Origin of the sequence: Frisingicoccus sp. (assembly GCF_048388605.1) — a bacterium.
Lineage (GTDB): Bacteria > Bacillota > Clostridia > Lachnospirales > Lachnospiraceae > Frisingicoccus.
In genome coordinates, this window is sequence record NZ_DBGCTU010000036.1 from 1 (window position 1) to 81,663 (window position 81,663).

Below are 81,663 nucleotides of genomic sequence, written 5' to 3' on the forward strand. Positions count from 1 at the left end.
TTCGGTTGTAAGTATTAAAGGCTTTGGCGTATTCATGGTTATACTCCTTTCGATAGCACTGATTAGAGTATAACACAAAACAAATAAAAAGTGTAGTCAAATAATAGATGATGTACTAGTACCGTGAATGCATAAACAGAGAGATGTCTAAAACTAGGTGCTTATATAAATTCTAAATATTCCCATGTATTATTTGTAATTAAAATGGTTATTATATTATTGGCACTAAAATTATATTAGTGCCGAAAAAATATTGACGATTTTGAAGGAAAGTACTAAACTATTTTTATACTAACGGCACTTATGTAATGAAAGTGCCGTAAAAATATGTGGAGGTGATATCACTATGACAGAAGAAGTATATTTCAGAGGGGTAAATAATGTGACGGAATTTACGCGTAATGAATTATTAAATTCTTTTCGTCAGGGCGGATATCGATTAAGTGAATCATCCTTTTACAAGAAGGTTGAAAATATGGTTAATGCCGGTGAGATAGTAAGGGTGGGACGTAACCGCTATTGCTTGCCAGATGATAAGCAGCAAGTGTACAGACATGATTATTCCGAATTAGCGAAAGAAGTAGCTTCGCATATAGAAGAACAGTATCCGTATTTAGATTTTACGATATTTGAGTTTATTCAAATGAATGATTTTGTAAATCACTTGGTGGCTCATAATGTTATATTCCTGTCAGTAGAGTCAGATGTGATGGAATTTGTATTTGATTCTCTAAAAGAGAAGTATCCGGGAAAGGTGCTTATTAATCCTACGGTAGATATCTATCATCAATATTGGTCAGATAACATGATTGTAATCGTAAAGCTTACAACGGAAGCTCCTAAAGGACAGATAAAAAAATGGCATACAAGATTGGAGAAGTTATTAGTTGATATTATGTCAGAGCCATTATTGTTAGCATCCATAAGTGAGGCGGAGTATCCGGGAATATTTATAGATGCTTTTGAAAGGTATTATATTGATGAAAACTGTCTATTTAGATATGCCAACCGAAGAAAGAGTAAAAAGAAAATAAAAGAACTGATACATGATAAAACAGATGTTACATTAAAAATAAAGGAGTAAGTTCAAATGCTTTTAAAGGAAAATTTTAAGGAGGAACACATTCGTGACTTACAAAAAAATAGCAAGAGAGATCCTGTGCTTTTGGAACGTGCAGTGTATGCGTTTGGACTTCTTGAAGCACTGGCAAGAGTGGGAATGCCATTTATTTTTAAAGGTGGTACTTGCCTTATGTTATTAATGGACAAACCACGCCGATTATCTACAGATATTGACGCTATTGTGGAACCGGGAACGGATTTGGATGATTACTTGGAAAAGGCATCTGTAATATTCCCGTTTCAGAAAGTGGAAGAACAGAAAAGAACAGGTAAGAACAATATCGAAAAGCGTCATTTTAAATTTACCTATGATTCTCCAATTAACAATAAGAAGTTTTATATATTGTTGGATGTACTATTTGAAGAAAACTATTATGCAGAAGTCATAACAAAGGAAATACGAAATGACCTGTTGCTGACGGAAGAAGAGTATCTTACAGTTAAAATTCCGAGTGCTGATTGTATTCTGGCAGATAAATTGACTGCCTTTGCTCCACATACAACAGGTATTGAGCTTAATAAAGGTAAGGATATGGAAGTTATGAAGCAGCTTTATGATGTGTGTTCTTTAATAGAGGTTTTTAAAGAATGTGATGTTGTAAAGCGTACATATGAATCAATTGCATCGGCAGAAATTGCCTATCGTGGAATAGATGTAACACCAACGGATTGTTTATGGGATACCTTTGAAGCAGCTTTGTGTATTGCATCGCGAGGCAAGGTCTGTGCAGAAGAGTATCCGTTATATGTTAAGGGTATTCGTGACTTACGTGGACATATTTATGCAGAAAACTATAGCCCAGAAATTGCAGCAGGAAGAGCAACTATGGTTATGTATATGGTAATGTGTCTGTTGACCAGTACAGATTTTAAAAAAGTAGAGGATTTCAGAGATTATGCGAACCAGAAGCTCGAACATGAGAAGCTGCGCCCACTTCGATATTTGAAAAAGGCGAATCCGGAAGCTTATGCTTATGTAGTTAAGACTGATAAGATAATGAAATAGATTACCGGCAATCAGAGGTGCAATGGCACCGTAGTGCATAAGCACGATCTCCTGTTTCATAATAGAAAACCTCCTTTATTCTAAAGGGTACAGCGGAAACGGGGGTGGGGCCGTCCGGTGTTTCGAACGGGAAAATGAATCCCAATATTGTGCAGTCTCTTTTTGTTTTTTGCCTATTCACAGAAAAAGTCAATTTTGATAATATATAGATAAGTTATATATAAAATAAATAAGCAAAGGAGCAATAAAAATATGAATAAAGCAGCATTGATTACCGGGATTACCGGCCAGGATGGTTCCTATTTGGCGGAATTCCTGTTGGAGAAGGGATATGAAGTGCACGGTATTACCCGTAGAGCATCGGTTTCAAACACCAGTCGTATTGATCATTTGATGGGAAAGATCACTCTTCATGATGGAGACCTTTCGGATTCGTCTTCCCTTATTCGGATTATCAATATTGTGCAGCCGGATGAAATTTATAATCTGGCAGCTCAGAGTCATGTGCAAGTGTCCTTTGATGTGCCGGAGTATTCCGGTGATGTGGACGCCATTGGTGTTCTCCGTATTCTGGAAGCTGTCCGTATTCTGGGGCTGACGAAGAAGACAAAAATATATCAGGCATCAACCTCGGAGCTGTACGGAAAGGTTGAGGAGGTTCCTCAGAGGGAAACGACGCCGTTTCACCCGTATTCGCCTTATGCTGTGGCCAAGCAGTATGGATTCTGGATTACCAAGGAATATCGAGAGGCTTATGATATGTTTGCCGTCAATGGGATCCTGTTTAATCATGAATCTGAGCGCCGCGGTGAGAACTTTGTAACTCGGAAGATTACGCTGGCGGCCGGCCGTATCGCGGAGGGGCTGCAGGATCATTTGGAACTCGGCAATATGGATTCTCTGCGTGACTGGGGTTATGCAAAGGACTATGTGGAATGTATGTGGCTTATTATGCAGCAGGATGAACCGGATGACTTTGTTATTGCAACCGGTGTTCAGCATACTGTCCGGGATTTTACGGAAAAAGCTTTTGATGCCAATGGCATCACGATTCGTTGGGAGGGTTCCGGCCTTGATGAGAAAGGCTATGATGCGGAAACCGGGAAGATGCTTGTATGCGTGAATCCGCACTGGTTCCGGCCAACGGATGTCGATAATCTTTGGGGGGATCCGACAAAAGCAAAGACGGTTCTTGGATGGAATCCTCAGAAGACGAGTTATGAGGAACTTATTGATATTATGGCCAAGCATGATCGTAAGCTGGCAAGGCAGGAAAAAGCAATGAAGGAGGCGGCTGAAAAATGATGGAGAAAAACGCAAAAATTTATGTTGCCGGACACCGGGGCATGGTAGGTTCTGCCATTGTACGGGAATTGCAGCGTCAGGGCTATACGAATATTATCACGCGTACACATAAGGAGCTTGACCTTTGCCGTCAGGATGCCGTGGAGCAATTCTTTGCCGAGGAGAAGCCGGAGTATGTATTTCTTGCGGCCGCAAAGGTTGGCGGTATTATAGCGAACCAGAGTGCGCTGGCAGATTTTATGTATGAAAATATGATTCTGGAGATGAATGTGATTCACTCTGCCTGGAAAAACGGTTGTAAAAAAATGGAATTCTTAGGCTCTTCCTGCATCTATCCGCGTATGGCGCCTCAGCCTATGCCGGAAAGCTGTCTGTTGACCAGCGAGCTGGAAAAGACGAATGAGGCCTATGCGTTGGCGAAAATCAGTGGTTTAAAGTATTGTGAATTTTTAAATAAACAGTATGGGACGGATTACATTTCTGTCATGCCTACGAATCTTTATGGACCGAATGACAATTATCATCCAACCCACAGCCATGTGCTCCCTGCGCTGATTCGCCGTTTTCATGAAGCAAAGGTGGAAGGAAAAGAGTCTGTGACCTGCTGGGGTGACGGTTCTCCGTTGCGGGAATTTTTATATGTGGATGATCTTGCGAACCTGTGTGTATTTTTGATGAATAATTACAGCGGAGATGAAACGGTGAATGCCGGTACCGGCAAGGAGCTGACGATTAAAGAGCTGACTGAGTTGGTTGCAAAGGTGGTCGGCTACACCGGAAAAATTGAGTGGGATACAACAAAGCCGAACGGCACTCCGCGTAAGCTGCTGGATGTCAGCAAGGCTACCCGATTGGGCTGGACATATAAAACGGAATTGGAAGAAGGTATCCGTCTCTCTTATGAGGACTTTTTGAACAACCCTATGAGGGCTGAAAGATAAAGGAGTATAAGCATATGAATATCGTATTATTATCCGGCGGTTCCGGCAAACGATTATGGCCTCTGTCTAATGATATCCGTTCGAAACAGTTTATTAAAATTTTTAAAAATGCTGATGGAAGCTATGAATCGATGGTGCAGCGGGTTTATCGCCAAATTCGAAAAGTGGATGCCGAAGCAACTGTAACGATTGCGACCAGTAAAACCCAGGTATCTGCAATTCATAATCAGCTGGGAGAAGAAGTCGGCATTTCTGTGGAGCCATGTCGGAGAGACACTTTTCCGGCCATTGCTCTTGCCACGGCATATCTGGTTGATGTGCAGGGAGTAAGCCCGGAGGAATCCGTAGTTGTCTGTCCGGTGGACCCGTTTGTGGAAAATGATTATTTTGAGGCATTGAAAAAGCTTTCTGCTCAGGCGGATAAAGGGGAAGCCAATCTTGTTTTGATGGGTATTGAGCCAACCTACCCTTCTGAAAAATACGGTTATATTATCCCGGACAGCTCAGAAGAAACGGCGTCGGTTTCTACTTTCAGGGAAAAACCAACGGCCGAAGTGGCTGCGGAATATATCCGTCAGGGGGCGCTTTGGAATGGCGGAGTCTTTGCCTACAAGCTGAAATACGTATTAAATAAAGCCCACGAGTTGATTGATTTTAGGGATTATCAGGATTTGTTTGAAAAATACGATACGCTGACAAAAATTTCTTTTGACTATGCTGTCGTAGAGAAGGAAGATCAGATACAGGTCATGCGTTTCGCGGGCCAGTGGAAAGATTTGGGCACATGGAATACGCTGACTGAGGCAATGGAAGAAAGCAGTGTCGGCGAGGCTATGATGAATGAGAATTGTAAAAATGTTCATGTTATCAATGAATTAAACGTTCCGATACTTGCAATGGGACTGCATGATGTGGTGATTTCCGCTTCACCGGAGGGAATTCTTGTAAGTGATAAGGAGCAGAGCTCTTATATCAAGCCTTTTGTGGATGAGATTGACCAGCAGATTATGTTTGCGGAAAAAAGTTGGGGAAGCTTCCGCGTGCTGGATGTGGAGGATGAGAGTCTGACGATAAAGGTTACATTAAATGCCGGTCACAGCATGAATTACCATAGTCATCAGAATCGGGATGAAGTTTGGGTTGTGACTTCGGGCAATGGACGGACAATTGTCGATGGTATGGAGCAGCCGGTAAAAGCCGGCGATGTGGTGACGATGCAGGCCGGATGCCGCCATACGATTATTGCCGGAAGTGAATTGAAGCTGGTGGAAGTCCAGCTTGGCAAGGAGATTTCTGTCCATGATAAACAGAAGTATGTGCTTGAATAATGAAGAAAAGAATCCTAAGCCATTTTTGTTGAAACCAAGCGGGAAAGATTACCTTTGGGGCGGCAGCAGATTGAATGATGATTTTTCAAAAGGGATTGATTTGATACCATTGGCAGAAACCTGGGAGTGTTCAACCCACACGGATGGCCCAAGTACCGTGGCGAGTGGTGTGTTCATCGGGCAGACTCTGGCAGAAGTATTGAAGAGTCATCCGGAATATCTTGGCACTCATCCGGTGACGGAGGGGGAATTGCCGATATTGATCAAACTGATCGATGCCAAAAGGGATCTTTCTGTGCAGGTACATCCCGGGGATGATTATGCCCGTGAACATGAGGACGGGCAGTTTGGGAAAACTGAAATGTGGTATGTTCTTGATGCGGCAAAGGATTCAAAGCTGGTATACGGGCTGCGCCACAGTGTGGGAAAAGAGCAGCTGAGAAGGAGCATCGAGGATGGCACAGTGGAAAAATATCTGCAAAAGATACCGGTAAAAAAGGATGATTTGTTTTATATAGAGGCCGGAACGATTCATGCAATCGGTGCCGGTGCGTTGATCGCAGAGATTCAGGAAAATTCCAATCTTACTTATCGGCTGTATGATTACAATCGTGTGGGAAAGGATGGAAAAAAAAGAGAATTGCACATTGATAAGGCTTTGAATGTGGCGAATTTAAATGCCAGTGCTGAGCCAAGACAGCCTCTGCGTGTGCTGAAGTACCGCCCGGGCTGCGCTTCGGAACTTTTGTGCCGCTGTAAGTATTTTGAAGTTCATCGGATGTTGGTGAATACAGAGAGGTGCAGAGACATGGTGGATTATCAGGCGGACAGCAGTTCTTTCCGGGTTTTGCTATGCACAGATGGCTGTGGTGCCATTTATTTTGGAGAAAAAGATTCTCTCTGTTTTTTTAAGGGAGACTGTATCTTTGTGCCGGCAGATTCTGCGAAACTCAAAATTCATGGACGGGCTCAGTTCCTGGATGTGAGAGGATAGTGCAGTATATATTTGAGAGATTTTATTTGGAATAAGCAGAAAGGGTAAAGAGTATGGATTATAAAGAAGAATATGAGCGTTGGCTGCAAAATGTCGATGCGGATATGAAAGAGGAACTTGGAAAATATACTGCTCAGGAAATTGAAGATTCCTTTTATAGAAATCTTGCCTTTGGCACAGGGGGGCTCCGCGGTACTATTGGCGCCGGAACAAATCGTATGAATGTTTATACAGTAGCAAAAGCATCTCAGGGATTGGCAGACTATTTAAAGAAAAATTTTGATAATCCTTCTGTTGTTATCGGTTATGACAGCCGGATTAAATCGGATGTTTTTGCAAAGATTGCCGCATCAGTTTTTTCAGCCAATGATATCAGGGTGGAAATCTGGGCTCAACTTCTTCCGGTTCCGACGGTTTCTTTTGCGGTGAGATATCTTCATGCGTCTGCGGGTATTATGATTACGGCATCCCACAATCCGTCAAAGTATAACGGCTACAAGGTTTATGGAATGGACGGCTGTCAGATTACGACGGAGGCTGCAGAGGAAATTCTTGCGGAAATTGAGAAGTTGGATATTTTTTCAGATGTGAAACGGATGGATTTTGAAGCCGCCGCGGATGCCGGACAGATTACTTATATCCCCGATGAAGTTTTGACATTGTTTAGTGATGAAGTGAAAAAACAGTCGGTTTTGTTTGGCGAAAAAATCAACAAAGATGTGGCGATTGTTTATAGTCCGCTGAATGGCACGGGGCTTGTTCCGGTTATCCGCACTTTGAAAGAGACGGGCTATACAAATATTACGGTGGTTAAAGAGCAGGAGCAGCCGGATGGCAATTTTCCGACCTGTCCATATCCAAACCCGGAGATTAAGGAGGCAATGGCACTTGGCATGGAATATGCCAAAAAGTATAATGCGGATCTGCTTCTGGCGACTGATCCGGATTGTGACCGTGTAGGTATTGCGGTAAAGAATTCAGAAGGGGATTATGTTCTGCTTTCAGGCAATGAGACCGGCCTGCTTCTTTTGGATTATATATGTTCTCAGAGGACGAAGCATAATAGGATGCCTGACAATCCGGTTGCAGTGAAGACAATTGTGACCATGGACCTTGCGGAGCGAATCGCGGAAAATTATGGTGTGGAAACCAAAAATGTTCTGACAGGCTTTAAGTTTATCGGTGAACAGATTGGACTATTGGAAAAAGCCGGCAGGGAGGAGCGATACATTTTTGGCTTTGAAGAAAGCTACGGCTATCTGACGGGTACCTATGTTCGGGATAAGGATGGTGTAAATGGGGCTTATCTGATTTGCGAGATGTTCAGCTATTATAAGACAAAGGGGATTAGCCTTTTGGATAAACTGAATGAACTGTATGCAAGGTATGGGTATTGCCTGAACACACTTCATTCTTATGAATTTGACGGGGCGGCCGGCTTTTCAAAGATGCAGGATATTATGGAGAAATTCCATGGCGGTATGGATGCGATCGGTTCTTTAAAAGTACTGAAAGTTCTGGATTACTCCAAGGGGCTGGATGGTCTGCCGAAGTCAGATGTATTAAAATATTTGCTGGAAGATGATTGCTCCGTGGTTGTAAGGTCGAGCGGTACTGAGCCGAAGCTGAAAACCTATATCAGCGTGAATGCTAAAAATCGGGAAGAAGCCGAAATTGTGGAAAAGCAGATTGTGGATAGCTTGAAAGAATATTTTTGGTAAATAACAGAAAAAGGGGCTGTCGGTTAATAGACAGTTCTAAAACAACATGAGAATGCAGATATTTGAAGATGAACACTACTATATCTATCATGATGTAAATTCATAGATTAACCTCCATTCAATAAGTTTTTTTGCTGTTTGGGCTGTGACAGAAGGCAGAACCTCTGCAAGCTGCTTTTGGGTAAAGCTGTTTTTCCGTAGATACTGTTTCAGCAGGACCGTCATTTTCTCTTGGGAAAGTTCAGCATATTTTTCTGTTGTGGAGACCGTATCCAGGAATTGCAGGAGCAGGACATTTTCTTTTGTGATCTGCATGATTGGGTGCTTGAGACGTACATTCTGGCCGCCGACGGTTATGGTACGGCCTTTCGTGGCCTCTTTATCGGTTACAATCTCTATCACCGCAGGCATCTGGGTTGTAAGCCCAAGTCGGTTGGAAAAATATGCCCCGGAAAAATATCCATAGGTATCGGTGCCATTTTCAGTGTATTTGCGGGTGAGCACTTTTAATGGATCCAGATAAGTCTTTTTTAATAAGCGGGAAGCTTTGGGGAGATAGTATGCCCCGGTATCAAAACGGACCAGATCGCCGGATTTTACCATGCGTTTAAAATATTGGCGTAATGCATTATCAGTCAGGTTTTCCAGCTCTATTTCACTGATCAGGATCGGCTCATTGTAACCATAGGTTTTTTCTAAGTATTCTTTCAGCATATCCACCTTCACTCCTTTCACCTCCATAATACTATATTTATATCAATGAAATCAATAAATATGTCAAATATAGTATGGGAGGAAAAGAAGTATATAATACACTTTCAGGTGAATTTTTATTCCGTTTCTGCAAGCTCCTCAACAGGCTTTCCACAGCCTGGAGGATGGGGTACTGGGTGTGGCGGAACTGCCCAAAGTTCGGCGGCAAGGTTTCAGTAAAAATCTAAGACGGTCAGCGTGGAAAGGCTGGAATAGATTACTTTATATAAAGAAGGATTGATAGCTATTAATTGAACGGAAACTTTTGGGAGGAGGCGCTCAACATGCAAACAGATCGGATAGGTGTCAATGCGGTTGGCCTGGTTTTTGAAAAAATAGGCTTTGCTTTTAGGGAGCAGCCGATTGAAGATTATGGAATCGACGCGATTATTGAAAGACGGGTATCGGGCAAGCCTTCGGGAGAACTGATCGGGGTTCAGATTAAAAGCGGTGTTTCTTTTTTTAATGAAGTAAAGAATAATAAGGTGATTTATCGAGGGAAATTAAGCCACTATAATTACTGGTTAAATTATTCATTGCCGGTTATTCTGGTTTTGTACAATCCTGAGACGGAACTTTGCATTTACGAGTTGATTGATCAGAAGAAAATCGAGAAAACGGACAGAGGTTGGAAGATTGAAATTGATTGCAGCAATGAACTCGAAAAAAGCGAGATTGCGTTGACTGCAATCTGCAGCAGGCAAAGTGAATATCAAACTAGATTAAATACATTAGCATTTTCTAAAGGGTTAATGGCGCTTGCGGAGCAAGGTGAGCTGATTGCAGAAATTATGGAATGGGTGAATAAGAGTTCCGGACGGGGAGAATTTATTCTAAAAAAAGTAGATTCCGATGGCAATGAAACATTGTTAAGTGAAAGCGCCATTTTCGGATTCGGATTAAAGAGTTATGAAGAAGTCATACAGGAATTATTTCCATGGGCGAATATCGAGGTCGATGCGCTTTTTTATGATGTCCATGGGGATAAAGAGTTTATCGAATATAGCAGGAACGGACGAAAGATATATCCCTGTGAAAACAGAGCTGGAGAGGTTGATTTTTATCGATTAATTTTGAGCTTAAACGAAGTTGGAAAATCGTTTTTAACGTTGAATACATTTTTAAATGAAGGGGAAATGTATCATGTAAGGTTTGACCAGTGAATTCATCAGCCAGATAAAAGAACGCAATGATGACGCAAACGGGAGACAAAAATGTTGAATAAAAAGGCTGAATGTGATATAATGTGAAAGAAAGCAGAAGGGAGGCGAGAATGGTGATTGATTTATCAAAATTCAGGACCTTTGATTTTAATGAAGGCGTGCCGTATTTCTCAATCACAAATAATGGAATTACATTCAACAAATCAGTGATTATGAAGATGAAGTATCCAACGCATGTTAGGCTTCTGATTAATGAATCGGAGAAGCAGGTTGCAGTTCAGGCATGTGGTGAATTTGATGATAAAGCGGTGCAATTCTATAAGGAAAAGCCGAATGGCGTTTTGTCAGTACGGTGGAATGCGAAAGATTTGATTAATACGATTGCCAGGCTATGTGATTGGAATTTGGATCGGACATCCTATAAAGTGAATGGTGTTCTTGTCCCGGAACTTAATTTGATGCTGTTTGATTTAAATAAAGCAGTCACTATGGTATAAAACTTGCCGTATTTCTGATTTCAAAAAAAGAGTTCATTCGAGGTTGGAGTCTCAAATGAACTCAAACGGAAATAGCGGAGACAAAGAATCGTCTGCTAAAACCGATACTACACATCTATTTTAGTATTTGTCTCTGCCAATTTCCATATAATTTTCAACTTGCGTTGAAAAAATCTTTTGGAAGGAGGCAGATTGTATGACGAAATATTCGCAGGATGAACTGGTTTTCACAGCATATATTACACTGAAAAATGGACAGCGTTTGTATGCCAAACAGCGAGGAAAGAAAGTCTTTTGCTTTCCGCGGAGAGAAGCTCAGAGCAGCGAGCATGAAGAAGCGTAGCCCGTAAGGTTTTGCTTGTGGAGGATGGTTGACGATTACATCCTCTTTTTTATTAGGGGGAGAAAATTTATATCTGGTGTGGCTACACCGATAATAGGAAATAAGAGAAGCATCTGTCAGAGCTCAATATGATAGGTGCTTTTTTTCCTCATCTTTATGAAGGGCAGGAGATTGCTGAGAAACGAGTGAAAGCGATGGCGGAGGAAGTAGTGGTTAAAGAAGTAATTTATATATAATGTGAAATTAAAGAGTATTGGGAATATTTTAAGATTGGATATTAAGCAGGAAATGAGGCGTGTCTATGTCAGCAGACAAAAATTGGCAATTTGAGCTGGAAGAATATATAAAACAGGGTGAACCTGGTCAAATTGAAAAAAGTGAAGCCTGGCAGACTGCAATTGGTCTGCAGGCTGTAGACGGCTTGCAAACATCTGCGTATCTGCTTGATACAGCTAAGGATTATATTGAAGGAAAAATCAGTATTGATGAGGCTCAAAAACGCATTCAGAGCTATTATGAGAAGCGTATAGAACGCACGGAAATTGAGGCCGATACTAAGGAAGCGGATCGGTATAAAAACTTTCCTATGTGGAATACTACAAATAAAACTTGCGGAGGCTATTGAAAAAATGTCCCGAATAATATATAATATTCGGGACAAAAGGAGGTGCTCAGAGTGGCAAACGGGTATTCCAGACAGATTCAGGAACGGATTAGCAATGCAGTAGAAGGAACCGTATTTGTCAGTTCTGATTTTGCAGATATTGCAGATACGGAAACCATAAGGAGAAACTTGAACCGCCTTACGCAGGCAGGGATGGTACGCCGGATTTTGAAGGGCATTTATGAAAAACCAGAATATAGTGAAATGCTGAAAGAATATGTTGCGGCAGACCCGGACGCCGTAGCAAAAGCACTGGCCCGGAGTTATCACTGGACAATTGCCCCGTGTGGAAATACAGCGCTAAATCTGCTTGGCTTATCTACACAGGTAACGGCGGTGTGGTCCTACATCAGTGATGGCCCATATAAGATTTACGAATGGAACTCTACAAGGCTGGAATTTAAGCATAGGACCAATAAGGAAATCACCGGGCTTTCCTATATGACGATACTTGTTATTCAGGCGTTGAAAACGCTGGGTAAAATGAATGTGACTTCTAAAACGGTCCAGGCGTTGCAGTCCAGGTTAAGTGAAGAAGATAAAGCTGCCATGTTAAAGGAGGCAGCACAATCCACAGACTGGGTCTATAATACGATACGGCAAATTGCCGGGGAGGGACAGAAATGATACGGGTTGCAAGGTTCTCAGATAATGATAAGCGGAGGCTGTTCAGAAACACAGCAGATAAAATGGGGTTGAATGATGCGATTGTGTAAAAAGATTTTTGGGTGTGCTTTACACTGGATTATCTGTTCCACCGCTCGTCCTGGAAAGATGCGATTACATTTAGGGGAGGGACCAGCTTATCAAAAGCATATAATCTAATCAGCCGTTTCTCCGAAGATATTGACCTGATTCTGGACTGGCGGATATTGGGATATGGCAAAGATGAACCCTGGGAGAAACGCTCTAACACGAAACAGGATGCCTTCAATAAGGAGGCCAATGTGCGGGTAGAGGTGTTTTTAGCGGAAACTTTCTGTCCGGCAATTAAAGAGGGGTTATCGCAGGAACTTGGTTGTGATGCAGATATACATATGGATAATGAAGAAAGGCAGACTGTTATTTTCTCCTACCCGAAATTATTCAGCAATGCAGGCACTTTACAGGTGATCCGTTTGGAGATTGGCGCTTTGGCAGCATGGACGCCGGCAACGGCGGCTGAAATTGCTCCGTATGCAGCAGAGTATTATCCGGATGTCTTCGGACAAAAAAGTACAAGTATTTTGACCGTGGCACCGGAGCGCACCTTTTGGGAGAAAGCTACAATCCTGCACCATGAGGCCAACAGGCCGGAACATTTGGAAATGCCCCAGCGATATTCGAGACATTATTATGATCTCTACCGTATGGCTACTACCCCTGTAAAAGAAGTTGCGTTTTCTCGGCTCGATCTGCTGAAGAGGGTCGTGGACTTCAAAATGAAGTTCTATCCGAGGGCGTGGGCAAAGTACCCAGAGGCTATGCCGGGCACCTTGAAGCTCATTCCACCTGAATACCGGTTTGCGGCGCTGGAGGCGGATTATGAGTCAGTGAAAGATATGCTCTACGGTGATGTTCCTATATTTGAGGCGGTCATAGATACGGTTCAGAAATTGGAAAAAGAAATCAATACGCTTTAACAGTGAACTGAACGCATCATTCCCAGAAGGTAATACAAGAGTCACAGCAGTTTTCATGATTAAGTATATGAAAACATTTGGGTTCAAAGTGAACAATGATGCTTTTGAAAAGAACTCATGGTATTTCCGCAATGCCTTGGTAAGAGCGAACTATAATGATTTACAGAATGGCGTTCATGCAACGACAAAGTTTCTTGAACTGTTCTTTAGTAATTTGATTTTGGGGACAGAATATGAGTTGAAGAACCGATATATGCATGTGGATTATGCAGAAGCTGAAAATCTCCAAAGTGTCAACCTAAAGTCTCCAAAGTCTCAATTTGATACTTTGGAATGCACTTATTCGCAGAGTCGATGGAAAGAGATATGGTAAGTGGAAAGTGCTGATTTAATAAACACATTATCGTTAGGAAGAATATACTAATCAAGCCGAGGTGTAGAAATACATCCCGGCTTTTCTTAGTTTGGGGTGGGTAAGGGGATTCTTTGGAGGTCCATTTTTTGTTGGCCATTTTTGAGGAAAAGAGGAGATGCCAATCAGTCATTTGTCTGATTTTCACGACAGAATTACGGAAAACGGTCAAAACACAGGATATTTGATTGTCACTTAATTCCTTTTGAAACACTAAAAATGTATTGATTCAATACAAAAATGGTTGACAAAAGCAATTTGTATTGATACAATACAAATATGAAGAGACGATACAAAAAGGGGCGGAATAATGCTGGAATTTGAATATGATGAAGATAAGCTGGAATATTTTAAGCGTGAAACCGCACAAACAAAAGAAGATGTATTGAGAAGTGTCCGGCTTCAGATTTTTATGACAGAAAAGGGGAGCTTTCAGGATAAAGAGCATTCGGTGGCTTTTTATGTAAAATATTTGGATTTGATGAAGCGATTTAAAAATGCAGTCGAAAAGACAGTATTGTTTGAAAAACTTGAGGACTGGTGGTATTACACGTGGCAAATTGATGAATCCGGAGCATCTCTCATACTTTCACATATAGATGATGTGGACTTTGCTGATCCGGAAAAAGAGGAGGAATCCACTTTTTTTATTAGTGACCAGGAGTTTGTTCTGTTACGATTGGATACTAAATTATTGACTATTGAAGAATATGCGGAGGGCTATGGAGTAGGCGTAGGTACAGTGCGTCAATGGATACGCCGCGGCAAATTGCGTAGTGCGGTAAAATATGGGCGAGAGTGGAGAATACCGGAATTGGCAGAGGTAACGAAGAGAGGATATGTTTACGGTTATTATGTGTGGACGAATTATCTGACAGATTTGCCGGATGAATACAGCTTTATGAATGATTATACATCAGTATCAATTTCACAAAATGAAGATAATAAATCAATGTATGAGATTGTGTTTGGCGGCAAGGGCAAGGAAAGAAAAACCCTGGTAATGGAAACGAAGGAGAAAGAAAAATTTGAATTGATGCTGATTAGCAATCCAATGATTAAGGCATATGCCCGCACTGTAGGGTCATTCATGTAACATATTGCATTACAGCTCTTGATGGAAAAGGTTATAAAATTATGAGAGGGGAAGCCAATGAAGATTGAGTTTTTGATGAACGGAATTTCTGACATAGCAAAAATATATAATAAGAAAATGGAATCTTCTCCACTTGATGGGGAGGAAGTTCCGTCTTATGAATATATTGGACAGGCATATTGTGAAAGTGTTGTGACAAAGGCGGCAGAAAAAATAGCAGGTATTCAGGAATTTTCCTATCAGGGCGATTTTGAACGTATGGCGAATGAAGTATTTGTTTTGCATTCTGCTTCCAAGAGATATACGGTTCTTTTCACCATTGATACATATAAATATGAAAAAGCACGATTGCTTGTGACTATTTCAGCAGAGGACAGGGATGATGTTGAGACATTGTCCGAGGGCGGTGTGATTGAAGCAGGTGATGGGAATCAGCAGAAATATTCCCTTCCTGATGGTGAAGAATATGATATACTGCTCGAAGTATTAAAATTGGAGTTAAAAGAGGCATTGAGGCCGGACTGGAAATCTTGTGCATGGATTGTAGATGAACAGTCTGAAATGCTCTGTACCAATTTGTATCCTTTGATTTTTAAGGCAGAAAACAATTTGCGGGCATTTGCCAATAAAGTGCTTGTTCACAGTGTTGGGCCGGATTGGTTGAAGCAGCCCGGCTTGGAAAAATATCGAAACAGCCATAGTAAATTATCTTCGGAATTTAAACGCGAGGTTCCCTGCTTTGCCAATATTGATGATACTTTTATCGCAATGACATTGGAAAGTATGATGGAAGTGATAAAAAAGGCGAAAATTTATGATGAAACGATTGAATTATCAGATTCGGATTATGAATTGCTTCACAAAAAACTGGTATTTGATACGGAAGCAAAATCACTGATGGCGTTCTTGCAGAAGAAGCGTCATGCTAAAATCTCGTTTTGGGATGATATTTTTAAACAGTATTTTGAGCCTGAGAATATATTCCAGCAGACGGTTACGGCGTTTATAAAGAATCGAAATCATGTTGCCCATAATAAATTGCTGAATTGGTCTGCCTATCAAAAGATGCTCCAAACAATATCTTCTTTGGATAACATAGTTAGGAAAGCTAATTCGGATTTTGAACGCTCTGTACCATCGGAAGAATTGTATATGACCTGGCAGGTCGAAGCAGATGAAGCGAGAGATGAACAGGCTATGGAAGATTGGGAAAGAAATTATCTGAGAGCTCGAATTGAAGGGGAAACAGGTGTAGAGATTCTATATGAAGATGGCATTTATGATAAGTTTTGTGAGCGATTAGATGCGTTTTACACAGAAATATCGGATGGCTATTATTTCAATCCTCAATTTTCCGTCAGCGGGCAGTACGGAATTGATATGGAGGCAGGAGAGCAGGTATTTTTCGATGTGACCAGTAATGCTGTGGAATCAGGCAAAATTGAGATAATTGTTCAGATGAGTCTTGATGGGGATATGGACTCGGATAGTGAACTGCAGCTTAGCTGCAGGAAAGCGGACAGTAAGGAAATTCTTTTTAGTGCTGCTATTTATTATCATAATGGTTCAGGCTGGGAAGACTATTTTGAGGGAACAGTTGAGGTGGACAGCAATTCAGAATATGATGACAGTGAACTGGAGGAATTTAAGCAGAGACTCAAAGAATACATTGATGATGAATTAAATCCGTTGATTTCAGAGCTTGAAGCGATGGAATATGAGGCAGGAAGGCATGGCGGTAAAAATCCGGTGGCAGATTTTCCGTGTGCGGAGTGCGGGAAGCTGGGGATTTCTGTATTTGAAGATTTTTATCCTTTTGGCCGCTGTTGTTATTGCGGCATGGAAAACGATGTATATGTATGTGATTTGTGCGGTGCCGTTTTTGGTGATGGAGAGGGGAAAAACGGTATATGCAATGCGTGCCTTCATCAAAGGACATGAAAAAATAAATTTAGGTGCGGGACACAAATTCGTCGAATAAATCTTGAAGTTTTGCAGAGGCTATGATTCGTCTGATGATGTGTGAACTCAATGCCGACATCCGTTCGGCTGAGGGAGAAGGATGGATTCCTGAAGAAGATTTCCGTAGTTATTTTCATAACAGAAGGAACGAAAAGAGATGAGCTATTTAGTACGGTATACGCCGGAGGCGATACGTGATATGGATGCTGTATGGGATGGTGTGTATGAAGCTTTAAAGAGTTATGATATCGCGGATCGATATATTGAAGAGTTTGCAGACACAATTACAGCAAAAAAGGCCTTCCAATTTTCTGGAATTCCGCTTGAATACCGTGGCTTGTTTACGGGGTTCTATTTTGTGAATTACAAGAAATACAAAGCGTTCTATCACGTGCGTGACGGTTATCTGGAAGTTATCAGAATCATTATGTCGAAGAGTGATTACATTAAGATGCTCTTTGGGGAGCAGGAAGAGCCGTTTGATGATTTTTAAAGTGGAACCGGCATAAGAGAAAGCATCTGTTGTATATAAAAGTACGATAGGTGCTTTTTTCCTTGATGGTTCCCCTAGGAACAGGGGGTATTGTCTATATAAGAGATAGCTTGAAAAGGCCTCCGGCTAAATCCGAAAAAAATGGACTGGCAATAAAAGATGGTATATAATAGATTCAAAGCGAGAAGAACGATGAAGGGGCGTGTGGGAATATGTTAAAAAAATTGCCTGTAGGCGTGGATGGATTTGAGAAAATCAGAACTCAGGACTTTTATTATGTAGATAAAACGATGTTCATATCTGAACTCCTGGAGAACTGGGGCGAAGTAAACCTTTTTACGCGCCCGCGCCGTTTTGGAAAGACGCTCATAATGGATATGTTGAAATCCTTTTTTGAGATTGGCTGCAACAAAGCGCTGTTTGACGGCTTGAAAATTGCTCAGGAGCAGGAACTGTGTGAGCAGTATATGGGAAAGTTTCCGGTAATATCTGTGACATTGAAGGGTGTCAGTGGAGATAGTTTTTTAGCGGCCGCTAATGCAATGCGCAATGTTATTGGCAACGAGGCTCTCAGATTTGAATTTTTGCAGAACAGTCAACAGCTCTCTATCGCGGAAAAAGAAAAATATGCCCAGTTGACGAGGATAAGTGAGGGAACAAAAGACAAGGCTATCTATGACATGTCTGATGCGGTTCTTGTTGAGAGTTTGAAGACTCTATCCCAGTTGCTTTCCAAGCATTATAGGGAAAAGGTTATTCTTCTTATAGATGAGTATGATGTTCCGCTCGACAAGGCGTTTCAGGGCGGCTATTATGAAGAAATGGTTTCTCTTATCAGGAATTTGTTTGGCAATGCTTTGAAAACCAATCCGAATATGTATTTTGCTGTTATTACCGGTTGTTTGCGCATCACAAAAGAAAGCATTTTTACAGGTTTAAATAATCTGAAAGTGAATACGATCACAAATCCGAGATTTAATGAGTATTTTGGGTTTACGGATGAAGAGGTAGACGATTTGCTCTCTTTTTATAGATTGGAAGCGCATAAAGAAGAAATAAAAGATTGGTATGATGGATATCATTTTGGAAAAAAACAGATACCCATACGGGATGCCCGAATGGGGCTGTATTGTCCATGGGATGTAATTAGCTATTGTGATGACCTTTTAGCGGATTCAGCCATGCCCCCAAAGAATTATTGGGCAAACACAAGCGAAAATGCTTTAGTCAAACGTTTTATCTATAAGGCGGATCAGACAACGAAGGATGAAATTGAACAGTTGATCAATGGAGGAATTGTTTCTAAACGCATTAAGCAGGAATTGACCTATAATGAACTTGACAGTTCGATAGAAAATCTTTGGAGCATACTTTTCTCAACTGGGTATTTGACTCAGAGAGGGAATATTTATGGAGATGATTTAGAACTTATTATTCCAAATAAAGAAATTAAAATGTTGTTTATCAGGTTAGCGGAGGAATGGTTCAAGGATAGATCCAGAGCAGATTTATCAAGAATCGAGAAATTCTGCGCAGCCTTCCCGAAAGGGGATGTGAATCTGATTGAAGAAATGCTCCATGATTACCTGTGGGACTCTATCAGTGTGCGGGATACGGCAGTCAGAAAGAATATGAAAGAGAACTTCTATCACGGAATGGTCTTAGGGCTTTTGCAGAGCCGGGGCGATTGGCTGATCAAATCGAATGCGGAGCTTGGCGAGGGTTACAGTGACATCGTCATCTACACACCGGATAGGGTTGGGATGATCATTGAATTGAAATATGCGGATGATGGCAATCTGGAAAGGGGATGCCTAAAGGCGCTTGAGCAGATTGAAGACAGGAAGTATGCGGTTGGCCTGGAGCATAAGAGGCTAAAGAAAGTTCTTAGATATGGTATGGCATTTTATGAAAAAGAATGCAAAGTAGTACTTGCCGAGTAATGAATAGAGAATACTGGGATAGCCCATTGGTAGTTATCTGATTGGCAGAGAAATCTGCCGAATGGAAAACAATCCGATGGGCTTTTTGTTGATTTTTTTTCCGGGTTATGCCTGATTTGTCAATTTCGGGCTGTACCGATTCGATGTACCCATGCGAAGTATTCGGATATACAGAATACCTGAATAGGTATATAATAGATTCAAAGGAGTCGGAAAAGATCCTGAAAAGTTACAGCGGTTGAGAGAGGTGTGTATAAATGAGAAAGCGGATTTACTTGAATGACGGCTGGAAGTTTTCGGAGGTTTATGAGGAGAAAATGTGCTACTCGACTTTTGATGAGAGTCAGATGGCAGATGTGAGGCTTCCTCATACCTGTAAGGAACTGCCGTTTCACTATTTTGATGAGGAAATGTATCAAATGGTCAGCGGATACCGGAAATGGCTGCAGGCGCCGGAGGATTGGAAGGGTCAGAGGGTTATTCTTACATTTGAGGGTGCGGCTCATGAAAGTGAAGTTTTCTTAAATGGAAAAAAGATGTGCGAACATCATTGTGGTTATACGGCATTTTCTGTGGATATCAGCGATATGCTGAATTACGGTGGAAAAAATTTGTTGACAGTCCGGGTGGACAGCAGGGAAAGCCTGAACATTCCACCCTTCGGTTTTGTTATTGATTATATGACCTATGGAGGCATATACCGGGATGTATATATAGAAGTGTTGAATCAGAATTCTTTAGAAGATGTCTTTATTAAGCCCCGTGTGAGAATTGATAAAAATATCGATACATGGATAGAATCAGAAGTTACTATCCATGGGATAGATTCTATAGTTTGTGGGATGGAATCGGACAGTTTACTTCGGCAGTGGATCCGAAAAAAGGGCGAATCCGAGTATCGTTTTCTCGGCCAAAAAGCGGTTGGACAGGCGAAGGAGATATTAAAGTTTTCAGATTTTCGGGCGGAGCTGTGGGATGTGGAAAGCCCTGTATTGTATGAGGTTCGAACAGAACTTTTTATAGATGGAGAAATACAGGATGCTTTGGTGGTGACGACGGGATTCCGCAAAGCGGAATTTCGCAGTGATGGTTTTTATCTGAATGGAAGAAAGTTTAAAATCCGTGGTCTGAACAGACATCAGAGTTATCCCTATGTGGGCTATGCCATGCCGGCCTCGATACAGCGGCTGGATGCGGACATTTTGAAAAATGAGCTCGGATTGAATGCGGTGCGGACGTCTCATTATCCCCAGTCCCATGATTTTCTGAATCGATGTGATGAACTGGGACTTCTTGTATTTACGGAAATTCCCGGATGGCAGCATATCGGAGATGAAAGCTGGAAAGCGCAGGCTATAGAGAACGTGCGGGATATGGTCCTTCAATATAGAAATCATATCTCCATTATTTTGTGGGGTGTTCGAATTAATGAGTCAGGGGATGATGATTTATTTTACGGGCGTACAAACAAAGTTGCCCATGGGCTGGATGATACACGTCCGACAGGCGGTGTGCGGGCGATCAGGAAAAGCAGTCTTCTCGAGGATGTCTATACCTATAATGATTTTGTTCATGATGGGAAGACGCGGGGGTGTGAGAAGAAAGAAGAAATAACCCCGGATATGAGTAAGCCTTATCTGATTAGTGAATATAACGGGCATATGTATCCGACAAAGGCATATGATTGTGAGGGTAAAAGGACAGAGCACGCGATTCGACACGCCAATGTATTGGATGCAGTGGCCGGACAGCCGGATATTGCGGGAAGCTTCGGATGGTGCATGGCCGACTACAATACACATAAAGATTTTGGAAGCGGCGACCGGGTCTGCTATCATGGCGTACTGGATATGTTTCGAAATCCGAAACAGGCGGCGGCTGTTTATGCAAGTCAGCAGGAGAAGAATCCGGTGCTGGCAATCAGTTCTTCCATGGATATCGGTGAGCATCCGGAAAGCAGATGGGGAGATGTTTATATTTTTACAAATGCGGACAGTGTCCGGATGTACAAAAATGATCGATTTGTCCATGAGTATAAAAGATCGGATTCAAGCTGGTGCCATTTGTCTCATGGACCGATTTTGATCAACGATTTTATCGGGGATTGGAATTGGGGCGGCACTTCGACTGGGTTTCGATTTGAGGCGGTAAAAAATCAGAAGATTGTAAAAACAGTGATGAAAGGGCCAATGAAGCGGGTATCGCTGCAGGTTTGGGCGGACCATTATGACTTGAAGGAAGAACATAGTTATGATGTAGCGGCTGTGCGGATTCGAGCTGTGGATGAGAACGGTAATATATTGAATTTTTATAATGAACCTGTTTGCTTTGAAATCGAGGGCGAGGGCTCATTGATCGGACCGGATATGATTGCTCTTCAGGGAGGCATGGGTGGAACTTACGTGAAGTCTGCAGGAATTTCCGGAAAAATTCTGCTCAAAATTCACAGTGGACAGGCAGAAACCGTATGTGTGGAATTCACGGTAAATATTTAGGGGTGCCAATTTACTCCAATCTATGTTATGATGAATATAACTATCAGCAATTATATATTGACAGCAAAGAGGTATTTATGGCAATTAATAAAGCAATGAGGGCAGCGTTGGCTGTTTTGTCCTATTCGGAAACGGATATTAAGAAGAGTTATCAAAGAGAGCGGCGATTGGAGGAAATTGCCGCGAGGCGGATAAGGAAACCGGAGTTGTATCAGATATGGGAGCATAAGGTCACCTGCGAGGGCCATGATATACCTGTGCGTATATTTATGCCGTCAGGCCAGGAGCCGTACCGGATATTTATATTTTTTCACGGCGGCGGCTGGGTGAAAGGAAGTATCGATAGTTACGATGCGGTTTGTGCCGATATGGCGCGGCTGACGGGGCGCGTGGTTGTTTCCGTGGATTATCGGCTGGCGCCGGAGCATCCGTTCCCGGCGGGGCTGGAGGATTGCTATGCGGTTACGCGGGAGATTTTTCTGGATGATACTCTTTTGGGGACAAAAGCGAAGGAGATTGTTCTGATCGGTGACAGCGCCGGAGGAAATCTGGCGGCGGCGGTGTCTCTTATGGCCCGGGATCGGGGAGAGTTTTTGCTGTCAAGGCAGATATTGATTTATCCGGCCACGAGCAATGACCATTCAGACAATTCGCCTTTTCCCTCTGTCCGGGAAAATGGAACCGATTATCTGCTGACTATAAAGCGGGTGCGGGATTATATGGAATTGTACCGTTCCTCGGAAGCGGATTTGGAGAATCCGTATTTTGCCCCATTGGTGTCGAAGGATTTAACGAATCAGCCGGATACATTGATTATTACCGCGGAATATTGTCCGCTCCGGGATGAGGGAGAGGCCTATGGAAAAGCATTGGAAAAAGCGGGAAACCGGGTGGAGGTTTTTCGAATGTCGAATGCCCTGCACGGATATTTTTCTCTTCCGGTGAGGTTTTCTCATGTAAAGAAAACCTATAAGTTGATAAATGATTTTTTAAGAAAAGAATAGGTTAGATTGTATGGGAAAAAAAGGGATAAAAAAAACTAAAAAGAGGCAAAGGGAGCGGATGAAGACGATTTCTATTCTGCTGACGGGATATTCAGACTGGTTTGGACGATTTATCCGGGTCACCAGCAGAAGCGGTTATTCGCATGCTTCTTTGTCGATCGATGGTATGGAAGAGGTATTCTATAGCTTCAATGGTAAGGGCGTTGTGGTTGAACAGCCGAAGAAATGGAAACCACGGAGAAGAAAGGAACACAGCGTGTGCATTCGTATACGGGTGCCTGCCAGCATCTGTGCAGATATTGAAAAAGAGATTCAGCAGTTTTTAGAAATGCGGGATATTTATACCTATTCACGGCTTGGGGTCCTATTATGTCTTTTGCATATTCCGCATAAATTTAAAAATTCATATTTTTGCTCCCAGTTTGTGGCTGAGGTGCTGGGACGTTCCGGCGCTGTTCAGTTAAAGAAAAAGGAGTCGCTTTATTTGCCGAAACATCTGCTGGATGGGTTTGAGTGCTGCTTTTCACAAAAGCAGATTGCCTATAACGTGATTTAGTTTTTCTCTGAGAAATAAGTGAGAAAATTATTGCAAATGCAACCGGCAGGTGCGGAATTTCCAAGCGCACTTGCTGGTTGTCAACTATAAATTCTGCTAAGATAAGGCCCGAAAAAAGATGAAGAGAGGTATTGAGGAATGATTTTGGCAGAAAAGATAGTTTATCTGGGGATCAGTTTGTTGGTTAAGAATGTCAGCCACGGGAGGTATTTTTTATGGAGATCAGGGTCCTTCGTTATTTTCTGACTGTAGCCAGGGAAGAGAGTATCACAAAAGCTGCGGGAATTTTGCATATTACGCAGCCGACACTTTCACGCCAGCTCGCACAGATGGAAGAAGAAATCGGTGTGAAGCTGTTTGACAGGGGAACAAGAAAAATTAAGCTGACCAATGAGGGAATTCTGCTTCGCCGCCGTGCGGAAGAAATTTTGCAGCTTGTGGATAAAACGGAAAAGGAATTGGTGGAGCAGGAAGAGCAGGTGGAAGGCAGAATTTCCATCGGCTGCGGAGAAACCGCCTCTGTGCAGCTTCTTCCGGAATTGATCGGTTCCTTTCGAAAAAAATATCCGCGGGTCGGCTTTGATCTTTTTACGGCCACGGCAGATATGGTAAAAGAGCAGATGGACAAGGGCCTTTTGGATATCGGTTTGCTGCTTGAACCGATTGATATGGAGAAATATGATTTTATCCGCCTGGATATAAAAGAAAAATGGGTAGTCCTAATGCGCCCGGATGATCCGCTTTCCGAGAAAGAAGCTGTAACCGCAAAGGACCTGTCTGAATTGCCTTTGATCCTTCCGCGGCGTACGAATGTTCAGAGTGAGCTGGCAAGCTGGTTTGGCAATTATTATGATAAGCTGAATATTGTGTTTACCAGCAATTTGAGTACGAACAGTGCGATCATGGTTAAGAGAGGACTGGCGTATTCGCTGGTGATCGAAGGCGCTTTGCCTTTCTGGGATCAGTCAAAGATTACATACAGGCCTATTACTCCCCGACTCACATCAACAAGTGTGCTGGCATGGAAACGCGGGCAGCCCTTTAGTTTGGCCGTCACAAAATTTATCGAACATTTTCGATGTCTTTTGGGTATTAATAAGTCATGATTTTATGAAAGTAGTAAAAAGGAGAAGTGATTATGAGCAAGAAAATTTTGGTTGCATATTTTTCAGCAAGCGGTGTCACGGAAAAGGCGGCAAAGAAGCTGGCAGAGGCAGCCGGGGCAGATCTTTTTGAAATCAGACCGGCGGTTCCTTATACCAGTGCGGATCTGGATTGGATGGATAAGAAAAGCCGCAGCAGCGTAGAAATGAATAATCCGGCTTCACGTCCTGCGATTGAAGGGAAAATGGAAGGGATGGAACAGTATGATGTAGTGTTTGTCGGCTTTCCTATCTGGTGGTATGTTGCTCCGACGATTATCAATACATTTCTGGAAAGTTATGATTTCTCCGGAAAAACCATCGTTCCATTTGCTACTTCCGGAGGCAGCGGCATGGGAAAAACCAATGAAAGACTTGCGCCAAGCTGTCCCGGAGCAACTTTGTTGAAAGGGAAAATGCTGAACGGTCCTTTGACTCAGGAGGCATTGAAAGTATGGAGTCAGAGTGTCTGAAAAGAAGTGCAAAAAAAGCCGGGACAAGATTGTCCCGGCTTTTAAAATATTTTAAATTACAGTAATCCGCCAATCTGAAGGAAGAGTGGTGCGAATACAAGTGCAACGATAGTCATCAATTTGATCAGGATGTTGATTGATGGACCTGAAGTATCTTTGAATGGGTCGCCGACTGTATCACCGACAACGGCTGCTTTGTGGGCTTCGCTTCCCTTGCCGCCGTGATGTCCGCCTTCGATATATTTCTTGGCGTTATCCCATGCACCACCGGAGTTGGACATGAAGATGGCCATAAGAACACCGGTAACCAGGGAACCTACGAGAAGTCCGCCAAGAGCTTCAACACCGAGAAGAACACCGATAACGATTGGAACGAGAACAGCCATGATACCCGGTACATACATTTCCTTCAGGGAAGCCTGAGTGGAAATGGCAACACAGGTTGTATAATCCGGACGGTCAGTTCCCTTCAGGATACCCGGTTTCTCGCGGAACTGGCGGCGAACCTCTTCAATCATCTTATAAGCTGCTTTGGAAACGGATTCCATAGTCAGAGCGGAGAAGAGGAATGTCAATGTACCGCCGATAAATACACCGATAACAACGCGGGCGTCAAGAACATTGATGGCGCTTAATTTAACTGCCTCAGAGTAGGATACGAACAGTGCCAGTGCGGTTAAAGCAGCGGAACCGATAGCGAAACCTTTACCCATAGCAGCAGTTGTGTTACCAACGGAGTCAAGTTTATCTGTAATTTCACGAACAGATTCATCCAAACCGGACATTTCAGCAATACCGCCGGCGTTATCAGCGATAGGGCCGTAAGCGTCAATGGCAACAGTGATACCTGTTGTGGACAGCATACCAACGGCTGCTAAAGCGATGCCGTAAAGGCCAACCAGTTCGTAGGAAATAAAGATACCAACGCAGATCAATAAAATCGGAACAACAGTGGACTGCATACCAACAGCGAGACCGCTGATGATGGTTGTTGCGGAACCTGTTTCGGACTGCTGAGCAATCTTCTTAACAAAACGATATTCATCGGAAGTATAGATTTCGGTAACAACACCGATCAATACGCCGACAAGAAGTCCGGCGATAACAGCCAGGGCTACATTGAAGTTGCCGAACATTGTCTTGCTTAAAATCACTGTAATGATGATAACGATTGCCGTAGCACCGTATTCACCACGTTTCAGAGCTGCATGCGGGTTGGTTGCATTGCCTGCTTTAACGACAAAAGTACCAAGGATAGCGGCAACAACACCGCCGGCTGCCAGAAGCAGCGGGAAGATGATACCTGTCTGATCATAATAAGTCAGACCGAGTGTCATAGCGGAGATAATGGAACCGACATAGGACTCGAAAAGGTCGGCGCCCATACCGGCAACGTCACCAACGTTATCACCAACGTTATCAGCGATAACGGCAGGGTTTCTAGGGTCATCTTCAGGGATGCCCGCTTCAACTTTACCGACAAGGTCTGCGCCGACGTCCGCAGCTTTTGTGTAAATACCGCCGCCGACACGGGCAAACAATGCGATAGAAGAAGCGCCTAAGCTGAAACCGAAAAGAATGTCAGCATTTCCGGTAAGTACATAGATAATACTGATTCCGAAAAGTCCAAGGCCTACAACGGCAAGACCCATAACGCTGCCGCCGGAAAATGCAACGGAAAGAGCGGCATTCATACCGGAGTTCATTGCAGCGCTTGTTGTGCGTACATTTGCTTTTGTGGCAGCTCCCATACCGAGATAACCGGCGAGAACTGAGAAAATACTGCCGACAAGGAAGCAGATCGCGGTCATCCAGTTAGACAGGCCGATACCGATGACAACAAACATAACGATAACAAAAATCAGGAGCACTTTGTATTCTGACATAAGGAAGGCTCTTGCGCCTTCAGCGATGGCTCCTGCGATCTCCTTCATACGGTCATTACCCGCATCTTTTTTACCGATGGATGATGAAGTCGCAACGGCAAAAAGAAGGGCGAGAATTCCGATGACAGGAACGATCATAAGGAAGTTTTCCATAGTAATTTCCCCCTTGCTAAAAATGTGAAATGGTTATAATACCCAAAAGGGTATAGTCTAGCTTACCAGAAATTGGCGAGGTTTTCAACAATTGTTAAAAATGTACCAAAAAAAATACATAAAAATACACTATTTTGGTTATTTTCGTCCCTTTCCGGTCATAACCCCAATGGATATTTGCCTTTTATTTAACTGATAAAATTTAATGTATTCCATGTTTTTTGGTTTTTCAAGGCCCTATTTGAAAAAAATCGCAAAGAAAGCGCAAGAAGTAAAATAATAGTAGAAAAAATGGACATTTTATGGTAGATTATTTATGAGGTGTTTAAAATGAAAAACATGAAACGCATTTTATTGAAATTAAGCGGCGAGGCTCTTTCGGGGGAAAAAGGGTTTGGCTTTGATGAAGCGACATGTCTGGAAGTCGGACGCCAGGTGAAGGAGATCACGGATAAGGGCACTCAGGTGGCTATTGTGATCGGCGGCGGCAATTTCTGGCGGGGACGGAACAGCAGCAAGATCATAGAGCGGACAAAATCAGATCAGATCGGTATGCTCGGAACTGTGATGAACTGTATTTATGTTTCAGAAGTTTTCCGCACGCTGGGCATGGCGACCGAGGTATTTACGCCGTTTGTCTGCGGTGCTTTCACGGAGTTGTTTTCAAAGGATAAGGCGATGGCCGCCCTTTCCGCGGGAAAGGTCGTTTTCTTTGCCGGCGGCACGGGGCATCCTTATTTTTCAACAGATACGGGGACAACGCTGAGAGCCATTGAGATTGAGGCGGATGCGATCCTGCTGGCAAAGGCCATTGACGGCGTTTATGATAAGGACCCGAAGGTTCATCCGGATGCGGTGAAATACGATGAGATCAGCATCCAACAGGTGGTGGACCAGCGGCTGCAGGTGGTGGATCTGACGGCAACAATTATGTGTATGGAAAATCATATGCCGATGGTCGTTTTCGGGCTGAACGGGAAGGACAGTATTATAGAAACTTTATATGGTGAATTTAACGGCACTTATGTGACCGTGGATGAATGATAAAATAATTTTGGGAGGATTATCAGACATGGATGAAAGAATACAAGTTTATGAGACAAAAATGAAAAAAACATTGGAGAGCCTGGAGCGTGAATACATTTCCATCCGTGCCGGACGCGCAAATCCGCATGTTCTGGACAAACTGGTGGTAGACTATTATGGAACGCCGACACCGATTCAGCAGGTGGGCAATATCACGGTTCCGGAGGCACGGATTATTTTGATCCAGCCTTGGGAATCCAAATTGATCAAAGCTATTGAAAAAGCAATCATGGCTTCCGATATCGGAATCACTCCGAGCAACGACGGTAAAGCGATCCGCCTTGTGTTCCCTGAATTGACTGAGGAACGCCGTAAAGAGCTGGCCAAGGATGTTAAGAAGAAAGGCGAGGCAGCGAAGGTTGCCGTCCGCAATATCCGCCGTGATGCCAACGATGCTTTAAAGAAATGGAGCAAGGCAAAGGAAATTTCTGAAGATGATGCGGATGATCTGGAGAAAGCGGTTCAGAAGATGACAGATAAGTTCATCGCTGAGGTGGATAAGGCAGTTGAAACAAAAACAAAAGAAGTGCTTACTGTATAAGCGCATCGCGATAAAACAGGAAGAGAGGGAGGTTGTCGGATTTCGGCAGCCTCTTCCTCTTCATTGCAGATTTGAGTATAAAGGAGTTTTATATGCAGAGAGAAATCGATGGAGAACTTTTGGAAGTCCCGGATCATGTGGCGATCATTCTGGATGGAAATGGCCGGTGGGCAAAAAAACGGATGATGCCGCGAAATTACGGCCATGCTCAGGGAAGTAAAACGGTGGAACAGATTTGTGAGGACGCCTGGAATCTGGGCATTAAATATCTGACAGTCTATGCTTTTTCAACGGAAAACTGGAAACGGCCTCAGAAGGAAGTGGATGCGCTGATGAAGCTGCTCCGTTCTTATTTAAAGGATTGTATAAAGCGAACGACGAAAAATAACATGAGAGTCCGGGTGATCGGAGATAAGACCGGGCTGAGCCAGGATATCCGGGAGGCTATTGAAGAGCTGGAACGGGTCTCCGCAGTGAATACCGGGTTGAATTTTACGATTGCCATCAATTACGGCAGCAGGGATGAGATGCGCAGAGCCATGGTCCGCATGACGAAGGATGTCGAGGAAGGTAAGATTAAGTCGGAAGATGTCACTGAGGAATTGTTTAACAGCTATCTGGATACGGGGGATATTCCGGATCCGGATCTGCTTATACGCACCAGCGGCGAACAGCGTCTGTCCAATTTCCTGCTCTGGCAGCTGGCCTATACGGAATTTGTATTTATGGAAGTCTTATGGCCGGATTTTAATCGCAATGAATTAGTACGGGCTATTCGTCAATATAATGGAAGAGAACGCCGGTTTGGCGGCATTTAAGGGGGAAATACTATGTTCTGGACACGATTGGCCAGCGGCGTTGTTTTAGTGATTGTGGCCGTGCTTACGATTATGGCCGGGGGAAATATATGGTTTTTACTGGTATCCCTGTTGTCGCTTATTGGTTTATATGAACTTTATAAAACCATAAATATCGAGCGGACGGTTCCCGGATGGATCGGCTATATAACGACGGTTTTATATGCCTTTCTTCTGCATGAGATCGCCGGAGGACGGTTTTCTCAGAATCCGTTTATAGCGGTGATCGGCGGATTTCTGGTGATCTGCGCAGTTTATGTGTTTACTTTTCCGAAATACAAGGCAGATCAAATCGCTTTTTCGGTTTTCGGATTGATTTATGTCCCTGTGCTGATGATGCACTTATATCAGGTGCGGGAGCTGCCGGACGGACTGTTTATCATTCCGCTGGTATTTTTGAGCGCCTGGGGCAATGATACCTGCGCCTATTGTGTGGGAATGTTGATCGGAAAGCATAAAATGACGCCGAAGCTCAGTCCTAAAAAGAGTATTGAAGGACTGGTCGGCGGCATTGTGGGCGCCGTCCTGCTGGGTATGGCTTATGGCGCTCTGGCCGGAAATCATCTGCCGTCCCTCGGCAATGCGGTGGCCGCCTGCGGTGTAATCTGCGGCGTGGGAGCCGTCATTGCGGTGGTCGGCGATCTGACGGCATCGGCAGTCAAACGGGATACGGGCATCAAGGATTATGGAAAACTGATCCCGGGTCACGGCGGCGTGCTGGACCGGTTCGACAGTATTTTATTTACGGCGCCGATCGTTTATTTCCTGGCGGTTTATTTTGGAGCGTAAGAGTGAGGTAGAAACAGATGAAGAATATAGTGCTTTTAGGGTCCACCGGTTCCATTGGAACTCAGACGCTGGATGTGGTGCGCCATTATAAGGAAGATTTTCGGGTGACGGCACTGGCCGCGGCGTCAAATATAGAACGGCTTGAGGAACAGATTCGGGAGTTCCGGCCGAAGATGGCGGTCGTTTACCGGGAGGATAAGGCGAGAGAATTAAAAGAAAAAGTCAGTGATATGCCGGTGGAGGTTCTGGCGGGAATGGATGGACTTCTGGCGGCAGCGGCGGAACCGTCGGCGGATATCGTGCTGACAGCGGTGGTCGGCATGATCGGCATACGGCCGACGATCGCAGCCATTGAGGCCGGAAAGGATATCGCCCTTGCCAATAAAGAAACCCTGGTGACGGCGGGCCATCTGATCATGCCTTTGGCAAAGGAAAAAGGCGTCAAAATTCTGCCGGTGGACAGTGAACATTCGGCAATTTTCCAGTCTCTGCAGGGAGAAAACCGGGGGCAGATCCATCGGATCCTGCTGACGGCTTCCGGCGGTCCTTTCCGGGGAAAGAGTCTTGAGGAGTTGGCTTCCGTGCAGGTTGAGGATGCCTTAAAGCATCCAAACTGGGTGATGGGGCGCAAGATAACGATCGATTCGGCAACGATGGTCAATAAAGGGCTGGAAGTGATCGAGGCCCGGTGGCTGTTTGATGTGGGGCTGGATAAGATTCAGGTGGTCGTTCACCCGGAGAGTGTTGTCCATTCCGCAGTGGAATTTGAAGATTCGGCAGTCATTGCCCAGCTTGGCACGCCGGATATGCGGCTGCCGATTCAATACGCCCTCTTTTATCCGGACAGAAAGCCTTTGGGAGGCGAATGGCTGGATTTATTTAAACTGGGGGATCTGCATTTTGAAGCCCCGGATACAGAAGTCTTCCGGGGACTTAAACTGGCATATAAGGCGCTGGAGATCGGCGGTTCCATGACAACCGTCTTTAATGCGGCCAATGAGCGGGCTGTGGCAAAATTTTTAGACAGAAAAATTCGATTTTTAGATATACCGGAAATTATAGGGGAGGCTATGGAAAAACACACTGCAATAAAATCTCCGACACTGGAAGAGATTCTGGATACGGAGAAGGCAGCTTATGAATTTATCGAAAGCAGGTGGTAGCTTGGGAATTATTGTAGCTCTGATTGTATTCAGCATTATTATTTTATTTCATGAATTTGGTCATTTTCTTTTGGCTAAGAAAAACGGTATCGGCGTCACCGAATTTGCTCTGGGGATGGGGCCGATTTTATTCAGCTTTAAGCGGGGCGAGACAGTGTATGCGGTAAAGGCTCTGCCATTGGGCGGCTCCTGCGCCATGGTGGGCGAGGATACGGATGAGACGGGGGAGAATTCCTTCAATTCCAAAGGCGTCTGGCAGCGGTTTTCCGTTGTTGTGGCCGGGCCGGTATTCAATTTCATTCTGGCGTTTATTTTTGCGGTGATCCTCGTCGGTATGGTCGGCTATGATACGCCGTCGGTTTATAAAGTCGAGGAAGGCGGACCGGCCTGGGAAGCCGGGATTCGCGACGGCGATATCATTAAAGAAGTCGATGGCCGGAAGGTGCATTTATATAAGGAATTTCGGACAGAGGTTCTCATGAATGGGGACGGCGCGCCGATGGAAATGGTGCTGGAACGAAACGGTGAGACTTATCGGACAACAGTGAAACCGGAATTAAGTTCGGACGGCACTTATAAAGTGATGATTTATGGCGGACGCTATGAGAAGACGGGTGTCTTGGACACGTTGAAATACAGCGTTTTTGAGGTGCGCTATTGGATAACGACGACAGCGCGGAGTCTCGGAAAGCTTGTCACAGGGCAGGTGTCGGCCAATGAATTATCCGGGCCGGTGGGCATTGTGGATATGATCGATGATACCTATCAGGAGGCACGAAGCTACGGTTGGCTGGATGTCCTTTTAAATATGTTGAATATCAGCATTTTGCTGAGCGCCAATCTGGGCGTGGTCAATTTACTTCCTATTCCGGCGCTGGATGGCGGCCGTATCCTGTTTTTGATTGTGGAAGCGGTGCGGGGCAAACCTTTGCCGCCGGAAAAAGAAGGATGGGTACACACCATCGGTTTTGCTTTTTTAATGGCGCTTATGGTATTTATTCTTTATAATGATATACACAAATTGATGCTGTAGTCACGGCAGTGCGGGGAGGCATATTTCATGATTCGTGAAAATACAAAGGTGATCTCAATTGGCGGATGTTGTATCGGCGGGAAGAATCCGATTGCCATTCAGTCCATGTGTAATACAAAAACAGAAGATGTGAAAAGTACGGTGGCCCAGATTCTGGCGTTGGAGGAAGCCGGATGCGATATTATCCGGGTGGCTGTGCCGACGATGGAAGCGGCAGAGGCTATAAAAGATATAAAAAAGCAGATTCATATCCCGTTGGTGGGGGATATTCATTTTGATTACCGGCTGGCCATTGCGGCGATGGAAAACGGCGTGGATAAAATTCGCATCAATCCGGGGAATATCGGCTCGGCTGACCGGGTGAAGGCGGTCGTGGATAAGGCAAAGGCCTGTCATGTGCCGATCCGTGTCGGCGTCAACAGCGGTTCTCTCGAGAAATCGCTGATTGAAAAATACGGCGGCCGGGTCACAGCAGAGGGCATTGTGGAGAGCGCTTTGGATAAAGTAGGAATGATCGAGGATTATGATTATGATCAAATCGTTATCAGCATTAAATCTTCGGATGTTATGATGTGCATTAAAGCCCATGAACTGATCGCTGAGAAGACGGCCTATCCGCTGCATGTGGGGATCACTGAGTCGGGGACGCTGATCTCCGGCAATATCAAATCGGCCGTGGGCCTCGGCATTATGCTTAATGAGGGTATCGGCAGCACGATACGGGTTTCTCTGACCGGAGATCCGCTGGAGGAGATCAAGTCGGCAAAGCTGATCTTAAGGACCCTTGGGCTGCGAAAGGGCGGCATCGAAGTTGTTTCCTGTCCAACCTGCGGAAGAACCCAGATTGATCTGATCGGACTGGCAAATCAGGTGGAAAATATGGTTCAGGGCTATGATCTGAATTTGAAAGTGGCGGTGATGGGCTGCGTTGTCAACGGCCCGGGCGAGGCGAAGGAAGCGGATTTGGGGATTGCCGGAGGAAAAGGCGAAGGACTTCTTATAAGAAAAGGTGAAATTATTAAAAAGGTGCCGGAGGGTGAATTGCTGGCGGCGCTTAAAGAGACATTGGATAACTGGAGTGAATAAGACATGGCGGCTTCTTTTTTTGAAGTATTTCCTGTTTTAAAACTGAATAAGGGAATGGCGGATATACTGGAAGAGGCTGTTGTTGAAAAGGTGACGGCCAGTCAGGCAAAAAACCGGATTTGCGTTTATCTGTGCAGTCCGAGACTGATGTTCTACAGTGATATGCGAAAGCTGGAGGAGCAGATCCGGCGGCAGCTTTTTGAAAATACCGATGTTCATGTGGACATTATCGACAGGTATGAGCTGTCGGAGCAGTATACGCCGGAGCGGCTGATGTCGATTTATTTTGACAGCTTTGAGGCAGAGCTGAAAGATTCCAGCGATCTGGAGGCCAACATTTTCCATAAAGCCAAAAAGGAATTTATCGATGCTCAGAGAATGGTCCTCACTGTCGAAGATAATTTTATTACGGCCTCCAAAATAGAGAGTATTCGGGACAAGCTGTTAAAAATCTTTCAGGACAGATTTGGCTATTACGTGGATATTTCGGTAGAATATGTCCGTGAGAGAAAGAGTCGGCAGGCCGAATATGCGGAGGAGACCTTCCAGCGGGAGGTTGATACGATCGTTAAAAATTATGCGGAAGCCGAGGCGGCCGTGAAGCAGAAGGAAGAAAAGCTGGCCGAACAGCAGAAACCGGCCAGAGACTTTAAAAAAGAGAATACCTTTGTTAAGAAAAAGATTGTCGACCCGGATATATTTTATGGACGGCCCTTTGAGGGGGATGAAACGCCGATTTCGGAAATTAATGATGAGATCGGAGAGGTGGTCGTCCGGGGCAAGGTCATTCAGCTTGAGACAAGAGAGATCCGAAATGAGAAAACGATCGTCATTTTTGCTGTGACGGATTTTACGGACAGCATTTCGGCGAAGGTATTCACAAAAAATGAATATCTGCCTCAGGTGCTTTCTAATCTGAAAGTAGGCGCCTTTGTTCGCATGAAGGCCATGGCGGTGATGGATAAATATGACCATGGCATTGCTTTAAATTCGGTTATGGGTATTAAAACGATACCGGATTTTACCGAAAAGCGGATGGATCTGAGCCCGGTGAAGCGGGTTGAGCTTCATGCCCATACGACTATGAGTGACATGGACAGTGTGGCGGATTGTAAAACTATGCTCAAGACAGCCATGGCCTGGGGGCACAAGGCGATGGCGATAACGGATCACGGCGTGGTTCAGGCGTTTACGGATGCTAATCACTGTGTAGAAGGGACGGATTTCAAGCCGATTTACGGCGTGGAAGGCTATCTGGTGGATGATTTGAAGCCGATTGTCTTTGATTCAAAAAATCAGAGTCTGGACAGTAAATTTGTTGTTTTTGATATTGAGACAACGGGATTTTCAGCGGTAAATGACCGCATTATCGAGATCGGCGCGGTGAAGGTAGAGCATGGCGAGATCGTGGACCGCTACAGCACCTTTGTCAATCCGGAGCGGCCGATTCCTTTTGAAATTGAAAAATTAACGGGAATTCATGACGGCATGGTGGTGGATGCCGCCGTCATTGATGATATATTGCCTGAATTTCTGGCTTTCTCCGAGGACTGTATTATGGTGGCCCATAATGCGGAATTCGATATGAGCTTTATTAAAGAAAACTGTCGGAGAATGAACATACACCGGGAGTTTACCGTGGTGGATACGCTGGCGATGGCCCGGAGCATGCTGCCGAATCTGAAAAATTATAAACTGGATACGGTGGTGGAGGCGGTCGGCGGAACGCTGGAAAATCATCACCGGGCTGTGGAGGATGCGGAGTCCACGGCAGATATTTTTGTGAAATTTGTTGCCCGGCTGAAGGGCATGGGCGTGACGGATCTGGATACCTTAAATGGAATGAGCCAGATGTCGGTCAACGCCATAAAAAAATTAAAAACTTATCATATTATTATATTGGCCCAGAATGATATCGGGCGGATCAATCTGTACCGGCTGGTGTCCTGGTCCCATCTGGATTATTATGCGAGACGGCCGAGGATCCCGAAAAGTGTGCTGGCAAAATACAGGGAAGGACTGATCATCGGTTCCGCCTGCGAGGCGGGAGAATTGTATCAGGCAGTGCTGAATGACCGTCCGGCGGATGAGATTGCCCGGATCGTCAACTTTTATGATTATCTGGAAATTCAGCCGATCGGAAATAACCTTTTTATGATAGACAGTGAAAAGATTCCTCAGATTCAGTCGAAAGAGGATTTGATGGAGATGAACCGGAAAATTGTCCGCCTCGGCGAACAGTTTCATAAGCCGGTCTGCGCCACCTGCGATGTGCATTTTATCAATCCGGAGGATGAAGTTTACCGCCGGATCATCATGGCGGGAAAAGGATTTGAGGATGCGGACAGGCAGCCGCCGATCTTCTTCCGGACAACGGAAGAGATGATGGAAGAATTCATGTATCTCGGTGCGGAGAAGGCGGAGGAGGTTGTGATCACCAACACGAATTACATAGCGGATCAGATTGAACGCATTTCTCCGGTGCGCCCCGACAAATGTCCGCCGGTGATCGAGGATTCGGATAAAACGCTGCGAACCATTTGCTATGATAAGGCTCACGCCCTTTATGGGGAAAATCTGCCGGAAATCGTTGTGGAACGGCTGGAGCGGGAATTAAATTCCATTATCGGCAACGGGTTTGCGGTAATGTATATTATTGCCCAGAAGCTGGTGTGGAAGTCGGTGGCCGATGGTTATCTGGTCGGATCAAGGGGTTCGGTTGGATCATCTTTTGCGGCGTTTACGGCCGGAATTACGGAGGTAAATTCCCTGCCGGCCCATTATCTCTGCCCGAACTGCAAGTATGTGGATTTTGATTCGGATTATGTAAAAAGTTTTTCGGGCCGTTCCGGCTGCGATATGGAAGATAAAATATGCCCGGTCTGCGGTACGCCTCTTTCCAAAGAGGGGCATGACATTCCCTTTGAAACCTTCCTTGGATTTAAGGGAAATAAGGAGCCGGATATTGATTTGAATTTCTCCGGCGAGTATCAGAGTAAGGCCCATGATTATACGGAGGTTATCTTTGGGAAGGGTCAGACCTTCCGGGCGGGAACGATTGGTACACTGGCGGAAAAGACGGCTTATGGTTATGCCAGAGGCTATTTTGAGGATCATCAGATTGAAAAGCGGAGCTGTGAGCTGACCCGGCTGGCTTCCGGCTGCGTTGGAGTGCGGCGGACAACGGGGCAGCATCCGGGCGGGATCATCGTTGTGCCTTTGGGGGAGGAAATCTATTCCTTTACGCCGGTGCAGCATCCGGCCAATGATCAGACAACCCGTATTATTACGACCCATTTCGATTATCACTCCATTGATCACAACCTGCTGAAGCTGGATATTCTCGGACATGATGATCCGACGATGATTCGTATGCTGCAGGATATTACCGGGGTGGATCCCACAACCATCCGGTTGGATGACCAGGAAGTATTATCCCTGTTCCATGGGCTGGATGCGTTACATATAAAACCGGAGGATATCGGGGGGACGGATCTGGGCTCCCTCGGAATTCCCGAATTTGGTACAGAGTTCGTTATGCAGATGCTCCGGGATACAAAGCCGAAGGCCTTTTCCGATTTGGTGCGTATTTCCGGTTTGTCCCATGGGACGGATGTGTGGCTGAACAATGCCCAAACTCTGATAAAAGAGGGCAAGGCGGAAATTTCCACAGCCATCTGCACTCGTGATGATATTATGATCTATCTGATCAATAAGGGCGTTGAATCGGAGCTGTCCTTTAAAATCATGGAGAGTGTTCGAAAGGGCAAGGGGCTCACGCCGGAATTTGAGGCGGTGATGAAGGAGCATGATGTGCCGGACTGGTATATCTGGTCCTGCAAGAAGATTAAATATATGTTCCCGAAAGCCCATGCGGTGGCTTATGTTATGATGGGATTCCGTATTGCATGGTTTAAGATTCATTATCCGCTGGCCTATTATGCGGCCTTCTTCACGATTCGCGCCACGGCCTTTGATTATGAGCTGATGTGCCGGGGCAAGGAAGAACTGGACAAGAATCTGAAACTTTATAAAGCCAATCCGAATCTGACAGCCAAGGAAAAGGATACGGTGCGCGATATGAAGATCGTCCAGGAATTTTATGCCCGGGGATTTAGCTTCCTTCCGGTGGATCTATACGAGTCGGAAGCGATAAAATTTACCATTAAAGGAGATAAGCTGCTGCCGCCGTTTTCATCCATTGACGGCATGGGCGGTATTGCGGCGGAGGCATTGGCCCTGGCCGCCAAAGATGGTCCTTTTATATCCAAGGATGATATTGCCCAGCGGGCCAAGGTCAGCCGGAGTACGCTGGATGTGATGGGCGAACTGGGGCTGCTCGGCGATCTGCCGGAGAGCAATCAGCTTTCCATTTTTGATTTAAAAATTGGATAGGGAAAAAGAAAATAAACAGGATATAGAACAAAAAATGTGCTATTCGTCAGAAAAACAGGTTGTTAAGCGGACAAAGAGCACATTTTTTTTATTGTGTGATACTGTAAGTTTACAAATGATATTTTCCGGTTGGTGGATAACATGGATGGGAGGAACAAAATGCAATATGAAATCGTTGTCAGAAATTAATATGGATTTTAATCAGGCAATTCAGAAAGCCGAGGAGCTGGAACAGATTGCAGATGGTATGAAAGGGTTAGCAAAGAATGAGTTTGATTCAGCACTTCAAAATATCTCTGTATCGTGGAAAAGTGATACAGCAAATGATTTCATGAGTAAAGGAGTCAGGCTGAGAGAGAAGATTAACAGAAGTGCCGGTGAGTTAAACAGCATAGCAAGAACGATAAGAATATCCGCGCGGATTTTATATAATGCTGAAATGGCGGCATATTGTTTGGCTCAAACAAGAATTTTTTGATACATGGAGAAAATAGGTTTATGAGAAATATAGTGACAGGAGTGATCATTATGGCTGCGATAGCGACATTTAACGGGTGTGGAATGAATCCAAAAGAGTATAAGGAGCAGGCTGCCGGGCTGTTGAATGAAAAATATAATGAGGATTTTATAATTGATAAATATCTGGGCCAGGAACATATGAATGATTACTATGAGGTTCAGGCTTATTCGGAAAACCATCCGGAGGTTTTATTTGAGGCGAAGGTATTGAAGGACGGCTCCGGCATAACGGATGAATATGTGGCATCCAGGGTGTGCTATACCATTGAGCAGAAGATTCAGGCCAATATTGAACCGCTTCCGGGATATATGCAGGTCGATGTTCATGCGGTAAGCAACAGTATTGATTCTTCAGATGCAGATATGACACCAAAGCAATTTATAGAGATGAAAACAAAAAATAAATTTGTTGTCTATATTTATTATTGTCCTCAAGAGTCGGATGTGGAGGGAGTATATTCTGTTATTTCAAAAGCGATGCAGGGGATGGATTTTTTGAGTGGGCGAATGCGCTTTTATATTGTAGAGGAGGAGGTGCTTATTCAGATTCAGGATTATCTGGAAGAATATGCGAATCTTTATTATGATTATGAAAAACTGTTGGAGGGTTCAATTTGCATTGAGATCCCCTTTGAGAATGAAGTGGTTGCTATGACAAAAGAAGAATTTGAGAAAAAGGCAGGTGGAAAACTATGAGCTGCTCAGATGATCAGATGATTATTGCATCCCAAATTGCATATTATGATTTTGATATAAATGCTGTAAATGCAGGAACTTATACAATAAAAGAACTTCTGGAGATGGAACTTGAATCAGGTCATCCATCGGATTCAGAGAAGGCACAGAGAATTTTAGATTTGATTCATGCAAGCCCCCGGACAGAGGAATGTGGAAACTGGGTCATCCGCAGTGTGCGTAATGATCAGCATGGGAGCGGTATGTACGCCTGCCTGCTTGATATGGGCGACGGGCAGGCGATGGTGGCTTTCAGGGGCAGTGAATCGGATACATTGGAAAACGTTGTAAAAGATTGGATCGTATCGGATGTAGGCCTTTTAAACAGTGTATTGACACCGCAGCAAATAGCGGCTGAAAAATACATACAGGATATTTATCAACAGTATGGTGATGAATTCAACAGTTTTAATTTGACGGGACATTCTTTAGGTGGCAATCTGGCGGAACATGCGACGATTATGGCACCGGATGGAATGAAAGAAAAAATAAATCGTTGTGTCAATCTGGATGGGCCGGGATATTCAAATATATATCTGGAAACCCATGCGGATAATATAGAAAAATCCAAACATTTAATTCATCATTTTCAGTGGAGCTGGTGCGGTTCTCTTATGAATCCGATACCAGGCGGCGACTATCGGACGGTATACGCAAATATACCGGAAGATGGAGGTATTATAAAGAAATATCTATGGAAGCATGATACAAAAAATGTGACTGTATTCGATAAAGATGGAAATATTCTCCCTGATCGCAGAGATATATTTACCAATATGATCAGCCGGTTCAGCCAGTCTCTGGATATGTCATTGTTTTCAATGTTTTCTTTAATGGTACCCGGGATGATGAATTCATTGGATAGATTGAGAGATAATTTTGAATCCTTATGGAGACAATGGGAGGATTATAGAAATTCCTGGAACATGGATTCTCAATTTGAAGTTTCATGGAGCCGAGTCGGACTTGAAATGGAAGCAATAGAGACGATTTCCACTAAATTGCAGGCCTATGGAGAGGCTGTAGCTAATGTTCAAAAGGAATTACCGTTTCGTTCGGCGATTACAGGATATGTTAAATATCGTTTGTGGAATGAGGCAGTCAAAATTCAAAATTATTCTGATAAAGTCAGGAAATATGCAGAGGCGGGAGAGAACTGCGCCAGACAATATCAGATGAGCGAAGGTCAGATTGCTGCTAATTATGGAGCCTGAATTAAATGAGCGACGGCAGTATATAAATGTATTGAAAATATTAACAAAATAATACAGAATTTCGACAAAATAATACAAATATGCTTTTTTACAAAAAAAGCCTGACCACAAAAATTGACACATATTGTCGGATTGTGTCGTCAGGATTTAAGATAAGTTATAAATTTAATTAATTATAGGAGGAATTATTGTTATGAAAAACATAATGAGAAAAACCAAAAAATTCTTGGCGTTTTTTGCGGCTATGTGCATGGTTTTCATGTTGACTTTGCCGGTTATGGCTGAAGAAACCGATTTGACGGCAACAGAAGATCCAAGAGAAAGTATCATGATGATGACACTTGGCTATGAGGATGATAACGGGGTATATACTCCTTATAAAGCAGGTACATGTTTTCTGATCAATGATGAATATGTATTGACCAATAAACATGTAGTGACATTTACTTCGGCTGAATTTGAGCAGTTTAAAACAGATATGGGACTTCCAAATCTTCAGCCAAATGACAGCCATCTGAAACTCTATCTCTATGTAAACCGCGATATGAAGGTTGGCGCAAAAATGCACGAGAGTGTCAACAGTGATGACATGGATTTCGCAGCAGTTAAGCTGAATGAAAAAATTTATGACAGAAAGCCGATCGCCCTGGGCGACAGTGATTTGATTGAAACGAAAGATACCGTATATGCCGTAGGTTTTCCGGCAGATTCCATGAGCACAAAAGACTATAATACAAAAGATGACGTATCTATTGTTGAAGGCAGTGTTTCTAAAATTACTGTAACAGGCAGTATTGATGTTATTGAACATACAGCAGCATTGACATCCGGAAATTCCGGCGGGCCACTTTTGGATGCAAATGATTGTGTTGTCGGCGTTAATACCTTCGTGGCAGGACAGAAAAATTATTCGATTCAGATCAACTATATTAAAAAAGGTCTGGATACATTCGGTATCGTTTATATCGACGGAAGTGAAGGCATCACATCTGAAACAGAGGATGAACCTGAAACCATAGCAGAGACAGAGGCAGAAACGGTTCCTGCTACAACTGCACCGGTTGCTACAGCAGCGCCTGAGACAGAGTATACACCGATTGAGGAGCCATCTTCCTCTCCGAATATGATTATGATCGTGGGTATTGCCGCAGCGGTGATCATTGTCATTATTATTATCATTGTTCTTGTAACATCAGGAAAGAAGAAAAACAACAATCTTCCGCCGGTACATCCGACCGGAGGTTATCCTCCGCAGGGCGGTTCGGCAGCCCGGAATTCAGTGCCTCCGACACCGACTCCAACGCCGCAGCCTCAGGTTCCGGAGGGCGCCGGAGAGACAACTCTGCTTGATGCAGGCGCCGGGGAGACGACATTGTTAAGTAATGCGGGTGCAGGCAGCGCTTATCTGATCCGCAAGAAAAACGGAGAAAAGATTGCCATTAATGTTCAGAATTTCAAAATTGGCAAAGAGAGAAGAAGAGTAAATTATTGTGTATCCGATAATACTTCAGTCAGCCGTGTGCATTGTGAGATTGTGAAAAAAGGTTCTGACTACTATGTAGTAGACCAGGGGGCAACAAACTTTACATTTGTCAATGGCATCCAGTTGGCGGCTCATCAGGAAACCTTATTGACAGATGCTTCTGTTCTCAAGCTTGCTGATGAAGAATTTGAATTCCATGTATAATTGATGATTGACTGGAGACAGATATGAGCTTTTTGAGTATTGCACACACAGATGTGGGAATAAAAAAACGTACAAATCAGGATTCTGTCTTAATTAAAGAAGCTTCAACAGACTACGGGCGGGTACTGCTCGCCGTAGTCTGCGACGGTATGGGTGGCCTTGCGAAAGGCGAGGTTGCCAGTGCTGCTTTAGCCCGGGCATTTTCGGAATGGTTTGAAAATGAATTTCCTTATGTTCTTTATGAGGATTCAAAAGAGGGAAATATTGATTTTGATGCTCTTCAATTGAGCTGGAACCGTCTGATTGATTCGACAAACAGGGCGATAGAGGCTTATGGAGAGGGCTTTCATGCGCCATGCGGGACAACGCTGGCAGCGCTTCTTCTTATGAATAACCATTATTATGTGGTGAATGTAGGTGACTCCAGAGTGTATCGTTTGAATGAAAATTTTTATCAGATTACGAAAGATCAGACATTTGTACAGAGAGAGATTGATGAAGGAAGAATGACAGAGGAGGAAGCCAGAAATCATCCTCAGAGAAATGTTCTTCTGCAATGTGTCGGCGCAAGTAATATGATCGTTCCTGATTTTTTTGAAGGGACTTATAATTCCGGGGATTTGTTCATGAGCTGTTCCGATGGATTCCGGCATTTGATCACGGATGAAGAATTTATGAAAATCATTCAGCCGATGCAGATCAAAGATGAACAGTCAATGAAAAATGCTGCAATTTATTGTACAGAATTGAATAAGCAGCGAAAGGAAAATGATAATATTTCAGTTTTGTTAATTAAAACGATTTGAGGGATTGCAGATGCTGGAAATAGGTTCCATTATTGATGGAAAGTATAAAATATTAAACAAAGTCGGACAAGGCGGAATGAGTGTTGTTTATCTTGCGATGAATGAACGGGCCAATAAGCAATGGGCCATTAAAGAAATCCGTAAAGATGGTGTGTCCAATTATGAAGTTGTCAGGCAGAACCTGATTGCGGAAACGGATATTCTGAAAAAACTCAGCCATCCGCATCTTCCGAGTATTATTGATGTGATTGACTGTGAGGATACATTTCTCATTGTCATGGATTATATCGAGGGTAATCCATTGAGTTCCGCATTAAAAAATGAGGGTGCTCAACCTCAGGAAAAGGTTGTGGAATGGGCAAAACAGATTTGCGATGTGCTCGGCTATCTCCATTCCCGGAAACCTCCGATCATATACCGGGATATGAAGCCGTCGAACGTCATGCTGAAGCCGGATGGCAATATTATGATCATCGACTTCGGTACGGCCAGAGAGTATAAGTCTTCCAGCCTGGAGGATACGACATGTCTCGGAACACAGGGCTATGCGGCTCCGGAACAGTTTGGAGGGCATGGGCAAACGGATGCAAGGACAGATATATACTGTCTGGGGGCGACCTTATATCATTTGCTCACGGGGCACAATCCATGTCTGCCGCCCTATGAGATGTATCCTATCCGGTACTGGAATCCGAGACTTTCATCCGGCCTGGAGGAGATTATTCTTAAGTGTACGCAGAAGAATCCGGATGATCGTTATCAGTCCTGTGCTGAATTAATGTATGCTTTAGAGCACTATGATGAATTGGATCATGAGTATAAAAAGGTGCAGAACCGGAAATGGAAGACATTTCTTGCCACATCCATTCTTGCCGTCGCAGCCTTTGCATCGGCGATCGGGTTTAAAGTGGCTGAGACCTCTGCGAGTAAGAACAGTTATGAACAGTACATAAAAAACGCGGTGTCAGCAACCACAAAAGAGGACAGGATTGAGAATTACAGAAAAGCCATTTATCTGGAACCGTCCCAATCCACTGCTTATGTCGAATTGCTAAACCGGGCATTTTTGGAGGATGATAATTTTTCTCAGGATGAAGCGGCTCAAATGATAGGTATTCTTGGATATAAAGGTCAGGGAAGCCGCACCAATGAAAGTTACCTCGAATCGAATGATCTGGCCTATGAGGATTTTGCCTTTCAGATGGGTCTGGCTTATTACTATTATTATGAAGGAAAAGGCAATCCTTCCATGTCTCAGGCCTGGTTTGAGGTTGCCTCCAACAGCAAAAAACTGGAGGGCGCCAAGGTTGAACGTTCAAAACGGCTGGGAAGAATTGCCGGTTATTATGCCAGTCTGAACAGCAGCAACAAGGCCGGAGACAGCACGACAACTTATATGGACTATTGGAATGATCTAACGGAACTGGTCAGCGGCAATCTGGTGGAAATGGATAATGCCAAGACGGCTCTGATCATGTATAAAGAGATGGTCTATCAGATTGGCCAGAATTCGTTGAAATTTAAAAGTTCCGGAGTGAGCAAGGCCAGTATGACGGAGGAGTTGGACATGGTTGCTTCCAGGTTGACGACGGATATTATACCTGAAAATGAGAATAATCCGGAAGAAATCCGGGGACTCAAAGAAGAAATACAGGAAAATATTGAATGGGCCGAAACCCAGGTTGATATTGCCTTTTCAACGTCAGGGGGTGGAGAGTGATGCAGGAAGTAGAAAATTTAATAGAAATTTATCATACCGCATCTTTCATAAGCCTCATATTAGGCATCCTTCTTCTGGCTTTATCGGTTCTTCTGTTTTTTAAATTTGATATTTTAAAAATATTTGATATGAAGACCGGCCGCGGCGCGAGAAGAACCATTCAGCGGATGGAGGAAATGAATGCGCTGACGGGAAAACTTCGGGAAGAACCGTCAACCGGGTATACGGAATCACCGGTGAATACTGCGGACAGGATAACCTATCCGGTGACTGCACCTAATCCGAAAATTCATGATGAAGTTATGACAGCGGGAGAAGAGAATACGGCGGCGTTAAATACGGGGCAGGGCTCCGAGGACACAACGCTTTTGTATGAAAGCCCGGAAACGACAATTTTGTATGAAGAGCCGGGGACGACGGTTCTTTCAGAAAAAGAAAGTCCTCCGGAAAACGGTCAGCCGGAAGAAGCGGGCCCGGGAATCTTCCGGATAGAAAAAGAAATCCTGTTGATCCATACTCAGGAAAGGATTTAAGACATTTTCAGATAAAAGCAGAGATAAAAAGAAAAGGAATGAGAACATGAAAATCAAAAGAAGAAGCTGGAAAGAAAGAATATTGGCTTTCACTCTGGCACTGATGCTGGTTCTCTCAGGCGTCATACCGGATAGTATACTGGTATCCAACGCAGCGGAAACGGGAACCGGCGAAACGGATGCGCCGGGGAGCGGAGAGAGCGAACCGAATGCGCCGATACCGGCGACCGTATCGGTGACATTCAGCGTGCAGAATGAAAGCGGAGCTCCAATCTCGGATGCGACAATCATTGTTACCGATGAGAATGGACAGGGACTGACACCAACAGGTAATGCCTATACGGTAGAAAGCGGAAAAACTTACAATTATTCCGTATCAAAAGCCGGTTATGAAACAGTGGCAGCTGGTTTCACAGCCAGTGCCCCAATGTCACCAATTACTGTAATTTTGTCGCTGCGTCAAATTGAACTCAGTGAAGCGTCGGTTGGAGATTTCCATCCGGGAGATAAAAAGATGGTCAGCATTGCAAATGAGGATCCAAATCTCACATATACCTGGACAATAAGTGATTCAAGTGTTGCAGAGATTAGCCAGGCTTCGGGGGCCAGTGTTGAGGTTACCGCACAAGCTGAGGGAACGGCGACGCTGACGGTGACATGCAGTAATGGGGTAAGTAAAGAGATACCTGTTACTGTGAGTAAAATAAATACGGCGATATCCCTTACGGCAAATCCGGCAGGAAGCGCCGGAGATGCGGTATCCCAGGTAGAACTGGCGGTGACCGGCCTGCCGGATGATGCGACAGGAAGTTTGGAGTTTTATGTGAATGGTATCGGACAGCATATCATCGCTGATATTACAACGGGAAAGGCATGGACCTATGCATCTGCCGACATCATCGGCAATATGACATTTAAGGCTGTGTATGTGGGAGATGCACGTTATAACGGCAGCGCTTCCACAGAGGTGGCCGCGTCCTATAAACGCAATCAGCCATTGGAGATTAATGATGCGGATTACCATAATAGCGGAGAGAAAAGAATCATCCGCGAGGATGTGGATAACGCAGAAAAGAAGTTTCAGGTGCCTTTAAAGTCTGATAGCACAGGAAGAACGCTTACTTATAGAAGCAGCAATGAAACGGTAGCCACAGTTTCAAATACGGGTGAGATTCAGATTCTGGCACCGGGAAAAACAACGATTACAGTTGTGGCGGCAGAAAATGACAAATATACAAGGGATCAGATTGACTATGTATTGATCGTGCAGAAGGTTATTGATTTTAGCAAGAATCCGGTTGATGTTACATGGGAAGAGTTCAGCAAAATTTATGATGGCGAGAAAGAAGTGAGTCTGACCGGAAATCTTCCTCAGGTAGAAGGCGGGCCTTCCGGAGTAAAGACAGTTTTTAAAGCCTTAGTGGATGCCCCTGAAGCATCTGCACAGAAGAAAGATGCCAAAATCAGCGGTACGGCGCCGCTCAGCTTTACCAGTGATGATGCGAATTTCACAGAAGAGGATTTAAGAGAACTTTATGTTTTGGAAAACTGTGATCAGTATTCGGTAGCCGGCAAAGTGACTATTGATTATCGGAATGTCTATGTAGACTATATAAAAACGAAGAATGCAGAGCTGGTTTATGGACAGGATCTTTCTGATGCTGTATCGAAATTGAATATCGATGAGTATATGACTATACGGTCGGCTTCCGGCAACGGCGATGACGGTCTTATTCCTGCGGATCAGGGGTTTAAGCCGAGTAGCTTTAATCAGATACTCTATGGTTCGGAACAGCTGCATATGGTTTTGGATACTTCAGTGCCGGAGAAACAGGCGGAATGTACAATCTATGAAAATGTTCTTAAGACAAATATCCCGGCGGCAGGCCTGATCGCAGGCAGTTACAGAGTAATGGATGGCGGGGTATATGGAAATCTGACGGTAAAACCGGAAGAGTTGTCCCTCGAAGAGATTCTTAGCCGTATCAGTATAAATAATACAATATCCGGAATAAAACAGGATGGGGAAAAGATTTATGTGCGCGGTGATAATACGGATGCCTTGAATAATTCGGGTCATGCCAGCGCCAGTCTCAGCGCCCAGATTATCGGGGATGCGGCGGGTTACTACAACTCCGTTAAGTTTAAGTACAGCGATGGCGCCGGGGAGTATACGGTTGATCTGACAGCAGGCTATGTGTTCGGCGGAGCCTCCAGAGCAATCACAGGGCAGATTTATCTGGAAAGCCCGAAGGGTGTTACCAACGTTATCGATTCTGCGAGAAATCTGACAATCTATGTCGACAGCGACAGCCCGAAAGTAACTTTCGGCAATTGGAAGGAAAGCAACCGTATATTGGATGATTTCGCTTCCACGATCACTTTCGGACACTATCAGAGTAAGAGCGATTATACGCTGGAGGGCGTGGAAAAAGAAGATCTTCCGGCTGAAAATGGAAGCGGGGCAACGATCGGCTCGGAAGAAGCCGCATGGTCCTACTATATTTTGCGGCGTTCGCCGGATGAAAACGGCAATTATGCTGAAATAACGGCGCAGGATGTCAAGGATGCGGTTTCAGATACCGGATGGACGGCGATAAATGAAGATGGCCCGGCCAATATTCCGGTTGTCGTATCTGCATCGGGAAATCTGGATGATATTGCAGATTACTATGTTGTCCTCGTTAAAGTTGTTGACGAGGTGGGCAACGCCGCTGTTTATGCGTCCAACGGCCTTGTTGTCGATGTTGTGGAACCGTCGGTTGAGATTACGGATGGGGACGGCAACAGCTTTGTTGACGGATTTATCTATCAGACGGAAGAGGTTCCGTATAACGTAGTTATTACGGATTATGCGGCTGCGGGAATTGCAGCTTCCGGTATTGAAAAATATACACTCAGAATTACCAGCAACGGAAAAGGCCCTGCTCCTGAGGAGACATATATCGCGGCTGTGGATAAAACCTATACGATCGAGCAGCTTCAAAACCAGCTGGTAACAACGATAAAAAATGCGGTCAATTCTGCAGAAAACAACAGTAATGATGTGAATATTCAGGTTGTCGCATATGACCAGTCGGGAATTAAAAGAGAAGTTAATCAGCCGTTAATGATCGATCTGACAAATCCGGAGATTAATGTATCCTTTAATAATAACGATGTGAGAAACGGAAAGTACTTTAATGCGGACCGTGTGATGACCATTGAGTTTACTGAAAGAAATTTTGACAGAGAAAAAGTAACCTTTGACGTGCAGGCTTCCGCCGATCTTTCAAAAGCGGCAATTGATAAAGACATTAAAGTCAGCGGACTTGCCCAGTATGGAATCAAGGCCGAATGGGTGTCCGACAGCCAGGATGGTGTGGACATTAAAAACTATACAGACGGCCGTGTCAATACGCTGCGTCTGACCTTCAGTGCAGATAACGAGTACTATATTGTGCCTCACTGCGTGGATAATGCAGGCAGAAAAAATAACGGCGTCAATTATGCGAAGGGTTCCCAGGCTGCGGATACCTTTGTCATTGATAAGACAGCGCCGGAAATTCAGGTCAATTATATAAGCGATAAAGAGATTTCTGCCGATGTCAACCAACGTACATATACGCAGCAGAATGTGACAGCCCTTGTAAAGATCACGGAAAAGAATTTCTATGAGGAAAAGAATTTTGTGGAAAATCAGATGGCTGTCAATGTGACAGGTACGGAAGCGCCGGAAGGCATTGAGGATTATCAGACTCTGGCGAATACGGGCTGGTCACAGCAGGTGAATGAGTACAGCCATAGCTTTGAATTTGCAAAGGATGCAAATTATAGCTTTGGATTGACTTATACGGATCTGGCCGGCAATGAGGCAACCTACGCGCCGCATTACTTTACAGTGGATGATACGGCGCCGACGGGCAATATCGCGGTCGGAGAGAAGAAATGGGATGCCTTCTGGAATAAAGTGACCTTTGGCATTTTTGAGAAGGATACAGTAAAAGCAGAACTGTCCAGCGAAGATGTGACAGCGGGTGTCAAATCCATGCAGTATTATGTGTTCACACCGGATGTGGAAAGCAGGGGCGAGTTTGAAGCACTCACCATAGAGGACTTAAAGCATGTTTCGTGGACAGACGGCAGTTCCGTTTCCATCAGTCCGAACAGCCAGGGACTTGTTTATATGAAGGTTGTGGATAAGGCCGATAATGTGACCTATATTAACGCTAAAGAGGGCATTATAGCTGATAATAGGAAGCCGACCGGCCCGCAGATCACGATCACGGTCGCCGATCCGCCACAGGGAATTTATAACGGGGATGTGCCTTTTAATATTTCAGTGACAGAGACAGAAGAGGGCGGCACCTATTCCGGATTGGCCGATGTGCAGTATGCAATAATAAGCAACGGCGTTACAACACAGCAACGCAGTTATGCACCGGAATTGTCAGATAGAACGGCACGAATCTGGTCATTTAGCCGTGATGTGGTTGTTGACGCTGAACAGAATAATACCAATGATGTTCAGATTGTGGTGAAGGCGAAGGATAATGCCGGTAATTGGAGCGAGGCGACAAAGGATTTGAAGATTGATACCACAAAGCCAAAGGTATCGATTGAGTATGATCTGAATTCTCCGTCCAACGGGAAATATTATAATCAGGTGAGGACGGCGACAGTGACAGTCCTGGAGCGTAATTTCGATCCGAATCAGGTGGACTTTACGATCACAAACACGGATGGAACCATGCCGACGATCAGCGGATGGACGGTGGATTCCTCAGGAGCAACGGATGATGCAGTCAATACCTGTACAGTAACATTTGCAGCGGACGGCGATTATACGATCACAATGAATTGTACGGACCGTGCGGGCAACCGTTCGGAATATACAAGGGTTGATGAGTTTACCATAGACAGAACAGTACCGGTGATCAATGTCTCCTTCGACAATAACAGTTCGCGCAACGGCACCTATTACAGTGCGCCACGGACAGCGACAATATCAGTGAATGAACATAACTTTAATGGTTCTGAGCTTCAGGCTGCCATTGTGGCAACGCTACAGTCCCAGGGAATCAGCGTGCCGGGCGTCAACGGCTGGTCCACCAGCGGAGATATTCACACGGCGACAATTTATTTCGGCGCGGACGGTGATTATTCATTCACGCTGGATTATACAGATTTGGCGGGCAACGCGGCCCAGACTTACGTGCAAAGCCAGTTTACGGTGGATCAGACAAAACCGGTGGTTGAAATCTTTGATATTATCCATAAATCGGCCAATAACGGCGTGGTTGCCCCGGGCGTGCGGTACAGCGATGTCAATGCAGATATTGACGGCGTATCCATTACTATTCACGGTTCAAAACACAGTACAGTGAATGTGGATGGTGAGCGGACGTCAATCCCTAACGGACAGAGCATTAAAATGGCAGATTTTGAACATGTCCAGTCCGTCGATGATGTTTATACGCTGACAGCCACTGTGACAGATATGGCCGGAAATATTGAAGAACAGTCCGTCACATTCTCAGTCAACCGTTTTGGTTCTACCTATGTGTTTGGAGAAAACACTGAAGCCTTTGTTGAAAGATATTATAACAATAAAGAGCAGGATGTTGTTGTCACAGAAATCAACGTGGATACCCTTGTTGAGGGAGAAGTATCCTATGGCCGCGACGGTAATCTTGTCAAATTGGAAAAAGGCACGGATTACACAGTGAAAGAGAGCGGCACCGAGGTATCCTGGAAGAGTTATGAGTATACAATTAAAGCGGATAATTTTGAAGAAGAAGGTCATTATGATCTGACGCTGGCTTCGGAAGACCGGGCAACAAACATCATGAACAATAAGGTCAAAGAGCTGAATGTGGAATTTGTTATCGATAAAACAGCGCCGACGGTCGTTATTACAGGAGTTGAGGACGGCGGTCAGTATCGGGCAAACCAGAGAGATATTTCCATCGCAGTTTCAGATAATGTGGAAATAGGTACGCTGGATATTTATGTTGATGGTGAGCGCCAGACAGCTGAACCTGTAAGTGCAGAACAGATCAGGGAAAATAAAGGGCAGGTACCATTTAGCATCGGAGCATCGAACAACTGGCAGAATGTGAAAGCTGTGGCTGTGGATGCCGCCGGAAATCGGGCGGAAACGCCGGAAGCTAATGTGCTTGTAACATCGAATATTTTCTATCAGATCATTCGTAATACGCCGGTATTGATTGGATTAATTATCCTGCTGATTTTGGCGGCTGCTATTGTTTACTATTTCCTGATTCTTGGAAAGAGAAGAAAAAAAGAAGAAAAGTGATGCATAATCAGTAGCAAAATGATCAGGCTGCCTAAAGCGTGAATTTAGGCAGCCTTTTTAAATAGGGAGATTCTGGGAGAAATACATTTGACAGAGAAATGAGGAAAGACATGTTGCAAAATGGAGACATTTTGGATGGTGTATATCAGATTATCCGGGAGATTGGCCGGGGCGGCACAGGGATTATCTATTTGGCGGAGCATTTACGCCTGCGGAAATATGTTGTTGTGAAAAAAATAAAGGATAATTTTGTTGGGCAGGTAAAGGGACGGATCGAGGTTGACATTTTGAAACGTCTTCACCACTCTTACTTACCTCAGGTATATGATTTCCTTGTTTTAAACGGCAGCGTTTATACAGTGATGGAATATGTCGAAGGACATGATCTGCAATACTTCATTGATCAGGGACAGTGGTTTGACGAGACAATACTTCACAAATGGCTGCTTCAGCTATGTGAGGTGCTTATGTATCTTCACGGTCAGCATCCGATGATTTTGCACAGTGATATAAAACCGTCGAATATAATGGTTACGCCACAGGGAAATGTATGTCTGATTGATTTTAATATTTCTCTTGACGGGGAGAATTCTAAGGATATTCAGGGCATCAGCGCCAATTATGCGGCTCCGGAACAGTATGAAAAGGTTCAGAGCGTGCTCTATGGCCGGGAAAGTAAAATTAAATTGGACGGACGGATGGATATTTACAGTTTGGGGGCAACATTTTATGCCTTGATGACCCGATATCTTCCTCCGGCTCCGGGAGAGCCGCTTTATGATATCGCTTATATGGAGGTCCCATACAGTGAAGGGTTGAAAGCGGTAGTGTCAAAGGCGATGAAACAAAATCCTTCTGCTCGATTTCATACGGCAGAGCATATGCGGCGTGCGCTTCAGGATGTCAGCCGGATGGATCCGATTTATAAAAGGTATAGCCGTATTCAGATCGGAGCCGTTTTTATATGGTTGTTTTGTATGATTGTCGGAAGTCTGATGATTTATTATGGAAGCTGGCAGAAGGAAATCGAGGATTATCAGTCAGCTTACCGTGCATTGTATGTAGCTGCTCAAAGCCAGGATGAAACTCAGATAGTGGTCAATGCAACATCGATATTAAACTCTTTTAAATACAGAAATTATTTAAAAAAACATGCAGACAGCGAAGCGGAAATATTACATATTCTCGGAGACAGCTATTTTCGGCAGGAAAAATATGAGGATGCTGCGATGTATTACGATAAGGCATTCCGGCTGCTTCCGAGGGAAGGCGGCTACTGTAAGGACTATGTCGTTGCTTTGGTGAGGGCCGGAGAGAAGGAAGAGGCCGGCCGGGTAATGGCTTCCGCAGAAGGACTGGAGAACCTTTCGGAATTTGAACAGCAGTTGATTCAGGCGGAGATTGACTGGCTCAACGGCAGTAGGGATGCGGCTCTTGCTAAATTAAAAAGCATGCTTTCAGGAACACCGGACAGCGGAAATAACGATACTTTTGTCAATGGTTATCTGTTGGAAGCGGAAATCTATGGAACTGAGGCACAATATGGCGAGGCGGTAAAGGCGCTTGAGGCGGCGTCAAAACTGTCTGATTCGCGGGATATTTTAAGGCAAATGGGACAGATGGCGGCTCAGGCAGCATCTGTCAGTAAAAAACAGGAGAATCAGACTGTTTATTTGACAAAGGCGCTTCAATGTTATGAATCATTGAATCAGATGGCAGAACCAACTTATGAAGATAAGATGAATCTGGCTTTAACGCGGCGAGGATTGAAAGATTATCAGGGAAGTATTGATGTCCTGAAAGCAATGTCAGTCAGTTATCCGGGGGATTATGTCATCGGCATGTGGATGTGTTACAACTATTTGGGTATTGCTGAAGAAAAAGAAGATTATTCGGCCGTAGCGGATGAGCTGAAATTTCGTTTTGAGGATTGTAAGACTTCCTATATGTCTTCAGGAAAAACAGATTCAGATATGGAAACATTGATACAGCTTATGAGAGAAGTGGAGGCATTGGAGAGATAGATATGACCGGAACAGGATATATCATTATCGGTATAGTAGTTTTGACTATTTCAACAGTTGGTTTTATAGGGTTGGAAAAGTTGCTTCAGATAAAAAAGAAACGTATCAGAGAAGGGGTATATCAGCTCTATGACTGAGGGAAGGAGAACGGAGTATGGAAAATCAAAAACGAACAAGGCTTATTGTGGGGCTTTTAGGGCTGCTGTTGGTTGTTATTATAGGCCTTGTAGCCTATGTATATGTGAGCAGCAATATGAAAGAAGAAAGTTACAGAGAGGCTGTTGAAAGTGCAGATAAGTATATTGCTGAACATAATTATGAAGATGCGATCATCTCATTGAGGAGAGCGATTTCCATAAAACCTGAGGAGGAAACCCTTTACTTGAAATTGGCGGATGCCTATATCAATGTTGGCGATGAGGCTTCGGCCCAGTTGGCGTTGAATGATGGTATCCGGATTACGGGTTCAACCCAATTAAAAGACATGCTTGCCAGGTTACAGGGCGCTTCTCAAATGGTGGAAATCGGGGGTGCGGATAAAAAGAAAGAGGAACAACCGGCAGATATTGCGAATGCTTCACCGAATATCGGTTGGGACGCATCGTTTATACAGAAACTGGGTTTTTATACATTTGAAGATTTTAGCAGAGATTTCGGTTCAGTGGTCAGTGCGGAGGTAGACAGTGATGGATTTCTGGAAATACGTCACAATGGATTGGATGCGGTTTTCTATTACCGGAATACAGATACAAATGATGAAATCGTTGACATTACCCGCAAAATACCATATTCAACCGGTATGCCGGAAAAAGTGGTTCTTGGAGATATGAGTCTGTTGTTCCGCAATTTTGAGGGTGCTGTCAGCCTGAATCGCCTTCAGATGCTGATGGGCGAGCGGGTAACGCCAAAGACAATGGAGGGACAGACCTATATTCAGAAAGAATTAGATTATATTCTTGTCAAACTTGGGACAGATGCGGACGGGAATGTTGTATCTTCTGAGGGCTGGAATGAAATTGAACTTTTAAATGCAAATAAAGCGGCAAATAAGGATGGCCAGCTTGCGGGCATTGTTCTGGATGCCGTTACCGGCAATGGGGTCAATGGTGCGGAGGTCCATTTTGTGCCGACAACAGATGGAGAAGATAAAACAGTGACAACAAATGCGGATGGAAGCTTCTTTGTTCAGCTCAAGGCAGACGTCTATGAGATTGTCATTAAAGCCAGCGGCTATGTGGAAGAAACCTTTGCATTTGATATTGAAGAGGGTCATTCTTACAGCGGTGAGCAGTTTATAATTTCTCCTGAACTGGCAACGGGAAGTGCCAGAATTGTCCTTGAGTGGAATGCAGAGCCGACGGATCTGGATTCCTATCTGGAAGGCACGACGGATGGCGGAGATACAATATATACGAATTTTACACATAAAAAAGCGTCCGTTAACGGAAAAGATATTGCCGAACTGGATTTGGATGATACAAACGGTTATGGGCCGGAGACGACAACAATTTATGATTTAAACGGTGTCTATGAATTCAGTGTGGCAGATTTCCTTAGAACCGGGACAATGAGTCAGCATGGAGCGACCGTAAAAGTATATCTGCCTGGAAAACCGGTGGAAACAATTACTTTAAACGCATCATCCGGAGTACGGGATATATGGAATGTGTGTGTTATTGATCATGGCGAATTAAGAATTTTGAACTCGGCTCCGGCTACGGATGAGTTTGAGGGAGAAAATAAATAGGAACAGGAAGGTTAGTTGCATATGTGGATCGGATTGGTTTTCATCATTGTACTGTTTGCTGCGGGAGTTGCAATTTTTATTTATCGAAGCAGCCGAATGTCAGAAATTCAAAAATATTATGACGCGGCGAGTATGATGATTAAAGAGACCTGTCTGAATAATGCCATCAGAAATCAGATGGTTTCCAATATGGGCGGCTGGAAAATTATGATTTATCTGAAATGGAAGACCCGGGAAAAGCAGGGATTTGTTTTTGACCCGGATGCGGGGGTACGGATTGGACGCATTCCGGGGGAAAATGAGATATGCATACGTGAAAATAACGTTTCCGGGCGCCATTGCAGAATTTTAATGTACAATGGACAGCTTCTTCTCCAGGATTTGAATTCGACGAATGGAACATGGATAAAGCGCGGTTTTCGCAAAAAGCGGGTTGTCGGAGCGGAGCCGCTGCTGTCCGGAGACAGGATTTTGATCGGCAGTATAAAGATGACAGTGACCGTATTTTCGTTTGATATGACTTATATTTAAAGGAGGACAGCAGGATATGATTTTAATGGTCTATAATAAAGGGGTATGTAAGGAATTTCTGCTGCCTAATATTCATGATGCAGACTATACACTTGTACTGCATCGTAATCTTTACGGATTTTTGCAGGATATTCATTTGAAACTGGAAAATTCTTCCTTGGGATGGGAGCTTGTATCTGACAGGGAATATCGTATCCGGCTCAATCATGAAGATTTGGACCGTTGTTTGCTGCATCATGAGGATATCGTGGGAGTAAAAACAGAGAACGGAGAACGACTGCAGATCATTGTTGTCGACAGTCCGATTATTTTCCGTGTGATGGAGAAATATGATATAAGCATGATGAAAGAAGTCTCTATCGGTAAGAATAGCGGGAATTTAGTACAATATCGTTTTATGGAACTGGTTTCGGGGTTTCATGCAAATCTTATACACCATTCCGACGGATGGTATCTGGAAGATATGAGTCACAATGGCGTATTTTGCGATGACCGGCGGATACAGGGAAGACGAAAATTAAACTTTGGAGATCATGTGGATATTTTCGGGCTGCATTTGCTTTTTTTGGGTGAAATGATTGTCGTCGGAACGCATTATGGCGAATTAAATATCAAAGAAGATATCTTAAGACCGGTGAAAATGGATAGGATTCAGCCGAAGGCGGAAGACAGGAAAAAGAAAAAAGAATCGTTATATTTTAATCGCTCGCCGAGAAATCTCGCCACATTGTATAAAGAAAATGTGGAGATCGAGCTGCCGCCAAATCCAAAAGCGGTCAAACAAAAGCCTGTTTTTCTGACGATCGGACCGGCGTTTACGATGGCAATTCCAATGATGCTTGGATGCGGATTTGCAATTTTCGGGTCACGGTTGTCCGGGCATACTTCCGGTGCATTTATGTATACGGGGTTGGTTACAGCGGTAACATCAGCGATCATCGGTGTGTTATGGGCATTTTTAAATCTTAATTACAGTAAAAAAGAGAATATAAAAGAAGAAAATGAGAGGTTTAATGCCTATAGTAATTATTTGATACGTATTGCCGAATCTTTGAGAGAAAAATACAGACACAATGTGGCGGCGATGAATCAGATCTATCCGTCGGCAACTCAATGTCTTTCCTACACACAGAACAGCAGCGAGTTGTGGAATCGGAATCGAAATCATGCAGATTTTCTTTATCAGCGGCTTGGACTTGGCAATCAGCCGTTTCAGGTTTCAATCCAGGTTCCAAAAGAAAAATTTACGCTGATTGATGATTCATTGCTTGAAAAGCCCAAAATGATCCAGGAGGAATTTCAGACGCTGCACAATGTGCCGGTGGGAATTTCTTTGATGGAAAAGAATTTAATCGGGCTGGTCGGGGGCGAAGGAAAGCGGGGAGCCATTGAACTGATGCACACACTGGTGGCAGGAATTACAGCGGCCCATTGTTATACAGATGTAAAACTTGTATTTATCTATCGGGAACAAGATCAGGAACGGCAGAAAGACTGGGAGTGTATGCGGTGGTTCCCCCATGTGTGGTCGGAGGATAAAAGTACGAGATATATGGCGGCAGATGGACTGGAAACAAGCGATGTTTTTTTCGAATTGACCAATGTTCTCAGGACACGTGCCGCAGATCATTCATTCTCGGCAGTGAAAGACAAAAAAATCATTGCAAAACCCCATTATGTCATATTTATTTCGGATCCGGAGATACTCGAGGGCGAAATACTGGCAAAATATATATATGAAGCGAAGCCGGAGTATGGATTGACGACGTTTTTAATGGTAGAACGCGTCGAGGAACTGCCGAATGTCTGTGAGGATGTCATTGAGAATGACCAATATTTTAAGGGAATTTATAATCTGATGGACACAGATAATGGAAGAACCGCATTTACGCTGGATAAAGTGGACAGGAATCAGCTTTTGGTTTTCGGCCAGACCCTGGCGAATATCCGGGTTAATGAGATTGAGAATAATAGTGAGATTCCAAACAGCCTGAATTTCTTTGAAATGTATGGTATCCATTCGTTGGATGAACTGCATGTTTTGGAACGGTGGCGTAAAAATCGAAATTATAACAGTATGCGGGTACTTATTGGGAAAAAGGCAGGAAATGCGGATTGTTATCTGGATATTCATGAGAAATTCCACGGGCCTCACGGATTGATCGCGGGCACTACGGGGTCGGGAAAATCCGAGACACTTCAGACATACATATTATCGCTGGCAATTAATTTCAGCCCTGAAGACGTCAGCTTTTTTATCATTGATTTTAAAGGCGGCGGCATGGCGAATCTGTTTTCGGAGCTTCCTCATTTGACCGGGCAGATATCCAATTTGTCAGGGAATCAGGTGCGGCGTGCCATGATATCCATTAAAAGTGAAAACATGCGGCGGCAGCGCCTTTTCTCAGAATATGGTGTGAATAATATTAATTTGTATACGCGGCTTTATAAAAATCACGAGGCACAGGTACCGATACCTCATCTTTTTATCATCATTGATGAGTTTGCCGAGTTGAAGCGTGAGGAACCGGATTTTATGAGAGAGTTAATCAGTGTGGCCCAGGTTGGGCGAAGTCTCGGGGTCCATTTGATACTTGCAACTCAAAAACCGAGCGGCACGGTGGATGATAATATATGGAGCAACTCTAAATTCAGACTCTGCCTTCGTGTGCAGGATCGGCAGGACAGCAACGATATGCTCCACAGGCCGGACGCCGCTTTTATCACGCAGGCGGGGCGATGCTATCTGCAGGTGGGGAATGATGAGATTTTTGAACTTTTCCAGTCCGGCTACAGCGGGGCTATTTATAAAGAAAGTGCGGAGCAGCAATCATCTTCAGTAACGCTTTTGACGCGGACAGGCAAAGTGGCGCTTGTCGGCGGTAAACGGCGAAAAAACCATGGGGATGTATCTGAGGCGAAAAAAGTGAAGGAGAAGACCCAACTGGAAGCTGTCATTGAGTATCTTGGTGAAGTGGCCGGAAAAAATCGTTATAATCAGTGTATGCAGTTGTGGATGCCTGTGCTTAAAACGGAGATTTACCTGGATGAACTTGATGGCTTTTCGCAGGCAATATATCGGGAACATCAATGGAAGCCGATTGCCGGTAAGTGGAATCTGGAGGCGGTGATCGGGCTTTTGGATGATCCGGAACATCAGGCTCAGAATCCTTTGACAATCAGCTTTTCTGAAAATGGTCATCATGCAATCTGCGGGGCGGTTGTCAGCGGAAAAAGTACGTTTTTACAGAGTATGATATATTCTTTTATCAGCAAGTATTCGCCGGATATACTTCAGATGTATTTGATCGACTACAGCAGTCATATGCTGGCGCCGTTTGAAAAGGCACCTCATGTCGGCGGAGTCGTGTATGACAGTCAGGAAGAAAAGCTTGCGAAACTGATGTATATGCTCACAACCCTGATGGATGAGCGGAAGAAAATGTTTCAGGGCGGAAATTACAGTCAGTATGTGCAGGCTTATGGCATCAAATTGCCGGCACTTTTCCTCGTTATTGATAATTTTTCAGCTTTTCGTGAAAAAACGAAGAATGTGTATGACGGACTTATTTTACGGATTGCAAGGGAAGGCGTGGGATATGGCATTTATTTGACGATCAGTGCCGCGGGTTTTGGAATTTCAGAAATCCCGTCTCAGATTGGCGATAATATCCGTACGGTTATTTCATTAGAGCAGGCAGATAAATTCAAGTATATGGAAGTTATGCGTATGACGCATATTAACATATTGCCGGAGACAGATGTTCGTGGACGGGGACTGGCGTTGGTCAATGGGCGTGTTCTGGAATTTCAGACGGCTCTCAGCCTTCCGGCAGCGGATGATTTTGAACGGGGACAAAAAATTGAAAAGTACTGCATGGATATGCGTGAGCACTGGGATGGCGTTACTGCGATGCCAATACCGCAGATTCCGGAAAAACCGACATTGGAAATACTTTGCATGGATGAACGTTATCAAAAGGCCTGCATTTCAAAAAAGTGGCTGCCGTTTGGATATTGTATGGAGGACGCTTCAATTTACAGCGTGGATCTGTCTCAGACATATTGTTATGTGATCAGTGGACGAAATCGGACCGGAAAAACTAATGTATTAAAGCTGGTTATGCATGCTGCCTGGAAAAAGCAGGGACAATTATGCGTTATAGAGACAAATCCCGTGGAACTGAAAAAAATTTCAGAGACCTACGGCGCAGATTATGTGTCTGATTCAAGAGGATTATTTAAGTATTTTGAAAAATTAATGCCGGAATTTATCCGAAGAAATAAAAAGAAAAGGGAATTGCTGGAAAACGGATTGGATGAGGCAGATATTTTTGAGCAGATGAAAGAAGAACGACCGATATTTATATTTGCAGCGGATATTGGGGAATTCTTTAAAATGGTTTATAAGCCGGAGGCCGGTGTCGGAAATATGTCAGGTTTTCTTGAGAATATTCTTGAACGGGGCAGTCTTCATCATATTTATTTTATGGGCTGCCTGAAGGTGGAGGATGAGAGTCTTCTTATGTCTTATAAAGGTTATAATTTGTTTGTTTCGTACAAAAAGGGTATCCACTTGGGAGGCAATCTTGCAGGGCAAAAAATATTTAATTTCCAGAATATTGCATATGCACAGCAGACGAAGACAATGAAAAAGGGCATGGGATATGTGCCAAAGGATGAGGAGGACAGCATCGGAATGGAAGTGGTTGTTCCGGTGGCTAAGAAAAAGGTATGATTGTAATGCTGATTTCGGATGAATCAAAAGTTGAGCGCCAGTATATTGTTCGCTTTTCTAAGGATTTGGCGGCAAGGCAGACAGAGGAATCGTGGCAGATGATTGAATGTGCTGCGATTCCTGAACTGGTGAAGGCTGTCCGGGATAAAATCCGGACAGATATCATATGTGTGGATATTACGATTCCAAAAGCTTTGGAGTTAACAATGGAATTGCGTAAAAATACACCTTCAGCATATATTATTCTGATCGCCAGCCCGAGTATTTCTCCGATGACTTATATGCGCCCATCCATCGGCGCAGAATCGTTGATGCTGAAACCTCTGACCCGGGAGCAGATTCAGGAAGTTCTCTCAGAGGCGCTTGGCACCTATATACGGAGATTTTATAAACCGGATGAAAATAAAGTATTTGTTTTGGAAAATAAAGGCGGACGGGATTTGATCGATTATGAAAATATCTATTTTTTTGAGTCCAGAGAAAAAAGAGTTTTTTTGAATACGGGCGTCAGGGAATATGGCTTTTATGATACTTTAGAGCAGTTGGAAGAACGACTCATGGAGGGATTTATCCGTTGCCATCGGAGTTTTCTGGTCAATCGAAATAAAATAGAAAAGATCTTTCTGTCGCAAAACCGATTATTATTAAAAGACGACTTTGAAATTCCTTTGTCCAGAACATACAAGCCGAGACTTAAGGAATTTATGGCGAGAGGGGATATCTGACATGTCGGAAGTTTTGGAAACCGGAGTTATTTTGAGCTTTAACGAATTTCGGGTTCTTCTTTATGGGATGGGTATGCGCAGCATCGATGGAATATATATGGAAGATGAAATCTGTACAGATGAAGAGGTAATTCGGGCACTGCAGCATATGTCGGAACAGGGAATTATTGAGAATGTGGAAAATGAGGCTTTTGTGTTGAATGAAGAAATCCGGAGAATGTTGGAAATTATTGGAAATCCCGAGAACACTCAGATTTATCGCCCGGGTGAAACTCAGAATGGACCGGAGTTTTATTGTTATGTGACCAAAGAGTATATTGTTGTCAGTGAACGATATTGGAAAAAAAAAGCGGCGTTGAAGCTTCGTTTGTTTTCTGCGGAAACATTCAGGGTATGGAAGGAGCAGATGGATGATGATTATCGTGGAGGTTAAAGTGCCATTGATGGGAAAGGAATATGATTTTCAGATTGATGAAAAAGTTCCTTTATGTAGAATTACGGAAGAAATTGCAGAGATCATTTGTCAGAAAGAGCAATATATTTTTGAGGGAAATATGGGGAGACTTTTGATGTGGGATGCCCAGAATAAGAAGCGGCTGAATCCTGAAAATTCGGCTTCAGAAAATGGCCTGAAAACTGGAAGTGTACTTATATTAGCGTAAAAGAGGTTGTTGGTCGGAAAAAATATGCTGTTTGTCCAAAAGAGAACGGAAATCCGAAATATCTGTTATGATAGATTCATCAAGAGAAAAACAGTAAAAAAGAAATGGAGGAACAGAAAATGTCAGATTTCAGAGTATCAGTGGCAGAGTTAAAAGCGAAGGTTGATTCTTTAAGACAACTGAATGGCCAGTTCAAAAGTCAGGTTGGCAATCTTGAAGCGACAGAAGCAAGTTTGAATGGAATGTGGGAAGGTCAGGCCAGAGAGACTTTTCATAATGCTTTTGCCAGCGATAAAGTGCAGATGGACAATTTTTATAATGCCGTGGAAGTCTATGCGGCAAGATTAGAGTCTATTGCAGCGAGATATGCGCAGGCAGAGGCAACCAGTACTGAAATTGCCAATGAAAGAACTTACAGATAAGACATCGGATTTTTGAAAAGGAGAATGAATTATGGAAGGTATTATTAAAGTATCCCCTCAGTTATTAACAAGTACAGCATCTGAATTGAGTAATCAGGGAGCAACGGTCAGCAGTCTTACAACGGAAATGATGACCACTATTACCGGGTTGGCATCAGCCTGGGAAGGTGATGCGGCAAATGCCTATATTAATAAATTTAAAGGACTGGAAGATGATATACAGAAGATGGTCCGAATGATTCAGGAGCATAGTACGGATTTGGAAGAAATGGCAAGAATTTATTCTGAAGCGGATGCAGCGAGTGCGGATGAGGCAAACAGTCTTTCTTCAGATGTTATTGTATGATTCCATGAAAATTAAGGAGCTGGTTTTGTGAAAGCCATTTATTTTAAGCATGTTCAGGCAGCCAGAGAAGGGCTGCTTGAACAAGTTTCGATGCTGAGAAGTATTCAGGGAGAATTATTGGAGACGGAACAGAAAATTAAATATATGTCTTTTACGGAACAGACAGTTTTATATTTGAAATCCGGAATACAGGAATTGGAGGAGGAAATTTCAGCGCTTCAAAGCATGGCGGACTGTTTGGAAAGGGTCATGCAGATCTGTTTGAAAACAGAACAAAGAATTTGTGATTGTTATAATATGGAACGCCTTGTTTATCCGAGAACTACATTTGCAAGAAGTTCCCTGAGTGGGTTGGAAGGCTGTAAAACACTGTTTGAATTTCAAATAAAGAAAGAATGAGAGGTGTCATTATGTCAGATTATATCCGAGTGGCAATAGACCGGATAGAACAGGATAAAGGTACAATTCAAAGTGAGGCGGAGGGCATTAGAAGTTCTGTGATGGAACTTTATCAGGAAATGCAGTCCCTTGGGGCGACATGGGAAGGCCCGGCCTGGCAGGCATTTCAAAATCAGGTGGCAGAGGATATTGAGAATATGCAGATGATAGAAACCCAAATCAGGAATTATCTGGAACATATGGATTATGCGGGAAAAGAGTACAAGCAGTGTTCGGGAATGATCCGCCAGTTAGTGAATAGTATTCGAGTCTGATTATTTAGCATTATGGAAAGGAGAGATGACTCATGGATTCAATGCAGATCAGGGTATCGACAGAAGTGCTGGAAATGCGGGCAAATGCTGCAGAAGAGAAAATTAATGATGTGCGGAAACGTTTCGGGAGAATCGCGGAGATTGTTCATTCATCTTCGGGATATTGGGAAGGGGAAGCCAACGATGCTCATCGAAGAGAATATCAGGAATATCAAAGTGAAATTGAAGAGGCCCTTGCGCGATTCCAGGAAAATGTAACAGATCTTCGAAAAATTGCAGGTATTTATCGTGAAACAGAGGTGGATACCACAAGCTTTTCCGGAGATTTACCGATGGATGTGATTATTTAGACGGAGGATTTATGGATAATATTGAATTTGATTTTCATATAGCGCATACGCAGGAACAGAATATCGGACAGATAAGGCAAAGATTTTCAGATGTAATATCTGAAAAATATGAAACGGTAATGCAGGAAGTGTACTCCGGATGGCAGGGCGATAACAGTCAGTTGTTTTTATACAAAGCAAAAGTCTTGCAGGAACGGATGGAACATACAACCTTGCTGCTTGAAAAGGCGGAGGAGGCCTTGCATGCGGCTGCTCTGAAAGTGGAAAGAACAGAAGAAAAAGCAAAGGAACTCGGGGAGATCCGAGTGTATGATTAGAAGATGGGTATAATTGATAAGTTATTTCAAAAACAAAATCGGGTGAATTCCAAATTACGAAGGAAGAGGAAGAATATTTTCGTGCGTGATGGCATTGATATAAAAAAACAGAGACTGGGATCCGGGAAAGGAGATATTTTTACGGGAAATCTGGAGGATCGGGCAACAAATATCGTTGCGGATCCGGCGCTGACTGTATGGAATATGGTATTCCAAAATATATGTACCGGCACAAGTTATCGGTATCGGTTTTGTGGTAAAATGTATATTGGAAGGGAACCGTTTGGAACATCTCCGGATAGGATGCTGAGAATTAAAGAGGATGCCTGGATATCAAAGCTTCATTGCATGATTTACGAAGAGGGGCACAGGCTGTATCTGGCAGATCTGAATTCGAGAAATCATACATTTGTAAACGAACAGAAAATTGAAGTCCCGGTTGTCTTAAAAAATGGAGATGTGATTAGAATAGGAAAGACAGAATTAAAGGTACTGTTTGGAAGATAAAAACATTTATTTGCCAAACAGTACCTTTTGTATTTTGAGATATCATAGAAACTGTCGGGGGGGGGTAATTTCTTTTAACCCTTGCAGTTCCAGTTTTTTTAATCGCCGGATGGTTTCTTCATTGGAATAACAGCTTTCCGGGCCAAGGGATTCCAGATAATCGTGGAAAGCATACATCAGGCTTGGCTCTTCAAGATTCAGATAAACAAGCGCATTGTCCGGAGAGCGAAAGAGCAGATATCCTGTCTGTGTTGTTGCGAAGACGCAGAGATTACTGGATACAATCGGACTTTCCGGGCGAAGCATTATATAATTCATTTCCTGACAGGCTGAGATTAAATTGTGAAGGACAAGATAGCGGTCTTTAAAATCTACCGGTTCATAAAATGAATTCGGAAGTTCGGAAATATGACCGGTACTTAAAAAGTGCCGGAGGCCATTTTCAGTAAAAAAGAATGTTATCAGGCCGTTTTTAAAGTCAACTGCGCGTTGGCTTATGTATTCTCTTGCGACAGAGATAAATAGATCCCTGTTTGGCAAATTCCGGGCAATATATTTTTCTGGGAAAAAAGCCGGAAGAAGAGGTATGAGGCAGGGTTCTTTCTGGAATGAAAAACCGGAATTTTTGCCGATATTCAGTCGTTTAAAATAATCTAATTGAGAAAATATCGAGTCAGGAATATACACCAGAGGTTTTGTTTCTGATTTTAGTTGTTTAAATAGTATATGAAATTGTTTTTGTATCTGTTTATTATCGTATAATATACCGCTTTCCAATTCCGGCGAAAAAGCCAGGACATAGTCTGAGGTGATAACTGCTGATGAAAAAAGGGTAAATATACTGTCCCGAGTCAGGATACTGTCGTAATAATAATACGGAGTGTATCTGCAGGAGCAGGAAGTATATATCGGAATCATTTTTTTGAGACAGGATAAATTGTAATCCCTTTTTTCCGCCGTAATGGCACTGTTGTTATTTAAACATATAATATGTTCAACTGTAAGTGACGGTTGATTTTTAGTTGTCGATATAAGGATATCCATATAATTGTGTTCAGGCTGGAAAATAAGTTTTAAATGTCCTGAACTTTTTTGCGCTTCAGCAGAAAGAACACATTGGAGGGTAGTATCGATCTGATGCTTTCCTGAGAGGAATATCGAATCAGAGTGTTCAGACGGAAAAAGCGTAGAGGAAAAATCTGTATAAATTGAAGGAAATTCAGGAAGCTTTTCGGTGAAATACTGAATAAATTCCTGTACATCTCTTCGCCTGTAAAATGTATCAGGCCCTATAAGTGTGATTTTATAGGCTTCCAGCAATTCACGCCGTTCCAGAGGAGTCAGGCGTATATAATCTGAAATTTTATGAACAGTGTCCTCAGATGCAGGATTGCGTTTGCCCTTTAAAAGTTTGTACATATTCGAGCGGTCCATATTGCAATATTGGGCCAGCAGGGGAGTTTTGATGTTCTTGTTCGTTATATGATTTGTAAGTAAAGTAGAAAATAGAGTCGCCATTCGTGGGCCTCCTTTAGAAAGTCTCATAAAAAAAGTATAGCATACGGCTTGAAAAATGTCGACGAAAAAGACGACATGTATTTTCTGAAACTTCTATTTCTGTAGATTTATTAAGGAAAGAAAGCTAAGGGTTTCTTGAAAAAGACTTGCATTTTGGCTGGAATGGTGGTACACTGATTAAGATAACAGATTATGATGAAACTAGAAGAGTGGACGTGAGTCCACTCTTTGTACGTGTTTAGGGAATTTTTTTCCACAATATGCTCTATTGGGGAGCAGCAAGGAGAGATAGCGAATTGGCAAAGAAAGATTATGAAAGCAGAACGGAAGCATTGATTCAGCCGCTGATTGATGAAAATCATTTTGAGCTGGTGGATGTGGAATGGGTTAAAGAAGGAGCAAACTGGTATTTGCGGGTATTCATCGATAAAGAAGGCGGTATCACCGTAGATGACTGCGAATTGATCAGTCGTGCTTTTGAAGAAATTCTGGACAGGGAAGATTACATTTCGGAAAATTATATTTTTGAAGTCAGCTCTCCGGGATTGGACCGGCCTTTGAAGAAGGAAAAGGATTTTGCGAGAAGTATCGGAAAAGATGTGGAAATTAAGCTGTATAAAGCATTGAATAAAGAAAAAGAATTTGTCGGCGTATTAACAGATTACGATAAAGAAACGGTTACCATTGAGATGGATGATGACTCCGTCATGGTTTTTAATCGTTCGGATGTGGCTTTAATCCGGTTGGCGTTTTTCTACTAAGAACAGGAGGAATTTAAAAAATGAATAACGGACACGAATTAATTGAAGCTTTGAATCAGATTGAGAAGGAAAAAGGCATCAGCAAGGATATTTTGCTGGAAGCTATGGAAAATTCACTGGTTGCCGCCTGTAAAAATGAGTATGGCAAAGCGGACAATATCCGGGTAAATATCGACAGAGAAACCGGAAATGTGGTTGTTTATGCGGAGAAAGAGGTAGTGGAAGAGGTTGATGACGATGTGCTTCAGATCAGCCTGGCAAATGCCCGCCTGAGAGATATCCACTGCGAGTTGGGAGACATCGTTCATATAGAAGTAACACCGAGAAATTTTGGACGTATCGCCGCTCAGAAGGCAAAGCAGGTGGTTGTCCAGAAGATTCGTGAGGAAGAGAGAAAATCCCTGTATCATCAGTATTTTGATAAAGAGCGGGATATTGTGACAGGTATCGTACAGCGTTATTCGGGCCGCAATATCAGCATTAATCTCGGAAAGGTAGATACGGTGCTGACGGAAGCCGAACAGGTGAAGGGCGAATACTTCCAGCCGACAGAGAGAATAAAACTCTATGTTGTCGAAGTAAAGGATACGACAAAGGGTCCGAAGATTACGGTATCCAGAACTCATCCGGAGTTGGTAAAACGTTTATTTGAATACGAAGTTGCGGAAGTTCGGGACGGTACGGTGGAAATCTGCAGCATTTCCCGTGAGGCCGGTTCCAGAACAAAGATTGCCGTGCGCTCCAATCATCCGGATGTGGACCCGGTAGGAGCCTGTGTCGGTGTGAACGGCTCCAGAGTCGGCGCGGTCGTTGACGAGCTCCGCGGAGAGAAAATCGATATCGTGAACTGGAGTGAGGATCCGGCAGTGTTTATTGAAAATGCTTTAAGTCCGGCAAAGGTTGTTTCCGTATATGCGGATGAAGAGGGAAAAACAGCTTCTGTTATCGTGCCGGATTATCAGTTGTCTCTGGCGATCGGCAAAGAGGGCCAGAATGCCAGACTGGCTGCCCGGCTGACAGGATATAAGATCGATATTAAGAGCGAGTCCCAGGCTTATGAAGAAGCCGAATCTGAAGGTTATGCCGAAGATGAATATGATGAAGAAGGCTATACTGAGGATGGCTATGCCGACGAGGGTTATGAGGAAGATGATATCATGGCGGATGCCGATGAAACGGCGGTTTCCGAAGATATGGAAATCCGGGATTCGGAGGAATAATGGTTACAAAAAAAGTGCCTATGCGGCAGTGTACAGGCTGCCGGGAAATGAAAAATAAGAGGGAAATGATTCGAGTCATCCGGACAGCGGAAAATGAGATCTGTATCGATGCCACCGGAAGGAAAAACGGCCGGGGAGCCTATATTTGTCCGAATATGGACTGCCTGAAAATGGCTATGAAAAACCGGGGATTGGAACGTTCCCTGAAGACAGCCATACCGGAATCGGTATATCAGCAGTTAGAAGAGGAGATGAGCCATATTGACAAGGGATAAAGTGTTGTCTTATCTTGGTCTGGCTGCGAAAGCCGGGAGGATTCAAAGCGGTGAATTTTCCACAGAGAAATCGGTAAAAAGCGGAAAAGGGACGCTGGTGATCGTGGCGTCGGATGCTTCGGATAATACAAAGAAAAAGTTTACAAATATGTGTACCTTTTATAAAGTGCCTATGTATATTTATGGTACGAAAGAGACATTGGGAGCTTCCATCGGGAGAGAGCTTCGGGCCTCTTTAGCTTTGGAAGATACTGGTTTTTGTAACGCCATAAAGAAACAGATTGATTCAGAACGGATGTAGACGGAGGTAGGTATATGTCAAAAATAAGAGTACATGAATTAGCAAAAGAATTAAATAAAAGCAGCAAAGACATTATTTACGCATTGAAGGGCCATGGAGTGCTTGTGGAGAGCCATATGAGTACGATCGGCGAGGAAAATGCGGATAAGATCAGGAAGTATTTCACGGCGCCGCCGGTGAAAAAGCCGGAAGCGCCAAAAACAGCTGGGCCAAAAACAGCCGCGCCAAAAGCGGCCGCGCCGGAAAAAGCGCCGGTAAGAACTGTTCCGGCTCAGAATGAGCATCGGCCGAACACCGGCAGCCAGAACCGCCAGGGAGGCAGCGGTGAACGCCGCCCATATAATAATAACGGTCAGAACCGTCAGGGCGGTAATGGTGAACGCCGTCCATACAATAATAACGGCGGTCAGAACCGCCAAGGAGGCAATGGCGAGCGCCGCCCATATAATAATAACGGCGGTCAGAACCGCCAGGGAGGCAGCGGTGAGCGCCGTCCATACAACAATAACGGCGGTCAGAATCGTCAGGGCGGTAATGGTGAGCGCCGTCCATACAATAATAACGGTCAGAACCGTCAGGGCGGCAATGGTGAACGCCGTCCATACAACAATGGCGGTCAGAACCGCCAGGGAGGCAGCAGTGAACGTCGCCCATATAACAATAACGGAGGCCAGAACCGCCAGGGAGGCAATGGCGAACGCCGTCCATACAACAATGGCGGTCAGAACCGTCAGGGCGGTTATAATAATAATCGCGGCGGCCGCGGTGAAGGTAAGTTCAATCTGGACAGCGCTATCAGCAAAGAAGTGGTTGTTTCCAAGGATACAAGCCGCGAAAATCGGAGAAACTATAAAGACAAAGAGAAACCGGTGAAGAGTGTAACTGATGGAAGAAGCAGCAAGAAAGGTTTCGGCGGCAAGCCATTGTCCAAAAAATCCAATCTTCAGCCGCCGACACAGAAGCCGAAGCCGGTTGTGGAAAAGGTGACCAATATCGTTCTTCCGGAAGTGGTTACAATTAAGGAACTGGGAGACAAGATGAAGATTTCCGCCGCAGAGATTGTAAAGAAATTATTCCTCGGCGGTAAGATGGTTACATTGAATACGGAGATCACTTATGATGAGGCCGAAGAGATTGCATTGGAATACGATGTGCTCTGTGAACATGAAGTGGTTATCGACCCAATTGAAGAGATTCTCAAAGAAGAGGAAGAGAAGGAAGAAGATCTGCAGCCAAGACCACCGGTTGTCTGTGTTATGGGCCATGTTGACCATGGTAAAACATCTATTTTGGATGCCATTCGAAATACCCATGTGACCACAGGTGAAGCCGGCGGCATTACCCAGCATATCGGCGCCTATGTTGTCGATGTAAAGGGTGAGAAGATCACTTTCCTGGATACTCCGGGCCATGAGGCTTTCACAGCCATGCGTCTGAGGGGCGCCCAGTCCACAGATATTGCGATTTTGGTTGTTGCTGCCGATGACGGCGTTATGCCGCAGACGATCGAAGCGATCAGCCATGCCAAGGCTGCCGGCATTGAAGTCATTGTTGCTATCAACAAGATTGATAAGCCAAGCGCCAATGTGGAGCGTGTCAAACAGGAATTGACCGAATATGAATTGATTCCTGAGGATTGGGGCGGAACAACATTATTTGTACCGGTATCCGCCCATACCGGCGAGGGATTGGATGAGCTGCTGGATTCCATTCTTCTCCAGGCTGAAATGTGTGAATTAAAGGCAAATCCAAACCGGAGGGCCAGAGGACTTGTTATAGAAGCTCAGCTCGATAAGGGCAAGGGCCCTGTGGCAACGGTGCTTGTTCAGAAGGGAACACTCCGTGTCGGCGATTGTCTGGCTATTGGTTCTGCTTTCGGTAAAGTTCGAGCCATGGTGGATGATAAGGGACGCCGTGTGAAAGAGGCCGGTCCTTCTATTCCTGTGGAGATTCTCGGATTAAATGATGTGCCGGAAGCCGGAGAGGTATTTATTTCTACAAATACAGAAAAAGAAGCCCGTTCTATTTCCGAGACATTCATTGCTCAGAAGAAGGAAAAACTGCTGGCGGATACGAAATCCAAGTTATCTCTGGACGGTTTGTTTGATCAGATCCAGGCCGGACAGATCAAGGAATTGAATCTGATTGTCAAGGCTGACGTTCAGGGATCGGTGGAAGCGGTGAAACAGAGTCTTCTGAAGCTTTCCAATGATGAAGTAGCCATTAAGATTATCCATGGCGGCGTCGGCGCGATCAATGAGTCCGACGTTACACTGGCTTCCACATCCAATGCGATCATCATTGGTTTTAATGTGCGCCCGGATAATATGGCGAAGACAGTGGCAGAGTCGGAAAAAGTCGATATGCGTTTGTATCGTGTTATTTACAATGCGATTGAAGATATTGAGGCGGCGATGAAGGGTATGCTCGACCCTGAATTCCGGGAGAAGATTACCGGTCATGCCGAGGTGCGCCAGACTTACAAGGTATCCGGCGTTGGTACGATCATCGGCGGTTATGTGCTTGACGGTAAGATAGAGCGTAACTCCAAAGTGCGTTTGCTTCGTGACAATGTAGTGATTCATGAAGGCGAGCTGGCGTCCCTGAAACGATTTAAAGATGATGTTAAAGAAGTGGCTGCCGGCTATGAATGTGGTATGTCCCTTGAAAAATATAATGATATTAAAGAGGGCGATCAGTTAGAAGTCTTTGTTATGGAAGAAGTTCCAAGATAGAAAGGAATTTTATGAGAAAAAACAGTATTAAAAATACCCGTATCAACGGCGAGGTCCAGCGGGAGCTGGGACGTATTATCTCAAGAGAGATTAAAGATCCCCGCATTTCATCGCTGACCTCCGTGGTGGCGGTGGAGGTTGCTCCGGATTTAAAGAGCTGCAAGGCTTATATCAGTGTTCTCGGAGATGAAGCTGTTCAGGAATCCACATTGGAGGGCTTAAACAGCGCGATGGGCTTTATCCGCAAGGAACTGGCCCATTCAGTCAACCTGAGAAATACGCCGGCGATTACCTTTATTATGGACCAGTCCATTGAGTACGGTGTTCATATGTCGAAAATGATTTCGGAAGTCAATAAGGATTTAAAAGAGGAAGATGAGGATGAGGAGCTTTCTTGAAAATCAGATCATGAAGAGCCGGACCATTGCCATCGCGGGGCATACCCATCCCGATGGTGACTGTGTCGGCTCCTGCATGGGACTTTATAATTATATTACAGAAAATTATCCGGATATTTCCGTAGATATTTATTTGGAACCGATCGCGGATAATTATAAGATGGTAAAGCATACGGAGGATATTTGCCAGCCGGGATCAGAGCCGAAGAGTTATGACCTTTTTGTCTGCCTGGATGTCAGCCAGAAGGACCGCATGACAAAGGGCGTTGAAATGTATTTTGATTCAGCAAAGTCAACGGTCAATATTGACCATCACGTGAGTAATACGAAATTTGCAGAGATAAACCATGTGGTGCCGGAGGCAAGCTCTGCCAGTGAGGTCGTATATGATCTGCTGGATGAGGATAAGATTCATCTGGATGCCGCAGAAGCCCTTTATATGGGAATCATCTGTGATTCGGGCGTATTTAAGTATTCCAGCACCAGTGAGCATACTATGCGGATCGCGGGACATTTGATGGCGATCGGCGTGGACAGCAGCCGGTGGATCGACGAAGTGTTTTATGAGCGTACTTATGTTCAGAACCGGCTGATGGGGCAGGCGCTGCTGAACAGTGTCCGGGTTTTTGACGGCCGCTGTATCTATACGGTTGTGGACCGGGCGATGTTTGCTCAATTTGGAGCCGACCATAATGATCTGGAAGGCATTGTGGATCAGCTTCGTTTGACAAAGGGCACTGAGGTGGCTATTCTCATTTCCGAAACGGAAGAGGGAACATGTAAGTTCAGTTTTCGCTCGAAACGCTATGTGGATGTGAATCGGGTGGCATCTCTCCTTGGCGGCGGCGGTCATGTGCGGGCGGCGGGCTGCACGGTGCAGGGCAGTTTTGAGGAGCCTCTGAAAATATTTTTAGAAGCGATAGAAGGGCAGCTTTAAGCGGATGTATAATGGAATTATTAATATCTATAAGGAAGCGGGCTTCACATCCCATGATGTGGTGGCAAAGCTTCGGGGCATATTAAAGCAAAAGAAAATCGGGCATACCGGCACGCTGGACCCGGAGGCGGTCGGCGTGCTCCCGGTTTGTCTCGGCAAGGGAACAAAGGTCTGCGATCTGCTGACGGATAAGGATAAAGTTTATGAAACGGTTATGCGGCTTGGCGTGGTGACGGATACCCAGGATATGACGGGCAGGATTTTAAAGGAGTCGCCGGTCAGCGTGTCTGGAGAGGCGCTGGAGGCGGTATTGGAACAGTTCCGCGGCGATTACAGTCAGATTCCGCCGATGTATTCGGCATTGAAGGTGCAGGGAAAGAAATTATATGAGCTGGCCAGAGAGGGCCAGGTTGTTGAGAGAAAGCCCCGCCGGGTACAGATCTTTGATTTGGAATTATTGGAATTTGAGGCGGACGGGATTCACGTACATATGCGTGTGCATTGCTCCAAAGGAACCTATATCCGAACACTGTGTCATGATATCGGCGGGAAACTGGGCTGCGGCGCGGCAATGGAAAAGCTTACGCGGATTCAGGTTGGCGTTTTTAAAATAGAGGATGCGCTGACGTTGGCGGAGGTGGAGAAATATGTTCAAAACCGGCAGATTGATTCAGTGATCCGTTCCATTGACAGTATGTTTGCCATGTGGCCTGCGGGGCGCGTCGATGCGGCTGCGGACCGGCTTCTCTATAATGGCAATATGTTTTACAGAAAGGACCTGATTCTTGAAGAAAAAAGAGAACCGGTATCCGGTGAAAAGTTTCGGGTTTATGACAGTCAGGGAAGATTCTGTGCGGTTTATGTGTATGACGGACGGCGCAGAATGTTTAAGAATGAAAAAATGTTTGTGTAATCGGTAGGAGATTCATCATGAAATATATTACAGGAACAAGAGATATACATTTGAAAGATACAGCGGTAGCTCTGGGAAAATTTGATGGCCTTCATCGGGGACACCAGATTTTAATAGAGAAAATTAAGCAGCATAAGGCGGAGGGCCTGCAGGCGGTGATGTTCACCTTTGATTTCCATCCGGCCTCACTGCTGTCCAATAAGCCGCTGGATTTGATTTTTACCCGTGAGGAACGGATTAAATGGGCGGAGAAGATGGGCATTGACGTGCTGATCGAATTTCCTTTTACGAAAGAGACTTCCGGTATTGAGCCGGAGGATTTCGTAAAAAATGTTCTTGTGGACGGGCTTGGTGCGAAGGTTATTGTTTCCGGCAGCGATTTCCATTTTGGGCATGAGCGGCGGGGAAATGTGGAAATGTTGAGAGAACTCGGCAAAATCATGGGATTTAAGGCGGACGTCTGCGCAAAACTTCAGATTGAAACGCCGATCTATGAGGATGGACAGTTTACCGGTCGGAAAGAAATGCGGGATGTGAGCAGCACTCTGATCCGCGAAGCCATCCGCCGGGGCGATATGGAATTTGCCGCAAAGATGCTGGGCGCTCCTTTTGCTGTGGGCGGAGAGGTGATCCATGGACGCCAGCTTGGCCGGAAACTGGGTATGCCGACGGCCAATGTGGTGCCGCCGCTGCATAAGATCATGCCGCCGAACGGCGTTTATTCCTCGCGGACGATCGTCGGAGATTATGTTTATCATTCAGTCACCAACATCGGCTTCAATCCAACCATTGCGGATAATAACAGCAAACGGATGGAAACTTATGTTTATGATTTTTCGGGCAGCCTTTACGGCAAAGAGATTGAGGTACAGCTCTTTCGTTTTGAGCGGCCGGAGATGAAATTTGACGGTATCGATGCACTGAAAAATCAGATTCATAAGGATAAAGCGGCAACCATGGAATACTTTGGAACCCATATAGATTTATAGATGCTTTCTTGACAATTATCGGCGCCATGGTTATAATAGACTCAATATTAGGAGGAACTAACCATGGTAAAAATAACATTAAATGTGGAAGGTATGGCCTGCCAGATGTGTGAGGCCCATATTAATGATACTGTGCGTCGGGATTTTAAAGTGAAAAAAGTAACATCATCCCATCGTAAAAACATTACAGAGATTATTGCAGAGGAACCGATTAATGAATCAGCCCTGAAAGCGGCCATTGATGCGACGGGCTATCAGGTAACCGGCATTAAAACGGAGCCTTATGAGAAAAAAGGGTTTTCGTTGTTTGGAAGATAGCGGCCTTCATCTGCAAAAAAAATAATCTTAAAGGAAGAAGCATTCCCTGTTGCCTGGAGAAAAAAATTTGGGCGGCAGGGAATTTTTTAATTCAGAAACCAGGAGGAAATACCGATTATGAAGCAAAACCATAATTTTACAGAAGGGAAAATTCTGGGACCGCTTATGAGATTTGCGGGGCCTATTTTGCTGGCAATGTTTTTGCAGTCCATGTATGGGGCTGTGGACCTGCTGATTGTAGGAAAGTTTGCATCTACAGTTGATGTGTCGGCAGTGGCTACCGGCAGCCAGATGATGCACAGCATTACCGGGGTAATTACGGGGCTGGCGATGGGGGTTACGATTCTTCTGGGACAGTATATCGGGGAGAAGAAGCCGGAACAGGCGGGAAAAGTGATAGGAAGCGGCATTGTCCTCTTTCTTTTCATCGCTGTTATAATGTCTATTATATTTGCCGGTTTTGCCGGGAGCTTTGCCTCTGCGTTAAGAGCCCCTGAGGAAGCCTATGAAGGTACAGTGCAATATTTACAGATTTGTGCTTCAGGCATCATTTTCATTACAGCTTTCAATGCCTTAGGCAGTATATTTCGGGGAATCGGCGATTCGAAAATGCCCCTGCTCACGGTCAGCATTGCCTGCATTGTGAACATTTTCGGGGATTTGCTGATGGTGGCAGTTTTCAAAATGGGAGCCTCCGGCGCTGCCTTTGCAACGATTGCTGCACAGGCAGTGAGTGTCCTGCTTTCTTTTGTAATCATTTCCAAAAGAGAGCTGCCTTTTCGTTTTACTAAAAGCTACATAAAGCCGGACGGGTTTTATATGAAAAAAATTCTAAAATATGGAGTTCCGGTGGCGATGCAGGATGCCCTGGTGAGTTTGTCCTTTTTAGTTATCATGGCGATCATCAACAATCTGGGGCTTACGAAGTCGGCGGGAGTTGGAGTTGCCGAGAAGGTTTGCGGTTTCATTATGCTTGTACCAGCGGCATATATGCAGGCTTTATCTGCTTATGTTGCCCAGAATGTGGGGGCGGGAAAATTAGAACGCGCGAAAAAAGCGTTATACTACTCTATCGGAACTTCCATTCTGGCAGGTACAGTCATGTTTTGCGCTGCCTTTTTCCACGGCGGGGTGCTGGCATCCATTTTTTCAAATGACAGGGAGGTAATCCGGCAGGCGGCAGATTATCTGAAGGCATATGGAATTGACTGTCTGCTGACGGCAGAACTATTCTGTTTCAATGGATATTTCAGCGGCCTAGGAAAGACGACTTTTGTCATGCTGCAGGGGATATTTGCAGCTTTCTGTATACGGATTCCCGTATCATGGGTGGTCAGCAGGCTGCCAGGAGTCAGTTTATTCCATATTGGGCTAGGAATACCTATTTCAACGATTGTTCAGATTCTGATCTGCCTGACCTTTATGTTATATTTGTCGAAGCGATATGGCGCAGGTGTGGGAAATGGAAAAGATTGAACCGAACAAATTGAATGATGGAACGGGGGAATATATTTTATGGAGTGGCAGAAAAATGAATTGGAGATCAATCCGGTGGATAAACTGGAAGAGATATTAAGTGTGCTTCAGGATTATAATTTTGAAGTTCACAGGGGCGGGGAAGATAATGAGGAATATAGTTATCTTGAAAAAGGTTGTGTTTGCATTACAGTATTAAATCCTTATCAGGACAGCAAATTGTTTATCGATTTGGATGATGAGTTTACGCTGACTTATGCTCAATGCCATTGTCATTATTTTTCCGATATAGATGAATATAAGCTGCTTATGGAGGACTTGAATGATATTTTGAAAAATCATATTTGTTCGTCTTCTCTATATTGTGGAGAGAATAAGAAATGGCTGGGAAGTTCTTTTATTCCAAAATCCCAAATTCAGCAGTCAGTTAAAAAGAACTTTCATTTTGCTTTGAAAATATCTGAATTTAGAAATAAGTTGAATGCTCAGGGCGGTAAAGTCGAATATCGATTTTGGAATCCGGCAGATGACCTAACAGTTGAGATACCACAAAAATAAGAAGAGAAAAGTAAGGAGGCTTTCTTGACAATCATCGATGCTGTACGCCGGGATTTTAAAGTGAAAAAAGTAACATCATCTCATCAAAAAATATTACAGAAATTATCGCTGAGGAACCGATTGACGAATCAGCCCTGGAAACGGCTATTGATGCGACGGGCTATCAGGTAACCGGCATTAAAACAGAGCCTTATGAGAAGAAAGGGTTTTCCAGCTTGTAAAACCTGAATTGCTATGCTATGATACAGGTAACAGGAAAGGATATTTGCATAGCGGAAGCATATAATATAGGTGGTGAATCCTCTGGGAGTAAAAGATACAGTAACAACAAAATATATGAGACAGAATGAAGTTTTTGCGGATGCGTTTAACTATTTTGTATATGATGGAGAACAGATTATTCATCCAGAAAGCCTGAAGGAACTGGATACTCGTGAGGTTGATGTTCCTTATGGCGGGAAAGGAGGAGCCGGTCAGCCAGTACAAAAAACAAGGGATGTCATAAAATCCGTGGTTGCGATGATGGATAAAAGTACCGCATATCTTCTTCTGGCAATTGAGAACCAGTCAAATATCCATTATGCGATGCCAGTAAAAAATATGGTTTATGATGCGCTCCAATATGCGAAGCAGGTGGAAGAAGCGATAGCTTCCCACAGATTGTCCGGTGATTATAAAAATGTCGGCAGCGACGAATATCTTTCCGGCTTTATGAAAGAAGATTATTTATTGCCGGTGATAACACTTGTTGTATATTTTGACTCGAAAGAGTGGGATGGCCCGTTATCAATCCATGAAATGTTTTCCGGGCAGGATGCGAGGGTGCTTGCACTGGTCCCGGATTACAAAGTCAATTTGCTTGCACCGGCTTCGATAGAGGATGAAGATTTCGGAAAATTCCAGAGTTCTTTGAAAGAAGTGTTGTCATTTATCAAGTATGCAAGAGACAAGGATGAATTGAAAAAGGTATTGGATGCAGACGAGTCTTTCCGTCATTTGGGAAGAGAGGAAGTTGATGTATTAAATGCCTGCGTAGGTGCAAAAATAGCGGTAAATGAGGGTGAGGAGGCGATTGATGTGTGTTTGGCGATACAACAGATGAATGAAGAAGCGGCTCAGAAAGAAAGAATTTCGACACTGTTAAATAACATTAAGAACCTTATGGAAAAAATGGGATGGTCTGCAGAACAATCTATGGATATATTGAGTGTTTCTGATAATGACCGAAGAACACTTTTGCAGTTGCTTAAATAAGATACAGGAAGATAGCAGCATTCCCTGTTGCCCGGAGTATAAGATCCGGGCGGCAGGGAATTTTTTTTGTGGATGGCAAAGGGAAACCATTTGTCATATAGCTCTTCGCCATGGTATACTTGTGATATGGCAGAAGGGATGATTATAATTTGTGAGTTAAAAAGAGGGGAACATCGATCAATGAATTACAAAAAATGGATTGATCCTGAATTAGGACGGATAGCAAGAAACGTTCAATGCTGAACTGTTTAAAACCTCTTTTTAGTGTATTTTTTGACTTGTCTCTATCGATGTTGACAGTGAGGGTATATTGAGGGAAGAATACATAACAAAACGGGTTTCGGAATATAAATTGCAGTTGCCGGAGAAAGTGGTATTGGCAAAGGAGCGGACATGAAAAAGAAAATATTCATATTGTTATCTGCCGTAATAATTTTTCTGATCGGCATTGCTGTTTGGTATAGTGTTCCAATCGACTTAATGAATTTAGATTATAACGAGGTTAAAGAAATTGCTGTTTTTAATGGAAATAGTGGAAATACAACACATATTTCCGACAAAGGGCAAATTCAATATATTATTGATAATTTGAATGATGTTGAAGTAAAGAGGTCAAAGCTATCTATTGGCTATATTGGATACAGCTTCAAATTAACTATTTATCTATCCGATGGTAGTGAGGCAGACGGTTGGAATAATTTTATTATCAATTCAGGTGATACGATTAGAAAAGACCCATTTTTCTATTCTGTCATAAAAGGAAAAATTGATTATAGCTATATAGAGAATATTGTAGAATAGCGCAGAGGTATGATAAACAGTAAGTAGGGGTTTGCTGGGAGGGTAGAATATGAAAATTCGAATAAAAAAAACGGCAGCAATTGTATTTATGATTTTTTTGCTGACAGCCTGTGGAAAACCGGGGCGGCCTATTGTGCTTCCGGCTGGGGAGGAAGTTATATCTATTAGTGTTTCTGATGGAGAAAGAACCGGATATTCACCGGATGCAAAGGGAGAGGCCGATGAATTTATCAGCGATTTTTTCAACGTTCTGGCAGATATGGAAATAACAAATAAGGAGTCGATCACGGATGCTCCTGCAAATGTAGACTATATTACAATTAATTTAAACTGTGAGGATAAAACGACAACACTTTTTTATTATAAAGATAAAGGCACAGAATATGTGGAACAACCCTATCAGGGAATCTATAAGCCGGATGCCGCTTTGGGTTTATATATAATGGAAATGCTTGATGCAGCAGACAATACTAAAGAGACTGTAACATTTCAAGCAAAAATAATTGAAAGCAGCAATGATGCAATTTTAGTAAAACCTGTAGATGGTTCTTTAGAGTTGAATTCAGCAGATAAGTTCAGTATATTAAATGAAGAAAAACATGAATTACAAGTTGGCGACTTGATAGAGGTTGTTTATAATGGAGAGATAATGGAAACATATCCTGCACAATTAGGTGAGGTCTATGAAATTACTGTGGTAGAGCGGGCAGGAGCGGATGCTATGTGGGATCGAATCCCTATGGTAAGAGTCAATGGCAAGCTGTATTATGACACAGGAAGAGAAAGCGGTGAAACCGGGCGCTGCGGTACGATGGATGGAGAAATAACATCAACGGTTGACGGCACTGAAATTCCGATGGAGGATGATCAGTCAAATTTTGGAAGTGGGTTTGGGTATCAATATGGTAAAGATGATACAATAGAAATTTATATGAATGAAAAATGGATGATATTCGAATACAGAGATGAATAAATGGATAGAAAACTGGTATACTTGCAATGCGAATAGGGATATGGCTCGGATCGCTACTTCAGGTGGCGAAAATGCAAAAACAGGTTGGTGGTAATTACTGCGGTTTGTTTGTATCCTGTTATTATCTCAAAATTATGAATGGAGGTAATCAGCATGAGTTTTGCAGAAAATTTACAGATGATCAGGAAAGAGAAGCATCTTTCTCAAGAAGAGTTGGCAGAAATGCTGGGCGTTAGCAGACAGGCAGTTTCAAAATGGGAGCAGGGAACCGGTTACCCGGAAGTGGAAAAATTACTGCTTCTGTCACGCGAATTAAACTTATCCTTAGACAGTTTAATGGCAACTGAAATTGCACAGGGAAAAGCAATGGAGCCGGATAAAGTGACCGGGGTTATTACAATTTCATCACCGCATGAACATGTTGTTACGAAATGTTACAAGGTGATAGCTTCGCAAAAGTTTAAAGGAGGGAAAAAATCGCCGCAATATGCATTGTTTGGCGTCAGCAGCACCGGAGTATCATTTTGGGGAGAGGTAAATACATTTTTGGCATGGTATGCGAATGAGGAACAATTGGGAAAGGAAATCGTTGAAATAGAGAATGCTATTTTCAGTGGAATACCGGCTTATGAGCTGAAGTATAGTGTACGAGTTGAGCGTCATTTCCTTAGTTTAAAAATGATAGACGATTAAAAGAAACGGAGAGATCAAATGACGTGTACAGATATTATAAATAAATTGAAAGCCTGTTCTTCACAGAAGTATAAAGAGAATGTTGTCAGAATGGGAATACCGGAAGAAAACAGTATTGGTGTTTCTACCGCAGATATACGGAAACTGGCTAAAGAAATCGGCCGCTCGAATGAACTGGCTTTCGAATTGTGGAAAACCGAATATCATGAGGCCAGACTTCTGGCGGTACTTTTATTTGATAAAAAGCAGATGTCCCATGACGATATAGAATACCTTATGGGTGATGTGATTTCATGGGATTTGTGCGATCATCTATGTAAAAACCTGATTATTAAAATGAAGGATTATGACTGTTTTATCAGGGAGTGGAGCCAGTCTTCGGAGACGTATAAATTGCGGGCGGCATTTACCTTGATTGCTTCTTCAGCGATACATGATGATAAACTGGATGAAGATACGATAGATGAGTATTTAATGTTGATCAGGGAATGTTCGGTTTACCCGCATGAGCATGTAAAAAAAGCAGTCTCATGGGCATTAAGAGAAATTGGAAAAATTGATTTTTGCAATAATGAAAAAGCGGTTATATTAGCAAATGAATTGAAAGAAGGCGGCAATAAGACACAGATATGGATTGCCAAAGATGCATTGAAAGAAATTGAAAATCTTGTAAAAGTTGAAGGAAGAAAGCGGCTTATATCTGCAAAAAGTAAAATGGGGCAGAGCTCTATTTGAGACAGATAAGCAGTGCGGTTAAAGAGGCATTGTCGATGGAATTAATAGCAGAGATAGCCAAATAGTGTGAGAAAGGGGAAATCGGCTAATGCCGATTTCTACCCATTAAAAAGAGAAATAGAGATACCCTGCAGAAATGCGTGCATTACAACACTTGCATATTCTTCAGGGTATCTCTATTTCTCAGAGT

Annotated in this window: 73 protein-coding genes and 1 pseudogene; 71 read left to right on the top strand and 3 right to left on the bottom strand. The window is 43.8% G+C overall.

What is annotated here, in order from left to right:
• Positions 1-346: 346 nt before the first annotated feature.
• The 7 genes from ACMN7X_RS09260 to ACMN7X_RS09290 all read left to right on the top strand — a co-directional run bounded on the left by ACMN7X_RS09260 (position 347) and on the right by ACMN7X_RS09290 (position 8,417).
• Complete coding sequence (locus tag ACMN7X_RS09260) at positions 347-1,084, top strand: DUF6577 family protein (RefSeq protein ID WP_418747181.1); 738 nt, start codon at positions 347-349, stop codon at positions 1,082-1,084.
• 6 nt (positions 1,085-1,090) lie between these two features.
• The gene (locus ACMN7X_RS09265) at positions 1,091-2,128 is read left to right on the top strand and encodes a nucleotidyl transferase AbiEii/AbiGii toxin family protein (protein WP_418747182.1); all 1,038 of its coding nucleotides are present in this window, start codon (positions 1,091-1,093) and stop codon (positions 2,126-2,128) included.
• A 252-nt stretch (positions 2,129-2,380) separates the two neighbouring features.
• Positions 2,381-3,433, top strand: coding sequence for a GDP-mannose 4,6-dehydratase (gene gmd, locus ACMN7X_RS09270; protein ID WP_418747183.1), 1,053 nt, complete (start codon positions 2,381-2,383; stop codon positions 3,431-3,433).
• Positions 3,433-4,374: a GDP-L-fucose synthase family protein gene (locus ACMN7X_RS09275; protein ID WP_418747252.1), complete on the top strand. Its 942-nt coding sequence runs from the start codon at positions 3,433-3,435 to the stop codon at positions 4,372-4,374. Before gmd ends, ACMN7X_RS09275 begins: the two co-directional genes overlap by 1 nt.
• 14 nt (positions 4,375-4,388) lie before the next feature.
• The gene (locus tag ACMN7X_RS09280; RefSeq protein WP_418747184.1) at positions 4,389-5,702 is read left to right on the top strand and encodes a sugar phosphate nucleotidyltransferase; all 1,314 of its coding nucleotides are present in this window, start codon (positions 4,389-4,391) and stop codon (positions 5,700-5,702) included.
• On the top strand, positions 5,674-6,696 hold the full coding sequence (locus ACMN7X_RS09285) for a type I phosphomannose isomerase catalytic subunit (RefSeq protein WP_418747185.1): 1,023 nt from the start codon (positions 5,674-5,676) through the stop codon (positions 6,694-6,696). The genes ACMN7X_RS09280 and ACMN7X_RS09285 overlap by 29 nt, the downstream gene beginning before the upstream one ends.
• 53 nt (positions 6,697-6,749) lie before the next feature.
• Positions 6,750-8,417, top strand: a complete 1,668-nt coding sequence (locus tag ACMN7X_RS09290) for a phospho-sugar mutase (RefSeq protein ID WP_418747186.1) — start codon at positions 6,750-6,752, stop codon at positions 8,415-8,417.
• Between the two features lie 87 nt (positions 8,418-8,504).
• Here ACMN7X_RS09290 and ACMN7X_RS09295 read toward each other — a convergent pair whose 3' ends face one another.
• Positions 8,505-9,143 (bottom strand): DUF6088 family protein, encoded by a 639-nt coding sequence (locus tag ACMN7X_RS09295; RefSeq protein ID WP_418747187.1) that lies wholly within the window; start codon positions 9,141-9,143, stop codon positions 8,505-8,507.
• A gap of 311 nt (positions 9,144-9,454) precedes the next feature.
• Here ACMN7X_RS09295 and ACMN7X_RS09300 point away from each other — a divergent pair, with 311 nt between their 5' ends.
• From ACMN7X_RS09300 to ACMN7X_RS09375, 16 genes and pseudogenes are all read left to right on the top strand, one after another.
• Positions 9,455-10,333: a DUF4365 domain-containing protein gene (locus ACMN7X_RS09300; protein WP_418747188.1), complete on the top strand. Its 879-nt coding sequence runs from the start codon at positions 9,455-9,457 to the stop codon at positions 10,331-10,333.
• A gap of 110 nt (positions 10,334-10,443) precedes the next feature.
• Complete coding sequence (locus tag ACMN7X_RS09305) at positions 10,444-10,830, top strand: hypothetical protein (protein WP_418747189.1); 387 nt, start codon at positions 10,444-10,446, stop codon at positions 10,828-10,830.
• A gap of 196 nt (positions 10,831-11,026) precedes the next feature.
• Complete coding sequence (locus ACMN7X_RS09310; protein WP_418747190.1) at positions 11,027-11,173, top strand: hypothetical protein; 147 nt, start codon at positions 11,027-11,029, stop codon at positions 11,171-11,173.
• 301 nt (positions 11,174-11,474) lie between these two features.
• Positions 11,475-11,798, top strand: coding sequence for an antitoxin VbhA family protein (locus ACMN7X_RS09315; protein ID WP_418747191.1), 324 nt, complete (start codon positions 11,475-11,477; stop codon positions 11,796-11,798).
• Positions 11,799-11,849: 51 nt separating this feature from the next.
• On the top strand, positions 11,850-12,464 hold the full coding sequence (locus ACMN7X_RS09320; protein ID WP_418747192.1) for a DUF6088 family protein: 615 nt from the start codon (positions 11,850-11,852) through the stop codon (positions 12,462-12,464).
• Positions 12,461-13,459: pseudogene (locus tag ACMN7X_RS09325) on the top strand (nucleotidyl transferase AbiEii/AbiGii toxin family protein). The gene ACMN7X_RS09320 and the pseudogene ACMN7X_RS09325 overlap by 4 nt, the downstream one beginning before the upstream one ends.
• Positions 13,460-13,514: 55 nt before the next feature.
• A complete protein-coding gene (locus ACMN7X_RS09330) occupies positions 13,515-13,832 on the top strand; it encodes a hypothetical protein (protein ID WP_418747193.1) in 318 nt (105 codons plus the stop codon).
• A gap of 349 nt (positions 13,833-14,181) precedes the next feature.
• Positions 14,182-14,967: a helix-turn-helix domain-containing protein gene (locus ACMN7X_RS09335; protein WP_418747194.1), complete on the top strand. Its 786-nt coding sequence runs from the start codon at positions 14,182-14,184 to the stop codon at positions 14,965-14,967.
• Positions 14,968-15,024: 57 nt separating this feature from the next.
• Positions 15,025-16,908 (top strand): hypothetical protein, encoded by a 1,884-nt coding sequence (locus ACMN7X_RS09340; protein WP_418747195.1) that lies wholly within the window; start codon positions 15,025-15,027, stop codon positions 16,906-16,908.
• Positions 16,909-17,086: 178 nt separating this feature from the next.
• Positions 17,087-17,422 (top strand): type II toxin-antitoxin system RelE/ParE family toxin, encoded by a 336-nt coding sequence (locus ACMN7X_RS09345; RefSeq protein ID WP_418747196.1) that lies wholly within the window; start codon positions 17,087-17,089, stop codon positions 17,420-17,422.
• Between the two features lie 212 nt (positions 17,423-17,634).
• A complete protein-coding gene (locus ACMN7X_RS09350) occupies positions 17,635-19,365 on the top strand; it encodes an AAA family ATPase (protein ID WP_418747197.1) in 1,731 nt (576 codons plus the stop codon).
• A 257-nt stretch (positions 19,366-19,622) separates the two neighbouring features.
• Positions 19,623-21,860 (top strand): glycoside hydrolase family 2 TIM barrel-domain containing protein, encoded by a 2,238-nt coding sequence (locus ACMN7X_RS09355; protein ID WP_418747198.1) that lies wholly within the window; start codon positions 19,623-19,625, stop codon positions 21,858-21,860.
• Between the two features lie 77 nt (positions 21,861-21,937).
• On the top strand, positions 21,938-22,864 hold the full coding sequence (locus tag ACMN7X_RS09360) for an alpha/beta hydrolase (RefSeq protein WP_418747199.1): 927 nt from the start codon (positions 21,938-21,940) through the stop codon (positions 22,862-22,864).
• A gap of 58 nt (positions 22,865-22,922) precedes the next feature.
• Positions 22,923-23,420: a hypothetical protein gene (locus tag ACMN7X_RS09365; protein WP_418747200.1), complete on the top strand. Its 498-nt coding sequence runs from the start codon at positions 22,923-22,925 to the stop codon at positions 23,418-23,420.
• 215 nt (positions 23,421-23,635) lie between these two features.
• Positions 23,636-24,526, top strand: a complete 891-nt coding sequence (locus ACMN7X_RS09370) for a LysR family transcriptional regulator (protein WP_418747201.1) — start codon at positions 23,636-23,638, stop codon at positions 24,524-24,526.
• 32 nt (positions 24,527-24,558) lie between these two features.
• Entirely contained in the window at positions 24,559-25,035 is a 477-nt protein-coding gene (locus ACMN7X_RS09375) for a flavodoxin (protein ID WP_418747202.1), read from the top strand.
• A gap of 56 nt (positions 25,036-25,091) precedes the next feature.
• Here the strand turns inward: ACMN7X_RS09375 and ACMN7X_RS09380 are convergent, their stop codons facing one another.
• On the bottom strand, positions 25,092-27,074 hold the full coding sequence (locus ACMN7X_RS09380; RefSeq protein WP_418747203.1) for a sodium-translocating pyrophosphatase: 1,983 nt from the start codon (positions 27,072-27,074) through the stop codon (positions 25,092-25,094).
• 339 nt (positions 27,075-27,413) lie between these two features.
• Here ACMN7X_RS09380 and pyrH point away from each other — a divergent pair, with 339 nt between their 5' ends.
• The 31 genes from pyrH (at position 27,414) to ACMN7X_RS09535 (ending at position 64,618) form a co-directional block, all read left to right on the top strand.
• Positions 27,414-28,118, top strand: a complete 705-nt coding sequence (gene pyrH, locus ACMN7X_RS09385) for a UMP kinase (protein ID WP_418747253.1) — start codon at positions 27,414-27,416, stop codon at positions 28,116-28,118.
• A gap of 28 nt (positions 28,119-28,146) precedes the next feature.
• A complete protein-coding gene (frr, locus tag ACMN7X_RS09390) occupies positions 28,147-28,701 on the top strand; it encodes a ribosome recycling factor (RefSeq protein ID WP_418747204.1) in 555 nt (184 codons plus the stop codon).
• Between the two features lie 92 nt (positions 28,702-28,793).
• A complete protein-coding gene (locus tag ACMN7X_RS09395; protein WP_418747205.1) occupies positions 28,794-29,519 on the top strand; it encodes an isoprenyl transferase in 726 nt (241 codons plus the stop codon).
• A 12-nt stretch (positions 29,520-29,531) separates the two neighbouring features.
• Positions 29,532-30,347, top strand: a complete 816-nt coding sequence (locus ACMN7X_RS09400; RefSeq protein WP_418747206.1) for a phosphatidate cytidylyltransferase — start codon at positions 29,532-29,534, stop codon at positions 30,345-30,347.
• Positions 30,348-30,364: 17 nt separating this feature from the next.
• Positions 30,365-31,510, top strand: a complete 1,146-nt coding sequence (dxr, locus tag ACMN7X_RS09405; RefSeq protein WP_418747207.1) for a 1-deoxy-D-xylulose-5-phosphate reductoisomerase — start codon at positions 30,365-30,367, stop codon at positions 31,508-31,510.
• On the top strand, positions 31,485-32,543 hold the full coding sequence (rseP, locus tag ACMN7X_RS09410; RefSeq protein WP_418747208.1) for an RIP metalloprotease RseP: 1,059 nt from the start codon (positions 31,485-31,487) through the stop codon (positions 32,541-32,543). The genes dxr and rseP overlap by 26 nt, the downstream gene beginning before the upstream one ends.
• Positions 32,544-32,570: 27 nt before the next feature.
• Complete coding sequence (ispG, locus tag ACMN7X_RS09415) at positions 32,571-33,629, top strand: flavodoxin-dependent (E)-4-hydroxy-3-methylbut-2-enyl-diphosphate synthase (RefSeq protein WP_418747209.1); 1,059 nt, start codon at positions 32,571-32,573, stop codon at positions 33,627-33,629.
• A gap of 3 nt (positions 33,630-33,632) precedes the next feature.
• Positions 33,633-38,024: a PolC-type DNA polymerase III gene (locus tag ACMN7X_RS09420; protein WP_418747210.1), complete on the top strand. Its 4,392-nt coding sequence runs from the start codon at positions 33,633-33,635 to the stop codon at positions 38,022-38,024.
• 145 nt (positions 38,025-38,169) lie between these two features.
• Positions 38,170-38,502, top strand: coding sequence for a WXG100 family type VII secretion target (locus tag ACMN7X_RS09425; protein ID WP_418747211.1), 333 nt, complete (start codon positions 38,170-38,172; stop codon positions 38,500-38,502).
• A gap of 20 nt (positions 38,503-38,522) precedes the next feature.
• A complete protein-coding gene (locus tag ACMN7X_RS09430; protein ID WP_418747212.1) occupies positions 38,523-39,239 on the top strand; it encodes a hypothetical protein in 717 nt (238 codons plus the stop codon).
• The gene (locus ACMN7X_RS09435) at positions 39,236-40,492 is read left to right on the top strand and encodes an Mbeg1-like protein (RefSeq protein WP_418747213.1); all 1,257 of its coding nucleotides are present in this window, start codon (positions 39,236-39,238) and stop codon (positions 40,490-40,492) included. The genes ACMN7X_RS09430 and ACMN7X_RS09435 overlap by 4 nt, the downstream gene beginning before the upstream one ends.
• 193 nt (positions 40,493-40,685) lie before the next feature.
• Positions 40,686-42,179: a trypsin-like peptidase domain-containing protein gene (locus ACMN7X_RS09440; protein ID WP_418747214.1), complete on the top strand. Its 1,494-nt coding sequence runs from the start codon at positions 40,686-40,688 to the stop codon at positions 42,177-42,179.
• 23 nt (positions 42,180-42,202) lie between these two features.
• Positions 42,203-42,985, top strand: a complete 783-nt coding sequence (locus tag ACMN7X_RS09445; RefSeq protein WP_418747215.1) for a PP2C family protein-serine/threonine phosphatase — start codon at positions 42,203-42,205, stop codon at positions 42,983-42,985.
• A gap of 10 nt (positions 42,986-42,995) precedes the next feature.
• Positions 42,996-44,705, top strand: coding sequence for a serine/threonine-protein kinase (locus tag ACMN7X_RS09450; protein ID WP_418747216.1), 1,710 nt, complete (start codon positions 42,996-42,998; stop codon positions 44,703-44,705).
• Positions 44,705-45,238 carry a hypothetical protein gene (locus ACMN7X_RS09455; protein ID WP_418747217.1) on the top strand — a complete coding sequence of 178 codons (534 nt, stop codon included), beginning with the start codon at positions 44,705-44,707 and terminating at the stop codon, positions 45,236-45,238. The genes ACMN7X_RS09450 and ACMN7X_RS09455 overlap by 1 nt, the downstream gene beginning before the upstream one ends.
• Positions 45,239-45,284: 46 nt before the next feature.
• The gene (locus ACMN7X_RS09460) at positions 45,285-51,536 is read left to right on the top strand and encodes an Ig-like domain-containing protein (protein WP_418747218.1); all 6,252 of its coding nucleotides are present in this window, start codon (positions 45,285-45,287) and stop codon (positions 51,534-51,536) included.
• A gap of 110 nt (positions 51,537-51,646) precedes the next feature.
• Entirely contained in the window at positions 51,647-53,560 is a 1,914-nt protein-coding gene (locus ACMN7X_RS09465) for a protein kinase domain-containing protein (RefSeq protein ID WP_418747219.1), read from the top strand.
• A 2-nt stretch (positions 53,561-53,562) separates the two neighbouring features.
• Complete coding sequence (locus tag ACMN7X_RS09470) at positions 53,563-53,697, top strand: hypothetical protein (RefSeq protein WP_418747220.1); 135 nt, start codon at positions 53,563-53,565, stop codon at positions 53,695-53,697.
• Positions 53,698-53,714: 17 nt separating this feature from the next.
• Positions 53,715-55,307, top strand: coding sequence for a carboxypeptidase regulatory-like domain-containing protein (locus ACMN7X_RS09475; protein WP_418747221.1), 1,593 nt, complete (start codon positions 53,715-53,717; stop codon positions 55,305-55,307).
• Positions 55,308-55,328: 21 nt separating this feature from the next.
• Positions 55,329-55,838, top strand: a complete 510-nt coding sequence (locus ACMN7X_RS09480; protein WP_418747222.1) for an FHA domain-containing protein — start codon at positions 55,329-55,331, stop codon at positions 55,836-55,838.
• 16 nt (positions 55,839-55,854) lie between these two features.
• A complete protein-coding gene (gene essC, locus ACMN7X_RS09485; RefSeq protein ID WP_418747223.1) occupies positions 55,855-60,576 on the top strand; it encodes a type VII secretion protein EssC in 4,722 nt (1,573 codons plus the stop codon).
• A complete protein-coding gene (locus tag ACMN7X_RS09490) occupies positions 60,573-61,301 on the top strand; it encodes a LytR/AlgR family response regulator transcription factor (RefSeq protein WP_418747224.1) in 729 nt (242 codons plus the stop codon). Before essC ends, ACMN7X_RS09490 begins: the two co-directional genes overlap by 4 nt.
• A gap of 1 nt (position 61,302) precedes the next feature.
• Positions 61,303-61,734 (top strand): hypothetical protein, encoded by a 432-nt coding sequence (locus tag ACMN7X_RS09495; protein WP_418747225.1) that lies wholly within the window; start codon positions 61,303-61,305, stop codon positions 61,732-61,734.
• Positions 61,712-61,963 (top strand): hypothetical protein, encoded by a 252-nt coding sequence (locus ACMN7X_RS09500; RefSeq protein ID WP_418747226.1) that lies wholly within the window; start codon positions 61,712-61,714, stop codon positions 61,961-61,963. The genes ACMN7X_RS09495 and ACMN7X_RS09500 overlap by 23 nt, the downstream gene beginning before the upstream one ends.
• Before the next feature lie 119 nt (positions 61,964-62,082).
• A complete protein-coding gene (locus ACMN7X_RS09505) occupies positions 62,083-62,385 on the top strand; it encodes a WXG100 family type VII secretion target (RefSeq protein ID WP_418747227.1) in 303 nt (100 codons plus the stop codon).
• A 31-nt stretch (positions 62,386-62,416) separates the two neighbouring features.
• The gene (locus tag ACMN7X_RS09510; RefSeq protein ID WP_418747228.1) at positions 62,417-62,731 is read left to right on the top strand and encodes a WXG100 family type VII secretion target; all 315 of its coding nucleotides are present in this window, start codon (positions 62,417-62,419) and stop codon (positions 62,729-62,731) included.
• A 27-nt stretch (positions 62,732-62,758) separates the two neighbouring features.
• The gene (locus tag ACMN7X_RS09515; protein ID WP_418747229.1) at positions 62,759-63,130 is read left to right on the top strand and encodes a hypothetical protein; all 372 of its coding nucleotides are present in this window, start codon (positions 62,759-62,761) and stop codon (positions 63,128-63,130) included.
• Positions 63,131-63,141: 11 nt separating this feature from the next.
• Positions 63,142-63,444, top strand: coding sequence for a WXG100 family type VII secretion target (locus ACMN7X_RS09520; RefSeq protein WP_418747230.1), 303 nt, complete (start codon positions 63,142-63,144; stop codon positions 63,442-63,444).
• A gap of 32 nt (positions 63,445-63,476) precedes the next feature.
• Complete coding sequence (locus ACMN7X_RS09525; RefSeq protein ID WP_418747231.1) at positions 63,477-63,794, top strand: WXG100 family type VII secretion target; 318 nt, start codon at positions 63,477-63,479, stop codon at positions 63,792-63,794.
• 11 nt (positions 63,795-63,805) lie between these two features.
• Positions 63,806-64,111, top strand: coding sequence for a hypothetical protein (locus ACMN7X_RS09530; protein WP_418747232.1), 306 nt, complete (start codon positions 63,806-63,808; stop codon positions 64,109-64,111).
• 81 nt (positions 64,112-64,192) lie between these two features.
• Positions 64,193-64,618 (top strand): FHA domain-containing protein, encoded by a 426-nt coding sequence (locus ACMN7X_RS09535; protein ID WP_418747233.1) that lies wholly within the window; start codon positions 64,193-64,195, stop codon positions 64,616-64,618.
• Positions 64,619-64,660: 42 nt separating this feature from the next.
• Here ACMN7X_RS09535 and ACMN7X_RS09540 read toward each other — a convergent pair whose 3' ends face one another.
• Positions 64,661-64,936: a hypothetical protein gene (locus ACMN7X_RS09540; protein ID WP_418747234.1), complete on the bottom strand. Its 276-nt coding sequence runs from the start codon at positions 64,934-64,936 to the stop codon at positions 64,661-64,663.
• Positions 64,937-66,432: 1,496 nt separating this feature from the next.
• Between ACMN7X_RS09540 and rimP the strand changes: the two genes are divergently transcribed.
• The 17 genes from rimP (at position 66,433) to ACMN7X_RS09625 (ending at position 81,473) form a co-directional block, all read left to right on the top strand.
• Positions 66,433-66,897, top strand: coding sequence for a ribosome maturation factor RimP (gene rimP, locus ACMN7X_RS09545; RefSeq protein WP_418747235.1), 465 nt, complete (start codon positions 66,433-66,435; stop codon positions 66,895-66,897).
• A 20-nt stretch (positions 66,898-66,917) separates the two neighbouring features.
• Positions 66,918-68,117, top strand: a complete 1,200-nt coding sequence (gene nusA, locus ACMN7X_RS09550) for a transcription termination factor NusA (protein ID WP_418747236.1) — start codon at positions 66,918-66,920, stop codon at positions 68,115-68,117.
• A complete protein-coding gene (rnpM, locus tag ACMN7X_RS09555; RefSeq protein WP_418747237.1) occupies positions 68,117-68,392 on the top strand; it encodes an RNase P modulator RnpM in 276 nt (91 codons plus the stop codon). The genes nusA and rnpM overlap by 1 nt, the downstream gene beginning before the upstream one ends.
• The gene (locus ACMN7X_RS09560) at positions 68,379-68,693 is read left to right on the top strand and encodes a L7Ae/L30e/S12e/Gadd45 family ribosomal protein (RefSeq protein WP_418747238.1); all 315 of its coding nucleotides are present in this window, start codon (positions 68,379-68,381) and stop codon (positions 68,691-68,693) included. Before rnpM ends, ACMN7X_RS09560 begins: the two co-directional genes overlap by 14 nt.
• A 14-nt stretch (positions 68,694-68,707) precedes the next feature.
• Positions 68,708-71,428, top strand: a complete 2,721-nt coding sequence (infB, locus tag ACMN7X_RS09565; protein WP_418747239.1) for a translation initiation factor IF-2 — start codon at positions 68,708-68,710, stop codon at positions 71,426-71,428.
• Positions 71,429-71,439: 11 nt separating this feature from the next.
• Complete coding sequence (gene rbfA / locus ACMN7X_RS09570) at positions 71,440-71,826, top strand: 30S ribosome-binding factor RbfA (RefSeq protein ID WP_418747240.1); 387 nt, start codon at positions 71,440-71,442, stop codon at positions 71,824-71,826.
• Positions 71,810-72,763: a DHH family phosphoesterase gene (locus ACMN7X_RS09575; protein ID WP_418747241.1), complete on the top strand. Its 954-nt coding sequence runs from the start codon at positions 71,810-71,812 to the stop codon at positions 72,761-72,763. Before rbfA ends, ACMN7X_RS09575 begins: the two co-directional genes overlap by 17 nt.
• Before the next feature lie 4 nt (positions 72,764-72,767).
• Positions 72,768-73,676, top strand: coding sequence for a tRNA pseudouridine(55) synthase TruB (gene truB, locus ACMN7X_RS09580; protein ID WP_418747242.1), 909 nt, complete (start codon positions 72,768-72,770; stop codon positions 73,674-73,676).
• A 17-nt stretch (positions 73,677-73,693) separates the two neighbouring features.
• A complete protein-coding gene (locus tag ACMN7X_RS09585) occupies positions 73,694-74,665 on the top strand; it encodes a bifunctional riboflavin kinase/FAD synthetase (protein WP_418747243.1) in 972 nt (323 codons plus the stop codon).
• Between the two features lie 63 nt (positions 74,666-74,728).
• Positions 74,729-74,983, top strand: a complete 255-nt coding sequence (locus tag ACMN7X_RS09590) for a heavy-metal-associated domain-containing protein (protein WP_418747244.1) — start codon at positions 74,729-74,731, stop codon at positions 74,981-74,983.
• A gap of 117 nt (positions 74,984-75,100) precedes the next feature.
• Positions 75,101-76,459, top strand: coding sequence for an MATE family efflux transporter (locus ACMN7X_RS09595; RefSeq protein WP_418747245.1), 1,359 nt, complete (start codon positions 75,101-75,103; stop codon positions 76,457-76,459).
• A 39-nt stretch (positions 76,460-76,498) separates the two neighbouring features.
• Positions 76,499-77,017 (top strand): hypothetical protein, encoded by a 519-nt coding sequence (locus tag ACMN7X_RS09600; RefSeq protein ID WP_418747246.1) that lies wholly within the window; start codon positions 76,499-76,501, stop codon positions 77,015-77,017.
• A 291-nt stretch (positions 77,018-77,308) separates the two neighbouring features.
• Entirely contained in the window at positions 77,309-78,271 is a 963-nt protein-coding gene (locus ACMN7X_RS09605; RefSeq protein WP_418747247.1) for a hypothetical protein, read from the top strand.
• A 393-nt stretch (positions 78,272-78,664) separates the two neighbouring features.
• Positions 78,665-79,072 carry a hypothetical protein gene (locus ACMN7X_RS09610; RefSeq protein ID WP_418747248.1) on the top strand — a complete coding sequence of 136 codons (408 nt, stop codon included), beginning with the start codon at positions 78,665-78,667 and terminating at the stop codon, positions 79,070-79,072.
• Positions 79,073-79,121: 49 nt separating this feature from the next.
• The gene (locus ACMN7X_RS09615) at positions 79,122-80,045 is read left to right on the top strand and encodes a DUF5301 domain-containing protein (RefSeq protein WP_418747249.1); all 924 of its coding nucleotides are present in this window, start codon (positions 79,122-79,124) and stop codon (positions 80,043-80,045) included.
• Between the two features lie 153 nt (positions 80,046-80,198).
• A complete protein-coding gene (locus ACMN7X_RS09620) occupies positions 80,199-80,738 on the top strand; it encodes a helix-turn-helix transcriptional regulator (protein WP_418747250.1) in 540 nt (179 codons plus the stop codon).
• An 18-nt stretch (positions 80,739-80,756) separates the two neighbouring features.
• Positions 80,757-81,473, top strand: a complete 717-nt coding sequence (locus ACMN7X_RS09625) for a DNA alkylation repair protein (protein WP_418747251.1) — start codon at positions 80,757-80,759, stop codon at positions 81,471-81,473.
• The last annotated feature ends 190 nt before the right edge of the window (positions 81,474-81,663 follow it).

Coding starts and splice junctions, on each gene's coding strand:
- ACMN7X_RS09290 (WP_418747186.1), top strand. CDS start 6,750: ATGGATTATAAAGAAGAATATGAGCGTTGGCTGCAAAATGTCGATGCG.
- ACMN7X_RS09435 (WP_418747213.1), top strand. CDS start 39,236: ATGAGCTGCTCAGATGATCAGATGATTATTGCATCCCAAATTGCATAT.
- ACMN7X_RS09300 (WP_418747188.1), top strand. CDS start 9,455: ATGCAAACAGATCGGATAGGTGTCAATGCGGTTGGCCTGGTTTTTGAA.
- ACMN7X_RS09345 (WP_418747196.1), top strand. CDS start 17,087: ATGAGCTATTTAGTACGGTATACGCCGGAGGCGATACGTGATATGGAT.
- ACMN7X_RS09310 (WP_418747190.1), top strand. CDS start 11,027: ATGACGAAATATTCGCAGGATGAACTGGTTTTCACAGCATATATTACA.
- rbfA (WP_418747240.1), top strand. CDS start 71,440: ATGAGAAAAAACAGTATTAAAAATACCCGTATCAACGGCGAGGTCCAG.
- ACMN7X_RS09440 (WP_418747214.1), top strand. CDS start 40,686: ATGAAAAACATAATGAGAAAAACCAAAAAATTCTTGGCGTTTTTTGCG.
- gmd (WP_418747183.1), top strand. CDS start 2,381: ATGAATAAAGCAGCATTGATTACCGGGATTACCGGCCAGGATGGTTCC.
- frr (WP_418747204.1), top strand. CDS start 28,147: ATGGATGAAAGAATACAAGTTTATGAGACAAAAATGAAAAAAACATTG.
- ACMN7X_RS09450 (WP_418747216.1), top strand. CDS start 42,996: ATGCTGGAAATAGGTTCCATTATTGATGGAAAGTATAAAATATTAAAC.
- ACMN7X_RS09495 (WP_418747225.1), top strand. CDS start 61,303: ATGTCGGAAGTTTTGGAAACCGGAGTTATTTTGAGCTTTAACGAATTT.
- ACMN7X_RS09260 (WP_418747181.1), top strand. CDS start 347: ATGACAGAAGAAGTATATTTCAGAGGGGTAAATAATGTGACGGAATTT.
- ACMN7X_RS09305 (WP_418747189.1), top strand. CDS start 10,444: ATGGTGATTGATTTATCAAAATTCAGGACCTTTGATTTTAATGAAGGC.
- ACMN7X_RS09520 (WP_418747230.1), top strand. CDS start 63,142: ATGTCAGATTATATCCGAGTGGCAATAGACCGGATAGAACAGGATAAA.
- ACMN7X_RS09575 (WP_418747241.1), top strand. CDS start 71,810: ATGAGGAGCTTTCTTGAAAATCAGATCATGAAGAGCCGGACCATTGCC.
- ACMN7X_RS09340 (WP_418747195.1), top strand. CDS start 15,025: ATGAAGATTGAGTTTTTGATGAACGGAATTTCTGACATAGCAAAAATA.
- rnpM (WP_418747237.1), top strand. CDS start 68,117: ATGGTTACAAAAAAAGTGCCTATGCGGCAGTGTACAGGCTGCCGGGAA.
- ACMN7X_RS09540 (WP_418747234.1), bottom strand. CDS start 64,936: ATGAATTATATAATGCTTCGCCCGGAAAGTCCGATTGTATCCAGTAAT.
- ACMN7X_RS09455 (WP_418747217.1), top strand. CDS start 44,705: ATGCAGGAAGTAGAAAATTTAATAGAAATTTATCATACCGCATCTTTC.
- ACMN7X_RS09335 (WP_418747194.1), top strand. CDS start 14,182: ATGCTGGAATTTGAATATGATGAAGATAAGCTGGAATATTTTAAGCGT.
- ACMN7X_RS09615 (WP_418747249.1), top strand. CDS start 79,122: ATGAAAATTCGAATAAAAAAAACGGCAGCAATTGTATTTATGATTTTT.
- ACMN7X_RS09380 (WP_418747203.1), bottom strand. CDS start 27,074: ATGGAAAACTTCCTTATGATCGTTCCTGTCATCGGAATTCTCGCCCTT.
- ACMN7X_RS09285 (WP_418747185.1), top strand. CDS start 5,674: ATGATAAACAGAAGTATGTGCTTGAATAATGAAGAAAAGAATCCTAAG.
- ACMN7X_RS09395 (WP_418747205.1), top strand. CDS start 28,794: ATGCAGAGAGAAATCGATGGAGAACTTTTGGAAGTCCCGGATCATGTG.
- ACMN7X_RS09425 (WP_418747211.1), top strand. CDS start 38,170: ATGGGAGGAACAAAATGCAATATGAAATCGTTGTCAGAAATTAATATG.
- truB (WP_418747242.1), top strand. CDS start 72,768: ATGTATAATGGAATTATTAATATCTATAAGGAAGCGGGCTTCACATCC.
- ACMN7X_RS09420 (WP_418747210.1), top strand. CDS start 33,633: ATGGCGGCTTCTTTTTTTGAAGTATTTCCTGTTTTAAAACTGAATAAG.
- ACMN7X_RS09500 (WP_418747226.1), top strand. CDS start 61,712: ATGATGATTATCGTGGAGGTTAAAGTGCCATTGATGGGAAAGGAATAT.
- ACMN7X_RS09610 (WP_418747248.1), top strand. CDS start 78,665: ATGAAAAAGAAAATATTCATATTGTTATCTGCCGTAATAATTTTTCTG.
- infB (WP_418747239.1), top strand. CDS start 68,708: ATGTCAAAAATAAGAGTACATGAATTAGCAAAAGAATTAAATAAAAGC.
- essC (WP_418747223.1), top strand. CDS start 55,855: ATGATTTTAATGGTCTATAATAAAGGGGTATGTAAGGAATTTCTGCTG.
- ACMN7X_RS09370 (WP_418747201.1), top strand. CDS start 23,636: ATGGAGATCAGGGTCCTTCGTTATTTTCTGACTGTAGCCAGGGAAGAG.
- ACMN7X_RS09590 (WP_418747244.1), top strand. CDS start 74,729: ATGGTAAAAATAACATTAAATGTGGAAGGTATGGCCTGCCAGATGTGT.
- ACMN7X_RS09400 (WP_418747206.1), top strand. CDS start 29,532: ATGTTCTGGACACGATTGGCCAGCGGCGTTGTTTTAGTGATTGTGGCC.
- rseP (WP_418747208.1), top strand. CDS start 31,485: ATGAATTTATCGAAAGCAGGTGGTAGCTTGGGAATTATTGTAGCTCTG.
- ACMN7X_RS09330 (WP_418747193.1), top strand. CDS start 13,515: ATGATTAAGTATATGAAAACATTTGGGTTCAAAGTGAACAATGATGCT.
- pyrH (WP_418747253.1), top strand. CDS start 27,414: ATGAAACGCATTTTATTGAAATTAAGCGGCGAGGCTCTTTCGGGGGAA.
- ACMN7X_RS09490 (WP_418747224.1), top strand. CDS start 60,573: ATGATTGTAATGCTGATTTCGGATGAATCAAAAGTTGAGCGCCAGTAT.
- ACMN7X_RS09480 (WP_418747222.1), top strand. CDS start 55,329: ATGTGGATCGGATTGGTTTTCATCATTGTACTGTTTGCTGCGGGAGTT.
- nusA (WP_418747236.1), top strand. CDS start 66,918: ATGAATAACGGACACGAATTAATTGAAGCTTTGAATCAGATTGAGAAG.
- ACMN7X_RS09600 (WP_418747246.1), top strand. CDS start 76,499: ATGGAGTGGCAGAAAAATGAATTGGAGATCAATCCGGTGGATAAACTG.
- ACMN7X_RS09360 (WP_418747199.1), top strand. CDS start 21,938: ATGGCAATTAATAAAGCAATGAGGGCAGCGTTGGCTGTTTTGTCCTAT.
- ACMN7X_RS09365 (WP_418747200.1), top strand. CDS start 22,923: ATGAAGACGATTTCTATTCTGCTGACGGGATATTCAGACTGGTTTGGA.
- ACMN7X_RS09460 (WP_418747218.1), top strand. CDS start 45,285: ATGAAAATCAAAAGAAGAAGCTGGAAAGAAAGAATATTGGCTTTCACT.
- ACMN7X_RS09595 (WP_418747245.1), top strand. CDS start 75,101: ATGAAGCAAAACCATAATTTTACAGAAGGGAAAATTCTGGGACCGCTT.
- ACMN7X_RS09430 (WP_418747212.1), top strand. CDS start 38,523: ATGAGAAATATAGTGACAGGAGTGATCATTATGGCTGCGATAGCGACA.
- ACMN7X_RS09355 (WP_418747198.1), top strand. CDS start 19,623: ATGAGAAAGCGGATTTACTTGAATGACGGCTGGAAGTTTTCGGAGGTT.
- ACMN7X_RS09375 (WP_418747202.1), top strand. CDS start 24,559: ATGAGCAAGAAAATTTTGGTTGCATATTTTTCAGCAAGCGGTGTCACG.
- ACMN7X_RS09445 (WP_418747215.1), top strand. CDS start 42,203: ATGAGCTTTTTGAGTATTGCACACACAGATGTGGGAATAAAAAAACGT.
- ispG (WP_418747209.1), top strand. CDS start 32,571: ATGATTCGTGAAAATACAAAGGTGATCTCAATTGGCGGATGTTGTATC.
- ACMN7X_RS09470 (WP_418747220.1), top strand. CDS start 53,563: ATGACCGGAACAGGATATATCATTATCGGTATAGTAGTTTTGACTATT.
- ACMN7X_RS09315 (WP_418747191.1), top strand. CDS start 11,475: ATGTCAGCAGACAAAAATTGGCAATTTGAGCTGGAAGAATATATAAAA.
- ACMN7X_RS09280 (WP_418747184.1), top strand. CDS start 4,389: ATGAATATCGTATTATTATCCGGCGGTTCCGGCAAACGATTATGGCCT.
- ACMN7X_RS09510 (WP_418747228.1), top strand. CDS start 62,417: ATGGAAGGTATTATTAAAGTATCCCCTCAGTTATTAACAAGTACAGCA.
- ACMN7X_RS09530 (WP_418747232.1), top strand. CDS start 63,806: ATGGATAATATTGAATTTGATTTTCATATAGCGCATACGCAGGAACAG.
- ACMN7X_RS09475 (WP_418747221.1), top strand. CDS start 53,715: ATGGAAAATCAAAAACGAACAAGGCTTATTGTGGGGCTTTTAGGGCTG.
- ACMN7X_RS09265 (WP_418747182.1), top strand. CDS start 1,091: ATGCTTTTAAAGGAAAATTTTAAGGAGGAACACATTCGTGACTTACAA.
- ACMN7X_RS09625 (WP_418747251.1), top strand. CDS start 80,757: ATGACGTGTACAGATATTATAAATAAATTGAAAGCCTGTTCTTCACAG.
- dxr (WP_418747207.1), top strand. CDS start 30,365: ATGAAGAATATAGTGCTTTTAGGGTCCACCGGTTCCATTGGAACTCAG.
- ACMN7X_RS09585 (WP_418747243.1), top strand. CDS start 73,694: ATGAAATATATTACAGGAACAAGAGATATACATTTGAAAGATACAGCG.
- ACMN7X_RS09620 (WP_418747250.1), top strand. CDS start 80,199: ATGAGTTTTGCAGAAAATTTACAGATGATCAGGAAAGAGAAGCATCTT.
- ACMN7X_RS09275 (WP_418747252.1), top strand. CDS start 3,433: ATGGAGAAAAACGCAAAAATTTATGTTGCCGGACACCGGGGCATGGTA.
- ACMN7X_RS09465 (WP_418747219.1), top strand. CDS start 51,647: ATGTTGCAAAATGGAGACATTTTGGATGGTGTATATCAGATTATCCGG.
- ACMN7X_RS09350 (WP_418747197.1), top strand. CDS start 17,635: ATGTTAAAAAAATTGCCTGTAGGCGTGGATGGATTTGAGAAAATCAGA.
- ACMN7X_RS09525 (WP_418747231.1), top strand. CDS start 63,477: ATGGATTCAATGCAGATCAGGGTATCGACAGAAGTGCTGGAAATGCGG.
- ACMN7X_RS09505 (WP_418747227.1), top strand. CDS start 62,083: ATGTCAGATTTCAGAGTATCAGTGGCAGAGTTAAAAGCGAAGGTTGAT.